Source organism: Gordonia sp. NPDC057258 (assembly GCF_042668985.1).
GTDB lineage: Bacteria > Actinomycetota > Actinomycetes > Mycobacteriales > Mycobacteriaceae > Gordonia > Gordonia hongkongensis.
Window position 1 is genome coordinate 21,539 of the sequence record NZ_JBHUXZ010000008.1, and the last position, 113,206, is coordinate 134,744.

Sequence of the window (113,206 nt, forward strand, 5' to 3'; positions counted from 1 at the left end):
GCCACACCAGGGTTACTTTGTCGCAGCGGGTGAAAAAGGCTTTGGTGGGGGGTGTCTACGCTGTGCACACCCTAAAGGAGTTATGGGGTCTGGCGGGGCCATGGGCCCAACTAAAGACGACATCTGTCTGCCTTGCTGAGAGTTCTACTTGTGGCCGGGCCGCTTCTTGCCGGCCGCGATGCCGAAGCCCTTGGCCTTCGACGCCCCGGTCTCGGCGACCGTGCGAGCGGCGGACGAACCGTTGCTCGACGCCGCAGGCGCCGCTTCTGTGTCGGCGTCGTCTGCGTCGCCCGCGGTCTCGACCTCGGCCGTCCCCGCGTCGTCGGTCTCTGTTACCGAAGCCTCGGTGGCCGGGGCCTCGTCGCCGGGCGCTTCGGTCGCTGCGGCCTCGGCTGGTGCCTCCTCGGCCTGCGGGGCATCGGGTTCTGGCGTCGGTTCCGGCTCAGGGGCCGCTTCCGGAGCCGGAGCAGCTGCCGGTGCGGCCTTGCTCGCGCCGCCCGGTCGCTTCTTGCCCGCGGCCATGCCGAAGCCCTTGGCCTTGGCCGGCTTCTCCTCGGTCAGCACGGCGGCCGAGCCGCCCTGCGGTGCCTCGGCGGCTGGAGTCTCAGCAGCCGTAGCCTCGGCAGCCGGTGCCTCGGCGGTCTCGGCCGGTTCGACTTCCGCCTCGGGAGCGGGGGCGTCCGCAGCCTCGGCAGGTGCCGCGGCCGGCTTGGCCGCGGCCTTGCCGATACCGCCGGGCCGCTTCTTGCCCGCGGACATCCCGAAGCCCTTGGCCTTGCCGGGCTTCTCTTCCGTTGCCGCAGCAACGGGTGATTCCGTCGCCGATCCCGCGGTAGCCGACTCCGCTGTCGTCGTTCCCGCTGTCGCCGAGGCCGATTCCGTGTCCACGGTCGGGGCGGCGTCCGGGGCCGACTCGCTCTCGTCGACCTTGCTCTCGGCGGGCGCGGTCACCCCGGCGGCGGGGGCCGCCGCGTTGGTGGTCTTCTGACCCGGGCGCTTGGCCTTGCCCATGCCGAAGCCCTTGGATGCGGGCTTCTTCTCGGCCTGCGGCGTCTCGGCGGTGGCCTCGGCGACCTCCTCCTTGACCGCCTCGGACGACTCGGTCTCGGCCGGCACCGGCTCGGCGGTACCACCGGCGGGCTTGCTCGCGGCACCGGGACGCTTGGCGCCGCCCTTCATGCCGAAGCCCTTGGCTGCGGGCTTCTTCTCGGCGGGTGCCTCGGCTGCGGTCTCGGCGGCTGCCGGCTCCGGGGCGGCCGACGCCGCTGCGGCACCGGGCTTCTTGCCGCCCTTCATGCCGAAGCCCTTCGATGCCGGCTTCTTCTCGGCGGGTGCCTTCTCGGCGGGTGCTTCCGGTGCCGCGGTCTTGGCCGCCGCGCCCGGCTTCTTGCCGCCCTTCATGCCCAGGCCGACCTTCGGCTTCGGCGCGGCCTCGGTGGCCGCGGCCGACGCAGTCGCCGCCGCGGGCACCTTCTCGGGCTCGGGTTCCGGCTCCGGTTCGGCGAGGGTGGGACGCGGTCCGAGGAACCGGCCGCCGAGTTTGACCTCGGTCCGGTCGCGCTTCACCGATTCGAGCAGCAACTGCGCGACGTCGACGACCTCGACCTTGCCCTCGGACTCGGTACCGCTCGTCCGGGCGGTGACACCGTCGGTGAGCATGACGCGGCAGAACGGACAGCCGGTCGCGACCTTCTTGACCTGATCGCCGGTCGTGTCGCCGAGCGTGTCGAGTGCCTCGTCGACCCGGTCGATGTTGATCCGCTTGCCGATCTGTTCTTCCATCCACATCCGGGCGCCGCCGGCACCACAGCACATGGACCGTTCGCCGTGACGCGGCATCTCGGTCAGCGTCGAACCGGCCGCACCCATCAACTCACGCGGGGCGTCGTAGACCTTGTTGTGGCGGCCCAGGTAGCACGGGTCGTGGTAGGTGACGCCCTCGCCCAGTGGTGCGACCGGAACGAGTCGCTTCTCGCGCACGAGACGATTCAGCAGCTGCGTGTGGTGGACGACCTCGTACTTCGCGCCCAGCTGCGGGTACTCGTTGCCCAGTGCGTTGAAGCAGTGCGCACAGGTGACGACGACCTTCTTGCGCTGCTCGGGCGCGGTCGCGAAGACCTCGCCGAGCATCTCGATGTTCTGCTGCGCGAGCATCTGGAACAGGAACTCGTTGCCGGCACGTCGTGCGGAGTCACCGGTACAGGTCTCGCCCTCGCCGAGGACCATGAAGTTCACCGCGGCCATGTCGAGGAGCTCGGCGACGGCTTTGGTGGTCTTCTTGGCGCGGTCCTCGTAGGCACCGGCACAGCCGACCCAGAACAGGTACTCGAAGCCCTCGAACGACTCGACGTCCTTGCCGAAGACCGGGATCTCGATGTCCATCTCGTCGATCCAGGCGGTGCGCGCGGAGGCGTTCTGGCCCCACGGGTTGCCCTTGTTCTCGAGGTTCTTGAACATGCCGGCCAGCTCGGTCGGGAAGTCCGACTCGATCAGGACCTGGTAGCGGCGCATGTCGAGGATGTGGTCGACGTGCTCGATGTCGACCGGGCACTGCTCGACGCAGGCACCGCAGGTGGTGCAGCTCCACAGGGTCTCGGTGTCGATGACGGCACCGAGCGCCTCGGGATCGAACTCACCCTCCACGGCTTCGACGACCTGACCGCCGCCGAGATCGCCCTTCGATTCACCGACGAGCTTGCGGGCCGCCTCGGCGCGCGCCGACTCGGGGATCGCGTTGAGTTTGTCCTCGAGGACGTTGCCGTCGGCATCGACGAGGCCGACCTCGTCGCCGCCCATGTCCTTGCGGCCACCGGCGAGCAGGTACGGGGCCTTGGCGTTGCCGTGGTCGCGCAGCGACATGATGAGCAGCTTCGGGCTCAGCGGCTTGCCGGTGTTCCACGCCGGACACTGCGACTGGCAGCGGCCACACTCGGTACACGTGGTGAAGTCGAGCCATCCCTTCCAGGAGAAGTCCTCGATCTTGCCGGCGCCGAACGCGTCGACATCGGGATCGGCGGTCTCCATGTCGAGGACCTTGCCCTGGCTCATCATCGGCTTCGCGGCACCGAGGGCGACGCCGCCGTCCTGCTCGCGCTTGAAGTAGATGTTGAAGAAGGCCGAGAAACGGTGCCAGGCAACGCCCCAGCTGATGTTCATGCCGACCATCGCCAGCCAGACCATGCCGCTCATCAGCTTGATCACGGCGAAGATCGACACCAGGGTCGGCGAGGCCGGGAGGATCTTCGCGACCTGCATGGTGAAGAAGTCGGAGTAGGCGTTCGCGTGGCCGTAGGTCGCGATCTTCGACGCCTTGACCAGGATCATGCCCAGGCCCTCGAGCAGCACGATGACCTCGACGAAGTAGGCCGGTCCGAAGCGCGAACCGCCGAAGCGCGACAACCGCTCGGGGACGCGCGGGTGGTTGAGCTGGCGGATCACGATCAGCACGATGATGCCGACGACGGTGGCGATGCCGAGGAGTTCGTCCCAGAGGTGCCACGCGAAGGTGTCACCGAAGACGGGCCACTGGAACTCCGGGTTGATGGACTGTCCGTAGGCCTCGAACCACAGCAGGAATCCGCCGAGGAAGCCGACCATCACGAGCCAGTGCGCCCAGCCGACGGTGCGGAACTTCACCATGCGCGTGTGGACGATGAATTCCTTCATCATCGTCAGGAAGCGCGGGAGGATGGGCCAGAAGCGGGAGCTGTCGACCTTGTGCCCGAGCTTGATGGTGCGGAAGATCCGCACCACGCCACCGAGGAACAGGTACCAGCAGAGGAGGCTGATCACCGCGGCTGTCGTGCCGATGGCAATCGTCGTGGTAGTCACGGGCGCGTACCGGCCTTTCGTCTAGGTCGTCCGCCCCCGGTCGCGGAACGCGAGGCTGGGTACCACGGGGCGGTGTACTACAGGTAACCGTAATTCGTTGCGCCACCGGCGCGCTGCCAAGGCTGGCCTAATTACGCTGGTCTACCTCATATCAGATGATACTCGCGAGTAACTTACTGTCGAGTCAGGGTGTCCGAAGCCGCGTCCGGGCCACGGCCGCTCGGAGACGTCACCGCGTTCGCGCGACCTTCTCGAGTTCTTCCAGCGCCGTGTCGAGGTGCGTGAGCAGGCGTTGCAGGCTCGGGAGCTGGGCCCGGGCGCCGATCAGCCCGAAGTTGATGTGCTCGGCAGTGCTGGTCACGGTGATGTTGAGCGCGAGGCCCTGCGTCGGGATGGAGACCGGGTACACGCCGTCGAGGCGGGCGCCGTTCCAGTACAGGTGCTTCGACGGCCCGGGGACGTTGCTGATGATGATGTTGAACTGCGGGGGGACGTACTGGACGAAGCCGGGCACGGTCGCGAAGGCGAGCGGCGCGAAATTCGCCGCGCCCAGCGCGAGGGCCTGCAGCGGACGAAGGCCCCGGACCACCGACTTGCTATGGCGCGCCGACTCGACGAGTTTGTCCAGGCGGCGTTCGGGATCCGGCTCATCGGTCGCGAGACTCACCAGGATGGCGGTCACCGCGTTGCCGTCGTCATCGCCGTCGGTGTGCATCGACACCGGCACCGCCGCGATGAGCGGGGCGTCGGGCAGGGCGTCCTGGTCGATGAGGTACGACCGCAGGGCTCCTGAACACATCGCGACGATCACGTCGTTGAGGGTGATGTTCCGGGCATCGGCCACTGCCCGAAGACGGTCGATCTCCCACTGCTGCGAGGCGAATCGGCGGGCGCTCCCGATCGCGACGTCGAGAATCGTGCGCGGGGCCCGTCCCAGTGGGGCGACGAACTCCGGGTCGCGGAGGCCGGCCACCGCGACCTTCGCGGCCGCGGGCCCGAGGCCTGCGACCTGGCCGGCCACGTTCGCCAGGCTGGACACCCGGCTGCGCAGACTCGGCGAGGGGCGCGGGGGTCGACGCTCGACCAGCGCCGGGTCCCAGGGTGCAGTACCCGACCGGTCGTCAGGGTCGTCGGACAAGGTCCGCTGGAGCAGGCGCAACGCGGAGACGCCGTCGACGACGGAGTGGTGGATCTTGCTGTAGAGCGCCACCCGGCCGTCGTCGAGACCCTCGATGACGTGGATCTCCCACATCGGTCGGAACCGGTCCATCAGGGCCCCATGGTTGAGGGAGACGTATCGCAGCAGCTCGCGGACGCGGCCGGGGCGGGGGAGCACAGTCCGGCGGACGTGGTAGTCGAAGTCGATCTCGTCGTCGAAGGACCACGCCACGTTGCCCAGCAGGGTCACCGGTACCGCCGGCCGCTTGCGGAAGGTCGGATGGACTTCGGTGCAGCCGCAGAACGCCTCGATGATCTCTTCGGCGAGTTCGCTCGACGACTGGCCCTCGCGCGGTACGAACAGTTGGAGTCCGCCCACGTGCATGGGCTGCTCCCGCGTCTCGGCGAGGAGGAACATCGACGAGGTGACCGGCATGTACGGCATCGCACCATCACTTTCACACCACGAAATGGATGCGCGCACAGGCTGAGCGCGACCGAGGTCCCCTCAGTATCACGGGGCGACTGCCGGGTCGGGGCTCGAATGGGCATGTTAAGAGTCGGTCCCCCTACGTTGTAGGGGTGAGGTCAGGTGCTCGTCTCGTCGTACCGGTGCTGCTGGTGCTGGTCGAACTGTGGATCACCCTGGCCGTCACCTGGATGTACTTCTCGTCGGTCGGCAGGATCGACGACGCGACGGCGCCGGCCCGCCGGTCCACGCTGCTGGTGCTGGGTTCCCTCGTCTACGACGACGGCTCGCCCGGCGACTACGTGCGAGGCCGGCTCGACACGGCGCTGGAGCTGGACCGGTCCAGGGGAGTGGACCGGATCATCAACTCGGGCAACGGTTCCGAGGAAGCCGGAAACGAACCCGCGGTGATGCGAAGCTATCTCGAGGAACGTGGTGTCCACCCGCGGGCGATCGTCGACGACCCGGCCGGCCTCGACACCGCGGCGAGCTGCCGACGCGCCCGCGAGGTGTTCGGCGTCGACGAGGTGGTCATCGTGACGCAGGGTTTCCACCTGCGCCGCGCCATCGCGTTGTGCCGCGACCAGGGCGTCGACGCGCGCGGTGTCGCGGCCCGATGTGACTGTCCCGCCTGGACTCTCGCCCGAAACCACGTCCGCGAGACGGTGTTCGCCGGGCCGCGGGCTCTGCTGACCGCGGTGGGCTGAGGGCAAGCCGGCCGCCCAGGCGGTCACCGGACTACGACCGTTTTGTCCGACCTTGCGCCAGTATCGGTTAGGCTTACCTGGCTTGGTCGGGGGTGAAGGTTCATTGGTGTCCCGAGAACAGAGGAGTATCGGCAAGTGCACACAAGACGATGGGTTCGACGAGTGGTCGCCACCGCTGGGGCGGCGATCATGGCCGCCGGGTTGCTCGCGGCCTGCACAGGAAGCGATTCGTCGAACGACGACGAGGCGCTCGTGCTCTACTCGGGACGTTCGGAGTCTCTGGTGGGTCCGCTGGTGGAACGAATCGACGCGACGGTTCCGGTGACGGCGGCGTACGACAAGAAGGCCGCGCAGATCCTGGAGGAGGGCGACGGTAGCCCGGCCGACCTCTTCTTCGCGCAAGATGCCGGCGAGCTCGGCGCTCTTGCCGAGGCCGGACTCCTCGAACCCCTCCCCGCAGACATCGCCGAGAACGTCCCCGAGGCCTACCGGTCTGAGACCGGCACCTGGGTGTCCACGTCGGCGCGCTCTCGTGTGTTGATCTTCGATCCGGCGCAGGTGGATCCGGCCACCCTCCCGGCGGGCATCGACGGACTTCTCGCGCCCGAGATGCGTGGCAAGGTCGGTTACGCCCCCACGAATGCCTCGTTCAAGTCCTTCGTGACTGCGCTCCGACTCACTCGCGGCGACGATGGCGCTCGCGCTTGGCTCACCGCCTTCCTTGCCAACGACCCCAAGTCGTTCGAGGGCAACGGGCCCATCGTGGAGGGCGTGAACACCGGACAACTCGCAGCGGGACTCACCAACCACTACTACTGGGTCCAGGAGGTGCAGGAGAAGGGAATCGAGAACGTTCCCGGGCGACTGCACTTCTTCTCCGACGGCGATCCGGGCGCGCTCGTGAACGTGGGTGCGATCGGTGTCCTCAAGACCGCGTCCGACAAGGAGCAGGCCTTCGAATTCGTCCGACAGTTGCTGACGCCGGAGACCCAGACCTACTTCGCCACCGAGGTGGGCGAGTACCCGGTGGTCGGGAACGAGCCGCTCCCGGTCGAGGGACTGCCGACGCTGGAGCAGCTGTCACCGCCGCAGATCGCCCTCGACGAACTGGCCGATGTCGTCGGCACAGATGAGTTGCTGCGCGAGGTCGGCGCTGTCTGACCTGTTGGTCAACACCAGGATTCGTCCCGGCCGTCATCTCCGGCCGGGGCGAATGCTGTTGTGCACGATCAGCGTCTGCATCGCCCTGTTGTTGATCACGCCCGCGGTCTATCTCGTCGTTCGGGTCGCCGACATCGGGATCGATCAGGCGACCGCGCTTCTGTTCCGCCCGCGCACCGGTCAACTTCTCTGGCGCACGGTTCAGCTCGCAGCGATCGTCACGTGCGCGTCGATCATCATCGGGGTCGTGCTGGCGTGGTGTGTGTCCCGCGGGGTGGGGCGCGGGCGCGCATTCGTCATCGCGTTACTCGCGGCGCCGCTCGCGATCCCCTCGTACGTATCGGGCTTTGTGTGGACCCGTCTGTTCCCGGGATTCGAGGGCCTGGGGGCGGCTGCACTCGTCTTGACCCTGGCCTGTTATCCCCTGGTCATGCTGCCGACGGTGGCGCTGCTTTCCGGTACCGGCCGCACTGATGAGGATGCCGCCCGCACTCTGGGCTGTGGTCCGCTCGAAGCCTTTGTGCGCGTGACTCTCCCGCGTGTTCGCACGGGGGTCGTTGCGGGTGGACTGCTGGTTGCGCTGTACGCGATCAGCGATTTCGGTGGACCCGCGATCGTCCGCTTCGAGCCGTTCACCGTGGGGATCTACAACGCCTACAACGGAACCCTGGACCGTTCGGTCGCCGCACTCTACGGTGTGGTTCTCGCACTCGTCGCGGTGGCGCTCGCCGTCGTCGAACGGCGAGCACGACGCCACGTCGATCCAAGTGCCACCCCGTCGCGGTCGAGGGTCTCGAAGAACCGGCCGGTGGCCTGGGGTCTCGTCACAGCCACCGTCGCGGTGGGCGTCTGCCTTCCGATCGTCGGGCTGTTACGCGAGATCAGCGAGTCCCGCCGGCTCGGATTCGACAGCGTCGGCGAACTGCTGGCCTGGGTGGGTCCGTACGCCCGGACCACGACGTTGCTCTCGGTACAGGCGGCCATCGTCATCGCCCTTCTCGCATTGCCGTTGGCATTCTTCATATCTCGTCCGCGTAGCAGGACCGGGGACACTGTCGAGGCCGTGTCCTACCTCGGTTATACGTTGCCGGGTGTGACCGTTGCGCTCTCGATGGTCTTCTTGGGCACCCGCGTCGTCCCGGACCTCTACCTCACCGCCACGATGCTCATCGCCACCTATGCGGTCCTGTTCCTGCCGGTCTGTCTGGGTCCGATCCGATCCGGTGTCGACTCCATCCCGTGTGCGGTGTCCGAGGTCTCGCGCACTCTCGGTGCGGGACCGCTGACGACCGCGGTGCGTGTGCAACTCCCGTTGGTGATGCCGGCGATCATGGCCGGCTCCGCTCTCGCGTTCTTGTCGGTTGCCAAGGAACTACCCGCCACCTTGATGCTTGCCCCGATCGGCACACGAACTCTCGCAACGGATATGTGGAGTCTGAACAACGACTTGAGTTACGGTCGCGCAGCCGTCCTCGGGTTGGTTCTGATCGTCGTCTCGTCGCTACCCACCGCGGCGCTATCCGCACTGTTCGGAAGGGCACGCCACGCATGAGGAACGCGGTTCGTGTAGACGACGTCTCGGTCGTGTACGGCAGCACGACCGTTCTCGACGGCGTGTCCTTTCACGTTCCCGCCGGGTCGATCACGGCGGTCATCGGTCCATCGGGCTGCGGTAAGACGACCCTGTTGCGCGCGATCGCGGGTCTCGAGCCGATCCGAGCGGGTCGCATCGAGATCGACGGTGTCGAGGTCGCCTCGGCCGGCTCTGCCCGAACCCGCCCGGTGGGGGTTCGACCCGAACGTCGGAGGTTCGGGTTGGTGCCACAAGAGGGGGCGCTGTTCGACAATCTGACCGTCGCGGGCAACGTCGGGTTCGGACTCGGTCCCTGGTGGAGACGTATGCCCGGCCGGGCGGCCCGGATTGCTGAGTTGCTCGACGTGGTCGGGCTGGAGGAGTTCGGCGATCGACGGCCCAATTCGCTGTCCGGCGGTCAGCGCCAACGGGTGGCACTGGCCCGCGCGCTCGCACCCCGACCAGCTGTCATCGGGCTGGACGAACCGTTTTCGGCACTTGATGCCCAGCTGAGGACGCAGCTGCGCGAGCATGTCCGGGCCACGATCCTGGCGGAGGGTTCGAGTGGGCTGTTGGTCACTCACGACCGTGAGGAGGCGATGGCGATGGCCGACCACGTCGTGGTGTTGATGGCGGGTTGCGTGCGCCAGGTCGGGACACCCGAGGAGATCTACCTCGAGCCCGTCGACGCGGAGGTCGCGCGCATGTTCGGGGAGATGACGGATCTGCCGGGCGAAGCCGACGACGGCGAGGTCTCGTGCGCGGCAGGACGGTTACGCATTCGCCGGCCGGGCCACGGGGCAGGAGTGGTGATGCTGCGGCCCGGGGACCTGGAGATCGTATCCGGCGTCGCGAATGTCGGTTGCGCAGAGGTGCTCGCGGTACGACCTCGCGGTGACCACGTGGACGTCCGAGTATCGGTGCCTCCGGTCGAATCCGGCTGCCCCGCGGTCGAGTTGACCGTTCGGGCCGAGCCGGGATGGCATCGTCCGGCCGGCACCGTCGTCGAGTACCGGCAACGACGGCCGGTGCACTTTCGCGAGCGGCACTGAGGTGGTGTGCCGTCCGCTCACCACCAACCCAGCGACCGCTGTAGATCGGCTTCGACGGCAGGGATGAGGCTGCGGACGAAGGTCGCCGAGAGGTGGTGGAAGTCGTGCCACACCAGGATGTTCCCGACGACCGCGGGGCAGTACTCGTCGTCGCACATGGCGTCGGTGTAGTCGAGGAAGCTCATGTTGGGGAACTCGCCGGCGAGCGCGGCGGCGGGGTCGGCCGGCGCCATCGCCTGTGCTCGGGGCACGCCGCACACCTCGGGTTTGCGTCCGCTGGCGAGACACTCCGGCGGCTTGAGTTGTCCGGTCGCCCAGGGGTTGTCGCGGACCGCGACGACCCGCTGCCCGCGGTCGCGGAACTCGGCGAAGATCTCTTCGTAGTCCTTGGGGACGTAGTCGCCGTCGCCCGACTCGACGGGCCGGGTGCTGTTGGTGAACACGACATCCGGCTTGTCGACGGCGAGCCGCTCCATGACGCGACGCGACCAGTCGTTGCACTGGTAGTACTTCTGGCCGAACCACGTGAACACGTGCTCGGTCGTGAGGGCGCACCCGACCTTGAGGTAGGTGGTCACGCGGAAGTCGTGGCGCTTGCCGATGGCGTCGAGCGCGGTGATCCACTGTTCCGCATGCGAACCGCCGACCAGCGCGATGGTTCGGGTGGCGTTCACGTTGCCGTAGTACCCGACCTTGATGGACGGGTCCTTCCAGCCGCTGATGATCGAGTCGTAGGAGGTGATCGGCCAGTCCATGTCGACGACTTGGGGACTCGGTTGTGCGGTCACGTTCGGTACCGGAGCGCCGTCGAGGAATGCCCGCGCACCCGGGTACAGCCGTGGGTCGAGGTTCTGGGTGTCGAGGGTGGCGTTGGCGGCGTCGCGCTGCCAGGTCACCGCGGCGGCGCCGGCTGCGACGCTGATGACGACCAGTACCGCGACGAGGGCGCGCCGGTAGCCTCTGGTCTTCTCGAACGGCGGCCGCGCGACCACGCCATCGGCATCGGGCGGCACCGGGGACTGCTTCCGCTTCGCCGACCCGGCACGCAGCGGCGCCTCGACGTACTTCGTGGTCAGCCAGGCGAGCAGCACGGACACGGCCAGAATGGCGGAGCCCTCGAACCACGAGACGTCGTCCTGATAGCGCCACGCCAGGTAGAAGATGAGCAGCGGCCAGTGCCACAGGTACAGCGCGTAGGCGATCGAGCCCAGCCACACCAGCCGGGGATGGGCGAGACCGCGGCTCACCCCGGATCGGATCGAGGTCTGGCCGGACGCCGTCTTCTGATCGACGGGGGCCTGATCGATGGGGGCGGTCTGGGACGAGCCGACCCAGATGAGGATCAGCGTCGCTCCCACGGGGACGAGCGCCCACGCCGCGGGGTATTCCTGGACGCCGGCGATCCACCAGCCACACGTCACGATGAGGCCCAGGGCCACGAGTCCCAGTAGGTCACGCACCCGCTGCGACAGCGCGATCCGCGGCATCCACACCGCGAGGAGTCCGCCCACGAGCGGTTCCCACAGACGGGCCACGGTGTCGTAGTAGGTGAAGGGCTGGTTGATCCCGTGGCGGTAGTTGGCCCACGCGAAGGAGCCCAGTGCGACGACGCCGAGCGCGATCCCGACGACTCCACGGACCACCTTGGGGTCGGCGAAGAATGCGGATCGCCGGCCGAGGGCACGCAGCACCGCGCCCAGTGCCAGCGCGCAGACGAGGGTGAGGACGAAGAACTGGCCCTGCATCGACATGGACCAGAGATGCTGCATCGGGCTGTTCGCGGAGTCGGCGGCCGCGTAGTCCTGCGACTCGAACGCGAGGTGCCAGTTCTGGTAGTACAGGGCACTGGCCTGCAGTTCGGCCCCGAGCGGTCCCCAACGCGTCGTCGGCATGATCAGCGCGATCAGTCCGGCGGTGACCGCGAGGACCAGCAGCAGAGCGGGCAGCAACCGGCGCAGGAGCCGGGAGAATCGCGGCCACGGATTGATCGCCGCGCCCCAGGAACTCGTCGTGGGCTGGGTCGCCAGGACGTGCTTGAGCAGAGACGCGACGAAGAAGTAACCGGACAGGGTCAGGAAGACGTCGACGCCGCCGGACACCCGGCCGAACCAGACATGGAAGATCGCGACCAGCGCGATCGCGATGCCGCGCAGCCCGTCGAGGTCCAGCCGGTACCCGGACGTGTTGCCGGTCGCGGCGTCCTCGTTCGGGGTTGCGACGGGTGTCGCATCGGTCAGGGGCGTACGCACAGAGGGCGATGGTACTTGCCCGCACCTGAGGGAAGCCTGGCACGAGCGGGGTGTCGTCGGACCTCACAGCAGACTCGTGGATTCACCTGCTGCGTCGGAGTCCGCGACTGTGTCGGCGAGGCGTCGTAACATCCCCGCATGCTGCTCTTGTCGATGGGCGTCTCGGTGGACGGCTTCATCTCCGACCGCGACGGCAACTTCAACTGGTCGGTCCCCTCTGACGATCTGTTCGCCTTCCACACCGAACGGGTCGGCGAACTCGGTGCCTTCGTGTGCGGGCGACGGCTCTACGAGACGATGCTGGTCTGGGAGACCGACCCGCGGATGCGTGAGAACGACGCGGATGCCGCGTTCGCCGACATCTGGTCGGCGCTGCCCAAGGTGGTCTTCAGCCGCACCCTCGCGTCGGTCGAGGGCAACGCGCGGTTGGCGCAGGGATCGCTGGCCGACGAGCTCACCGCGGTGCTGGACTCGACCGACGGTGACGTGGAGATCGGCGGCGCCGACTTGGCCCGGCAGGCAAGCGAACTCGGATTCGTCGACGAGTTCCGCATCTTCCGCTACCCGGTCATCGTCGGTGGCGGTACCCCGTTGCTGCCGCCGGTCGCCGACACGATCCGGCTGTCGCTCGCCGAGACCCGGACCTACGGCGGACAGGTGATCTACGAGCGGTACCGCCGGGTTCGCGACGACGCGTAGCGTCCCCACCCGAGCCGGCGCCGACGCGCCGATTCGTTCTCGGTGCGTCTAACCCTTCAGCCACACCGATCGCCCCGGCACGCTGTCGAGCAGTCATTCCACGCCGACAACCAGGGGAGATCCACTCATGACAGCACGACGATCGGTCGCGATCATCGGGGCCGGGCTGGCCGGGACCAGCGCGGCACTCGGATTCGTCGACGCCGGATTCGACGTCACGCTCTACAGCGACCGGGACCGCGAGTCGCTGCGCGACAAGGTGCCGCCGACCGGGGTCGGGGTGCTCTTCGGAAAGCCGCGCGAGTGGGACGCCGAGATCATCGACGACCTGTACGAGGTCGGCAACACGACGGGTATCAGCGCTCGTCTGTACTCGGGTGCAGGCGACGAGCGCGCCGCGGTCCTCGAGTTCAATCCGGACTACGGCTACGTCGCACAGGCTGTCGACCTGCGCCTGCGTGCCGACGACCGCCTGGCCCGGTTCCTGGACCGCGGTGGACGATTCGAGGTGGGGCAGATCGGGCTCGACCGCCTCGACGCGATCGCCGCCGACGCCGACATCACCCTCGTCGCGACCGGCAAGGGCGGTTTGTCGACGCTCTTCCCGGTCGACGAATCACGTAGTCACTACCGGGAACCGCAGCGTCGTCTGCTGCAGGTCACCCTGACCGGCGTCGACCACGGCCCCGAATCCTTCGCTTACCGCAGCAGCGCGGGCGGCGACCACTCGCTGTTCAACCTGGATGCGCAGAACGGTGAGATCTTCGTCGGACCGTTCCTGCACAAGGACGCCGGCCCGACGTGGTCGTTCATCGTCTTCGCCAAGCCCGACGGGGCGTGGGCCGCCCGGATCGATGACGTCCACGACGCGGTCTCGGCCCGGCAGACCATCTCCGGCATTTTCGCCGAATACTTCCCGGAGGATGCGCCGGTCATCGACCGGTTGCAGGTCATCGAGTCCGATCCGGTGTCGTGGCTCAAGGGTGCGGTCACCCCGACCGTGCGGCAGGCTGTCGCCACCACCGCGGGCGGGCATCCGGTAGCGGCGATCGGTGACACCGCGATCGCCGTCGACCCGGTTGCGGGGCAGGGTGCGCAGAACTCGCTGATCCAGGTCGCCGAACTGGTGAAGGCCGCTCGCGGCCACGAGGGCGAGTTCACCGCCGAATGGCTGTCGGCGGAATTCGAGAAGCATTGGGAGCGACGCGGACGGGCCGCCGTCGAGGTCACCCGCCTTTACCTGGGCGACCCCGACTACGCGACCCACCTGGAGTTGTCGTTTCCGGCTGCCGCCGTCAGTCCCGCCATCGCGTCGGCCCTGTTCGGTCTCCTCTCCGAACCGAATCCGCTGCTCGGTCTGCGGACCCGCGAGGACGTGGAGGGCTTCATCGCCGCGGTGGCCGGAGAGCCGCACGACGAGGTCCTCGCCCGCTTCGCGCCGGCCGGACAATTCAGCAGCGCCGCCCCGGAGGCCGTGAGCGCCTGACTCTCGCTCCCTCCGGCGCCATGTGATACGAACAACATCGTCGTTCGAGCCGGTGCCGGAGGGGGCAGATGTGAAGTCGGGGTGGACGTTGGCCGACGCGCCTCCGCAAACCGGACGGGTCGCGGTGGTGACCGGGGCGAACTCGGGGATCGGGCGCGAGATCGCGCTCGGGCTGGCGACTCTGGGCGCGCGCGTGGTGCTGGCGTGCCGTAACCCGCAGACGTCGGCCGAGGCTCGCGACGACATCGTGGGCAAGGTCCCCGGGGCAGAGTTGGAGCTCGTCGATCTCGACCTTGCGAGTCTCAATTCCGTCCATGACGCCGCCGCCGAGATCCGGCGGCGTCATCCTCGGCTCGATCTGCTGGTCAACAACGCCGGGGTCATGCGGGCGCGGCGCGAACTGACCCCCGATGGTTTCGAGATGGACTTCGGCACGAATTATCTCGGTCACTACGCACTCACCGGGCTCCTGACCGATCGCCTGCTCGCCGCGGACTCGGCACGCGTGGTCACCGTGGGCAGCCATGTCCACCGGGCGGGCTCGATCGACTTCGCCGATCTGCCGATGGACCGCAGTTTCAGTACCGCCGCAGCGTATGCGCGTGCGAAGCTCGCCCAGATGCTGTTCGCAATGGAACTCGACCGCCGGATGAGAAATGCTGAAGTGTCTGCGATCTCGCTGGCGGCCCACCCCGGAGGCACCCGGACCGGGGTGATGCGTGAGCAGAGCCGGTTCCTCCAGTGGGCCTACCACGCACCGTCGCTGCGCTGGCTCACCGACCGGTTCATCATGGACCCGCCCGACGGTGCCCTGCCGGTTCTTCGTGCCGCCACCGATCCGAAGGCTCAGGGCGGCGACTACTACGGTCCGGTCGGCAGTCTCGGGCTCGTTGGTCCGCCCGTACTGGTCGAGCCGTCGGTGAAGGCCAAGGACCGCGACGTCGCCGCACGGCTGTGGGACATCGGTGCCGAGCTCACCGGGGTGACCATCGACCTCGGTTGACTTCTTGTCAGAGCTTGAACCGACCCCCATTGCTCCCTGAGGTGCGAGGAGCGAAGCGACCATTATTCTTGCTCCCTGAGGTGCGAGGAGCGCTAGCGACGAGCCACGAAGGGTCGCAACACGTTCCGTCAGATCGCGAACCGCCCGGCGAATGATCGCAGCGGGAGGTCGGCACTCGTCACGATGCCCGGAGGTGCCGCCACGACGGACCGGATCGAGTTGAGGGCCGGGAGTCCGGTGACGGTCATCCCGATGGACGCGAAGTTCTCCGGGTTGGAGAGGTCGAAACCCTTGCGCGGGAAGATCATGTGCTTGGAGTAGATGTTCGGGTCGCCGGTGACCTGGGTGATGTAGCAGGCCTGGATGTTCCACGACGGATCGGTGTGCGGTGTCATCTGCCATTCGAGGTGGGATTCGACGCGCGCCACACCGTCGACCATGCCCTGGTATTTGATGTAGCTGCCGCCCAGCGAACCCTGCGGCAGCTGATACCAGCCGAGGTCGACGTCCTTGGTGCAGGCGCCCAGTTCGTAGGAGAAGGTCACCTCGTCGAGTCCGAGATCGAAGGCGTCGGCCATCAGGTAGACCGAGTCCGCGAACACCGCGGTGTACTTGTACAGCGAATCGGGGATGCTGGGGTCGTCGACGGGCAGGCCGTATCCGACCGCCTTCCAGGTGTCGACGGAATGGTGGCAGGAGACGTCGACGGATTCGATCACCGTGACGTTCTCGATGTCGGCGACGTCGGCGGTGTGCACGATCCCGAGGATCTGTGCCAGGCCGGGATTCATGCCGGTGCCGTAGAAGGTTGCGCCGCCGCGCTCGCAGGCCTCGGCGATCACCTCGCTGACCTTGCGTCCGGAGTGGTGCGGGTGATTGGTGTCGCGATGGAATCCGGTGATCCAGTCCGCCGTGGTCACGACGTTGATTCCGGCCTCGAGAACCTGGACGTAGAGGTCCTCGTCGGGGAAGACGCCGTGGAAGGTGAGGACATCCGGACGGGCGGCGATGATCTCCTCGACCGTGCCGGTTGCGGTCACACCGACCGGATCGAGGCCGACGATCTCGCCTGCGTCGCGACCGATCTTGTCGGGCGTATAGCAGTGCAGGCCAACCAGTTCGAGATCTGGATGCGACTGGATGCGCCCGATCATCTCGGTGCCGAGATTGCCGGTGGCGACTTGGAAGACCCGGACTTGTTCGGTGGTGGTCATGACAGATCCTCTCGGGCGGAACGTATGTCAGGATTGCGTGGCGGCGCGTAGCGCCTCGAGCTCGGAACGGCGGATGCGGACGAAGTCATCGCCTTGTGGCAGCACCGCTCCACTCGACGACGACGGATCGGCATCGTCGGGCCCGCCGTCGGGGTAGAACTGTCGCGCCCACTTGCGAAGTGCCGTGAAGCCCTCGAACTCCTTGCGGGACAGTGCGGGTGGATCGGAGTAGCGCTGGTGTGCCCAGATGTCGATGTCAGCGGCGAACTGCTCGATGACGAGATCGGCCATGACGGTGCCGTAGCGGGTGATCTCGCCGGTCTCCTCGCCCGGTTTGCGGCCGATCCACACGGTGAACCGGACGTCGGAGGTGTGCTCGTCGACCGGGGTGACCGCCGGCATCGTGCGATTGTCGACCATGCCCCAGCTCTTCGTGACCGAACAGCCCAATCCGGCATTGATGGATTCGACTCCGCTGGTGGCGTTCTCGAGCGTCGCGCCCTCGTCGAAGGCGATCGTGAAGTCGACGTGGGACACCGGGCCGTCGAAGTCGTGCCGGGTGAACTCCGGCATGAACGGGGTCTTGTGGACGAACTTGAAGTGGGCGAAGTCGACGCCGTTCTCCATGATGTACTGCGGATGGATCTCGAGTCCCGGCCGGAAGAGGGTGGCCGCGGGCACCGGCGGGTAGTAGTCGGCGGCGGTGCGATCGTCGTCGAAGTCGCCGAAGATGTCGGGAACGTCGAAATGCGGTGGGCGACCCTCGATGTCGTGCCAGATCCAGACGGCCTCGTTGCGCTCGACGACCGGATAGCTGCGGATGCGGCGTCCCCGGTTGGGGTGTTTCTCGTACGGGATGCACACGTTGCGCCCCTCGCGGTTCCACTCCCAGCCGTGGAACGGACACACCAGGCTCTCGCCGTCGACGTGGCCGCCGTGCCCGAGATGGGCGCCGAGGTGTTCGCAGTAGGCATCGAAGACGGAGACCGCACCGGAGCGGGATCGCCAGGCGACCATCTCGCGCCCGAAGTACTTCATCGTGTGGACCGCCCCGACCGGGATCTCCGAGCACCAGGCGACCTGGAACCAACCGGTGGGTTTCATCGACAGCGGCGTTCTCGCCATGCGGCAACCGTAGGTCCCGCGCGACGAGAATGCAAGAGGGCTCTATGAAAAAGGGCGTGCCTGGTCAGCTGGCGGTTTCGGCGAGCTCCGGACTCGGTGACGCGGAATGCATGACCCGATGGATCTCGGCCGTGAAGTCCTCGGCCGCCTCGATGTTCGACGCGTGACCGGTGTCGAGGACGACCAGGCGATCGAGGTAGCCGCGAACCGACAGAGCATGCGCGATGCGCTGGGTCATCGCGTGCGGGAGAAGGAGGTCGTGCCGACCGCCGATGACCGTGGTCGGCACGGTGATGGCGTCGGCGCCGGCGGGTCCCATCGCCAACTGGAGAAGGGCCACGGCGGACTTCGCGCGCGAGCTGGGCGAGCACGAGCGGGTCATCGCGAGAACGAAGGCGGCGTGATCGACGGTCGCCGATCGGCCGTTCAGGATGCGATGCCGGATGACGCTCCGTGTGAACCGATCTCCCGGGAAAGGAACCGGTATGGACAGCGCCATCTGGAGCAGCCACAGCGGCGCCTTGATCGGGCCGTTGACGAGTGGCAGCACCCGGCTCTCGGTGGCGACCCCGCCCCAGGTGGTGTTGGCGAGAACCATTGCGGTGGCTCGTGACTCGGCCTGATCACGATGCCGGTGGGCCCAGGCCTGCAGGGTGATGCCGCCCATGCTGTGCCCGACGAACACGGCTGTGGCTGCTTCGGGGAGTGTCTGGGAGACAACGGTGTACAGGTCATCGGCCAAGACGTCGGTGTCGAACGCGCGCCGGCCCCAGGTGCTCTCGCCGTGGCCGCGCTGGTCGTAGGCGATGACGTGGTAACGCTCGGCCAGCGCATTGATCTGCGGATTCCAGTACTCGACACAACACGACCAACCATGCACGAGAACAAGTACGGGAGCGTCCGCCGGCCCGTGGTGGACGACGCGCAACCGCGCGCCGTCATCGGTCACCGCCCATGAGGTCCGTTCGGGTTCGCGGCTGTTGAACAGCGTGTCCACGTAGACGCGGTTGCGGAGTCGGCGACGTGCCTCGGCCGGCAGCAGTCCGGACAGTGCGTGTCGGGCGGCTCCGATGCCGGTTGCTGCATTCATGTCGTCCCCCTCGGACCGCCGGTGACTTGTGTCACATCGGCTGCACAATGATACAAACTCCAATTGTCTGTATCTACCGCTTCGGGTAACGGTTTGTGCCAATTGTCGGGTTGTGTCCGAACGGGCCGGCTGCCTGGTCGGACGATGGTCGTCCGCACTTCGTCGCGGTCGGCCCGACGGACGGGTAGCCGAGCGAACGACCGCCAAACATCGCGCCGGTCAGCGCATTGCCGCTACGCCATGACCGCGGTCGGCAGCGGCTACGATCGGCAGCCATGGCTCCCGGCGAATCCCGAACCTCCGACGTCCGCGCGGTGGACGACGGATCCCCCGACGGCGGTACGGGCAGCGTCACCCGGCGGGTGAACAGGCGCGGCCAGGCGACGCGCGAGGCGATGCTCGACGCCGCGCTCGCCTCGTTGGCCACCGGCGATCCCGCCTCCGTGTCGGGCAATCGGATCGCCAAGGACATCGGCGCGACATGGGGCGCGGTCAAGTACCAGTTCGACGACATCGACGGCCTGTGGGCGGCGGTGCTGCATCGGACCGCGGAACATCGCGGCGACCTCCCGATGAGTGTGAAACCCGATGCGCCGCTGGCGGAGCGGGTCGCGGCCATCGTCGACCTCATGTACGACGGACTGACCGCGCCCGAATCCCGTGCGATCGAGACCCTGCGGGCGGCCCTGCCGCGCGATCCGGACGAGTTGCGTCGGATGTTTCCCAAGACCGCCGCCGAGTTCGCGTCGTGGGGGCCGTCGTGGATCGATTCGTGCCAGCGCGCTTTCGCCGACCTCGACGTCGATCCGGAGCGGGTACGTGAGGTCGCGGCGTTCCTGCCCGGGGCCATGCGAGGCCTGGTGTCGGAGAAGCAACTCGGCACCTTCCAGGATCAGCAACTGGCCCGACGTGGCCTGGCGAGGGCCATCGTCGCGCTGCTCGCGGGCTGAGGAACCGCCCCGACGGGTCAAACTCCGCGCTCGGGGGCATCGCCGACCAGTGGATTGCGCATGACCGGTGCCGGTTTCGCTCGCTGTCCCGCGGGCTATTCCACGAGGCGGCCTGGCGGACGCGGGCGGCCGTCGAGAGGCCGACGCTACCGACGACAACGTGCTCGCGCCACGTGTGCGCGGCGGCGACGTCGAGATGCCACGCGCCTTCGACCATTTCGATCTCACCGTCTCGCTCCGAGCCGCGCCCTGACATCCCGGGTCACGCAGGGTTGACGAGAGCCTGTCCTGGGTATGAACAGCGCACCGATCAGCGGTTGACGTCGGACGCCCGGACGCCGAGACAAGGACAGGGCGGTCCACGGACCGCGATGCCCAATGGTGGGTTTCGGTGCGGCACGATAGGAGACGACCGATGGGGTCTCACTGCAGGACTACGCGCGATCACGACGAGATCCGAGAGTGGGCGACCACCCACCGGGGTGTGCCCGCCCGCGTTCGCGACATCCGGAGCGTCGGCGGAACAGGAATGCTCCGCATCGACTTCGACGGTGCGGTCGACGGCGACCTCGAGCACATCACCTGGGACGAGTGGTTCCAGAACTTCGAGCGCGCCGAACTGGCTCTCGTCTACGAAGCGGAGAAGTCCGACGCCAGCAGGACCTTCGCGAAAGTCGTGCCTGCGCCGGACTTCTGAGCCGAGCTCAGACCCGCCGGGCCGCGTACCGGGCGCCCTCGAGCGTCATGCCGTTGACCGAGTAGAGCACGTGCAGGGCATTCGGGCCGCCGACCGGCGCGCCGTCGCAGATGGTGTCGCCGGGGATGCAGTAGCGAACGGTGCGGCTTCGGTACGGTGCGGCCACCTTGACCGGGGGAGCGCCGATGTCGTCGATGAAGCGATCCGACGGCGCGCCGTAGAGCACGATCGCGGCGACGTTGCGCGCCATCTTCGCCGGCAGCGGCGGCGGCACGAACCGGTCGTAGGCGGCGTACCGGGCGGGCAGGTCCAGCCCGGCGTGGACGGCGTAGCCGGCGACGACGGCGCCCTGGGAGTAGCCGCCGAGGACGACCTTGGTGTCCGGGCACTTCGCGGCCAGGTACTTGATGCGGTTCTGGGTGGTGCGGACGCCGTCGGCCACCGTGCGCGCGAACTTCAAACGGTTGTTGAACTGGTCGCTGGCAGGGTAGGGAACGCCGTAGCTGGTGACGGACTTGCCGGGCAGCTGCGAGCGGACGGCTTCGACGAAGGAGACGCCGGTGAGACCCAGCGGCGGAGCCGACTCGACGGTGCCGCGCGCGAACACCACCTCGACGTCAGAGCACAATGGTGCGGCCTGCGCGGTCGGTGTGCCGACGGCCACCGCCCCCGTGATCGCAGCGATGACACAGAGAACCGAGACACTCAAGCGTTTGATCACCAGGCCCATGGTAGAGATCACGATCGCCCTAATTAAGGGATTGATCGTCCCAAAGATCGAGGCATTCGGGGGCCATCCGGTCGGCGGTCTGCCACGAACAACCGGGTTGAGCACGTGCAAGATTCTGTACGATCACGAGGTTCGCGGGACAGATCCCGGGCAAGACGAGTCGAGGTTGAGTGCCAGTGGCAACTGATGTTCATTTCAAGATCGCGGAGCTGGCGCGGCAGATGCACGCCGTGCCGGAGAGTGCCGCCGACACGACCGGCCAGGTCATGGACTCCATCACTGCCGGGGCCGTGGAATATGTCCCGGGAGCCCAGTACGCCGGTGTCCTGCTCGTCGACCAGAAGAAGAACTTCGACACATTGGCGCCCACCGACCCGCTGATGACCCTCGCCGACCGGATCCAGATGGAGACCGGCGAGGGTCCGTGCCTGCAAGCGGCCTGGGATCACCACACCGTGCTCGTGAACGACATCGCCCGCGACGAGCGATTCCCCGCCTTCTCCGCTCGCATCCTCGACGAGAGTCCGCTGCGGTCCAGCCTGTCGTTCAAGCTGTTCACCGACAAGGGGACCATCGGCGCGCTCAACATGTTCGCCGATACGCCCGACGCCTTCGGCGACGAGTCCCTGGAAGTCGGCCTGCTGTTCGCGACCCACGCCGCCCTGGCGTTGCGTGCCGCGCGGCAGCAACAACACTTCCGCAGTGCGCTGGCCAGCCGGGACATCATCGGTCAGGCCAAGGGCATGATCATGTACCGCTTCCGCATCGATGCGGTCGCCGCCTTCGCTCTGCTCCGACGCCTGTCCCAGGACACCAACACGCCGCTGGCCAAGGTCGCCGAACAGCTCATCGAGAGGGAACTGGCCGAGCCCACCGGGGGGGACGCAGGGTCGCTCTCCTGACCGGGCAGATCGGCGTCGGGATCGGTAGGCGGCAGCATGCTGTCACGACTACGTTGGCCACATGCGCAGCCGGCACGTGAGTGTGGTCATCAACGCCGAACCCGCGAAGGTCTACGACTTCGCGGCCGAGCCCGACAATCTGCCGCGCTGGGCCGCGGGGCTGGCGAAGTCGGAGGTGGTCCGGCGGGGTGACGAGTTGCTCGTGGAGTCGCCGATGGGCACCGTGACCGTCCGGTTCGTCCCGCGGAACGGACTCGGCGTCGTCGACCACGAGGTGGTGCTTCCCACCGGGGACACCGTGCTCAATCCGCTTCGGGTGCTGGCACATCCAGAAGGTGCCGAAGTCGTCTTCACGATCCGGCAGCTGGCCATGTCCGACGACGAGTTCGACCGCGACACCCAGATGGTGGAAAAAGATCTCGCACAACTGAAATCGCTGCTGGAGACGGCCGGCCCGGCCTAGTGTCGAACCGGGTCGACCCGGCCGGCGTCACTTCCGGTGCACCGTGAAGTCGACGGAGTCCGCGTGCCGCAGAGCTTCCCACGCGGCCGAACTGACGCCGAGCGCGTCGAGTAGATAGGCCGCGACGGCGTCGGCCACCAGCGCGACCCGGGCCGGGTTCTCATCGGTGGTCTCCCGGACCGCCTCACCGGCGATACCGCCGAGAGTGTGTTCGCCGTCCGGAATCCACATCAGGTCCGTCGCGCCGGGGGAGAGGTGGAAGGCATCGGTCAGCCACTCCGGACCACGTGTCGACAGTGCCGAGTCGTCCTTGCCGCCGGCGACGACGAGCGCCGGGGTGGACATCGTCGAGAAGTCCGGCCGCATGAACGGCAGGTGTTCGCGCGCGTACTCGCTCAGGCTGTCGCCCGTCCCGGCCGTCGCTATCAGTGCGCCCGCTCGCACGGCGGGGTGTGCGAGATCCGGGCCGACGACCCCGTCCGGCCCGATCACACGCGCGCCGAGGAGAGTGCCGACGGTCTGACCGCCCCATGAGTGGCCGGCCGCGGCGAGCAGGCCGATGTCGACGCGCGGGCGCAGGTCCCCGCCGGCCGCGATCAGGATCTCGTCGAGATGGTCGATCACCGCGTGCGCGTCCTGCACTCGCGTGCGCCAGATGGACGTGAATCGCGGGTCGTCGAATCCGATCCCGTGGCGCCGGGAATCGAGATGCGTCGGCTGTACGACGACGAAACCTGATGCGGCCCAACGATCGACGAGTGGTGCGTAACCGTCCATCGACCAGGCGTTGCCGTGGGAGAACACGAGGACCGGGAGCCGATCCCCGGTGACCGGTGCGGTGACCCTCGCCGTCAACGGGAACGGGCGGTCCGAGGTGGGGACGACGATGGGCTTGACGGAGACGATCTGACGAACGAGCACTTCCGTGGACATGAGATTTCCCTTCGGGACGGGGCCGGTGCGCGATAACCTGGACGGAACGATGTTCCGCCAAACTAGCGGAACAGTGTTCCGCGAGCAAGGGGTGGACGGTGTCCGCAGGAAAAACAGCACGACAGATGCAGGCCGAACGGAGCCGTACGGCACTTCTCGAGGCGGCGGCCGCGGCCTTCGTCGATGCGGGCGTGCAGGCCCCGGTGCGGGACATCGCCACGCGTGCCGGTGTCGGCGTCGGCACCGTGTACCGGCATTTTTCGACCCGGGCGGAACTGGTCACCGCGGTGTACCGGCACCAGGTCGACGAATGTGCGGCACTGGCGGAACAGCTTCTCACCGAACAGGTCCCGCCGCGTGCCGCGCTGTGTCGGTGGACGTCGGCGTTCACCGACTTCCTCGTCACCAAACACGGCTTGAGTGACGCGCTCAGCTCCGACGACCCGAGCCTCGTCGATCTGCACGCGCTCATCTTCGACACCCTTGTGCCGGCGTTCGCCTCGCTACTCGAACCGGCGCAGGCCGCGGGAGAGGTCAGCCGGGACATCTGCGCGCTGACCTTCCTACGGGCGATCGGCAACCTGTGCATCATCGGACCCGGGTACACCGACGCCGACGCCAGGGCAATGGTCGGTCTGTTGCTGATCGGCTCCGGTGCATCGTCGGTAGGGAGTGAGTACGCATGACGCAGCGTCGGCTGTTCTTCATCCACGGCGCGGGCGGGTACGCCGACGACGGCCCGCTCGCCGAGGCGCTGGCCGCGGCACTCGACGCGACGCTGGACATGCCTCGGTTCTCCGACGATGACATGTCGATCGAGGCGTGGGCCCGGCCGATCCGCGAGCGTCTCGCTGGGCTGGACGCCGACGATCACGTCGTCGCGCACTCGTTCGGGGCGACGGTGCTGATGCATGTCTTCGCCGAGGCCCGCCTCGCTCCGAGAAACGCTGTACTGCTTGCGATGCCGAACTGGGGACCGGACGGTTGGGATATTCCGCAGTACGTGTTCCCCGGTACCGGCTCTCTGCTCCCTTCGTTCCACCACTGCGTCGACGACGACGTGGTGCCCGTTGAGCACCTGGACCTGAACGCGGCGTTCCTTCCGTCGGCGCCGCTGCATCGTCATCCGGTGGGCGGTCACCAGTTCGACGGGCTCGCCGACGTCGTCGCCGCCGAGCTCATCACCGCCGAGAACCGATGAGCGAGAACAGCGCGGCCGACGCCGACGCCCAAGGAGTGCCGGCCGCGTCGGCGGCGGGGCGGTGGCTGATCGTCGCCGCGGTGCTCGGTTCGGGTGTCGCCTTCATCGACGGCACCGTCGTCAACGTCGCACTGCCGGCCATCGCGCGCGACCTCGATACCGGTCTACGCGGTCAGCAGTGGGTACTCGACGGGTATCTGCTCACGCTGAGCGCGTTGTTGTTGATCGGTGGTGTCGCCGGCGACCGGTATGGGCGTCGGCTCGTCTTCGCCGGAGGTCTCGCCGTGTTCGCGGTGGCCACGGTCGCGTGCGGGCTGGCGCCGACCGTCGAACTTCTCGTCGCCGCACGGATCGTGCAGGGGATCGCCGCCGCCGCGGTGGTGCCGGGCAGTCTGGCGTTGATCAACGCCGAGATCCGTCCGTCGGACCGCGGTGCGGCGGTCGGTCTGTGGGCCGGGATGTCCGGCGCGACCACGGCTCTGGGCCCGTTCCTCGGTGGCTGGCTCGTCGACGCGGCGTCGTGGCGGTGGACATTCCTGCTCAGTGTGCCGCTCGCCCTGGGAGCGTTGTGGATCGCGATCCGGCATGTCCCCGAATCGCGAGGCGCGCCGTCGAACGCCCGGCTGGACGTGGCGGGCGCCCTGGCGATGACCGTCGGGCTCGCGGGCGTCATCTACGCCCTGATCGAGGGGCCGTCGAACGGGTGGAACGGGGTGACGGTTGCGGCGGGGGTGGTCGGAGTCGTCGCGCTGGTGGGCTTCGTGGTGATCGAGTCGCGGGTGCCGGCGCCGCTGCTGCCGCTCGGGCTGTTCCGGTCGTCGCAGTTCACCGGCGCCAATTCGACGACGCTGCTGGTCTATGCGGCGCTGGGCGGTGCGCTGTTCCTGCTGGCCCTGCAGTTGCAGCAGAGCCTCGGTTACTCGGCGTTCGAGGCCGGCGCGGCGATGTTCCCGAGCACGTTCATCATGCTGTTCGGGTCGCCCTTGGTCGGCAAGCTGGCGCAGCGGACCGGGCCACGGCTGCCGATGACGGTCGGCCCGCTCATCGCGGCCGGTGGTTTCGCGCTGATGTCCCGCGTCGAGCCGGGATCGGGCTACGTCGACTCCGTGCTGCCCGGGGTGCTGCTGTTCGGCCTCGGCATGACAGTGACGGTCGCGCCGCTCACCTCAGCGGCGCTCGCCGCCGTCGACGACGCGCTCGCCGGCACCGCGTCGGGCGTGAACAACGCGGTGGCGCGGCTCGCGGGGTTGCTCGCGGTGGCGGTGCTGCCCGCCGTGGCGGGGATCGATGCGGGCCCCGGCGATCCGCTCGGCGACGGCTTCCGGGCGGCCATGTACATCTGCGCGGGATGCTGCGCGGTCGGCGGGCTGGTGGCGGCGTGCACGATCCGCTCGAGCACGGAGGTGCGGCCGCAGGTCCGTGCGGGTGTGGACACCGCCTGCCAGGATGCGGCTACCCGGGCAGGTTAGGCCCGGCGTTCGCCCGTGCCGGCCGCGATGGCCCAGAGCACCAGGACGGGCTGGAAGAACAGTCGCGTGAGCCGCTTCTCGTCGGTGTCGAGGCCGAAGGCGTCGATGTGCTCGACGTACTGGTTGATGTTGCCGGGGAAGATGACCACGAAGAACGCGGCCACGATCCACGACACCACCTTGCGGTGGCGGGGCAGCGCGATCAACGCGGCGCCCAGGGCGATCTCGACGCCGCCGGAGGCCAGCACCACGAAGTCCTTGCTGAACGGCACCCAGTCGGGGACCTGTGCCTGGAACTCCTCGCGCTGGGCGGTGAGGTGGCCGACGCCGGCAATCACCAGCACCGCTCCCAGGGCGATCCGGGCGATAGCCCGGCCCAGCGGCTGACGAGTGGTGGTCGGCGTGACGATCGACATGTGGGCTCCTCGGGTGGGTGTCGGTTCGGTTCTACCGCGCTTCGTGGCGGGCGGGGTTTCGGACGGTCAGCGCCGGAGGGTTCGGGTCGGGATGAGTCTTGATGACTATTTGTGGCACAGAAGTACTTACTTGTGATTGAGTGTTGTGATTGCGACCACAACGGTGTGGTCGCTCGTTGTATGCAGAGGACCGCCCATGACCCCCGATGTCGCACCCGCACACCGACTCTCCGTGTCCTGGCTGCATACGGTGCCGAGTGCGCTGCGCGGGGCGGCCGGTGTCGTCGTGACCACCGCGGCGTTCTTCGTCGCGGTCGCGGTTCTGGTGATCGCCCAGATCGTCGTCCTCGCCACCCGCGCCGCGGTCGACCTCACCTGAGGTTCGCCCGGCTGACGCTCACGCCCACCGTCCCGACCGGACGGCTTCACCTGGGCCGCCGCACCCCGTTCGCTCTTGGCATAAATCGCCCGGGAACAAGATTCCTGCCACCTGGGTTGAGTCGGTCAGACTTAACTCTGGAGGTTTCATGTCGCAGACATATTCACTGCCGGTTCTCTTCGTTCCCGACGTCGTCGTGCTGCCCGGCATGGTCGTGCCCATCCCGCTCGACGATGCCGCGCAGGCCACGGTCGACGCGGCCCGGGCGAGCGAGACCGGAAAACTGCTGGTCGCCCCACGTCTGGACGATCGGTATCCCACCTACGGTGTCATCGCGTCGATCGTGCAGGTCGGCCGCATCCCGGGCGGCGGGATGGCAGCCGTCGTCAAGGGTGAGCAGCGCGCGCAGATCGGGACCGGGACACCCGGTCACGGTGCGGCGCTGTGGGTCGAGGTGACCGAGGTCGACGAGGTTGACGCCACCGACGAAGACCGTGAACTCGCCGGTGAGTACAAGAAGCTCGTGCTGGCGATGCTCCAGCGCCGCGAGGCATGGCAGCTCATCGACGCCGTCAACAAGATGTCCGATCCGGCGGATCTCGCCGACACCTCGGGCTACGCGTCGTGGCTGTCCGACGAACAGAAGCGTGAGCTGCTTGAGACGCCGGTGACCGCGGAGCGGTTGCGGCTGCTCATCGAGTGGACGGGCGATCATCTGGCCGAGTCCGAGGTGACCGAGAAGATCGCCGAGGACGTCCGCGCGGGCATGGACAAGCAGCAGAAGGAATTCCTGCTTCGCCAGCAGCTCGCCGCCATCCGCAAGGAGCTCGGCGAGGACGAACCCGAGGGCGCCGACGACTACCGCGGCCGCGTCGAGGAAGCCGACCTGCCCGAGAAGGTGCGCGAGGCCGCGCTCCGCGAGGTGGGCAAGCTCGAACGTGCCAGCGACCAGTCGCCGGAGACCGGATGGATCCGCACCTGGCTCGACACCGTCCTCGACCTGCCGTGGAACACCCGGACCGAGGACTCGACCGACGTCAAGGGCGCGCGCGAGATCCTCGACGCCGACCACCACGGCCTCGACGACGTGAAGGACCGCATCGTCGAATATCTCGCGGTGCGTGCTCGTCGCGCCGAACGCGGCCTGCAGGTCGTCGGCGGACGCGGGTCGGGCGCCGTGATGGTGCTCGCCGGTCCTCCCGGTGTCGGCAAGACATCGCTCGGTGAGAGCGTCGCCCGGGCGCTGGGCCGCAAGTTCGTGCGCGTCGCCCTCGGTGGTGTGCGCGACGAGTCGGAGATCCGCGGCCACCGGCGTACCTACGTCGGTGCGCTGCCCGGCCGGATCGTGCGGGCCATCGGTGAGGCGGGATCGATGAATCCCGTTGTGCTGCTGGACGAGATCGACAAGGTGGGCTCGGACTACCGGGGCGACCCGGCCGCCGCGCTGCTCGAGGTCCTCGACCCCGCGCAGAACCACACCTTCCGCGATCACTACCTCGATCTCGATCTCGACCTGTCCGATGTGCTGTTCCTCGCGACCGCCAACGTCATCGAGAACATCCCGTCGGCCCTGCTCGACCGTATGGAGCTCGTGACCCTCGACGGGTACACCGAGGATGACAAGGTCGCCATCGCCCGCGACTACCTGCTGCCCCGGCAGGCCGAGCGGGCGGCGCTGACACCCGACGAGGTGACCGTCACCGATGCGGCGCTGCGGGAGATCGCGGCCAACTACACCCGCGAACCCGGTGTGCGGCAGTTCGAACGGCTGCTGGCGAAGGCGCTGCGCAAGGCCGCGACCAACCTCGCGGTCGAATCGGGAGACGGGGGAACCGCGACGGCGCCCGTCATCATCGACGAGCCCGATCTGCGCGACTACCTGGGGCGTCCGCGTTTCACGCCGGAATCGGCGGAGCGGACGGCGGTCCCCGGTGTCGCAACCGGTCTCGCGGTCACGGGCATGGGCGGCGACGTCCTGTTCATCGAGGTGAACGCCACCGAGGGTGAGCCGGGTCTGAAGTTGACCGGCCAGCTCGGCGACGTGATGAAGGAGTCGGCGCAGATCGCACTGTCGTACGTGCGGGCGCACGCCGAGCAGCTCGGCGTCGACCCGAAGGCGCTCGACAGGACCATCCACGTGCACGTTCCGGCCGGAGCCGTGCCGAAGGACGGTCCGAGTGCCGGCGTCACCATGGTCACCGCGCTGGTGTCGATGGCGACGGGACGTCAGGTGCGCAGCGATGTCGGGATGACCGGCGAGGTCACGCTCAACGGGCGGGTCCTGCCGATCGGTGGGGTCAAGCAGAAACTGCTTGCCGCACAACGCAGCGGGCTGAAGACCATCTTCATCCCGCAGCGCAACGAGCCCGACCTCGACGACGTGCCGGCCGAGGTGCTCGACGCCCTCGACGTGCGGCCGATGACCGACGTCGCCGAGATCGTCTCGCAGGCGCTGGAAGTCGCCGTCGACGCGCAGGTGACCGCGGCCTGATCCCGCGCGCTGTAGCCCAGGCCCAGCCCAACGCCCCGGTGGTTCGTGGACGATCACGTTCCGCCGGGGTGTTGGCGTCTGTCAGAAGGGTGGCGGGTCGTCGGGCGTGTCGGGTTGATGGCTGGCTGCCTCGACTCGGGCTAGTCGATCCGCTTCGCGTTGTTTCTTGTTGCGGGCACGTTCTTCTCGCCGCTTCGCGTGTTTGGCGGCGGTGCGTTCGGTGATCGTGCGCGGTTGTCGGCCTTGCTGTTGTCTGCCTTGCCGTTCGGGCACGATGATCCGCGGACTGGGTGGAGCTTTCGCGGCTTGTTCGAATCGGATGCGACGCAGGTTGGGGAAGAGGTCTTCGAGGGTTTCGGCCTCGCCGGGGATCACAAAGCCCTCGGGCGTGACGTATTCGATGACCAGGCGGCCCTCGTCGTCGCGGTACTGCACATCGATCCAGTCACCGTGGGTCTTGTGCAGATGACCGGGACGGCATTTGGCGTTGAGGTTCTCACTCGAGGTCGCACCCCCGCGGGCGGGTCGGGCGTGGTCGTACTCGGCGACGTGATCGACATCGGCGGTGAATGCCGAACGCGTGCAACCCGGCTCGGTGCAGTAGCCGTCGCGCACCCGCACGAACTCCGCGCACGCACTCGTCGGCCGGTACGGGTCACCAGGCAGGGCAGCCGGGTAGACCACCACCATCTCCGACGACACCGGCTCCGTCGACGATGAGGTCGAAGTCGGGGGTGTCGACGCGTCACCCGCGCCGCCGGCATCGGCGTTCGTGTCGGTGTCGCTGCCCGCCGTATCCTGCTGTGGCGCGGCGATGTTCGCCGTCCGCGTGGTGTCGTCGTCATATCCGTCCTCGCCGGTCACGGCTGGGCCTCCGGCGACAACCTGCGACGGTGGTGTGCGGACCGGGGTGACCGGCCTGATCGTCGCGTCGGGCCGGGCGGCGAGGTCGCGCACATGGTCATCGGAGATCACCCCATGCCCGTCGACCCAGCCGGGTCCGGACCCGCCGGCCAGGGTGTCGGCGTCGGTGACGACATGGATCACGATCTCGGTACCCGCGGTGGCGCCGGCAGGATCGGGCAATGTTGCGGTGCAGTCGGACTGACCGCACGCGCAGGTGAACGCTGTTCGGGTGAGCAACGCGTACATGGCGTCGGACTTGCGTTCCCCGAGGGTGCGGCCATCCCGGTCGCAGACGGAGGCGGCGAGCTCCCGTACCGAGGCGTCGGAAGCTCGGATGTTCTCGGCGGCCATGACCGCGGTGATCTCACCGCTGCCGTCACCGTGGTTCTCGGTCCACACGCCTCGTTTGTCGAGCGCTTCGCGGCGCCGTTCGCGGACGGCGTCGGCGTCGTGGCCGAAGACCAGGCGGTCGATCATGTCGCGCAGACCTGACGTCGACCACGACCCGGACCGGGAGCGCAGCAGGTCGGCGATCGATTCATCGAGCACCTCGATGATCCGACGGCTGTCGGGGTCGTCGGGGTCGTCGGGGTCGAGAAGGTGATCATCGGACACCAGGTGGGTGCGTCCGATGATCTCGCGGATCTGGTGCGGCCCGATGACACCGTCGCGCAACGTCTCCAACACCCGCGGCAGTCGGTCACGAAGACACAGTGCCTCGTCGACCAGCATCCCCGCCCGGTAGCGGGTGATCCCGGCCTCGCGCGAGACCCGGGCGACGATGTCACCGAAACCGTCGGACACGTAACTGTTGCCGACCGTGGTCAACAGCCGATCACACAACACCAGGATCGTCTGGTAGCGACACCACGCCAGATACGACTCGCCCGCGCGGATCGACCCCAGACGCTGCATATGGGTAGCGGTGTCGGCATCGGCCGGACAAGCAGGATCGACCCCGGCGAGGAACCCGCCCGGCAGATCCGTCCATGCCCCCACCGTGACTCCCCCCGAAGTCGTTGCCGCCCGGCCTGGTTGACCGGTCCAACTAATACATCCAAGATAGACCCGACCACCGACAAGAATGCTCGGCCGAGCCGCTACGTGAGCCCGACGGTGCGAGCGATCCTCTCCGACAACAGATACAGCGCATAGGCGAAGTAGGCCACGATCGCGGCGGGCAGGACCCACAAGGCGGCCACGGCCGCAACGAGACTCGCCGCCCACTGGCGCCCCCACAGCGGCGCGGCGACGAAAATCATCAGCAGGGAGAGCAGGAGAGAGACCGCCGGCGATGATGTCGGCCACGACCAATCGAACAGCAACGCCCCGCCCGAACCGACCGCCGCGCAGATGCCGACGAGGCTCAGCACCAGCCACGCGACCACACTGAGACGTCGCCATCCGCCGGCGACCCATCGCGTGCGAAGTGCCACGGCCGACCACATGATCCACCGCTTGAGCCAGGGGACGCCGGACGCCCGCATCATCTCGCGGAAGAACCGGTCGGACAGGGTGTCACTCCCGAGCGCGCCGGAGTTGACGGTGCCCGTGATGAGCTCGTCGTGGATGAGCGCCGCGAGTGAGTGTCTGCCGTAGGGGTTCTCAAACCAGCGCAGGAACCGGGGGATCGAGGCGAGGTCGGTGGGGTTGTCGTCGCCGGGCACAAACGTGCGGGCCGCGTCGACGGCGCCCCGCGCATGGGCTTCCGTCTGTCCTCGCTCGACCAGTTGTGTTACGAGGTACTCCTCGACCGCGGGATCGGAGAACCGAAAGGCGTTGCGCACGAGAAACTGTCGCTCGTCGATCTGCGCGATCTCGACCTCGCCACGCCCGGTCGGGTCGTCGACCTCGAAGCCAGACGCCGGCGCGACGCGCCACAGCACCCATCGCGGATCGCTCGGTGTGGTCTTGGTCATCGCCACCTCCGCGTCGAGGGGATGTATCGACCGTAGCCCCCACGCGACCGGGACCGATGGGTAACGGAGGCGCAGCGTGTTGGGGTGGTGGCGTACTGACCACCGTGGAAGTTGCGGGGCCGGGGCCCCGGCGATGGCGAGGTCGAAGAAGCCACGCATCCGTATGACGTTGTGCCCGGAAACCGGGCGCAACGTCATACGCGTTTGAGGCCCCGGCCGACATTGAGCGAACTCCGCTCAACTTTTTTGGCCGACCGGGGAACAATCCGTCGACCACCCCCGTTACACACTTCGAGAAACCTGAGCGATGAAGACTCAAGTCGGTTTGACTCGGATCTACTTTTTCAGTAGGACATGAGTCGGACGCACTGAAGTCCGGTCCCGCAGAGTTTCGCCACTACATCCCCGCGGTCGCGAGACCCCGGGACAAGGACTCGGGTGCACACCCGCAAACTAGGAGGAAGCCAAACATGTCTCGTGCTGTTGGAATCGACCTCGGTACCACCAACTCGGTGGTGGCCGTGCTCGAAGGCGGCGAAGCCGCTGTCATCGCCAACGCCGAAGGCGCGCGGACCACACCGTCCGTGGTCGCGTTCGCGCGCAACGGCGAGGTGCTGGTCGGTCAGCCCGCCAAGAACCAGGCGGTCACCAACGTCGACCGCACCATCCGCTCCGTCAAGCGCCACATGGGCGAGGGCGACTGGACCGTCGAGATCGACGACAAGAAGTACACCCCGCAGGAGATCAGCGCGCGCACGCTCATGAAGCTCAAGCGCGACGCCGAGTCGTACCTGGGTGAGGACGTGACCGACGCGGTCATCACCGTCCCGGCGTACTTCAACGACGCGCAGCGTCAGGCCACCAAGGAAGCCGGCCAGATCGCCGGCCTCAACGTGCTCCGCATCGTCAACGAGCCGACCGCGGCCGCCCTGGCCTACGGGCTCGACAAGGGTGAGAAGGAACAGACCATCCTGGTCTTCGACCTCGGTGGCGGTACCTTCGACGTCTCGCTGCTCGAGATCGGCGACGGCGTGGTCGAGGTCCGTGCGACCTCCGGTGACAACCACCTCGGTGGTGACGACTGGGATCAGCGCGTCGTCGACTGGCTCGTCGAGAAGTTCAAGAGCCAGAACGGCATCGATCTGACCAAGGACAAGATGGCCCTGCAGCGTCTCCGTGAGGCCGCCGAGAAGGCGAAGATCGAACTCTCGAGCTCGCAGAGCACCTCGATCAACCTGCCCTACATCACCGTCGACGCCGACAAGAACCCGCTGTTCCTCGACGAGCAGCTCTCGCGCAGCGAGTTCCAGAAGATCACCTCTGATCTGCTGGAGCGCACCCGCGCACCGTTCCAGGCCGTCATCAAGGATGCGGGCATCTCCGTCGGCGACATCGACCACGTCGTGCTCGTCGGTGGTTCGACCCGTATGCCGGCCGTCACCGACCTGGTGAAGGAACTGACCGGTGGCCGCGAGCCCAACAAGGGCGTCAACCCGGACGAGGTCGTCGCCGTCGGCGCCGCACTGCAGGCCGGTGTGCTCCGCGGTGAGGTCAAGGACGTGCTGCTGCTCGACGTCACCCCGCTCTCCCTCGGTATCGAGACCAAGGGCGGCGTGATGCACAAGCTGATCGAGCGCAACACCACGATCCCGACCAAGCGGTCGGAGACCTACACGACCGCTGAGGACAACCAGCCGTCGGTGCAGATCCAGGTCTATCAGGGTGAGCGCGAGATCGCCTCGCACAACAAGCTGCTCGGCAGCTTCGAGCTCGGCGGCATCGCTCCGGCCCCGCAGGGTGTCCCGCAGATCGAGGTGACCTTCGACATCGACGCCAACGGCATCGTGCACGTCACCGCGAAGGACAAGGGCACCGGCAAGGAGAACTCGATCCGCATCCAGGACGGTTCGGGCCTGAGCAAGGACGAGATCGACCGCATGATCAAGGACGCGGAGGCGCACGCCGACGAGGACCGCAAGCGCCGCGAGGAGGCCGAGACCCGCAACCAGGCGGAGTCGCTGGTCCACCAGACCGAGAAGTTCCTCAAGGAGAACGAGGACAAGGTCCCGGCGGAGCTGAAGGAGAAGGTCGAGGCGGCCGTCGCCGGGGCGCAGGAAGCGCTCAAGGGCAACGACACCGCGGCGATCAAGTCCGCGATCGAGAAGCTGTCGGAGGAGTCGCAGGCCCTCGGCCAGGCGATCTACGCCAACGCCGCTGCCGAGTCCCCCAACGGTGAGTCCGCCGCGGCCGACACCGATCCCGACGTCGTCGACGCCGAGGTCGTCGACGATGCCGACTCGAAGGAGAACAAGTGACCGCAGGAGCCCATTCGTCGAATGGGTCCGGCGAGGAGCCGGTGACGGTGACCGACCGTCGTCGTATCGACCCGGAGACGGGTGAGGTGCGCGACGAGCCGGCCGCCGGACCCGGCCCGGCCGATGCCGGACCGGTCGTCGACGAGCAGACCGACATGTCACAGGCCACCGAGGAGCAGCCGGACGCCGCAGCCGACGAACCGGATGCCCGCGTCGCCGAGCTGACGGCCGACCTGCAGCGAGAACGCGCCCAGTTCGCCAACTTCCGGCGGCGTGCCGCCGAGGAGAAGCAGGGTTCGGTCGCCTACGGCAAGCAGATCCTGATCGACAAGCTGCTGCCGATCATCGACGATCTCGACCGTGCCCGTGAACACGGCGACCTCGACAGCGGTCCGCTGCGTTCGGTCGCCGACAAGCTGACCGGTGTGCTGGCCGCCGAAGGTCTCGTGGCCTTCGGTGCGGCGGGTGACGAGTTCGATCCCGAACTCCACGAAGCCGTGCAGCACGACGGCACCGGGGCACATCCGGTGATCGGATCGGTGTACCGATGCGGCTACCGCCTGGGCGAGAAGGTGATCCGCACCGCGATGGTGACGGTCACCGATCCCGCTCCCGCGGGCGACGCGCCCGGTGCACAATAGAACGACCGTCGCTCGATCCTGGGTGGGCGAACTCACCACTGATCCCTGAGGTGCGAGGAGCGCAAGCGACGAGCCACGAAGGGCGACGAACCCTTCGTGGCTCGCTTCGCTCGCACCTCAGGGAGCAGGTGGTCGGCTCGCACCTCAGGGAGCAGGTGGTCTGCTCGCACCTCAGGGAGCAGGTGACCCCAACTGAAACTTCAATCCAGACAACAGAACTCAAGGAGGTGACGTCTGGTGGCACCACAACGTGAGTGGTTAGAACACGACTTCTACAAGGACCTGGGCGTTGCTTCTGACGCTTCGGCTGAAGAGATCAAGAAGGCCTACCGCAAGCTCGCGCGCGAGCTGCATCCGGATGCGAATCCAGGTGACAGCGCGGCCGAAGAGCGCTTCAAGCGGGTGTCCGAAGCCCACAGCGTCCTCGGCGATGCCGAGAAGCGCAAGGAATACGACGAGACACGCGCCATGTTCGCCGGCGGACGATTCCGCGGCGGCGGCAACGGCTTCCCGGGTGGCTTCCCCGGCGGCGGAACCACCTACACCACCGGCGGCGGTGGCGACTTCGACCTCGGCGACCTGTTCGGCGGGGCGCAGACCGGCGGCGGCGGTGGCGGTTTCGGCGACATCTTCGACGGCCTGTTCAACCGCGGCGGCGGAACGCAACGTACTTCGACGGCGAGCCGGCCGCGTCGTGGCAAGGACCTCGAGACCGAGACGACGCTCTCGTTCTCCGACGCCGCGCTCGGCACGACCGTCCCCCTGCGGGTGACGAGTCCGTCACCCTGCACCACCTGCCACGGCTCGGGCGCCAAGCCCGGGACCAGTCCGCGGGTGTGCGCGAACTGCAACGGTTCCGGGTTCGTGAGCCGCAACCAGGGCGCGTTCGGATTCAGCGAGCCCTGCCAGGACTGCCAGGGCACCGGGTCGCGGATCGACGACCCGTGCACCGATTGCGACGGCAGCGGCGTGAAGGTCCGCGCGCGCACCATCAACGTCCGGATCCCCGCCGGCGTCGAGGACGGTCAGCGCATCCGGCTCGCCGGGCAGGGCGAGGCCGGTCGTCGTGGCGCCCCGTCGGGTGACCTCTACGTCGTCGTGCACGTGACCCCGCACAAGCAGTTCACCCGCAGCGGCAACGACCTTCGGGTGCAGCTGCCGGTGCGGATCTCCGAACTCGTTCTCGGAGCGACGGTCTCGGTTCCGACCCTGGAGGGTTCGGTCGGGGTGAAGATCCCGCCGAACACCACTGACGGCCGCACGCTGCGCGTGCGCGGTCGTGGAGTGCCCAAGCGCTCCGGCGGGGCGGGCGACCTGCTCGTCACCGTGAAGGTCGCGGTTCCGAACAAGCTCGACGAGGCCGCGGTCGAGGCGATGCGCGCCTACGACCAGGCCGAGCGGGCAAGCGGTTTCGACCCGCGGGCGGACTGGGGGCGATGAGTGATGGCCGGTGCGGGCAACTTCGACGGCGACGGCGCGACCTTCCTGATCTCGGTGGCCGCCGAACTCGCCGGCATGCACGCCCAGACCCTGCGGACGTATGACCGCCTGGGCCTGGTCACCCCGCAACGGACGAGTGGCGGTGGCCGCCGCTACTCGTCCCGCGACGTCGAACTCCTGCGCGAGATCCAGCGTCTCTCGCAGGAGGAAGGCGTCAACCTCGCGGGCATCAAACGCATCATCGACCTGAGCAATCAGGTCGAGGCGCTCCAGCACCGCGTGCGCGAGCTGACCGACGAGGTGCAGGCGTCGCGGACCCGCCGCGGCGGCGAACTCGTCCCCGTGCCGCGCACCAACGCCCTGGTCGTCTGGCAGCCGCGACGCAAACGCACCACCGACTGACGCGGTTTCGACGCGAGCCCACGGACGTGCGTAACGTTGAGCGTATGGCTCCTGAACCCGTCACCACCGTCGACTCCGGCCCGCACAAGGTCTCGCGCCGGGTCGTCGTGAACGCCCCGGTCGCCGATGTGTTCGCGCTCGTGTCGAATCCGCATCGGCATCCGGAGCTCGACGGTTCCGGCACGGTCCGCGACACCCCCGTGGACGGGCCCGAGACGCTGACCCGTGGGGCGCGTTTCAGCGTCGGGATGAAGCAGTACGGCGTGCCGTACAAGATCACCTCGACCGTCACCGACTTCGAACCCGGCCGGGTCGTCGAATGGCAGCACCCGATGGGGCACCGCTGGCGGTGGGAACTCGACTCGACGTCACCGACCACGACCGCGGTCACCGAGACCTTCGACTACTCGACGCTCCGGGTACCGAAGATCATGGAACTCATCGGCTACGACAAGAAGAACGGCAAGGGGATCGAGGGCACCCTGCGGGCCCTCGCGGCCCGGTTCGCCTGAGCCGGACCGTCACCCTTGATGGACTCCTCTTCCCCCGAGTCGTTCCCCGAGCCCGGCACCTCGGATGAACCCGTCGTCGTCCTCGGCATCGTCGCCGCGCCGGGCCAGGCGATCGACCTCGCCCGCAAGCTCATCGAAGCCGACCTCACCGACCACATCCAGACGACCTTCCCTGGCGCGCGCTGGCAGCTGGATCTCCTCGAGGCCGGCGTCGTACAGCCGCCGGCCGGCGACGCCGAGATCGTCGACGCCACAAGAGATCTTCTGCTCGAACACGAGTGGGATCTGGTGCTCTGCCTGACCGACCTGCCGCTACACGTCGGCAAACGTCCGGTCGTCGCGCACGCCAACGCAGTGCACGGCGTCGCGGTCCTCTCGGTGCCGGCGCTCGGCGCCACCGGAGTGCGGCAGCGGGCCCGCGGCATCATCACCGGACTCGTCGGTCAACTCCTCGGTGCCGACGCCGACGACCTCCGCGGTCACCAGAAGTCGCCGGCGCGGTCGGCGCTGCGCCATCGCGTGCGCCAACTCGGGACCGACGTCGACGAGGCGGGCACCGCGTTCACCGCGCGTGTCCTGACCGGGAACCTGCGTCTGCTCACCGGCATGGTGCGCGCCAACCGCCCGTGGCGGCTGGCACTCGGCCTGAGCCGCGCACTCACCGGCGCTATCGCGGCCGGGGTTTTCGCACTGGTGACCGCCGACATCTGGCTGCTCGCAGACACTTTCGGTGGGATTCGGCTCACCGGCGTGGCACTCGGTTCGATCATCGCGATCACCGCGACCCTGATCATCGGCGCCGACCTGTGGGAACGCGGCGGCTCCCGACAGACGCGAGAACAGGTGGTGCTGTTCAACATCGTCACCATGATCACAGTCGTTCTCGGTGTGGGCGCGTTCTACGCGGCGCTGTTCGTCTTGTCCGCGATCGGCGCGCTCTGCCTCGTGGTGCCGCAGGTCATCGGTGCGACGCTCGACCACCCTGTCGGCTTCACCGACTATCTGGAGGTTGCCTGGCTGACGTGCTCCCTCGCGACCGTCGGCGGCGCCCTGGGCGCCGGCCTGGAAACCGACGAGGCGGTGCGCGACGCCGCGTACACCCAGCACGCTGCCGAGTCGATCTGAGCCGGACGCCGGACACAGCCGGATGCCCCGGTCCTCGCGTCAGCCGCTAGGCTTGCGGGTCAGAACGCCACAGCAAGGTCGGCGACGGGAGGTGAACCATGTCCGAGGTACCGGCAAACGGCCCGATGCCGGGGTTCGTGGTCCTGGGTATCTCCGTCGTCGACGACCAGATCAGCTCGGTGGTCCGCGACGCCGACGGCCACGTCCTGGCGAGCAATCTCGTCGACCTCCCGGACGCGTCGGCGGCCGGTGCCGAGGCCGCGATCCTCGAACTCGTCGATTCCGTCCCTGTGGAGGTCGACCGCATCGGGATCTCGGCGTCCCGCGCAGACGTCCGCGACCACCTGGCTCGGGCCTTCGCGCCGGGCGTCGGCACCGGGCCGTCGTGGACGGAGAAGGTCGTCGTCACCGGCTATGCCGCCGCACTCGCCGAGATCGCATGCACGCATGCGACGCGCGGTGGGGTGGTGGCCGTCGTCGACCTGGATCGCGATGCCGCGCCGGCCGCCGGCACGACCCTCGCCACCGTCGACACGTCCTCCGGCGCCGTGCTCGGCACGACCGACTTCGCGCCGGGCGAGGTCGCCTCGGTCACCGACACCGACGCGGCGACCCGGCTCGCGACGGCGGTCACCCGCCTGCCGCGCGGGCGTGACATCACGTCGGTCATCGTGGTCGGCCCCGGCGCGCAACTCCCCGGCATCGCGCCGGCCTTCGAGTACGCGGCGCAACGCCCCGTCACCGTCGCGGACAACCCGGCGCTGGCCTCGGCCCTCGGTGCGGCCGACGCCGCGGTGGTAGCCGCGGCAGCACCCCCCGTCGCCCCGCGGACGTCGACGGGACGTCGCTGGTGGTTCGTCGGCGCCGCCATCGGCGCGGCCGTGTTCCTGGCCGCCGTCGGGATGACGCTGATCCTCACCGCCGAGTCGACGGTCGCCGAACCCGCGCCCGTCACCGTGACCGAGACACCGGCAGCGGTCACCTCGACCCAGGAGGCGACGGTCACCGAGACCGAGACGGAGACCTCCGTCCGCACGACGACGGTCACCAGCACCCCGCGTCCGGTCACTCGAACGGAGACGGTGACTGAGTCGGCTCCCGAGACGTACACCGTGACCGAGACCGAAACGGTCACGGCTCCGGCCGGCGGCGAGCCGAGCCTCGAAGTCCCCTGAGCCGCAACCGGTTCGGGGAATTCAACTCTTGTGCCGGCTCAGAACACCGGGTCGTGCTGGATGCGGCTGGCCCGGACGCCCGCGATGATCAGCGTGCGTCGGGTGTTTTCTATCATCTGCGGTGATCCCGCGATGAGCACCTGACGGTCCTGCCAGTCACCGGACCGGGCCACGACGTCGGCGAGGGTGCCGATCTCGTGGTCGATGCCGAGCTCGGCGGGTGTCGCCACCGCGTTGATCCACCACGGATCGCTCTCCTCCTGGGACACGGCGGTGACCCGCAGCCAGGGATTGGTCGACGCGATGCGGCGCAGGACGGTCAGGTCGTAGAGCTCGCCCGGGTAGCGCATGCCGTAGAAGATGTGCGTCTCCGGCGAATCCGCGCGCATGGACATCTCGATCAACAACGCCCGCAGCGGTGCGAGCCCGGTCCCGCCCGCCACCATGAGGACCTTGCTGTCGCGGTCGACGTGAAGCGTCCCGTGCCCCTGGGCGAGGGTCCACACATCGCCGATGCTGGTCTCGCTCACGATCGCGGTGCTGACCGTTCCACGGGGGATCGCACGCACGTGGAACTCCAGTTCACCGGCCGGGTTGGGCGGGATGGCGGGGGAGAGATTGCGCCACTGCTTGGGCCATTGCGGGGTGTGCACCTCGAGGTACTGGCCCGTGTTGAACGTGAGCGGCGAGTGGGCGAGGAGTCGGACGACCGCGAGGTCCCGGGTGATCCGGTACTTCTCGACGACCTCGGCGGTCCAGCGCGCGGGATGGGTCGCGCTCTCGGCCGCGCCCCGCATGACCCCGGTGACCAGCATCATCGCCTGCGAGACGGTCTGTTCGGTCTCGGCGTCCCAGTAACCGGCCATGAGGCTGCCGAACTCGCCCATCAGGGCGGCGTACATCACGTGGTAATGCTCGGGCTCGACCCCGAACTTGCGATGGTCGCGTCCGAGCTGCGCGAGGAACTCCACGAGTTCGGCGTGACCCGACTCGGCCGGGATCGCTTCCAGCACATGGTCGATGACCCGATGGAAGGCCACTCGCTGGGCCGCCATCGACACCCCGAACAGGTCACGCAGGTCGGGATCGATCGCGAACATCCGGGTGTAGACGTTGGTGACGAACCGGTCGGGTTGCCGATTGACAGCCGTCCGCAGCTGATGCAGCGCGTGGCGCGTATGTGTCGCCATCTCGAAAAGATCACACCTCCGTCGCGGCTCGTCTCCCCGCCCGGTTCAAGATAGTCCTCAACACGGCACAATTCATGATCCGGCATCCCATGTCGGACAGTGATGAGGTGTGGCAAGGTACGGGGATGACGTCCCTCGAAGGGGTCCTCACGGGCATCGTTGATGCCCATGTGCAGCACTGGAACCCGCGGCGCACCCCGTGGGCGGCCACGCGGGCGTCGCGGCTGTACGGGTTCGTCCCCACCTTGGGCGACCGGGTGTTTCCGCTCGTGGTCTCGCGCGCCGACCGCGAGTACATCCTGACCCCGCGCACCGTGGCCCGGGCCTACGAGCCGCGTCAGTACGCCACCGATGCGGCGCTGGTGCCGACCGTGGTGGGGGTACCGATCGACACGGTGGTGCACGTCGAGTCGCATTGGCGCCGCGAGGTCGCCGACGCCGCGGAGCCCCCGGTGGACAGCACCGCCGTCGAGGAGACCCGATATCTCGAGAGCCTGCCGTTCGGCCAGGCCGGCACCCCCCGCCTCGGCGCCGTCATCTCGCACGGCGATCCGCGGACCCGCACGTTCGCGACCATGCTCGACGAACAGTTCGCGGCCTCCCCGCGGTTCCGCGGCATCCGCATCGTCGCGTCCCGACATCCTGATCCGCGCGTCCGCGATGGCGGGGACACCGACAACCTGCTGTCCTCGACGGCGTTCCTCGAGGGGTTCGCCGAACTCGCGAGCCGCGATCTGGTCTTCGAGGCGTCGGTGTACTCCCATCAGCTGTACGACGTCATCCTGCTGGCCCGGGAGTACCCGGACACGACGATCGTCCTCGACCACTTCGGCATCCCGGCGGGGGTCTTCGGTCCCGTCGGTGTCCGCACCGGCGCGACAGCCGCTGCGCGCGCGGACATCTGGCGATTGTGGCGAGAACGGATGACGACCCTCGCGAACCACCGCAACGTCGTCGTCAAGCTGTCGGGTCTGGCGATGCCGATACTGGGTTACGGTCACGAACGGTGGGGCAACATCGGCGGTCAGGCCACGCTCGCCGAGATGATCGGTCCCTTCGTCGAGCACATCGTCACCCATTTCGGGTCGGACCGCATCATGTTCGGGTCCAACTATCCGATCGATCGGCCGAACGCCGCGGTCGACGTGCTGGTCGGCGCACTCGTCGACTGTGTGTCCCAGTGGGGTTCGGAGGCTTTGCGGAAGATATTCCGCGACACCGCTGTTCGTGTCTATGCGATCGACGACGCGGCGGGTTGACCGCTCACCGGCCGCGGGGCCACCAGGTCGAGCGTTGCGGCGACTCCGGAACGGGCACGTCCCGCATGAGCCGGGTCAGGATCTCGACGAGGGCGGTGCACGAGGGATACCGGTCGTCCGGTGACTTCGCCAGCGCCTTGGCGAAGATCGAGTTCATCGCCGACGGCAGCCAGGGGCGGCGTCGGGTGAGTTTCGGCGGGTCGTCGTTGAGGTGGGCATAGGTGATCGCGAAAGCGGTGTTCCGCGGATACGGCGGTGTGCCCGTGATGAGTTCGACGAGCGTGCACGCGAATGCGTAGAAATCGGTTGCCGGGGTGAGCTTCTGGGCCTGCAGTAGTTCGGGCGAGGCGTAGCCGATGGAACCCTGCACACGACCGTTGCGCGCGAGTGGACGGGTGTCGTCGAGGAACTGGGCGATCCCGAAGTCCGAGAGGTAGGCGTCGAGGGGTGTACCCACAGATCGCGGGGTGCGGGAGAGGAGGATGTTCGCGGGTTTCACGTCGCGATGCAGGATGTCCTGCGAATGCGCATGATCCAGCGCATCGGCGATCTGCATCGCCACCCGCAGGATGGTGTCCATGTCCGGCTCGTCGCCGCGCTCGGGGACGAGGGCGGTCGCCGCGGGGCCGCCGATGTACTGCATGGTCAGCCACATCGACGGCAGGTGCCGCGGCCCGAGCGACCCGCGCGGCGAGGCGATCTCGCCGTGCTCGATCATGCGCACGATGTGCGGATGGTCGAGCAGCGACGCGATCCCGAATTCCCGTTCGAAGCGCTCCCGGACCCGCGCGTGGTCGGACGCGTTCGGGTGCAGGACCTTCAGGGCCAGCGGCCCATCGCACGACGGGCCCCCGTCGTCGCCGGTGCGATGGACCCGGAACACATCTGCGCTCGCCCCGCCACCGAGGAAGTCGTCGATGGTGAAGCCGGCCACGCTCTCGCCAACCTCGAACACCCTGCCAGGGTAGTGGCGTTCGAGGGCCGGCCGCGGTAACCGCGGTGCCCGCGAGCCGGGGTCAGCGAGCCGGTGTCAGCTTGAAGATCGGGAACCGCCGGCCCTGCGCGGTCTCGGTGTACTTCAGGAACTGCTCGGATGCCGAGATGAACTTCTGCCACGCGGGTTCCCAGTCGTCACCCTCGACTTCGGTCACCGCGGTGTCGAGCCGTTCGACGCCGTTCTCCGCCGGTGCCTCCACAGCGACCGATTCGGGATGGGCCCGCAGGTTGTGCACCCACGCCGGGGCCTTCGGCGAACCGGCGTACGAGCCGATGACCAGCCAGCTGTCGGCGTCGGGCAGCGCGAACAGGGGACTGATCCGCGGCTCGCCGGACTTGGCGCCCAGCGTGTGCAGGAGCACGAGGTTCTTGCCGAAGCCGGCGGTGTCCACATGCCCGTTGTTGGAGCGGAACTCGTTGATGACGGTCGCGTTGAAATCGTTCACGTTGCTCATTGTCGCGGTGCCCGGCGTTTCCGGCCATGTATCAATCTGAAACCGTGGTCGTTCGGTCTGCGAATACTCTGAACAGATGAGTGTCGACCCGAGTTCGCTGGCCGCTTCCCTCCCCAACGGCATGGTGGTCACCGACGCCGACATCCTGGCCGGCTACCGGCAGGACCGTGCCGCCGATCCGACGGCCGGCACCCCGCTCGCGCTGGTTCGGCCGACCACCACCGCCGAAGTGCAGGACACCGTCCGCTGGTGTGCCGCCAACGGTGTCCCGGTCATCACGCGGGGTGCGGGTACCAGTCTGTCGGGCGGGTCGACGGCCGTCGACGGCGCGATCATGCTCTCCACCGAGAAGATGCGGGACATCGACGTCGACCCGGCGACGCGCACCGCGGTCGTGCAACCCGGACTGTTCAACTCGGAGGTGAAGGCCGCGGCCGCCGCGTCGGGTCTGTGGTATCCGCCGGACCCGTCGTCGTTCGAGATCTGCTCGATCGGGGGGAACGTCGCCACCAACGCCGGCGGGCTGTGCTGCGTCAAGTACGGCGTCACCACGGACTACGTCCTGGGCCTCGAGGTGGTGCTGGCCGACGGCCGGGCGGTACGCGTCGGCGGCAAGCAGCTCAAGGACTCCGCGGGCCTGCCGCTGACCAAGCTGTTCGTGGGCAGCGAGGGGCTTCTCGGGATCATCACTGAGGTCACCTTGCGGCTGTTGCCACCGCAGGGCCCGGCCAGCACCGTCGTCGGTGTGTTCGGTTCGGTGCACGACGCCAGCCGGGCGGTGTTGGCGGTCACCGGGGACATGCGTCCCGCGATGCTCGAGTTCATGGACTCGGTGGCCATCAACGCCGTCGAGGACCTGTTGCGGATGGGCCTCGACCGGGAGGCCGGGGCGCTCCTCGTCGCCCAGTCCGACGCCCCGGGTGCGGCCGGCGCGGCCGAGGTCGAGTTCATCCGGAAGGCGTTCGAGACGAACGGCGCCGGGGAGGTCTTCGCGACCGACGACCCCGTCGAGGGCGAGGCGTTCACCGCGGCCCGCCGCGCGGCGATCCCGGCGGTGGAGAAGCTGGGATCGCTGTTGCTCGAGGATGTCGGCGTACCGCTGCCCTCGCTGCCCGACCTCATCGACGGTGTCGCCGAGATCGCGGCCGACAACCGGGTGATGATCTCGGTGATCGCCCACGCCGGCGACGGCAACACGCACCCGCTGATCGTCTTCGACCCCGCCGATGTGGACGAGGCGGAGCGCGCGCAGGTCGCCTTCGGTCAGATCATGGACCTCGCGATCGAGTTGGGCGGCACCATCACCGGCGAGCACGGGGTGGGGCGACTGAAGAAGGGCTGGCTGCCCGACCAGGTGGGGCCCGACGTCATGGAACTGACGGCTCGGATCAAGCAGGCTCTCGACCCCGACGGTCTGCTGAACCCGGGCGTGCTGTTGTAGCCGGGCGTCCTTCGGTGGGCCGGGGGGCGGCGGTGCGCCCCGCCACCACATAGGTGTCGCGGCCTGCGGCCTTGGCGTCGAAGAGCGCGTCGTCGGCGACGTCGAACTCGTGCCGGATGAAGGCGTCGGCGTCGTCGGGGGACATGTGGCCGCCCGGTGTGACACCCACGGCGATCCCCAGGCTCATCGTCGCGGTCGCACCACCGGGGATCGTGATGCGCCGCGCGCGGATGCGTTCGGCGAGCGCGCGCACCGAGGTCTCGTCGGCGAGCGTCGCGATCGCGAACTCGTCACCGCCGAGCCGCGCGACGATGGCCTGCTCGTCGGTGGCCCCCTGCAGAATTGCCGCGACCCGCTCCAGGACGTCGTCACCCGTCGCGTGACCGTGTTCGTCGTTGATGGCCTTGAACCGGTCGACATCCGCGGTGACCAATGCGAACGGGTGAGCGGGGCTGCGACGGAGCATTGTCGTCGTCGCGTAGATGAAGCCGCGACGATTCAGCAATCCGGTGAGCGAATCGGTATTCGCCATGATGAGCTGATGTTTCAGTGATCGCTGGAAATCGGATGTGTAACTGCGATGAAGGGCCGTGGTGCCATTGGTGACGACCAACAAAGCGAGTGTGGTGAACAGGACGTTCAACACCGGAGTGCCATCTGCCCACGACATGAGGCCCATCGCGCAGACCGCGATGCTCGAGTAGATCATGTGGGCGTACGCGACCGGGGACCGGACGAAATGGGCCACATATGACCCGATGACGGCGAAGATCACGGCGCAGAACTGGGCCAGGATGATGTCGGAGATGGCGAGGATCGCGACGGTCAGCACTGCGTCGGCCCACAGGACGAACAGGGTGTTGAATCCTCTGATCGACGACTGCTTGGTCCACCAGATCACGCCGAGGTGGACCCGGCTGACCACGTAAGCCATCGGGATCGTGGTGGCGACTACGATGCCGAGGGCGATCGAGCGCGGGACGGATCCCTGTGTGCCACTCGGCGTGAAGAGGGCGATCGTGCCGAGCGCCCCGCACACCGCGACCAGTACGGCGATGGTGACGCGGACATGCCATTCGCGCATCCGGACCTGTTTGAGGACGTGATCGGCGTTGTCGTAGAAAAGGTGATGATGGCCGGATATCTCACCGGTGGCCGGTCCGTGGCGAAGAGCCCGGAAATGAGCGGCGGGCCGTTCATCCTGGTCTCCGCGTTGTCGGTGCTCGATGGCCGCATCCTCTTTCACTCGTGATGCGCGTGACGCGCATGCATGTCGCGACGACGAATCGTCGAACACACGTTACGGAGTTTAGAGGACGATTAAAGATCGTTTCTTCTCGAAATCCGCGATATGACCCAACGGAGCGAAAGATGTAAGAATCGGCAGAATTGCCGTCGATCTGATGCGCGCTGAGACGGTCGTGCCGATCGGGCCCGATCAGCCGCCTCCTGCTGGGGTCCTCCCGTCCCCTCCGCGGGAGGGACCCCAGCAGGTAGTCCGAATGCGATGTGGCCGGCGCGAACCTGGCCTCGCGGAATTCAGCATATTGGCTCGATGGTCAACCTACAATCACATCAATCGGGATAACTGACAGGAGATCGTTGATGAATGGTCCCGGGGAGCCCGGACTACGTGATATCGACCTCCGACGACTGCGAATGTTCGTCGTCGTGATGGAGGCGCCCAGCCTTCGTGTCGCCGCGGATGACCTGTTCATCAGCCAGCAAGCGCTCTCCTCGGCGATCCGCGAACTCGAGCGACACCTGGGGGTGGAGCTCTTCTCGCGGTCGCGCCGAAGCCTCACGCCGACGCCCGCGGGTGAGGCGCTCTACCGTGGTGCAGTGCCGTTGCTGGCCGGTGGCGAACAGCTCGCGACGCAGGTACGACGGGTGGACGCCGGCTCGCCTGCGCCGTTCGTGATCGGTCACGCCCCGGACCTCGCCTCCTCCGAGGTCTTCCGGATCATCGAACCGGTGGTGCTCGCCGACTCGTCGGTGCCGATCACGGTACGACCGGTCTTCGCCGAACTCATTCGCGACGAGTTGCTGTCGGGAGCCATCGACATGGCTCTCGGACGAGGCGTGGCGGCCCCGCCGGACATGGCCACCACGATCGCGACACAACACGAACTGCGTCTGGCGGTGCGTGCCGATCACCCGCTGGCCGCGCACGACCGGGTCGACATGGCCGACCTCGCCGGCTACGAGATCGTCGTCTGGGGTCCCGAGCACGAGTACGAGTACACCGACATCCTCGTCGGCATGTGCCGGCGCGCCGGATTCGAACCGAAGATCATCCTGTCGACCCTGCTTGGTACGCCCCCGCACACGGCGGTGATCGCACACCCCAAGGCGTGCGCCTTCGTCACCAATGAACCCGGCTGGATCTACGTCAACCGCATCCGGATCGTCGAGTTCACCGATCCGCCGTTCGCGCCCGTCCGCGCGATGTGGCTGCCCAACACCTCGTCGACCCTCCGGCGACAGATCCTCGCCGCGGCCGAGAACTCGCTCTGAGACAGGCTCCGGCCGCAGGCCTCAGGTGCCGGCGAGCCTGCTGACCTGCACCGCGGTCACGTCGAAGATCCGCGGGTACCCGACCGTCGAGTCGGGGACGGCGCGGATGGACGGATCTCGCGCATGGTCACCTCGAACCGACCTCCCCGATCGGTTGGCGGAGAACGGGGTTGCCACGCGCGAATACCGCATCTTCGACTCGGAATGGTGGTTGTACGTGCTCAACCGCATCGCCGAAGACCCGACGCGGGTGTTCCATGCCATCGTCGACCTGGGGCGGTGACCTCGCGGCGGCGACCCCGCGCTCAGTTCTTCTCGGTCGGGTCGTCGTCGAGGGGGTTCTCCGGTTCGTGCTCTGCGGAGACGGAGAACGAACCTGTCTCGGGGTTGACCGTCACGGCGTGGTGGGGCACCTCGCGGACCGCGAGCACGATGGGCGAGCCGTCGCGGTTGCGGGCCGCTCCCTCGCCCGGTAGGCCCGCGAAGGTCGCCGACACCGGTTGGCGGGCCCTGCGGTGCCGCTGGTGCTGTGCCGCAGCCGAACCCGCGTCGCCCGTCGCCGCTCCCTCGGCTTGTTCGGTGGTACTCAGCTGTACGTAGCGCGGACGGACCGCGACGTCGTAGTGGAACGCGCGGAGCAACGAGACACATGCCAGGACCATGACGATCGAGAAGGGGACCGCGGTGGCGATGGACATCGTCTGGAGGGCGGTCAGCGAACTGGTGCCGCCGATCAGGAGCAGGACCGCGGCCGCCACACCCTGCAGGGACGCCCAGTAGACCCGGGTGAGCTTGGGCGTGTCGATCTTGCCGCCGGTCGCCAGCATGTCGATCACCAGCGACCCCGAGTCCGAGGACGTGACGAAGAACAGCACGACGATGACGATCGCGATGACGCTGCTGATGGCCGACATCGGCAGGGTGTCGAGGAGTTGGAACAACGACGTGTTGGTGTCGACCTCGCCGTCGACGAGCATGTCGCCGAACTCCATCTGCCGCAGGATGCCCGAGTCGCCGAACACGGTGAACCATATGGTGCTGACCAGGGTCGGCGTGATGAGCACGCCACCGATGAACTGCCGAATCGTCCGACCCCGCGAGATCCGCGCGATGAACATGCCGACGAACGGCGCCCAGCTGATCCACCAGCCCCAGTAGAAGATCGTCCACGCGCCCTCCCAGCCGTCGTCGGTGAACGGCGCGGTGCGCAGCATCAGATCCGGGAAGGCCTGGATGTAGTTGCCGATGTTCTGCACCCACGACTGGATCAGGAAGAGCGTCGAACCGAGCACCAGGACGAAGACGGTCAGTGCCGCCGCCACGGCCATGTTGAGGTTGGACAACCATCGCAGGCCCTTGGTCACCCCGGTGACCACCGAGAAGATGGCCAGGCCGGTGATGCCGATGATCAGCGCGACGATGATCCAGTTGTTGACGTCGACCCATCCGAGGTAATCGAGACCGGCGCTGATCTGCTGGATGCCGAAGCCGAGCGAGGTCGCGACGCCGAACAGAGTGCCGACGATGGCGACGATGTCGACCGCGTGACCCAGCCAGCCCTCGACGCGTTCGCGGCCGAGGAGCGGCTCGAGCAGCCACCGGACGGACAACGGCCGTCCCTTGCGGAAGGTCATGTAGGCCAGGCCGAGTCCGACGACGACGTAGATCGCCCAGGCGTGCAGACCCCAGTGATAGAGCGTCAGTTCCATCGCCTGATTGGCCGCGGCGTCGGTGCCACCCGGGATGCCGCCGGCCTCGGGCGGGTTCACGTAGTGCGAGAGAGGTTCGGCCACGCCGTAGAACACGAGTCCGATGCCCATCCCGGCAGCGAAGAGCATGGCGAACCAGGAGAGCACCCCGAACTCGGGGTCCTCGTCGTCCGCGCCGAGCTTGATGGTGCCGATCCGGCTGATCGCGCAGTACACCGCGAACAGGACGAAGCCGGTGGCGATCAGGACGTACCACCAGCCCACGCCGTCGGTGATTCATGTGTTCAGTTTGTCGAAGGCGTCGGCCGCGGTCTGAGCGTAGATCACCGCGAAGATGATCAGACCGAAGATGACGGCCGACGCGGTGAGGAACACCGGTTTGTGCAGTTCGCGCCACGCGTTGCGGAACATGGGGGACTCCCTCGGCTCAAGAGCTGTACGTGCTACGGCGGCGACAGCGAATCGCCGTGTCCGATTTTCGACCTTACGGACACCGCGATCTCGCGGCCGACCGGGGTGAGGCCGCGATCCGCGACGGCTTGATCCTCACGACGTCACGTCGACGGCCACCGCTCGGTGATCAGCTCGACCATCTCCTCGACCCACGCGTCGTCGAGTGCGGCGTCGCTGCGGATGAGGATGCGGAAGATCGCGGTACCGGCGACGACCTCCGCGAGCATGGGCAACCGGTCGTCGCCCCGGCGTTCCTGACCGAACCGGGATTCGAAGGCGGTGAGGTCGCCGGCGAGCCGGGCGATCATCTGACTGTGCAGCTCGGGTGAGGCCACGGTGTCGGCGATGAGACCGGGTAGCGCCACGCGCACCTCCGGCCGGTTGAACATCGCCCGCACGATCTCGACGAGCGCCCGGATGTCCTGTCGGGCGTCGCCCGAACCTGTTGGCGGCGCCAGGGTTTCGGCGGCCAGAACTGCTTCGTGGACGAGCTGGGCCTTGCCGGACCAGCGCCGGTAGATGGCCGCGGTGGTGGTGCCCGCGCGGGCCGCGATCGCCGAGAGGGACAGCGCCGGGTAGCCCGTCTCGAGGATGAGTTCGCGGGTGGCCGCGATGATCGCGGTATCGATCCGCCCGTCGCGGGGCCGTCCGGGCGACGCAGGGTTCGACCTCTTGTGTTCCCTTCGGCCATCTGCTGTCATGAGTCCCAGCATAGTTGCAATACGGTGTGCATCGTATTTATGGGAGGGTCCGTGGAACTCAGTCCACTCGACGAATATCCGATCCATCAGGCCCCGGCGCCGATCACCTGGCCGGCGACCTCCGACCGGAACTTCTACGACCGTTCGTACTTCAACGTCCTCGACCGCGAGGGCCGGTTCATGGCGCTGACCGGCATCGGCTACTACCCGCGGCTCGGGGTCAAGGACGCCTACTTCGTCGTCCGCCGCGGTGACACCCAGACCGCGGTGCACCTCAGCGACGCCATCGACGACGACCGCCTGCGGCAGAACGTCAACGGCTACCGCCTGGATGTGCTGGAGCCGTTGCAGGAACTGCATCTGACGCTGGCCGAGACCGAGGGGATCTCCGCCGACCTGACCTGGCGCGGTCTCTTCCCCGCGGCGCTGGAGAAGCCGCACGACATGCTCACCGAACGGCGGGTCACCCTGCAGGCGTGCCGGTTTGCGCAAGTGGGCAGCTGGCAGGGATGGATCGATGTCGACGGGGAGCGGTTGACGGTCGAGCACGACACCAGCGTGGCGAGCCGGGACCGGTCGTGGGGCATCCGCCCCGTCGGTGAGCCCGAACCCGCGGGCCGGCCCGACACCGCCTTCCGCGGTATGTGGTGGCTGTACCTGCCGTTGGCCTTCGACGACTTCCAGTTGTTCCTGATCCTGCAAGAGGATCCCGACGGTCATCGCAGTCTCTACGACTGCACGCGGCGCTGGCGGGACGGTCGCGTCGAGCAACTCGACGGTGTGCGCGTCGCCATCGACTACACGCCGGGCACACGGATCCCCCGGGGCGCGCACGTCGAGTTCCTGACCCGTGCCGGTGACCGGGTGGTCCTCGATGTCGAGTCGAAACTGTTCGCTCCCATCGCGTTCGGATCGGGGTACGGCGGCGACTCGTCGTGGGGACACGGCACATGGAAAGACGGACCGTTCGCCGAACGCGTCAGCTTCGACCTCACCGACCCGGAGGTGATGGCGCGGGCGCCCTTCAGTCTGATCGACCACGTCGGGTCGGCCGTCTGTACCGAACCGGACGGCACCGTCCGGCATGGTGCCGGTCTGTTCGAGCACGGCGTCATCGGTCCTCATCACCCGTCGGGATTCTCCGACTGGACCGATGTGATCGGCTAGGACATCGACATGAAGATCATGACGGCATTGTTCGATCCGGTCGGAGCAGTCGATCGCGTACGGGCGCTACAGGAGGCCGGCGCGTCGGGCGTGTTCACCTTCGAGGGTCCGCACGACGTGTTCACCCCGCTCGCGCTCGCGACCGCGGTCGACGGGCTCGACATCATGTCCAACGTGGCGATCGCGCTCCCGCGCAACCCGATCCAGCTCGCACACCAGGCCAACGACCTGCACTTGCTCAGTGAGGGCAGGTTCATTCTCGGACTCGGTACCCAGGTGCGCGCGCAGATCGAGAAGCGGTACGGCGCCGAGTTCGACCGACCCGTGGAGCGGATGAAGGAGATGGTCGGCGCCCTGCGCGCGATCTTCGCGACGTGGAACGACGGTGAGCGTCTGGACTTCCGGGGTCAGTACCACCGGCACACCCTGATGACGCCGACCTTCGTGCCCGGCCCCAACCCGTACGGGCCGCCACCGATCTACCTGGGCGCGCTGGGGCCCCGCCTGACCCGTGCCACCGCGGAGGTCGCGGACGGCCTGCTGGTGATGCCGTTCGGATCGAAGCGGTTCCTGCACGGCACGACGCTGCCCGCGGTCCGCGACGGTCTCGCGGCAGCCGGTCGGAGCGAGGACGACTTCGAGGTGGTGCCCGAGATCATCGTCTCGGTCGGCACGGGCGACGACGACCATGCCTCGACGCGAATGCTGTTGGCGTTCTACGGTTCCACTCCCGCATACCGGCCCGTGCTCGATGCGCACGGATGGGGCGACCTGCAGCCGGAACTCAACACGATGTCCAAACAGGGACGCTGGCAGGAGATGGCCGGACTCATCGACGACGAGATCCTCCACACCATCGCCGCCTGCGGCACTCCGGCCGAGATCGCCGCACACATCCGCGACCGCGTCGACGGTGTGTCGGACCGCATCTGCCTCTATCAACCGGGACCCATCGGTGTGGAACCGCTGGCCGAGATCGTCGACTCCCTGAGTGGTGAGGCGAGATGAGTTCGCAAACGGTCGAATTCGAGGAGATCGCCGACGACCGGTACGGCGGCAAGGCGGCCGGACTCGCACGTCTGCGGCGCCTGGGTCTCCGGGTGCCGCCCGGGTACGTCATCGCCGGCGTGTCGGGGGTGTCCGACGCTGCGACAGCACGATTCGACGAGATGGCCGCCGCCGGATGGACACCGGTCGCGGTCCGGTCCTCGGCCGTGGGGGAGGACGGGGACGACCAGTCCTTCGCCGGTCAGTACGACACCGTGCTGGGGGTCGACACCGTCGACCGCTTCGTCGACGCGGTTCGCGCCTGTGCCGACTCGGTGCACTCGCTCCGCGCGTCGTCGTACAGCGGGAATGCCTCGGCCACCATGAATGTGGTGGTCCAGCGGATGGTCGATGCGCGCGCCGCGGGCGTGGTGTTCACCGCGGACCCGGTCTCAGGTCGGCGGGACCTGACGGTGATCGACGTCGTTTCCGGACTCGGCGAGGCGCTCGTTGACGGGACGGTTGCTCCCGATCACGTCGTGCTCGATGCCGACGGAACCGCGGTGGTCAACGAAACCGTTGCGGCGCCGGTTCTGTCGCCGGTCGAGATCGCGGCGATCCAGTCCGGCGCCCGCCGGGCCGAGCAGGAGTGGGGCCGGCCGATGGACCTCGAATGGGCCATCGACAAATCCGGTGAACTCTGGTGGTTGCAGGCCCGGCCGATCACCACGCTGCCCGGTGACCTGAACGAGATGGACTCGCCGGTGGCCGGCGCCGACCATGTGTACACACGATGCAACATCGGCGAGATGATGCCGGGCGCGTTCTGCCCGCTGACCGCATCGGTCTCCGGGTTCGCGATCGACTACGCGATGCAGATGGTGCAGGTGGTCGCCCGGGCACAGGAGCGATACGAGAAACCCTGGCTGCAGGTGGGTTACTTCTACGGGCACATGTTCCTGAACCTGACCGAGGGCACGGCACTGAGTTCCGGCATCCTCGGGAACTCGCTGGAACAGTTCTCGACCTCGATCTGCGGGCGGGTCATCGACGAACTCGAACCCAAGCCGCCACAACCGTTCCGGCGCAAGCTCGGGAACACCGTCCGGCTGACCTCGCATGCGCTGTCGGTCGGTCCCGCCATTCGTCGACTGCCCGGTGAGATCGCCGGGTTCGCGGTGCCGACGAGCCGCGACCCCCGGATCGTATGGCAGGAGCTGGAAGCCGGGGTCGCCCAGTACTGCGACGTCACCCTCATCCATGTGCGGTCGTCCTCACGCGCTGCCGTCGCGGCGAATGTGCTCGAGAGCGTGCTGGTCCGGCGCGCGGAGAAGTACGGCCGCACCGAGGACGACGGCAAGGCCGAGGCCGCCCGGCTCATGGCCGGTGCGTCGGAAGTCGAGAGCGCGCTGATGCTCGCCGAACTCGACGCCGTCGTACGGACGATCGCCGCCGATTCCGCGGTGGCCGAGGAGTTCCTCTCCGCCGCACCGGACGTGGCGGTCGCCGGGCTGCGGTCGGCCTCCGGTGACGCAGGTCGCGCGTTGCAGCGTTTCCTCGAGCGGCACGGTCACCGCGGGTACCGCGAACTGTGTATCCGCGACCCGTCCTGGGCCGACGACCCCGGTGGTCTGGGGGCGATGATGCAGGTGATGCTGCGGTCTGCGCTCGACCCCGCCGTTCGGAATTCGGCCCCGGCGGCTGTCGACGAAACGCCGCCCGCCGCGATCAGGCTTCTCGCCCGCCTGGCGCAGGGGGGTGCACGGGGGCGCGAGGAGACGAAGTCGCGGATGGCGCTGATGGCACATCGGCTCAAGCGCGGTTACCGGCACCTCGGCGAGGTGTTGGCCGAGACCGGGCGGCTTCCCGACGCCGATCTCGTCTTCTTTGTCGACCGTGCGGAGCTGCAACGGGTTGTCGGTACCGGCGACATCACCGACCTCGTCGAGAGCGCGCAGAAGCGTCGGGAGGCGTTGTCGTATCAGGATCGGCTCGAGTTCGACGATGTGTCGGTCGGCCGCCCGTCCCCGCGCGTCGTAGCTCCCGAGCGGAATGTCGGCGATGGCCGGATCGTGGGTCGTCCGGCGGGCCGGGGAACCGTCGAAGGTGCGGTGCGCGTCGCGAAGTCGATCGTGGAGGCGCGTGATGTCCAGCGCGGTGAGATCCTCGTGGCACCCGTCACCGACGTCGGCTGGACGCCGTACTTCACCGTCATCGGCGCACTGGTCACCGACATCGGCAGTTCGGTCTCGCACGGTGCGGTGGTCGCCCGCGAATACGGGCTGCCGTGCGTCGTGAACACCCTGGTGGGCACCCAGGTGTTGCGAACGGGAGAGCGCGTGCGGGTCGATGGAGATCGCGGGATCGTCGAACGGCTCGAGAGTCGTTGACTGCCAGGCGGTAGGCGGGGATGTCGTCCGGAACAACCAACCGGTGCCGACTCTCGGCGTGCTGGACACCTGCGACGACACACGTCGAACACCGACACCGGCTGGTCACCATTGTCCGCGGTATCGGTGTTCGACCGGTGTACGAGCCCTCGGATCTCAGGTGCCCTTGGTGACCACCGGCTCGACTTCGACCACTGTGATATCCCCGGTCATCTTCGGATTCGCTTCCACACCTGCTGTCCGGTCCCCACCGTCGAAGACCCGCAACCATATCGTCGCGGCGGCCGACAATGCAGCGGCACCGGCGATGTACACGCCGAACGCGACAACTGTGCCGGTCGATGCGAGGAGGGCTGCCGCCACCAGGGGGGTGAGCCCGCTGCCGAAGATCGAGCCGAGTTGATAGCCCATCGAGACGCCCGAGTAGCCGACACGGGAGTCGTAGATACCGGCGAAGAAGGCGGCCATCGTCCCATACGCTGCAGCGTATGGAATGAAGATCAAGGCGTAGCCGAGCATTGCGAGACCGAACTGACCGGTGTCGAGCAGGAGAACCCAGGGGACACCCATGAGTCCCATGCCGATGTTCCCGATCAAGAACACCTTCTTGATCCCGACCCGATCTGCGGTACGCGCGAACACGGGGATCAAGATCAGGGTGATGACCTGACACAGCAGGACCATCAGCAGCATCTGGCTGTAGCTGAAGTCCAGTCTGGTCGTTCCGTAACTCAGGCTGTACACAGCGGCACCGTAGATGACGACGCCGGTACCGAGATAGGCGATTGCCATCAGAACCACCTGCTTCGGGTAGTGCCGGAGCAGAGTGACCAGAGGACTCTTCTCCTTCTTGTCCAGCTGTTCGACGCGTTCGAACTCTGGGCTCTCCTCGACGGCCAGTCGGATGACAAGACCGACGACAACGAGCGCGAAGCTGGCCAGGAAGGGAATTCGCCAACCCCAGCCGAGCAACTGGTCCTCCGACATCAGAGCCGTCGTGATCAGAAAGACGCCGTTCGCCATGATCTGACCCGCCGGGGACCCGGCCTGCACCCAACTCCCGTACAACCCTCGCCTGGCCTTGGGCGCGTGCTCGACTGTCATCAGAACAGCGCCGGCATACTCGCCACCTACTGAGAGGCCCTGTAACACACGAAGAATCACCAACAACACGGGTGCGATGATGCCGATCGAATCGTAGGACGGCAGAAGCCCGACCAAGCCGGTCGCCACACCCATCATCACGAGTGTCACGACGAGCGTGGGCCGGCGGCCGATACGATCTCCGAAGTGGCCGAAGATGATCCCGCCCAGCGGCCTGGCGACGAAGGCGACTCCGAAGGTCGCGAACGAGAGCAGAGTACCTACGAGCGGGTCATGCGAAGGGAAGAACACATGTCGGAAAACGAGTGCGCTGGCAGTGCCGTAGATGAAGAAGTCGTACCATTCGATGGACGTTCCTACGAAACTGCCGAGTGCTGCCTTTTTGGCGGACGTTAACATTCGGGACCTTTCTACCCGCCTTGGTGCGGGGACATCTGCGATGACTGGAATGATGGATTAATCGATGTTTGTATCCAGACCATTTCTGGACAATCGGCACCACCATTGCTCCGAACCGTCACGACGCCGGGCCGTTCGGATGTGACATATTGCCCTCCATGCGGCGTGGATCAGGATGAGGATCTACCGCCGGGCGGGTTTCGAATTGCTATCGAAAGTGTAGTGGACAAGACATTACTGGGTCGGGTCCAGCCTGTTAATTGATCGTTTCACCGTGTCGGTTCACGCACGTCAGATCGCTGGGAAGGGCTATTGATCTTCCGTATCCGGGCAGGCTCGAATTCCTGCGATCCCGTGCTGCGCCTCCCTGCGGACGTGATCCATGGTATCGGGGTCTTCGACAATCGCACGCACAGCGAGTCGTGCAGCGGAATCTGCGAATCCGTCGATGTCGGACTCCTTACGACCATCCACGTGAAACCGATGTTGACTACCCTCGGTGAGGCTTAGGGCTGTGCGCACGAAGTCGCTTGCCGGCTCTGCACAGAAGACTCCCGTGGCGAGTCCGTCGTCGATGATCAGCTGAAGCAGTCTCACCAACTCGTGATAGTCCTCGTGAAAGTCACGAAATACTTCTGGCTGTTTCGTCGCGGCCTCTTCGAGATCGTAGAAATTCAGAGGTGCAGAGCACATTTGAATCACGTCTCGATATAACACGATGTACAAGCGGACGGCTGCGGACTCGGGGCGATCGGCAAGCGTCCGGGCCGCTATCAGAGATGCCCGATTCTGGTCCATGATTGCCCGGAGAATTGCATCTTTCGAATTGAACCAATAGTAGATCGATGACTGCTTCAAACCTGCGGCCTGGGCTATCTCCGCCATTCGGGTCGACGCGAATCCCTTTTCCGCGAAAAGCGATGCGGCCGCCGTGAGAATCCCTACCCGCGGCTCGCTCGTGACCATTCCGCTCTCCCGGGGGCGACCGCCCGCTGAGCCGCGTTTCGTCATGCGGCGATCCTAACAGCGCGAACCTGTCCGTATCGGCCACGCCTCAGCCCCCGATTGCCGTTCGAGCGTAGTCGTCGAACTCCAGATAACGTTCGATCTGGTGGTTCACTCCACCGGAGGCGTACTCTTCGCGAGTCCGCTGGTACTCGAAATGCAAGCGTGAGTACTCGACCATCTTGTTGGCCACCGGCAAGCGGTCTTCCTCGAACCTGCGCCCCGCCTCGACGACATCGTCGGTCTCGGTCAGGTAGCGCGCGAAGGTGGACCCGTCGATCAGGGCTTGGTTGGCGCCTTGCGCCATTCCGGGATACATCGGGTGCGCTGAATCGCCTATCAGGATTGCGCGGCGGTCTGTCCATCGCGGGAGGTGGCGACGGTAGTGGGCGATCTCGCGACCGATGATGCTGCCAGGTTCGCTGACGTCGACGATGCGCGGAATCGGTGTGTTGATCCAACTGCGTGCACACTCGGTGAAGTCGTCGTAGGAACTCAGTCCGTCCAGGCTGCCGTACCAGTACGCGTGAGTCTCGTCGATCGGTATCCACCCGATGTGACCGTTGGGTCCGAACACGTCGGCCTGGACGTCGGTGGGGACTCCGGCGGCAGCGCAGTCGAACACTCCGCGCCAGCGCACAACCCCCTCATCGGTGAATTCCGGGGGTGCCCCGAACATGAAGTTGCGAAGCTTGGAACCGATGCCATCGGTCCCCAGCAGGACGTCGCCGGTCGCCTGGGTGCCGTCTGCGAAATGCAGGGTGATGCTGTCTGCACTCTGCTCGTACCACTCCCCGCCACGGCTGTAGATGATCTCGTCAGGGCTGAGGCCCGATGCGAGGAGCGCGTTCAGCCGGACCCGGCGCGCACCGGTGATGGGTGCGCCGAGCTCGGTGGCCCAGCCGTCTACGTCGACGTCCGAGGTCCGGGTGCCGTCACAGTCGAGCGTCCACCATCGCTTCATGGCGGCCGCCTCTGCCAGGTAGCGTTCGCCGAGTCCCAGGCCGTCCAACACCCGGACGCCGTTCGGCCAGATGTTGAGACCGACTCCAGCAGTCCGTATTTCAGGGTCCTTCTCGAACAGTCTGATTGTCCAACCCTGTTGTTTGAGGTGAAGCGCAGACGACAGCCCCGCAATTCCCCCACCGCAGATCAGTGCTGTTGGCATGACGTGTGTCCTTTGAGTGTGTTGGGCGAGCACAGTCGCTCGATCACCGTGATCAGCGCCCCATGGTCGAGTCCGCCGTCTCCGGAGGCGCGTAGTGCTTGGACCAACTGGGTCACGACGGCGGCGACGGGTGTGGCGAGACCGGCTTGATCGGCCGCCGATTGCGCGATCAAGAGATCCTTGTAATGCAGATCGACGCGGAAACCCGGCGTGAAGTCACGGTCGATCATCTTGCGAGCCTTGTTCTCCAGCACCCTGCTGGCAGCCAGGCCGCCGTTGAGCACACTGATCGCGGCGTCCATGTCGACATCTGTTCTCTGCAGGAGACTCAGTGCCTCGGCCACCAGAGCGATGTTGCCGGCCACGATCATCTGGTTGGCCGCCTTCACCAACTGTCCGGAACCCACCGGTCCGACATGTGCGACAACACCGGAGAAGGCGGCAATCGCAGATGTCGCTGTGGCGATGTCGGAGGGCGAGCCGCCCATCATGACTGCGAGGTTGCCTGTGTGAGCGCCGTGTTCGCCACCGCTGACCGGCGCGTCGACGAAGCCGATGGCCGACTCGCTCAGGGTTGCGGCGATGGTCACGGCCCGCTCGGGGGCTATCGTGCTGCAGTCGACCACTACTCGGCCGGGTCTGGCTGTGGTGGTGACGCCGTCGGTTCCGAACAACACCTTCTCGACATCGGGCGCGTCCGGGAGCATCGTGATGATGGTGTCTGCCCGTTCGGCGACCTCCGCCGGACTCGCCGCCCCGACCGCACCTGCGGCGACCAGGTCGTCGACCGCCGTCTGCGACCGATTGTGGACGACGACCGTGAGTCCGGCGTTCACCAGATGGGCAGCCATCGGCCTTCCCATCACTCCCAACCCGATGAAGCCGATCGTGCCGGTGCCGCTCATCTCAGTACCCCCGATCCAGGTTGACGACATTCCGGAACGGCTGTGCAGCACCCAGTCGTCGGAGGTTGTCCACGAAGAGGTCGACCTGGCGGTCGCCGAGTAGCTGCGAAGCATGCGAATCGTGCGGCAGCACCAGGGCGCCGGGGGCGGTCCACAGCGGGTCGTCCGCCGGAAGTGGCTCCATCGCATGGCAATCGATCAGCGCGCCGCGCAGGTGGCCGTCCTCGAGAGCTGCTACCAGTGCGCCGGCGTCGTGGATGGGACCCCGCGCAACGTTGGCGATCCACCCACCGGGTTTCATCGCAGCGATCGCACGGGCGTCGATCAGTCCTCTGGTCTGCGGGGTCAACGGCGCAGCGATCACCAGGAAGTCGGACGTGGCGAGAGCGTCCAGAAGTGATCCGGTCGACACGACCTCGTCAAAGCCTCTGACCTCGTTGCCTTGTCGATTGATTCCGATGGTCCGGATTCCCAGCGCGGACGCAATCCGCGAGGTCTGCGACCCGATGTTGCCGGTGCCGAGGATCGTCATGACCGAGCCGTCGAGTTCTCGAGCGGGCAATTCGACCCACTTGCGCGCAGCCTGGTTCTGCCATCGGGTGTGCAGCATCTTGGCGTCGGCCAGAATGGCTCCGATGACGGTTTCCGCGATGGCTTTTGCGGCGACGCCGGACGCGTTGGCCAGCACAACCCCCTGCGGCACGATCGTCGTCAGATGTTCCGCACCGGCGCTCATCGACTGAATCAGCTGAAGATCAGGGTTGATGAGCTGGTCGTACCCCTTCTGGGTCAGGATGCCGACTTCGCTCTCGATGGATTCGACGGTTCCGCTGGTCTCCACCATTATCGCGTGTGGTGGCCGTTGTGGTGGTAGGCCGCCGTTCAGGTGGGACACCGGAATGTGCTCGAGCCACACATCGTCGGCGACCGCCAGAATTCTTGCTCGTTGTTGCTCGGTGAGCCAGATCCCCTCCACGGGGTCACTCGCTCCCTGTACTGCTTTGGGTAGCCCCGCTACCACGATGTTGAGCGACACTGACGTCGACTCCTCTCAGATTGTTGGTTGTGAGCTGGGGTTCTTCCGCTTCAACTCAGCGAGAAGCTCTCGGAGGCAGGCGTCTACGACGTTCTGCTCTCGTGCTCGTACACCGGGACGGCCGGCGACGTGGCCCAACGACGACTCCAGGACACGCAGTTCGCCGTGCCGCAGCGCTTGTACCTCCACAGAGTTCTCGGCCAACGTGAAGTACGCGTCCGTCGAGCACGGCATCAACACGGTTCTGGCTTTGATGCGACCAAGACCTGCACAGAGTCCACCCCGGTTCCGCCCGATGTCGGCGTCCCGCCACATCCTCAGACATGTCATCAGATCGCCGGCGTCGAACGCCTCATGGTCTTCACCCCAACGCACCAGAACATCAGCGGCGCTGCGATATCCGAGATCCTTGTAGATCCCGTCGGTGAAGAAGGCCGGTGAGTACGCCCAGCCTGCGTACACTCGCCCGAAGGCGTTCAGTCCGCGCGCCGGGCGAACGCCCAGACCGAAGTTCGGATCGGCTTCCAATGCGGCCGCCACCGAGTCGAGGAACACCTGATTCACCGTGGAACAGCGGGCAGCCGAACACAGAGCCATGACCGAGTCCACATCGTCCGGGAACATCGCGGCGAATTCCAATGCCTGAGTGCCGCCGAGAGACCACCCCGCCGCCAGCTGAACTCGTGCGACTCCCAGAGCATCCAGGACGAGGCGTGCGGCACGGGCGTTGTCTCCTACGGTGATCCTCGGAAAGGTTTGTCGCACAACGTCAGGTGTGGTCGACGGAGAGACCGACTTCCCGTTGCCGAGGTGGTTGACGATGACCACGCGGTGATGCGTCGGATCGATCGGGCGCCCTTCACCGATCCACGGTGCGTAATCGGCATCGGTGCCGGTGTAATAGGTGAACAACAGTACGACGTCGCCCGCGCCGAACAGATCGCCGTAGGTGCGAAAACGGATGTGCGCATCCGACAGTCGTTCGCCCGACTCGAGCGGGAAGTCGTCGACCACGATCGTTCTCGTGCCGTCCATCGGGGCTCTCAGAAGAAGGTGAGGTAGCGGTCACGTTCCCAGTCGGTGACTGCGGTGCAGTAGTCTTCCCACTCGCCGCGCTTGTAGTCGATGAACGATCGCCAACCCTTCTCTCCGAACACTTCTCTGGTGAACGGATCCGCTTCGAAAGCGTCAATGGCGTCCTCCAGTGTTCGCGGAAGCAGCGTGAGGCCACGCGCTGCGTATTCGGACAGCGGAACCTCGTACAGGTTCTCGGTGTGGAAGCTCTCGAGTTCGGCCTTCTCGCGGATTCCTTCCAGGCCCGCGGCCAAGAGCACGGCGGCCGCGAGGTGCGGATTGCAACTCGAGTCGACCGCTCGGCACTCCACCCGGCCTCCACCGAGCGGCACACGAAGCATGTTCGTGCGGTTGTTGTTTCCGCAACTGGCGAAGATCGGCGCCCACGTGGAACCGGACATGCTGCCCTTGCGGACCAGCCGCTTGTAGCTGTTGACCGTCGGTGCGATGACTGCGCAGATCGCGGCGGCGTGACGAACGATCCCGGCAGCGAAGTGGTAGCCCAGCTCGCTCAGCCCGACGCCGGCCGGATCCTCCTGCGCGTCGAACAGATTGGAGGTGTTCGCCAGGTCGGCGAGGGACATGTTGAAATGGGCACCCGACCCCGTTCGGTCGGCGAACGGCTTGGGCATGAAGGATGCCATCAGCCCGTCTTCGCGGGCGATCTCGCCGGCCATCATCCGGAAGATGACGACGCGATCGGCCATTGTCATCCCATCCGCGTAGGTGAAGTCGATCTCGAACTGCCCCTGCGCGTCCTCGTGATCGAATGAGTAGACATCCCAACCCAATTCGTTCATTGCATCGACCAGCCTGCTGAGCCAGGGGAGATTGTCGAGCAAGGTGGGTATCGCGTAACAGGATTTCTCCAGAGTGTCGCGGTCGCTGACGTTCTGGGGATTGCGGGGATCGCCGGAGAAGACGAAGAACTCTGTCTCGACACCCAGGTTGAAAGTGAACCCCATGTCGGCGGCCGCGTCGATCTGACGTCTCAGGATGTTACGGCTGGACGCCTCGAACGGCTGACCGCCCTCATACAGGTCGGAGAGAAACAGTGCGACGTCACGACGCCAGGGGAGGACCACCCCGCGCGACAGATCCGGACGCGCTGACAGCTCCTCGTCGCTGACATCCTGAGGGAGGCCGTCGAGCGCAGCGCCGGTGAACAGCTCGGAACCACCTGCCATGTGTGTGAAATGGTCGATCGGCACGACCTTGCCTTTGAGGTTTCCGTGCAGATCCGTGTAGCCCGCGATGGCGTAGCGGACTCTCTCTTCCTTCAGTTTGGCGCCGAGAGATGCTGCGTGCGAGTCGATTGCGGTCATGGAGACCCTTTCAGACGTAGTTTCGACGAGGTATTGAAACAGTAGCCCCAGGCAATTTCGATGACATATCGAAACTGTTTCCAGTGCGTTTCGCCGTTTCGGGGGAGGGCTCAGATAGGCTCGTGCGCTTGGTCGTTCAGTGACCGTGTAAGAGAGACAACGGATTTCGGCGGAAACTCGGCCGTGCGGAGAATCCGAAGCGAGGTAGTACTCTGCGCTGCGTGGCCTTCAGGCGCGAGAGGGATCGTGCGGTAGCTCGGCGTAGCCCCATTGGTGCTGCCGCGCCAGGTTGCAGGCGATGTCGAAGTCCCCGCTGGTCAGCGAGTCGAGAAGGGCCTGATGGTCGTCGGCGATCGTGGTCAGCTCGGGAGTGGACGCCAACATCGTCACCGACGTCCACGCCTCGATCTGGAGATTCTCCCAGGTGCGAGCTATGAGATCGTTGCCGGCAGCTTCTATGATGTGTCGGTGGAATGCGACGGTCTGCACTCCGACTGCTTCGACGTCTTTCTTTTCGGCCATTCGATACATCTCCGCGATGTCCCGCTCGAGGTGATCAATGGGCACCGAACCAGTCAACAAGACCAGTCGTGTGGCAGTTTCCTCCAACGCGGCCCGAAGGACGTAGCTCTCCCGCAGCGCCTCTCTGATGGAGGACCGGATGAAAGTACCGCGACGCGGCTTGATCTCGACCAGTCCGAAGGCCTCGAGCTCGCGCAGTGCCTCGCGGACCGGAGCCTGACTCGTTCCGAACTGAGCCGCGACCTTTGTCTCGACCAGACGCTCGCCGGGCCCCAGCTCCCCGAACACGATCTGGTGCACGAGCGTATCGCGGATCTGTTGACTGAGTGTTCGACGCAGGCCCGTCTGGTGACTCGCAGGCATGGTCTCAAGATACGGAATCATCCTGCTCCGGGTCGCACCGGTCGGAGAACCGCTGGTACGCGCGGGCATCGTTTGCTCCGACACACTCGACCCTCGCAGTGAGATCGGAACTTCGCGCGCGCCGACGGCGATGGAGACAGGACCGTGTGGCCGAGCCGCACTCCTCCTCATCAGATGTCGAGTACCAGGACCGACGACTTCGATCGCGACACACACGGCAAGATGACTTCGTTCGACGACCGCTCCTCGTCATCGAGGATGTCGTCGTTGTGCTCCGGGACACCGCCGACAACCCGGACCTCGCAGGTGCCACAGATGCCCGCGCGACAGGAGTTGTCGATTGCCAGTCCGGCCTCTTCGAGGATCTCGAGGAGGTCTCGATCTGCCGGCACCCGGAGTGTTCTTCCTGTCCTCGCCAGCCGTACTTCGAACTCACCGGCCGGCCGGGCGGGAGCTGAACTCGGCGCGAAGCGTTCGCGATGTAAGGCGGGCGATGGCCAAGCGGCACAGCACTGCTCGACCGCATCGATCAACGGTCCGGGCCCACAGCAATAGACGGCCGTGTCCTGCAACGGTTCGCTCAGGAACTCCTCGAAGTCGAGCAAGCCGTACTCATCCTGGGGCAACACGTGCAGGTCTCCCCCGAGGAGTCCTCGCAGTTCATCGACGAAGGCCATCGAGTTGCGGGTCCGCCCGCCGTACACGACCGTCCAGGACCTTCCACGCCTGGCCGCCTCGTGGATCATCGGCAGAAGTGGCGTGATCCCGATGCCGCCGGCGACGAAGATGTAGCGTGCTGCGTCCACGAGCTGGAAGTTGTTGCGCGGCCCCCGCGCCGACACGACATGACCCCGCTCCAGCTTCTCGTGGATGATCTTGGACCCGCCACGGCTGGCCTGTTCGCGTAGGACCGCAATTCTCCACGTACGTTTGTCCCCCGGCGCGCCGCACAGCGAGTACTGGCGGACGAGGTCGTCTGCCAGTTCGAGTTCGATATGCGCACCGGGTGTCCAGCTCGGCAGCTCCGACCCGTCATCAGCGCACAACTCGAGACTCACGATGTCGTCGGCTTCTCGCCGTTTCGAAGCAACTCTCAGTCGCGTCTGCATACTTCCCGCATCCCGGGCGTTGAGGTCGCATGACCGGCGTTTCACGGTGAGCCCAGCCCGGCCGCTGTCGCATTCGCGTTTCGAAACCGCACTCATGGCTGGGGAGTCATCAGACGGGTGGCGGTTTCGGGCCTGAACATGTGCAGAGCGATGTCGTGCATTCCGCGCATGGCTCGGAGAATCTCTTTCCGGTCCTCGTCCGTGCGGGCATACCGCGCGAGAATCTGCCTTCCGAGCCCCACGTGGAACTTCTCGTCGATCTCGATCTTTCGATGCACCCGCACGACCTCGTCGAAGCCGTGTTGTTCACCAGCGAGGAATGTCGGTTCGAGACTGCCGGTTGCCGAAGTCTCGGACGCATTCCACGCGGCGATCGCAGCCAGTGGATGGCGGTCGAGACAGTCCCAGAGAAACTCGCTCCACTGGAGACTGTCCGCAGGGACCGAGGTCGGGACCGTACCGCCCAGCGACTCCACCGCGTTGCCGACCAGCTCGTAGTGCTCAGCCTCCTGAAAGGCCTGTTTCGCGAGCAGTGTGACGTGCTTCCGCTCGAAACCCATTCCATAGCGCTGGATCTCAGCGTTCAGTAGGAATACGTAGTCGATCTCCCGCCACGCGCGCGTCGCGAGCCACTCGGCCAGGATGATGGGTTTCGGATCCCTGCTGAAGTTGTCGAAGAAATCCTTGCTGGTTCGCCGCGCGTTGCTGAAGATGGCGTCGAGGATCTCGTTCACCTCGTCGATGATCGGATCAAGCCCCGTTCCGCCTCTCACGTTCCGCACACTGACCATGACCCGCACCTTTCGTAGACGTTGCTATCGATTATCGATTATCGATCGCCCGTGTGCGGTCGTCAAACGGAACGGCAGCAGGTGTCCAGGCGCGCATTAAAACGTCCGGGTCGGCGGGCGGGCCTGCGCCCGCCCTGCCGACCCGGAGTCGTGGTGAGTTGCCGGACTCGTTCAGTCGGCGACGGCGGGATACGCGTCGAGCATCAGGCCGGCGACCGCACCGAGAGCATCGGACCAGGCGGTGGTCATCTCGTCGGTCCACTCCGCGCCGCCGCGCTCGGCCATCGTCGCGATGAGCGCATCAGCCACCCAGCCGTACATCTCGGGCGTCACGCCGAGATCGTTGTGCCGGCGTCCCAGTGCGCCGAGCGTGCGGCCGAGCCACTCGGCGTCGTCGAGGCGGTCGAGGACCGCCGCTATGGCCTGCTGCAGCATTGTGGCCTGTGGTTGGAGATCGGCGCCGAACATCGGCCGGACCTCCGGATGTTCGGTGAACAATCGGTCGTAGAAGTCGAGCATCAACTTCTGTTCGTCGTCGATGACCAGGGAAAGGCTGTCCTGCAATACTTCTGGGTTCAACATGGTGGGGCTGCACCTCGTCGGAGTCGTGCGGTGTGACAATGACACAGTGTTTGTATCTCTGTAACATCTAGCACGACGCAAGGCGTTTTATCAGCGGAACGGCCGGACCGGCAGGATCTGACTGACGCGCGACTCAGAAGCCGGCGACCTCACTGGCCGCATAGGAAGCGAGCAATTGCAGGCGTTCCGCGCTGGGGGAGCCGGGCTCGGCGGTGTAGATCATCAGGATCGTCCCGGGATCGGCGGTGACGGCGAGTTCCTCGTAGGCCAGGGTCAGTTCGCCGACCACCGGGTGGTGGAAGCGTTTCGTCCCGGTGCCGTGTGTCCGGACGTTGTGCGCGGCCCAGAGTGCGCGGAAAGTGTCACTGCGCGTGGACAATTCACCCACCAGATCCTGGAGCGCCTTGTCGTGCGGATCGCGTCCCGCCTCGGCCCGCATGATGGCGACGCACATCTCGGCGAACAATTCCCAGTCCGGATAGAAGTCGCGGCTCGCCGGATCGAGGAACTGGAAGCGGGCCAGGTTCGGCGTGCGGCCGCCGTCGCCGATGACCGGCGAATAGAAGGCGCGGCCGAGGGCATTGGTGGCCAGCAGGTCCTGATGCGAGTCGCGCACGAAGGCGACGGCGTCGGTGATGGCGGCGAGTGCCCAGGTCAGGCTGTGGCGAGAGGCCGTGGCCTTCGCCGAACGACGCCTCGGCCGTCCGGAGGCGGGTATCCCGTCGGCGGCCCGGGCGAGGTCGAGAAGGTGGGCGCGCTCCGTGTCGTCGAGTTGCAGGGCTCGCGCGAGTGATTCGAGAACCGACGACGACGCACCGGCGATGGTGCCCCGTTCCAGGCGGGAGTAGTACTCGACGCTCACCCCGGCGAGGGTCGCCACCTCGCTGCGTCGAAGACCGGGTACGCGGCGATTACCGCCGGCCGGGAGCCCTGCGGTCTCGGGCGAGATCTTCGCGCGTCGCGACATCAGGAATTCGCGGACCTCGGCTCGGTTGTCCATGTGCCCAGCGTAGGACGGTCGGAAGCGTGCAGGGGTGCCCTGTCAGTACACCTCCCGACAGGAACTGTCGCGGACGCGACGCATGCGGTTGCCTTGATGGGTGACCGCATCTGCCGTCGTGCTCGTCTCGTGAGGCGAGCAGGTGGCGGAACCGACTGACGAGGAGAACACATGCGCGGAGTGATCATGGATGCCCCCGGCACCATCCGGGTGGACGATCGCGAGAACCCGACCATCCAGGAACCGACCGACGCGATCATCAAGGTCGCCGCGACCTGCGTCTGCGGGTCGGATCTGTGGCCGTACCGCGGCATCGAAGACGTCGATCACGCGCCGATGGGCCACGAGTACGTCGGCACCGTCACCGAGGTCGGCGACCAGGTGTCGTCGATCAAGGTGGGCGACTTCGTGGTGGGTTCGTTCTTCGCCTCGGACAACACGTGCGAGATCTGCCGTGCCGGCTATCAGTCCCGGTGTGTGCACGCCGAGCCGATGGGCGCCCTCGGTACGCAGGCCGAATACGCCCGGATTCCGCACGCCGACGGCACGCTCGTGGCAACACCCGGTCAGCCGGATGCCGACCTCATCCCGTCGCTGCTCGCGGCGTCGGACGTGCTCGGCACCGGTTGGTTCGGTGCCGTGGCGGCTGAGGTGGGTCCGGGTAAGACCGTGGCCGTCGTCGGCGACGGCGCGGTCGGACTGCTCGGTGTGCTGGCCGCGAAACACCTGGGCGCCGAACGCATCATCGCGATGAGCAGGCACGCGGACCGGCAGGCGCTTGCGCGCGAGTTCGGGGCGACCGACATCGTGTCCGAACGGGGCGACGAGGGCGTGGCACGTATCAAGGAGCTCACCGACGGGCTCGGTGCGCATTCGGTCATCGAAGCCGTCGGCACGCAGGAGTCGATGATGCAGGCCATCCGGTCGACCCGGCCGGGCGGCCACGTCGGTTACGTCGGCGTCTCGCACGACGTCGAACTCCCCGGCCTGGAGCTGTTCTTCTCCGGCGTCCACCTGCACGGCGGACCCGCCCCGGTCCGACGCTTCCTGCCCGACCTGATCGACCTCATCTGGACGCGGGAGATCGATCCCGGCAAGGTCTTCGACCTCGCCCTCCCGCTCGACGACGCCGCCGAGGGATACCGCGCCATGGACGAGCGCCGCGCGACCAAGGTACTGCTCACCGTCTGACCTCGGTCGGTACCCTCACGGCAAACGAAAGGTGTTCAGCATGAAGATCACTCGCAGTTCCATCGACACCGTCAAAGGTCCCGGCGACTGGTTCACCGGCGACGTCTACATCGATGCGGCGGCCGCCTCGCCACCGCCGTCCCGGGTGTCGGCAAGCCTCGTCCATTTCATGCCGGGGGCGCGGACGCACTGGCACCGGCACCCGCTCAGCCAGACGGTCTTCGTCACCGAGGGGATCGGCCTGTGCCAGCGGCGCGGTGGCCCCATCGAGGTCATCCGCCCCGGCGATCGCGTCCTCTTCGAAGCCGACGAGGAGCACTGGCACGGAGCCGCCCCCACGCGCCTGATGGTCCATCTCGCGATCAACGAGGGCGACGACGACCACGATGTCGTGCAGTGGCTGCAACCGGTCACCGACGAGGAGTACGGGCAGGCGCCGGATCTCGGGATCTGATCAGTCGAACCCGACGGTGGCCGGGGTCTTCGGGGTTGCCTGACACGTCAGCAGCCTGGATCGTTCTGTCATGATCGAGCTCGGCCATGCCGCAATGCCGTCGTCACCGACTCGAACATCGTCGACTTGATGGCCCCGAGGGTCGCCCGGTCCTTGCCGACAATCGGAGACAGCGTCTCCAGGGCTGCCCCGACAATCTCCCCCTCGGCCGCAGTGCCGTCGATCAAGCCGGCGTCCAGAGCTTCGGCGGCGCCGTACCGGTGGCCGGTGCTCATCGCGGTGAGCGCAGATCGGGGGGAGAGCTTGGCCTGGATGAGCGCGGCCATCCCGGGGGTGAACGGGATGTTGATGTCCACTTCCGGGAAGCAGTAGTAACCGCGGTCGGCGCGCATGATCCGGAAGTCATGAGCGATGGCGAACATCGCTCCCGCCCCGAAGGCGTGACCGTTGACCGCTGCAACGGTCGGCAGCGAGAACGTGAGGATGCGCGCGAGCAGCGTTTGCACGGCCTCGACGTACCAGTCGGCTCGATCGCCGTTGGCGATGAGCCAGTCCAGGTCCAGACCATTGGAGTAGAACTTGCCGTCGCCCACGGTGATCAGGCCTTTGGCGTTCGCCTCGGCGTCGTTGAGGAGTGAACCGACGGCGTCGAGCCAATCGGGGGAGAACCGGTTCTCGTCGTCGCCGATGGTCAGGATGGCGATGTCGTCCCGATAGTCCAGTGAAGCTGTCATGACGGGTCCTTTCGCGAAGAAGTGGACTGATGCGATGGTTCGGTTGGGGTGAGGGACAATACGGCGCGGACCGCCGTTGCAATGCGTTCGCGGGTTGCGGCATCGGGGGTTCTCCTGCCGCGCAGAAGCAATGCAGTCGGAAGTTCGACCACGCAGTCTCTGATGACGGACACGGCGTCACGGTCTGCGCGCTGCCAGACCGCCTGGGACAACTCGACGAACAACGACGTCAACGACCGGTCGAGACCGCGGAGCTCCCTCGCGAGGTCGTCGGGAAGGTCATCGGACCCAAGCAGTTCTCCGCGATCGACCGTGAGTAGGAAGCCACCCCGCACAGGAGCTTCGAGCAAGAACCGTGCGGGCGCATCCGCGGCGACGACGACGGCTTCGACTGCGGAGTCACTGCGGCCGTCGCCGCCGGTGAGGACCGCGTCGACCGCTTCGCGCTGAGCGGCGAGGAATTGCTCGGCAGCGCGCAACCACACCCTTCCCACGAGACCCGCGCGCGACCCGAACGCGTGATAGATCGCGCCGTTGGACATCGAGGTGAGCTCCGACAGCGCACGAACCGTCACCGCCGCAGGGCCGGCCCGGACCGCCAAGCCCTCGGCCGCATCCATCAACTGCTCGAGGTCGTGCCTGCGAGGACGAGGCATGACGAAACTCTAACAGAGCACGCGCTCTGTAATGCCACCGCAGCCCGGGTCGACCCCGACTCGGGTTCGATGCCGTTCTTCCCGGCGACTGTCGCCGAGGTGCCCGTGCTTCGAGAAGCCTGACGGTTGCGCGAAAAGGCCGCCTGAAGTCCGGATCGCGTGGTTTCACCCACCTCGCGACGCGCCGTACTCGCGCGTAGCGATTTGACTCGTAAGAATCACAGCGTCGAACCACCCCGCGCGTCCCGGATCGCCACTGAGCTGGGCCGCTGCGCTGTACCGTACCTGCGGACCTTCAACCGCACGACGACGACGTGAATGGAGCCGGTGTTGTTTTCTCGTATCGCCATCGTGAACCGAGGTGAGGCCGCGATGCGGCTCATCCACGCCGTTCGGGGCCTCTCGGAAGAGACCGGGCAACCCATCGAGGTCATCGCGCTGCACACCGACGTGGATCGCAATGCCACGTTCGTACGTGAGGCGGACGTCGCATACGACCTCGGGCCTGCCGCGTCGCGTCCGTACCTGAACATGAAGGTGCTCGAGCACGCCCTGCTGGAGACCGGTGCCGACGCGGCATGGGTCGGTTGGGGCTTCGTGGCCGAGGATCCGCTGTTCGCCGAACTCTGCGACCGCATCGGCGTCACCTTCGTCGGGCCGTCGGCCGAGGCGATGCGCAAACTGGGCGACAAGATCGGCGCCAAGCTGATCGCCGAGGAAGTGGGCGTGCCGGTGGCGGCGTGGAGCCGCGGCGGTGTGGACACTCTCGACGAGGCCGTGGCCGCGGCAGCCCAGATCGGCTACCCGCTGATGCTGAAGGCCACCGCCGGCGGTGGCGGCCGCGGCATCCGCAAGGTCACCAGCGATGCCGATCTCCGGGACGCCTACACCCGCACCCGCGAGGAGGCCGAGCGCGCCTTCGGTAGTGGCGTGGTGTTCCTCGAACGACTCGTCACCGGCGCGCGCCACGTGGAGGTCCAGGTCATCGCCGACGGCCAGGGCACCGCGTGGGCGCTGGGCGTCCGCGACTGCTCGGTTCAGCGACGCAACCAGAAGATCATCGAGGAATCCGCGTCGCCGGTACTTCCCGCCGACCGGGTCGCCGAGCTCAAGGCGTCGGCCGAGCGGCTCGCCGTGGCCGTGGGATACCGCGGCGCGGCCACCGTCGAGTTCCTCTACCACCCGGGCGAGAACCTGCTCGCGTTCCTCGAGGTCAACACCCGCCTGCAGGTGGAACACCCCATCACCGAGGCGACGACCGGCTTCGACCTGGTCCGTGCCCAGCTGCACGTGGCGTCGGGCGGCCGCCTCGAGGGTGAGCCCCCGGTCGAGCGCGGGCATGCCATCGAAGCCCGCCTCAACGCCGAGGATCCCGACCGCGACTTCGCCCCCGCGCCCGGCCGTATCGACCTGCTCGAGCTGCCCGCCGGGCCGGGCATCCGCGTCGACACCGGGGTCAGCGAAGGCGACACCATCCCCGCCGACTTCGACTCGATGATCGCCAAGATCATCGCCTACGGACGGAACCGCGACGAGGCACTCGGCCGCCTCCGCCGGGCCATGCGCGAGACCCGCGTGATCATCGCCGGCGGCGCGACCAACAAGAGCTTCGTGCTGGAGCTGCTCGCGCAGCCGCAGGTCATCGACGGGAGCGCGGACACCGGCTGGATCGACCGCGTGCGTGCCGAGGGCGGCCTCGTCGCCAACCGGCACTCGGCGATCGCGCTGATCGCCGCCGCCATCGACGCGTACGAGGAAGAGGAACTCGTCGAGCGGCAGCGGCTGATGTCGACGGCCTCCGGCGGTCGTCCGCAGGTGCAGCACGACAGCGGCCGTCCGCTCGATCTGAAGCTGCGCGGCGTCGCGTATCGCGTCCGGGTCGGGGCCATCGGCGCGCATCGCTTCCGCGTGACCATCGAGGCGCCGGGCGAGATCCGGACCGCCGATGTCGACCTCGAACGCTTCGACGAGCACGCCGCGCAGCTCGTGGTCAACCGGGTGCGCTACCGCCTGCTCACCGACACCCACGGGCCGATCCACCTCGTCGACGTGGACGGCGTCACCCACCGCGTCAGCCGCGACGAGGGCGGTGTGGTGCGCTCGCCCGCGCCGGCGCTCGTCGTCGCGACGCCGCTGCAGGCCGGCGACGAGGTCGACGCGGGCGCCCCCATCCTCGTGCTGGAGAGCATGAAGATGGAGACCGTCCTGCGCGCGCCGGTGCGCTCACGTGTCAAGGAGTGCGCGGTGTCGGTCGGCACCCAGGTGGAGACGGGCGCGACCCTGATGCGCCTCGAACCGCTCGCCGACGACGAGGACGACGCCGTCGAGGAGGTGGCCGCCGACGCCGTCGACCTGGAGCTGCCTGCCGAGCTCGAGGTCGATCCCACCGAACGCACCACCCGCAGTCAGGAAGACCTCCGCAGCCAGCTGCTCGGCTTCGACGTCGACCCGAACCACCGGATGCGCCTGCTCGACGAGTACCTCGCCGTCCGGCGCGCCGCGTTCGACAGCGGCCGTCGTCCGCTGGCCGACGAGCTCGAACTGGTGACGGTGTTCGCCGACCTGGCCGAGCTGAGCCAGAACCGGCCGTCGAGTCATGACGTCGGTGTCGAGCACGTGCACAGCGCACGCGAGAACTTCCACACCTACCTGCAGAGTCTGGACGTCGAACGCGACGGGCTGCCCGCGGCGTTCCACGACCAGCTGAGCCGCGCGCTCAGCCACTACGGCGTGACCGACCTCGAGCGCACCCCGGAGCTCGAGGCCGCAGTGTTCCGGATCTTCCTCGCGCTGCAGAACCCGAACGACTCGGCCGCGGTGATCAGCTCGCTGCTGTTGGAATGGCTCGACGAGCCGACCCCGCGCGACGAACTGCGCGACGCGGTGGGCACCGCCCTCGACCGCCTCGTCGCCGCCACCCAGGTCCGCTTCCCGGCCGTCGCCGACCTCGCCCGCGGCGTCATCTACGCCTGGTACGGCCAGCCGCTGCTGCTGCGTGACCGCGCCCGCGTCTACAGCAATGTGCGCAAACAGCTCAAGTACCTCGACGAGAACCCCGACGCCGCCGACCGCACCAGCCGCATCGACGACATGGTGCGCAGCACCGAACCGCTCGTCCGGCTTCTCGGCCAGCGCATCGAACGGCACGCCGACAACACGGTGATGCTCGAGGTGCTGACCCGGCGCTACTACGGCAACCGCGGCCTCGCCGACATCCGGACCCGGCAGGCCGGCGGTGCGACATTCGTGGTCGCCCGGCGAGATGCCGGTGACATCGCTTCGGCCGCAGTCGGTTTCGACGCCCTGCCGGCGACGATCGGCGGACTCGCCGAACTCGCCCGCGACACCGCCGCGGTCGATGCCGACATCTACCTGGCGTGGGAGCAGCAACCCGACGACTTCGACGTGCTCGCCGGGACACTGCACGACATCGTCGCCACCAGTTCGCTTCCGCCGCAGGTGCACCGCGTCACCATCACGGTCGCCGGCAGTGCCGATGCGCGGATGCATCACCACGTGACCTTCCGGCCGTCGGCGACCGGTATGGCCGAGGAACGCCTGATCCGCGGACTGCACCCCTACATCGCGCAGCGCATGCAGATGGAACGGCTCCGCAAGTTCGACCTCACCCGACTGCCGTCGTCGGACGACGAAGAGGTCTACCTCTTCCGTTGTGTCGCACGGGAGAACGCGTCGGATCGCCGTCTCGTCGCCTTCGCTCAGGTCCGCGACCTGACCGCACTGCGCGACCAGGACGGCCGCCTGCTGACGCTGCCGACCGCCGAGGCGGCGCTCGCGTCGTGCGTCGACTCGATCCGGCGCGCGCAGCGCGGTTCCACCAACCTGTCCAGCGCCAACCGGATCATCATGTACGTGTGGCCGCCGATCGACGTCGACGCCGACGTCCTCGACGCGATCGCCGACCACATCCGCGGCACGACACAGGGAGTGGGGCTCGAAGAGGTCCAGCTCATCGCGCGTCGCCGCGACCGCGACACCGGCGAGCTGAGCAAGGTGTCGGTCCATTTCTCGGTCAACCCGACCGGCGGGTTCGACGTCCGGGTAGTCGACCCGACCGACGAGCCGATCGAACCGGTCGACGAGTACCGCCAGAAGGTGCTGCGGGCAGCGAAGCGCAACACCGTCTATCCGTACGAATTGGCCGCCATCCTGGGCGATTTCACCGAGTACGACCTCGACGCCGAGCAGCGTCTGGTGCCGGTCGACCGGGCCAAGGGTCGCAACTCCGCGGCGATCGTCGCCGGTGTGGTCACCACCCCGACCGAGAAGTACCCGCGCGGTGTCACCCGCGTGGTCCTGCTCGGCGACCCGACGAAATCGCTGGGCGCACTGGCGGAACCGGAGTGCAGCCGGCTGGTCGCGGCGCTCGACCTCGCCGAGCAGATGCAGGTCCCGCTCGAGTGGTACGCACTCTCCTCAGGCGCGCGGATCTCCATGGATTCCGGCACGGAGAACATGGACTGGATCGCCCGGGCGCTGAAGCGCATCGTCGAGTTCACGCAGGCCGGCGGTGAGATCAACATCGTCGTGGCGGGGATCAACGTGGGCGGGCAGCCGTACTGGAACGCCGAGGCGACGATGCTCATGCACACCAAGGGCATCCTCGTGATGACACCGGAGTCGGCCATGGTGCTCACCGGCAAGCAGTCGCTGGACTTCTCCGGCGGTGTGTCGGCGGAGGACAACTTCGGCATCGGCGGTTACGACCGCGTCATGGGCCCCAACGGTCAGGCGCAGTACTGGGCGCCGAATCTCGGTGCCGCACGGGATCTTCTGATGGCTCACTACGAGCACACCTACGTGGCGTCGGGCGAGCAGACCCCGCGTCGCGCGATCACGAGCGACCCGGTGGACCGCGACATCTCCGACTACCCGCACGTCCTGGCGGGCAGCGACTTCACCACGGTCGGACAGATCTTCTCGGCGGCCACCAACCCGGACCGCAAGAAGCCCTTCGACATCCGCACGGTGATCCGCGCCGTCGCCGACCAGGACCACCCGGTGCTGGAGCGCTGGGCGGGGATGGCCGACGCGGAGACCGCGGTCGTGTGCGATCTGCACATGGGCGGAATCCCGGTGTGCCTGTTGGGTATCGAGTCGAGGGAGGTGCCGCGCCGGGGATACACCCCCACGGACGGTCCCGACACCTACACGGCCGGCACGCTGTTCCCGCAGTCGTCGAAGAAGGCGGCGCGCGCGATCAACGTGGCCAGCGGAAACCGACCGCTCGTGGTGCTGGCCAACCTGTCCGGGTTCGACGGATCGCCGGAGTCGTTGCGCAAGCTCCAGCTGGAGTACGGCGCGGAGATCGGGCGGGCCATCGTGAACTTCGAGGGCCCCATCGTGTTCTGCGTGATCTCGCGCTACCACGGTGGTGCATTCGTGGTGTTCTCGAAGGCGTTGAACCCCAACATGACCGTGCTCGCGATCGACGGGTCGTTCGCGTCGGTGCTCGGCGGTGCCCCCGCGGCGGCGGTGGTCTTCGCCGGCGACGTGGCCAAGCGGGTCAGTGCCGACGCACGGGTGCGCGAACTCGAGGCGGAGACCGCACAGGCCACCGGCCCCGACCGCTCACGGCTCAACGCCGAGCTGGCCGATCTGCGTCAGTCGGTGCGCGCGGAGAAGATCAGCGAGATCGCCGCGGAGTTCGACGCGGTGCACAGCATCCGACGCGCCGTCGAGGTCGGTTCGGTCGACGCGGTCATCCAGGCCGACGAGCTCCGGCCCCAGATCATCGGCGCGATCGAGAAGTCGCCGGCGTGGGGTCGGCAGGACTCGCAGGTGGCCAGCTCGTAGAGCCTGCGCTCCTTGATCCGAAAGAGCCTGTTTGTGCTAGGAGCGAGCCCAACTACTGCTCCCTGAGGTGCGAGGAGCGCAAGCGACGAGCCTCGAAGGGCCTGGTGAGACGCCTTGCGGGACCCTTCGTGACGCTCGCAAGCTCGCTCCTCAGGGAGCGGGGCCAGGTCGTTCTTCCGGATCAGGGAGCAGAGACGCGTTCGACGATCTCCTTGATCGCCGCGAGGGTGACCGGGATCCCCGACAACGCGGCGTCGCGGCGCTGCTCGAGTTGGGCGTCGGCGTCGTCCCCGAACCGCTGCGCGAACAGCTCGAACCCGGCCGGCTGCACGGCCCACGATTCGGTCAGCGTCGTCCCGTCGTCGTCGGGTTCGATCGTGTACGACCACCGCACGGCGTCGCCGTTGACCATCCAGGCGAACTCGATGGGCTCCTGTGCGGCGACCACCCGCGACTGGGTCTCCCACACCCGCTCGGGTGTCTCGTTGCGGCCGAAGAACCACGCGCCCACCTCCGGTCCGGTCGCGGGCTCCTTCCACCAGCACGCCTTGCAGATCGGGCTCCACTCGCCGGTGCGAGCGATGTCGGTCACCAGATCCCAGACCTGCTGCGGCGTGGCGTCGATGTGGATGGACTCGGAACGGGTGAATCGAGCACTGCGGTCGATGTCGCTGGTCGTCATGGGCCCTTCCTGCGGTCGCGTACCGACCATCCTAGGGAGGGCGCCGCTCAGGGCGCGATGGTCCGGTACCGGGACGGGCTGACCCCGAAGGTCCGGCTGAACGCACGACTGAAGTGCGACGGGTCGCGGAACCCGACCTGTGCGCAGATGTCGGCGACGCCCAGATCGCTCTGGACGAGCAGGTTACGGGCCCGGTCGAGCCGCCGGGCGTAGAGCCACGCCCGAGGTGTGGTGCCGGTCGTGCTGAACAGCTTGTGGACGTAGCGCACCGACATCCCGAGCTCTGCGGCCACCAGTGCGATGGTGTGGTCGGGATCGTGGATGTGATCGGCCATCGCGTTCTGGACCGCGCGGAGGTCGGCGGCGTGTATCCGGTCGGTCGCGGTGCGGGGTGAGACCTGCTCGGTCATCGCGCCGGCGACCATGTCGAGGACCGCGCTCGCCACCGTGCTCGACGACGGCACGGAGATGCCCTGGACCTGGGCCGCGACATCGACCAGGAAGTTCGACACCAGCCGTCCGATGCCCGAGTCGACCGCGATGGCCCGGCCCGTCGCGTCGTCGACGACGTCGTGGGTTGCCCGCGCGATGAGCTGTTCCCGCGGGGCGCGCACGACGATCTGCTCGAACTCGGTTGCGCCACTGACGACGAAAGGTGCAGTGGCGTCGATGATCCCGAAGGCGCCGTGTTCCAGCAATCCGGTGCGCTCACCCTGTGAGATCGTCGCGGCCCCCTGGGTGATGAGGCACAGCAGATAGTCGTCGGCCGGATCGGATTCGATCATCGCCGGCGTGCGCACGACGGTGTGCGGATCGGCGCGGACCACGCTGACCGACAGGGCGCCGACGGGTCGGGCGACGATCTGTGCGGTGAACGGGCGTCGGTCCTGGGGCCAGTCGATGTCCATCTCGCAGAAGGTGGCGTCGAGGGCCTCGGCCCACCGCACCCGGCCCTCGGCACTCGCAAGCTCGCGGGTGCTCAGTTCCACGGATCCGGCGGTGCGCGCGGAGTCATCCATCGGTGCATTCGCAGTCATTCTCTCCCACCACCTCCACCCATAGTGTTCCAGATCACAAGACATCGCCGACGTGGCCGGCGGCATGACCGAACGAGCCGGCCCCAGACAACAGATATCCGGAACGACAACGGAGAGTCACATGACCGCAGTACAGCCCTCCCACGAGGTCACCCCGAAGTTCGTCGAAGAGATCACGATGGCCGAGCTGGAGGCCGATCCGTACCCCTTCTACGAGCGGCTCCGAAAGGAGGCGCCGGTGGCGTTCGTGCCGTCACTCGGGATGTACATCGTCTCGACCCGCGAACTCTGCATGCAGATCGCGAAGGACTCGGACACCTGGCCTGCGGTGATCTCCCCGGCCGGCGGACGCACGTTCGGCCACGGTGCGCTGCTCAACTCGAACGGCCCCGAGCATCGCGACCTGCGCGACATGGTCGAGCCGCATCTGCAACCGTCGGCTGTCGACGACTACATCGACGATCTGGTGCGTCCGTTCGCACGCGAACTGCTGGAGCGGATCGAGGACAACGGTTCGGCCGACATCGTCGCCGAGTACTGCGAACCGGTCAGTGTCCGTGCCCTCGGCGACCTGCTGGGCCTCGGAGATGTGAGCACGGACAAACTGCGGGAGTGGTTCCACAAGCTCAGCGGCTCGTTCACCAACTCCGCGATGACGCCCGACGGCGAGTTCGCCAATCCCGACGGCTTCGTCCCGGGGGACGAGGCGAAGGCCGAGATCATCGCGCACGTCGACCCCAAGATCGACGAGTGGATCGTCAACCCGGATCACAGCGCGATCTCGCACTGGCTCCACGACGGGATGCCGGAAGGCCAGACGCGCAGCCGCGACGTCATCTACCCCAACCTGTATGTGTTCCTTCTCGGGGCGATGCAGGAGCCGGGACATGCGATGGCGACCACACTCGCCGGTCTGTTCAGCCGGCCGGAACAGCTGGAGCGGGTCGTCGACGATCCCGGCCTCATCCCCAGGGCGGTCGGTGAGGGTATGCGGTGGGTCGCGCCGATCTGGTCGGCGGCCGCGAAGATCGCCACCGACGAGGTCGTCGTCGGCGGTGTGACGATCCCGCAGAACTCCGTGGTGATGCTGTCCTACGGGTCGGCGAATCAGGACGAGAACGCCTACGACGCCCCGACCGCCTACGACCTCGACCGGGCCGTGATCCCGAACATGACCTTCGGTGGCGGCGTCCATGCCTGTGCCGGAACCCATTTCGCGAACAACGTGATCCGGATCGCGCTCGAGGAACTGCTGGAGACGATCCCGAACATCGAGCGAGACACCGACCACGAGGTCAACTTCTGGGGCTGGGGCTTCCGCGGTCCCAAGGAGCTCCACGTGAAGTGGGAGGTCTGAGCCGTGACCAGCACACATCGGGTTCGTATCCAGGGCTCGGACACCCCGTTCGAGGTCGCCGACGACCAGTCGGTTCTCGACGCGGTCCTACGTGCGGGGGAGTGGCTCCCGCACTCCTGCACGCAGGGTACCTGCGGGACCTGCAAGGTGCGGGTACTCGACGGCCAGGTGGCGCACAATGATTCGCCCGAGTACACGCTGACGCCGGCCGAACGGTGTGCCGGCCTGGCGCTGGGCTGTCTGGCCACGCCGTGCTCCGATCTGGTCGTCGAACCACTGGGCACCGCGTCGGACGATGGCGCACCACGGCATCCGCTGCGCGATTTCGACGGCACCGTCGTCGCCCTGGACGACATCGCCACCGACACGCGGCGACTCGTCGTCGACCTGGATGAACCGATGTCGTTCAACGCCGGTCAGTACGCGGAACTGCAGATCCCCGGTACCGGTCTCGGACGTCAGTATTCGATGGCCAACCAGCCGTCGGAACCGAAGCGCCTGGAGTTCCACGTCAAGCGCACCGTCGGTGGAAGGGCAACGGACGGTTGGATCTTCAGCGCGCTGTCGGTGGGGGAGCGGGTGGGACTCCGTGGACCGCTGGGCCAGTTCCACCTCGTCCGCGAACAGAGCGAACCGGCCATCCTCATCGGTGGGGGCACCGGACTCGCCCCACTCAAGTCGATCGCCCGACATGCGCTCGATCACGGTCTGGTCCCCGAGCTGTACCTCTACCACGGTGGCCGACGCCGCGACGACCTTTACGACGTCGACTTCTTCCGCGACCTCGAGGCCGAGCACGGCAACTTCCACTACCGGCCCGTCCTGAGCGAGGAGCAATGGGATGGGTCGACCGGGATGGTCACCGACGCGGTCGTCGAGGACTTCCGGAGCTGTAAAGGGCTGAGCGCGTACCTGTGTGGCCCACCGGCCATGATCGAGGCCGGAGTCCGGGCGCTCAAACGTCGCCGGATGGCGCCCCGTCTCATCTTCCGCGAGGAATTCACCGTGGCGGCACCCGTGGCGACCACTGCAGCGTCGTGACATCCCGCTCGAACCCGAAAGGCAAGCCATGTACCGACTCACCGTGATCTACGGACACCCGCTCGACCCGGCGGCCTTCGACCGGCACTACGAGAACGAGCATGCCGAGCTGGTTCGCCGCATCCCCGGACTGCGGCGGTTCGCCGCAGGCAAATGCGAGTCCCTCGACGGCACCGAACCCGCCTCGTACAGTGTGGCCGAGCTGTACTTCGATTCAAAAGAGTCTCTTGGGCAGGCACTCGGCTCGCCCGAGGGGCAAGCCGCGGCCGGCGATGTCGCGAACTTCGCCACCGGCGGTGCCACCATGTTGTTCAGTGACGAGTCGACGGTGGGGCCCTGAGATGGCCGCGTTGCAGACCGTCCAGAAGATCGGCCCGGTGCTGGATCTGTTCACCGTCGAACGTCCGGAGTGGGGTGTGTCGGAGGTCGCGGGTGAGCTCGGCGTCCCCCGGTCGAGCGCACACGCGCTGCTGGCCTCACTGGTCGACATCGGCCTGCTCCAGTGCCGCGCCCGCGGCCGCTACCGCATCGGCTGGCGGGTCGTCGAGCTGAACCAGGCGTTGCAGGGCACGGTCGACGTCAAATCCTGTGCCGCACCGGCTTTGCAGGCGCTGTCGGAGAAGTTCGGCGAGACCACCCATCTCGCGGTCATGGAACGCTACCGGGTGATCTACGTCGACAAGGTGCTCGGCAATCACGTCATCAACGTGTCCGGCGCCCGGATCGGCGCCCAGCTCGACGCGCACTGCAGCGCGGTCGGCAAAGTGCTACTCGCGCACTGCGACCCGGCTCAGCTGGCCCGCAACGTGACCGACAAGCAGCTCCGGCGGTACACGTCGTCGACCGTCACGGACCCGGACGAACTGGCGGCCGAACTGAAGGGTGTGCTGCGTCGGGGGTGCGCCTTCGACCTGGCCGAAGCCGTTCCCGACGTGCATTGCGTCGCGGCTCCGATCCGCGACGAGATGGGGGTGGTCGTGGCGGCGATGTCGATCACCGCGCCCGCGACGAGATTCATCCCGGCCCAACACGAACTCCGGCGTGCGGTGATCGCGGCCGCCGCCGACGCGTCACGCGCGCTGAACACCTCGTCCGGCGACGTGTCCACGCCCATCCGGCTGCCCGAGCGCGAGGTCTCCGTCCTGCACGCGGTGGCGGGATGACCCCGCGGTCGCTGTCCCTCATCCCAGAAAGACCATGCCGCTCATGACTGACCATGCCGACGACGCCGACCTCGTCCGCACCGCCGCCGAGGCACTCCTCGACGCCTACCGCCACCACACCACGATCGAACCCCTGGCCTCGCGGTTCGCAGGCCACCCACTGTCGACCGCGTACGAGATCGCGCTCGCGCAGGTTCAGGACTGGGAGAAGAACGGCGATGCGGTGAAGGGCCACAAGGTCGGACTGGCCTCCCGCGCCATCCAACGGCAGATGGGCGTCGACCAGCCGGACTTCGGGCACCTCACCGCGAGCATGTTCCATCTCGAGCACGCCCCGATCCCGGCGGGCACCTTCATCCAGCCGCGCATCGAGCCAGAGGTCGCCTTCGTCCTCGCCAAACCGCTTCGCGGGCCGGGGGTCACGGTCGCAGAGGCCGCCGCGGCCGTCGACTTCGTGCTCCCCGCACTGGAGATCGTGGACTCGCGCATCCGCGACTGGCAGATCGGCATCTTCGACACCATCGCCGACAATGCGTCGTCGGGCGGGGTGATCCTGGGCGGACGGCCGGTGCCTCTCGTCGACGTCGACCTGCGGATGGCCGGTTGCAACCTGCATGTGAACGGTGAACTCGTCGACACCGGCGCCGGTGGTGCCGTGCTGGGATCCCCTATCAACTCGCTGGTGTGGCTGGCGAACACGGTCGGGCCGCTGGGTGTCACCCTCGAACCGGGCCACGTGGTCCTGCCCGGTTCGATGACCGCGGCCGTGCCGGTCGCACCGGGGGACACCGTGGTCGCCACCATCGCCGGACTTGGCAGCGTCACCGCGGTGCTGGCCGGCGCGTGAGTGCTCGTGTCCTCGAACCATCAGGAGAAGACGTGACAGACAACGCAATCGGCGATTGGAGTGCGGCCCGCGTCGCCGGCACGCTGCTCGCCGCCGAACGCTCGCGGACGGCGCGGACCTCGATCCACCACGAGTGGCCGGGCCTGACCCTCGACGTAGCCTATGCGGCTCAGGACATCGCGCTCGCCGATCGGCGCTCGCGCGGAGAGACCGTGACCGGGATCAAGCTGGGCCTGACATCGCGGGCCAAGCAGAAACAGATGGGCGTCGACGAACCGTCGGTCGCCTGGCTCACCGACGCGATGGTGCTGCCCGCCGGTCTGCCGGTTCCGCGTGAGCGACTCATCCATCCGCGCGCCGAGCCGGAGATCGCCTTTGTGCTCGGGCGGCCCCTCATCGGTCCCGGTGTCACCGCGGCCACAGCACTCGCCGCGGTCGACTATGCGATGGCCGCCATCGAGATCATCGACAGCCGGTACTCCGGATTCAAGTTCACCCTCGAGGATGCGGTCGCCGACAACAACTCTTCCGGCGTCTACGTGACCGGCCCGGTCATCCGCGACATCGCGGACGTCGACTTCGGGCTCGAGGCGTGCCTGTTGGAAGTCGACGGTGACATCGTCGCCACCGCGACGGGTTCAGCGGTGCTCGGTCATCCTGCCGAGGCATTGGCGTTCGCCGCCAACACCTTCGGCGCGCGGGGCGTCACCCTGGAAGCGGGCTGGGTCGTCCTCACCGGGGGGATGACCGACGCCGTCGCGGTGGAACCGGGCAGCCGGGTCGCAGCGCACTTCACCACGCTGGGCTCCATCACGATCGCCGGAGGTTGAGATGCCGTTCATCGATGTGACCATCGCCCAGGGGCGTTCACCCGACGAGGTGCGCGCGCTGATGCGCGAACTGACGGCGGCCGCCCACCGTGCGATCGGTGCGCCGATCGCGAACATCCGAGTGTGCGTCCGCGAGGTCCCGACCACCCACTGGTCGGCCGGCGACGTCACCGTCGCCGAACGCCAGGCGGCTATCACGGAATCGTGAGGCGCGGGAGACCATCTTGCGCCCACACCCCCGCTCCCTGATCCGAAAAGACCGCTACACCTGCGGTCCGGCCGGCGACCGGCAGACTCCAACTCGACCGATGGACTTCGATCGAAGTCTAGGAGTCGAGTTGAAGTCTGTTGGTGACGCGGCGCGTAGCCGCGAGGGCAGGGGCGCGTCCCGCTCCGCTCCCTGAGGAGCGGCCGGAGCTTGCGGAGGGCGCGTCAGCCCTGCTCCCTGAGGAGCGCCCGGAGCTTGCGGAGGGCGCGTCACGAAGGGTCTGGCGACCTGGATGCGTTGCAGCGACTGGCCAGGTTGGCGGAAGTGCTTCGTTCCAGCTCCACGACGTTCATTGGTGGTTGTAGACGCTGACCCGTGTGGCTGGTGGGGTTCTTGTTCACCACAGTCCACCACGGTTCACCGCTGGGGTGTGAGTGACATCCATTGCCCGACAAGTATCTTCATCGAAGATTGCTTGTGGATGAACCTCGTCGTCGAACGTGTCGGCGAGTACCTTGGTGTCATGCCCTCGATCACCGAGCTCCGCGACACTCTCATCGCCTTGCAGTCACCGCCCGACGACGGCAGTGGCCGCGCGGTGTTCGACCGACTCGACGAACTGCGTGTGCTGCGCAACGTCCTGGAACATCAGATCGCCGTCCATATCGCACTGTTCGACGCGTCGGGCGCGGCTGCGCGGGCGGGTTCGACGACGCGAGTCACGCTGGTCGAGATGGGGATGCCGCCTTCGGTCGCGTACGGGTGTGCGGGTCGCCGGCGGCCTGGCGTCGTTGCCGAATCTCGCCGACTGCGCGGCCGAGGGGTACCTGTCTGCCGAGTGTGTCGATGCGGTGGTGCGCGGAATCTGTGTGGCCGAGAAAGGTTCTGCCGCTGCGCTGTCGAATGAGGATCGGCAGGTGTTCGAGACCGAACTGCTCACCCAGGCATTTTCCGGGGCCACCCCGGCCGAGATCGACTCTCACGCCCGCGATCTCGCTGCCCGCCTCGCGGATGCCGACTCCGACACGGTTGCGGCGGCTGATGACGCGTCGTTGAACACCGTGCACACGCGGGTGACCGAGCAGGGCAGAGTCGCGTTCGCCGCGGATGTGACCGCGGTGATCGGGGAGAAGTTCCTGTCGATGATCGACGAACGGTCGTGCCCGCGGCCGGAATCCGACGGTGCCCAGGATCGGCGTGACGCCGGGCAACGCCGTGCTGATGGCCTGGAGTTGCTGCTGGATCAGGCGGCGGTCGGTGCGGCGATGACCACCGCTGGCGCGCCCCGCACCCAGGTGCTGGTGACCATCCCGGCCGACAACACCGATCCGGCGCGGTTGCCGTGGGTCGGTGCGGTCACGGCGTCGACGGCACGACGACTGTCCTGCGACGGTGGGGTGGCCGAGATCGTGCTCGACACCGAGGGCGTGCCGTTGCGGATGGGCACCACGAATCGGCTGTTCCCACACCACTCACGTCGAGCGATCATCGTTCGCGATATGTGCTGTGTGAAATGCGTTGCCCCCGCCGCGCATATGCAGGTCCACCATCTCGTCCATTGGGCTGATGGTGGTCCGACTGATCTGGACAACGGGTGCTTGCTGTGTCAGCGCTGCCATACCCAGGTCCATCACCATGGCTGGGAGGTGGTGATGGGTCCTGATCGGCATCCGTGGCTGATCCCGCCGGCCGACATCGACCCCCGACGGTTACCCCGGCCTGCCTACAACCGCCGCACCATGCGACTCGACGACGCCCTCGTGTAGTCGCCAACCCTAGAACCACCGCGCCCAGACTCTCCGGCGTCGACTCCGGCGCCACACGACCTCTGACAACTCCACAGTGTAGATGTGTCGGGCTCAGCGAGCCGCGCGGAGTGCGATCTCCGACGCCCGGACATCACTCGCCGGCACGCCGGCGATACCCCAATTCTCCGGCGCCACCTCGACAATCTGTCCACGGACGCCCGAGCGTTCAACGTCCAGGTGCTCGACGACGAGATCGGTGAACGCGGCCAGGAGGTCCGAACGCTGCTGCGCCGGACGGCCTGCGAGCACGATCGCGGTGAAGTACGGCGCGATCGTGCCGCCGTCGGCGACGAGCTGTCCGCCGACGGCGAGGTCGGTCGGGTCGTACTGCACGATGAAAGCGCGTACCCGCTCGATCGGTGAGTCGAGGATGCGGGAGTAGGTCCCGCTCGCGTCGGTCAGCAGAGCGGCGCGCTGCTCGGTGGACGCGGTGCCCGCGGGGATGTGAAAGTGTGCAACCGGCATGTCGGCTCCGATCGGAAGTGCCCGTGTCCGTGGGGGATCGGGCTACTGGATGCCGTGGCGAGTTCCGCCGTCGGCGTTGAGGACGCTGCCGTGCAGCACGGCGGCCTGGGGCTCGAGCAACATCTCGACGAGCCAGGCGATCTCGTCGAGGATGGGCAGGCGACCCAGCGAGGTCTTGGCTGTGTACCGGTCCCAGATGTCCTGCGGCGCAGCACCGGTCTCGCGCGATTCGGTGTCGACGAAGGCACGCAACCGAGGGGTGTCGATGGGTCCCGGCGCGATCGTGTGGACCGTGACCCCTCGGGGTCCGTACAACGCGCCGATCTGTCGCATCAGATTGAACAATGCGGCGTTGGCGGTGCCCGGGCCCGCGTCGAGGGGGCCCGGCTCGAGTCCGAGTGAACCCGCGACCGCGACGAACCGCGAGCCCTCGGCGAGATGGTCGCGGACGGCTCGCAGCAACCGGACAGTGCCGGCCACCTTGATGTTGGCGGCGGTGGCCAGCAGCGACGGCTCGATCGCGTCCGCGGAGCCTCGGACCGGCAGGCCGGCCGCGAACACCGCGAGCCGCACGGTTCCTTCGAGATGTCCGCGGATCGAGTCCACGGAGCCGTCCTCGGCGATGTCGGCGACGCACGAGACGATGAGATCGTCTGTCGCGGACAGCCGTTCGAGTTCATCGGCACGACGCCCCACCGCGAGAACCCGCATCCCCCGCGCCACCAGGCGTCGTGTGATCACGGTCCCCATCGCGCCGGTCGCGCCGACGACGACGCATGTCTCGGTTGCCGGCACGGTTCCTGTTCCCAACACGGGCCTACTTCCGGATGCGGAGCGTCACCGCGCGCGGCTCGGTGAAGAACTCCCGGGAGTACTGGCCACCCTCGCGACCCAGGCCGCTGATGCCCTCGCCGCCGAAGGGCAGTCGGAGATCGCGTTCGAAGAAGGTGTTGATCCACACCGTGCCGGCCTTCCAGCGAGCCGCCATCCGATGAGCCCGATCGAGGTTCTGCGTGAACAGGATTCCGGCGAGACCGTAGGGGGAGTCATTGGTGATGCGCAGCGCCTCCTCTTCGGTGTCGAAGCCCAGAACCGTCTCGACGGGACCGAAGATCTCCTCACGTGCCGTACGGGAGTCGTTGGTCAGGCCGGTGATGACGGTCGGCGGATAGTAGAAGCCGCCCGCCCGATCGGAGTCGGTGAGTCGTTCGCCGCCGGTGATGATCTTGCCGCCTTCATCCTGCGCGAGTTCGACGTAGCTGTGCACCTTGTCGAGGTGCCGCTGCTCGATGAGCGGCCCCATGAACGTCGTCGGGTCCTTCGGGTCCCCGACCACGAGCTTCCGCGCCTCCTCGACGAAGCGCTCGACGAACTGCTCGCGGATCGAGTTCTGCACCAGCAGTCGCGAACCCGACAGGCAGACCTGCCCGTTGCCGCCGAAGATGGCCCGAAGGGACATCGGCACGGCCACATCGAGATCGGCGTCGGCGAACACGATGTTGGCCGACTTGCCACCCATCTCGGCCGAGACCGGCGTGTGGTTCGCCGCGGCCGCCTGCAGGATCTTCACGCCGGTGGCGCTCGACCCGGTGAAGGTGATGCGGTCGACGCGTGGATCGGACGTCAGCGGCCCCGCGACGGCCTCGCCCCCGAAGCCGTGGACGACGTTGAGCACCCCCGGGGGCAGGCCGGCTTCGAGTGCGATCTGTGCGAACCGATTGGCGGTCAACGGGGTCTGGGGCGCGGGTTTGAGGACGACGGTGTTGCCGAAAGCCAACGCGGGCGCGATCTTCCACGTCGCCAACATGAGCGGCGCGTTCCACGGGCTGATCGCGGACACGACTCCGGCAGGTGGATAGAGGACGTAGGACAGCAGGTCGCCGTCCGGGTAGGCCTCGTTTGCGGCCATCGAGACGTAATCGGCAAAGAACCGCAGATTGTGGGCCACCCGCGGGACCTCGGCATGCAGCGACTGCGTGATCGTCTTGCCGCCGTCGCGGGTCTCGAGCTGCGCCAGCTCTTCTCGGTGGTCGTCGACTGCGTCGGCGACCGCATGCAGGATCGCCGCGCGTTCCTTGGCCGACATCTGCGGCCACGGCCCGTCGTCGAAAGCTGCTCGGGCAGAGTCGATCGCAGCGAGACCGTCGTCGGCGGTGCCGCGCGCCACCCGCGCGAGCAACGTGCCGTCATGCGGGTCGCGCGACTCGAACGTCGCACCGTCCGAAGCTGTGCGCCACTCATCCCCGATGAGGTGGCGGACCTCGGCGGTACCGTTCTGATCGGTGCTTGTCAGATGGCTGGAAAGAGTCATTGCGTCACACCTCTGCCGCGACGGGCGTCTCGTACGTGCGGCCCGCGAGTTCCGAGGCCACATCGATGATCATGTCTTCCTGGCCGCCGATCACCCCGCGCCGGCCGAGTTCGAGCAGGATGTCCCGGGCCGGGACCCCGAACTTCTTCGCAGCGCGCTTGGTGGGGTGGAAGAACGTCGAGTACACCCCGGCGTATCCCAGTACGAGAGCGGTCTCGTCGACGATCTGCGGCTCGGTCATCAGTGGGGCCACGACGTTCTCGGCGGTGTCGATGAGCGGGAACAGCTCGACGCCGGTGTCCCAGCCGGCGCGTTCGAATGCGGCGGCGAGGACTTCGGTCTGGGCGTTGCCCGCGCTCGCGCCGAGCCCTCGGAGCGAGCCGTCGATGTAGGTGGCGCCGTTCTCGGCGGCGGTGAGCGCGTTGGCGATCCCGACACCGAGGTTGTTGTGGGCATGGAAACCGATGTCCGCGGAGATCGCCTCGCGCAGTGCCGCGACCCGCTCGCCGGCCTGCCGCGGGACGAGCGCACCTGCGGAGTCGACGACGTACACGACGTCGGCGCCGTAGGAGTCGAGCTTGGCCGCCTGCTCGGCGAGTGCGTCGGGTTCGAGTTTGTGGCTCATCATGAGAAAGGTCATCACGGTGAGACCGTTCTCCTTCGCCCATTGGACAGGCTGCTGCCCGCAATCGGCTTCGGTGCAGTGGACGGCGACGCGGACGGTCGAGATGCCGGCGTCCACCGCCGCCTGCAGTTCGTTCAGCGTCGCGATGCCCGGTACGTAGAGGGCCGCGATGTCGGCGTTGTCGACCGCGTCGACGGCGGCGCGCACGTACTCGGGGTCGGTGGCCGCGGCGAAGCCGTACTGGACCGACGACGCACCGAGACCGATGCCGTGTGCCACTTCGATTGTCGGGACGCCGGCCCGGTCGAGGCCGGCCGCGATGGCGGCGACGTCGCGGGTGGTGAACCGGTGCGAGACACTCGACATCCCGTCACGCAGCGTCGTGTCGACGAGGGTGACCGATCGTGGCCCGCGGGCCGGGGACTGGCTGGTCATCGCAGTGCTCCTGTCTGAAGTGTCGCTGTGGCGGCCCTCTCCTGCGCCATCACCTCGGCGACCTGCACGGCGGCCGCGGTGATGATGTCGAGATTGCCTGCGTACGTGGGTAAGAAGTCGCCGGCGCCGACGACCTCGAGCATCACGGTCACCAGATCGCCATCGGTGTCGACGAGCTTGAGGGTGTAACCGGGGACGTAGCGCTGGACCTCGGCGACCATGTCGACCACGGCGCGTTCGATGGCCACGGGATCAGGGTTGCGCACTTTCGCATACACCGTGTCGCGCATGTTCATCGGCGGTTCGGCCGGGTTGATCACCGAGATCGCCTTGGCCCGGTCCGCTCCCGCGACCTGCGCCAGGGCGCGCCCCGTCTTCTCGCTGAACTCGCTCAGATTCTGCCGCGTTCCCGGACCCGCACTCGCCGACGCGATGGCCGCGACGATCTCTCCGTAGGCGGCGTCGGCGGCCTGGTTGATCGCGTGGAGGATCGGGATGGTGGCTTGCCCGGCGCAGCTCACCATGTTCACGTTGGGCGCGTTCACGTGTTCGCGGAGGTTGACCGCGGGGACGACGTAAGGGCCGACCGAGGCGGGCGTCAGATCGATCGCGGTGATCCCCGCGTCGGCGTAGCGGGGCGCGACGGCGGCGTGGACCTTGGCGGAGGTGGCCTCGAAGACGAGGTCGGGGGGCGAGGACTGCCGTAGCAACCAGTCCACGCCCTCGGCCGACGCCTCGAGTCCTTCCTCGCGCGCCCGGCGCAAACCCTCACTGGCGGAATCGATCCCGACCATGTGGACCGGTTCTACGTACTCGGACCGCAGCAGTTTGTACATCAGGTCCGTCCCGATGTTGCCCGATCCCACAATGGCGGCGGTCAACCGGCTCATCGCATGTCTCCTCTGCTCGTGCGCACGTTCGGTCTCGGTTGCCGTCGGCGTGCTCGACACCGAACCTAAGGAGCGGTTGCCGTCTCCGGGGCCAAGGCACGGGCAGTCCGAACGCGGAGCGCATCGGCGACACCGTTGTTCGGATATCCCGAATGGCGGTGACGGCAGTCACATCTCGTCGCCATGCTGAGGCTCATCAGCCAGCAGCCACCGAGATCCGGTGGCGCCCGATCCACAGGAGAAACGATGACCGAGAACGCCGCACGCTTCGATGTCGCGCACCTCGCCCGTGCCGAACTGTTGACCCCGAAGCCGCAGGAGACCCTCGACTTCTTCACCCGATTCCTGGGCATGTACGTCACCCGGCGCGAAGGCCAGTCCGTCTACCTGCGGGCCTACGAGGACCCCTACCCCTGGAGTCTGAAGATCACCGAGGCCGCCGAGCCCGGGATGGGTCATGCCGGCCTGCGGACCAGCTCTCCGGAGGCGCTCGAACGCCGTGCCGCCTCGCTGCAGGGTGCGAACATCGACACCTCCTGGCACGAAGACGAATTCGGCTACGGCAAGACGCTGGCATACAAGACCGCCGACGGTCACGACTTCGCGCTGGTGTGGGAAGCCGAGACCTACGTCGCGCCACCGGAACTGCAGAGCAAGATCCTCACCCGGCCGTCGAAGAAGCCGTTGCAGGGGATTCCGGTCAAGCGCATCGACCACCTCAACCTGATGGCCTCGGACGTCACCGCGGTCAAGACCGAGTTCGAACGCCACCTCGGGTTCCGCACCACCGAGCGCGTCGTCGACGGTGATGTCGAGATCGGCGCCTGGATGAGTTCGAACATCCTCGGCCACGAGGTCGCCTGCATGCGCGACATGACCGGCGGGCGCGGCAAACTGCATCACCTCGCCTTCTACTACGGCACGGGTCAGCACAACATCGACGCCGCGGAGATGTTCCGCGAGTACGACATCCGCATCGAGGCCGGCCCGGACCGACACGGGATCACCCAGGGTCAGTTCCTCTACGTGTTCGAACCCGGTGGCAACCGCATCGAGTTGTTCGGCGAGTCCGGATACCTGCATCTCGATCCGTCCGCCGAGACGAAGACCTGGCAGATGTCCGACATCGACACCGGTCTGGCCGTCGGCGGTGCGAAGCTGCCGTGGGAGACCTACTTCACCTACGGCACGCCCAATCCGCTCCCGCTCGACGAGCACATCACCGCCTTCGCCGACTTCGGACCGGGCGGGCCCGCGCCGGAGGCCGAGGCGGTCGTCGAACTGATGCCCGACGAGATCGAGCACTCCCGTGCCGTGGCCGATGCGCCGGTCTGAGCCGGGTCGATCGGTTCGATCAGAACAGGAGACTCCTTGACTGTCATCGACATCACCAGGGTGTCGTCGTCCGACGACATGCCCGACCATCCGCCGCGGATCGCCGACACCCTGTACCACGACCTCGTGTCGCCCGAGGAGGTAGTCGAGGTCCGTCGCAGGGTTCGGCAGGTCGCGCTTCGCGACGTCGCGCCGGTGGCCGACCGGATCGCGCGGGGCGACGAGCGACTCGACGGCTTCCCACGTGACGTGTTCGATCGGCTGGCCACGGCGGGGATCTACCGCATCCCCTTCGCGGCCGATGTCGGCGGCGACGGACTGGCTCACCCGGCCACCGCGACGGCCACCGCCGTCGAAGAAGTGGCGTACTTCTCCAACAGCGTCGCCGCGATCTTCGACGTCCACTGCATCCTCGCGGGCAATGCCGTCAACCAGGGCACGCCGGAGCAGCGCCGCAGGTGGCTGGCCCCGGTCGTCGCCGGCGAGATCGTCGGCTCCTTCGCCACCAGCGAGCCGGCCGCGTCGAGCGATCTCTCACCCGAGGCGGTCCGGACCGTGGCGCACCGCCGCGGCGACGGATGGGTGCTGAACGGGCGCAAGCGGTGGATCACCAATTCCGTCGTCGCCGCGTTCGTCGTGGTCCTCGCTCGCACCGGTGACCGGCTCTCGACGTTCATCGTCCCGACCGACACCCCGGGGGTCCGGGTGGGTACGCCGGATCGCAAGCTCGGGAACAAGGGCCAGATCACCGCCGACGTGCACCTCGACGAGGTGGAGCTGGGGCGTGAGTCCCTGCTCGGGACCGAGGGCGGCGGGCTGAAGGTCGCCCTGCAGACGCTGACCTACGGACGTATCGGGATCGCGGCGGCGGGTGTGGGCATGGCGCAAGCCGCCTTCGACCGCACCGCTGCCCACCTGCGCACCCGGGTGGCCTTCGGCGAACCGCTCGCAGCCCGGCAGCACTGGCAGTTCCTGATGGCCGACCGCGCGACCGAGATCGCGATCTCGCGCGACCTGTACATCAAGGCCGCGATGCGGCTCGACGCCGGAACGCGCTTTCCCGAACCGGAGGCGGCGATGGCCAAGCTGCGCGGCACCGAGGTCGCGGTCCAGATGGCCCGCGACGCGGTCCAGGCGTTCGGCGGCTTCGGATTCACGCAAGAGCTCGGCGACGACGACTCGTCGGGTCCGGTCGAGGCCCTGTACCGGGACAGCAAGATCGGGGAGATCTACGAGGGCGCCAGCGAGGTACAGCGGTGGGTGCTCGCGCGGCAGATCTTCGGTCGCGACGTCGTGGGCTGATCGACGCGCTGACGACCCTCCGGGCCGTCGTCCACCCCGGTGGGCGGCGGCCCTTGGCGTCGCGGGACCAAATCGGGGCATGGTGGTGTTGTGCACGGTGACGCCCTCCGAGCGCCGTCGCTCGACGGAGCCGAGGGAGCGTCAGCAGGAGGAAACGTGAGCAACACCTACCGCAAGACCCCCGAGGCGTTGAGCCGCCTCACCGACATCCAATACCGCGTCACCCAGCGTGACGGCACCGAGCGTGCCTTCGACAACGAGTACTGGGACAACCACGAACCCGGCCTCTACGTCGACGTCGTGTCCGGACAGCCGCTGTTCTCGTCCACCGACAAATACGACAGCGGCACCGGCTGGCCGAGCTTCACCAAGCCGATCGAGCCCGACGCGGTCGCCACCAAGACCGACCGCACGCTGTGGATGCGACGCACCGAGGTGCGCTCGTCCGGCGCCGACAGTCACCTCGGGCACGTCTTCGACGACGGGCCGCGCGAGGCCGGCGGACAGCGCTACTGCATGAACTCCGCCTCGTTGCGGTTCATCCCGGTTGGCGAGCTCGAGGCGGAGGGGTACGGCGAGTACGCCGGCCTGTTCGGCGGCACGCACACCACGAATTCCCACACCACCGATACCCAGGAGGAGAACGCATGACGACCGACCCCGGCCAGATCACCGTCCGTCCCGGCACCGAGACCGCGGTCCTCGCGGGCGGATGCTTCTGGGGGATGGAAGACCTGATCCGCAAGCAGCCCGGCGTCCTGGACACCCGGGTCGGCTACACCGGCGGACAGAACGACCACGCCACCTATCGCAACCACCCCGGTCACGCGGAGGCCGTCGAGATCGTGTTCGACCCGACCCAGACGTCGTATCGCGACATCCTGGCGTTCTTCTTCCAGATCCACGACCCGACCACGCGCAACCGGCAGGGGAACGATGTCGGCACGAGCTACCGCTCGGCGATCTTCCCGGTGACGCCGGAGCAGGAGCAGATCGCCCGGGACACCATCGCCGACGTCGACGCGTCAGGGCTGTGGCCCGGCAAGGCGGTCACGACGATCGAGGAGCTGGGTCCGTTCTGGCAGGCCGAGCCCGAACATCAGGACTACCTGCTCAATTTCCCGAACGGGTACACCTGCCACTTCCCGCGCCCGGGATGGGTGCTGCCGAAGCGGGACGCGGCGTCCACGCGGTGACGCGCGAGGCCGGCTGACAGTGCCGACGCCCGTCGACGGTCATGCGACAACGACCGTCGACGGGTTCGTCGGCGTATGCTGGGGCGATGTAGCACTCTGCTACACACGCGCGGGAGGTGTGCGATGAGCACCGGTACGGACAAGGTGACCCGGCTGTCTGCTGCATTGGTGACCGATGCGGCCCGGGAGGGCGCGCGAGAGCAGCGGTCGGCGCGGCAGCAACTCGAACACTGGGCGCGTCTGGGGCGCAGCGTCTCGCAGCGCACCACCGCGTCGCGTCAGCGGGTCGAGGCCGCGCTGGCGGGCGATCTGCCGGGAGAAGTGCTGACCGCAGAGGAAGCCGTCGTCTACGACGCCGAGATCGACGCTCATCTCGAAGCGCGGCTCACGACCGACGACCACGTGGTTCGTCGTGCCTCGGCCGGGTTGTCCTCGGTGGTCGTCGATGACGCCGGACGGCTCGTCGAACACCGCCCCGACGGGACGAGCGTCATCCTCGAGCAGTGACTCCGCGGCTCGATCTGGTCGTCGGATGCAACGGCGCGGGCAAGTCGACGCTGGTCGAGCGTCATCTGCAACCCCTGCTGCATGTGCCCTTCGTCAACGCCGATCTGATCGCCCGGCAGCGGTGGCCCGACTCCGCGGAAGCCCATTCCTACGACGCCGCCCGGTTGGCGGCGGCGACCCGCGACACTCTCATCGAGCGCGGCACCTCGTTCATCGCCGAGACGGTCTTCTCGCACCCCTCGAAACTGGAGCTCATTGAACGTGCGCATACCGCCGGATACCGAGTCGCGCTGCACGTCGTGATGATCCCCGAGGCTCTCGCGGTCCATCGCGTCCGATTGCGCGTGGACAGTGGCGGGCACGCGGTCCCGGAGGTCAAGATCCGCGAGCGGTTCCGACGCCTGTGGCCGCTCGTCCGGACGGCCATCGCGCGGAGTGACCTGGCAACCGTGTACGCCAATGAGCGACCGACCACGCGCATCGTCGCGCGGTACGTCGACGGTCTGGTCGCCGGCGTACCCGACTGGCCGGACTGGACGCCGGGTGCGCTGACGGATACGAAGGCACGATGACTTCCCTCGATCGAGCCGGCCGGCTTCTCGTCGTCGGCGCTGTCAACGACGATCTCGTGGTGGCGACCGACCGTCTGCCGGGGCCCGGTGAGACGGTCGTCGGTCCGAGCGTGACACGTCACGGCGGCGGCAAGGGTGCGAACGCCGCCGTCGCCGCGGCGCGTGCGGGTGCCGAGGTGCGCTATTGCGGCGCAGTGGGTTCCGACGACATGGGCGCGAGCGCACTCGCCGAACTGCGGGACTCCGGTGTCGACGTGACGGACGTGGACGTGCTCGACGGCGTCGCCACCGGGATGGCGCTGATCGTCGTCGATCCGCACGGGGAGAACCAGATCGCGGTCGGGGCAGGCGCGAATGCCGTCCTCGGTGCCGACGAGGTCCGTGCCGCGGTCGACCGTGCGGCGGGCTGGGCCGGCTGTGTCCTCGTCAGCACCGAGATCCCGGCCGACGCCGTCGCCGCGGCGGTCACGACGGCCGCCGCCCGGGGTATCCGCTGCGTCGTCAACCCCGCCCCGGTGTTGCCGTCGACCGTCGACCTGTTGGCGTCGGCGCCGGTACTGACGCCCAACTCCTCTGAACTGCGGGACCTGTACGGACTCGTCTCCGAGGGTGTGGCCGCGCCGGAGATATCGGCGGCCGAACAGGCGACGGCGGTCGCATCCCGAACGGGCGCACCGGTTCTCGTGACCCTCGGTGCCGATGGCGTCCTGATCGCCGACCCCGCGTCCGAGGTGATCTCGCTCCCCGCCGGACGGGTCGCGCGGGTCGTCGACACGACCGGTGCGGGTGACACCTTCAACGGCGTGTTCGTGGCCGCGCTCGCCGCCGGCTCGACGGTCGTCGAGGCGGCGAGACGTGGTGTCGCGGCGGCGTCGCTGTCCGTCGCGGCGGTCGGTGCCCGGGCCGGGATGCCGAGCGACGACGAAATCCGCCGCGCGATGTGAGCGGAACCGGCCGGGAGGGAACCGCTAGCGGGTGGCCGGTTTCGGCCGTTTCATGAACCGGTGATGGTCGTCGCTGGGCAGGAAGTAGTCGCCCTGCCCGCCCGCGCGCAGCAGCGGTCGAGCGCCGGCCGTGTCGTACGTCTGGTCGTCGCGCAACAGATGGGTGGCGATGTGGATCTTGACCACCTCGCCCAGCACCATCCAGGTGTCGACGAGGTCGCCTGCGGCCGTGCGTAATTGGAACGACTGGGTGGTTCGGCACTCGAAACTCACCGGACTCTCGCCGACCCGTGGCGGGGCCACGAGATCAGAGGCGAGGCGCGTCAGGCCGGCGACGTCGAACTCGTCCTCGCCGGCGGGCACCGCAGCCGAGGTGGCGTTCATCTGCTCGCCGAGGCCGTCGGTCGCGAGATTCCAGACGAACTCGCCGGACCCGATCGAGTTGGCGACGGTGTCCTTGTAACCGACGCTGGCGAAACCGACGATTGGCGGCGTGTAGTTGAAGAGGTTGAAGAAGCTGTAGGGCGCGAGGTTGCCGACGCCGTCGTCGGACACCGTCGAGATCCAGCCGATCGGCCGCGGCGCGACGATGGCATTCACCGGGTCGTGGGAGAGTCGGTGGCCCTGCGACGGCTCGTAGGAGTGGTAGGTCGTCACCATCGCCACGGTACGTCAGCCCGCCAACCGTTCCATCGCCTGCGTAAGGTGAGGTGCGACCGACCACCGCGCACATCGACGATCGGGACCGCCGTGACCCTCTCCTCCGCCTCTGACCTGCGGACCTTCGCCAACATCCGGGACCTGGGCGGTATGCGGCTCGCCGGCGGCGGCGTCACCGCCGCCAACGTGCTGATCCGCAGCGATGCCCCGTATCCCGACGACGAGGACCCCGTCGGCCTGCCCTGGCCGCCGGCGACCGTCGTCGATCTGCGCGACCCCACCGAGCTGGGCCGGATGGCCGTCACCTGGCCGCCGAACGTTCGCGTCGTGCACCGTCCGGTGTCCTCGGGTGCCCGCGTCGACCGCCTCGCCGACACCGCGCTCGTCGAGATCTACACCGCGATGATGCGCACGGGCGGGCATCGACTCACCGCCGCGCTGAACGAGTTCGACTCCGAGGGCGCGACGCTCGTGCACTGCGCTGCCGGCAAGGACCGGACCGGGGTGATCATCGCGATCGCCCTGCTGTTGGCGGGCGTCGACGAGGAAGCGGTCGTCACCGACTATCACCGGACCGAGGACGGCATCGCCGGGGTGTTCGCGCGTCTGCGGTCCCGCAAGCGGATCCCGGCGGGCACCACGCTGGACGCCCCGATCCTGCGCACCCCGCGCGAGGCCATCGAACTCGTCGTCGGGGACGTGACCGGTGCGCGCGGCGGTGCGTGGGGATGGTTCGAGGAGCACGGCGGCGACGTCGACCACTTCCGGGGCTGGGTCTCGAGGTTCGTGCGTCCCGAGGCCGAGGAGGCTGGGCGTGACTGACGAGAACACTGCGGATTCAGCGCAATTCAGCCCGGATGTCGTGGCAGCCGTGCTTGCACACATGAACGACGATCATGCCGACGACTCGCTGCTGATCTGCCGTGTGCTGGGCGGGCGGCCCGACGCGGTCGCGGCGCGGATGACCGGATTCGACCACGAGGCAGCGACGTTCGATGTCACGGTTCCCGAGGGGGTCGTCGGGGTGCGGCTCGTCTGGGATCGCCCGGTCCGCGATCGTGGCGACGTCCGCACCGCGGTCGTCGCGATGTTCCGTGCGGCGCAGGAACGTTCGGGTACTTCTGCGCCCTGAGCGTCACGTGCTTCCGCGAACCATCAGTTCGACCGGGAGGCGGCGGGGTTCGACGTCCCGCCCGGCGGCGAGGTCGAGGAGGCCGCGTACCGCGGTCTCGCCGATCTCCCGAGCAGGGGAGCGGACCGTCGTGAGCGGCACGGGGAGTTGGGCGGCCACCGGGATGTCGTTGTAGCCGATCAGGGCGAGGTCGTCGGGGATGCGGAGTCCGAGGTCGCGGGCGACACCGAGGACTCCGATGGCGATGGTGTCCGACACCGCGAAGATCGCCCGGGGACGGTCCGGACGATCGAGCAATGCACGCCCGGCCGCCGTCCCGCCGTGAACCTCGAAGTCGGAAGCGACGATGCGGTCGTCGGACAGCGTGATCCCGGCATGAGCTAGCTCGGCGCGGAACCCGCGGAGCCGGTCGGTGGCCGTCGTGGCGTGGCCGGGCCCGCCGATGACGGCGAGGTCGGTATGACCGCGCTCCAGGAGATGCCGGGCGGCGATGCGTCCGCCGCGCACGTCGTCGCCGCCGACGAAGGGGAGTCCGGCCTCGGCGTGCCGGGTGAGGGTGAGCATCGGGAGGTCGCCGACCCGCAGGGACTCCACGAAGTCCCGGCCCGGCAGGTGTAGTCCGCTCAGCAGCAGACCGTCGACCTGCCGGCCGACGAGGAGTTCGATGGCCCGTCGCTGAGCGGCTTCCTCGTCGGGCGGGGACGACAGCAGGACCGAGTACCCGGCCCGGGTGGCGGCCTGTTCGATGCCCTGGTAGGTCGTGGCCACGACGCCGTCGGTGAGGCGGGTCATCGCGACCCCGATTGTGGTGGTTCGGCGGGTCCGCAGGCTGGCCGCCCACACATTGCGCTGGTAGCCGAGTTGGTCGGCGACCTCCCGCACCCGCAGAGCCGACGCCGACCATCCGTCGGCGGGCTCGGACTGTCGCAGCACCCGGGAGGCGGTGGACACGTGTACGCCGGCACGCCGGGCGATCTCCTTCAGCGTGGGGGCGCGCTGACCACTGACCACGCTGATCCTCTCTCTTGCTGATTGACCCGACGGCCGTCGAACACCTACCTTAGGCGATGCAAACGTTCGTGCAAACGTTCTCGTCGACGGCCCCCGCCCGCCGCGAGTCCCATTCTCGACGGAGGTCCGCCATGTCCCGCACCAGCACGTTGCCCCAGCTCTTCGCCCTGGACTCGTTGCTCGACGCCGACGAGATCGCCATCCGTGACAGCGTGCGGGACTTCGCGGCCTCGAAGTTGCGTCCGCACATCGCCGACTGGGTCGAGGATGCCCGGCTGCCGGCCCGCGACATCGCCCGCGAGCTGGGCGGACTCGGAGCGCTCGGCATGCACCTCGAGGGCTACGGCTGCCCCGGGATGAGCGCGATGTCCTACGGATTGACGTGCCTGGAACTCGAGGCCGTCGACTCCGGCATCCGCAGCCTGGTCTCGGTGCAGGGCTCGCTGGCGATGTTCTCCATCCACCACTGGGGTTCGGAGGAGCAGAAGAACGAGTGGCTGCCGCGGATGGCGGCGGGCGAGGCGATCGGCTGTTTCGGCCTGACCGAGCCCGACTTCGGGTCCAACCCGTCGGGGATGCGCACCCACGCCAAGCGGGACGGCGACGACTGGGTGCTCAACGGGACGAAGATGTGGATCACCAACGGTTCGATCGCCGACGTCGCGGTGGTGTGGGCGCAGACCGACCTCGCCGACAGTCCCGGCGGCATCCGCGGGTTCGTCGTCCCGACCGACACACCGGGGTTCTCGGCGCCGGAGATCACCAAGAAGATGTCGCTGCGCGCCTCGGTCACCTCCGAGCTCGTGTTCGACGACGTGCGCCTTCCCGCCTCGGCGATGCTGCCGAAGGCGGAGGGGCTGCGCGGACCGCTGACCGCTCTCGGCGAGGCGCGCTTCGGGATCATCTTCGGGGCGATGGGTGCCGCCCGCGACTGCCTCGAGGCGGCCATCGAGTACGCGCAGTCCCGCCAGGTGTTCGACAAGCCGCTGGCCGGCTACCAGATCACCCAGACCAAGATCGCCGACATGGCGCTCGAGGTGGGCAAGGGTCACCTGCTGGCCTACCACCTCGGCCGTCTGAAGGACCGCGGCGAACTCACGCCCGAGCAGGTCAGCACCGGCAAGTTGAACAGCACCCGCGAGGCGATCGCGATCGCCCGCGAATGCCGAACCATCCTGGGCGCGAATGGCATCACTCTGGAGTATCCGGTGATCCGGCACGCCAACAACCTGGAGTCGGTGCTCACCTACGAGGGGACCTCGGAGGTCCACCAGCTCACGATCGGGCGCGCACTCACCGGGTCGGCGGCGTTTCGCTGAGGCAGTCAGGCGCCTGGCGGTAACCACCGGCGCCCACGGAACGTGGCGCAGTGGGTTACGTTGGACGAGCACGCCGAACAATGCGCGTCCGTGGTCGTTCGCTCACGTCGGGCGTCGAAAGGGGTTCGACCATGACCGATCCGGCTGACGATGACGTTCACCGCAAGATCGCGGATCTGGCGCGTGAATTACACGGCGACGACTCCGACGAGCAGGTTGCGAAGACGATCGTCGAGAACGCGCTGGTCGACATCCCCGGAGTCGCGTACGCCGGCCTCACCGTCGCAATCGACCGAAAATCGATCGCGTCGTTCGGGTCCACGCACGACGTTGCCGACGTACACGACCGTATTCAAGCGGAACTCGGTGAGGGACCGTGCATCTCGGCAGCGCTCGCCGATCGCATCGTCCGAGTCGACGACCTCGAGAACGAGCAGCGCTGGCCCGAATACCGCCGCCGCGCGCTCGTCGAGACGCCGATTCGTTCCGTCCTGTCGTTCCAGCTCTTCGCCGACACCACGTCGATCGGGGCGTTGAACCTCTACGCCGACGAGCCGTTCGCCTTCGACCTTCACGCCGAGGACATCGGGGTGGTCTTCGCGACGCATGCCGCCCTCGCGTGGAACAAGGTGAAGAAGGACAAGCAGTTCCACAGCGCCCTGGCCAACCGGGACGTCATCGGTCAGGCCAAGGGCATGCTGATGGAACGGTTCGACATCGACGCGGTGGCCGCCTTCGACCTGCTGAAGCGCCTGTCGCAGGACTCGAACACCAAGCTGGTCGACATCGCGCGTCAGATCACGACAGCACGGTGATCAGAGCTCACTCGGTGACAGTGAACTCCATCGTGCTCGGCCCGACCTGATCCTGGGTCAGAGCGCGTCCCGCGTCCTCGATGGACTCGAAAGTCTTGACATACGGCGCCATTCCGCAGAGTTCGAGGGGGCGGGTCACCGCGCGGCCACCCACGACCACCACTGGGACGAATCGGCGACCGGCGTCGTCGATGAACGAGCGCAGTAGCACCAACCCGACGGTCCCGAAGAAGTTCAGGCCCGAGAAGTCGAGGACGATGCCGTCGACGGGGCCGCTGATCACGCGGTCGAGAGCGGCGGCGAAATCGGCTGCCGAGTCGCGGTCGACGCTACCGGAAAAACCCTGCACGCAATACGATTTCGGGGAGACCAACTGGTGGGAATGGGCCTTCGGCGCGGACTCCGCAGTGGGATCGAACGCCGAACGGAAGATGGTCGAAGAGGTGAGAGCCATGATGTTCTCAATTCAGTCAAGTGCGTCTGGCCACGACCGTCACTTCTGGATCGGAAGCCTTGGTGCTGCGCCGAATCGGCGTCAGTACCCCAAGTTCACGATCACCCGGTCAGAGGGATTGAGCGTGATGGTGGAAAGCGAGAAGGCCCTGGGCGCCCAACGCTCTAGAACGCAGCTTCTACCTGAACCGCATCTCTTACCCTACGTTGCAGAAGAGTGACCTACAAGGTTGTGCCCAGTTCGGCAGCTTCTTTGCGGTCTGTTCCTGCCACGCAACGCCCTGACCAGCCGACGACCGGTGTGGCTGGACGTCGTCGGGCGACCGTGGTTGGCTGGAGGCGGATATGCGTCGAACCCGTGCGCACATCAGTCCTGTTCTGGATGCGGCACGAGGTCTGCGCATCGATCTCGAGCTGTCTTCGAAGTCTGGTGGTGAGAATGGCGTCGGGTGACCGGGGCGATCACGACGATTACAGTGATGTCCTTCCGGCTCTGCGGACCATGCACGAGGAGAAGGACGACGCTCGTCGTGCCCGGCTGCGGGAGGACGTCATCGCGAGGTGCCTGCCCCTGGCAGACCATGTCGCCAGGCGCTTCTCGGAGCGCGGGGAACCCATTGACGACCTGCGTCAAGTGGCGCGGATCGGTCTCATGCATGCCGTCGACCGTTTCGACGTCGAACGAGGCAATAATTTCCTGGCCTTCGCGGTCCCGACCGTCATGGGCGAGGTCAAGCGCTACTTCCGCGACAGCACCTGGTCCATCCGCGTGCCACGCCGGGCCCAGGAGGCGTCGCTCAACATCGCCAAGGCCAGTGAGGAGTTGCTGCAGTCTCTCGGACGGTCGCCGCGCCCGAGTGAGATCGCCCAGCACCTCGGGCTGCCCGTCAGCGAGGTGATCGAGGGCATGGTCGCCCGGTCGGCTTACACGGCGAGCTCGATCGATGCCGAAGCCGGTTCGTCGACCGACGGCTGGACGCTGGCCGACACCCTCGGCGACGAGGACGCGCGACTGGAACTCGTCGAAGAATTCGTCACGCTGCAGCCGGCCCTCGAGCGGCTGACCGAACGCGAGCGCACCATCCTCACGTTGCGGTTCTTCAAGTCCATGTCGCAGAGCGAGATCGCGCGTCAGGTGGGGATCTCCCAGATGCATGTGTCGCGCCTGCTGACGCGGATTCTCGAGACCTTGCGATCGGAAGTCGTCGATGACGATGACGAGAACTCCAGGCCGGGATCGCAGGCCGACAGCGAGCGTGCCGCGACGAAGGGCCGCGGCACGCCACGCGGGTTCACGGCTTGAGAATCACCTTGACCATTCCGTCGTCCTTCTTCTGGAATGTCTCGTAGGCCTTCGGTGCCTCGCTGAGCGGTAGTTCGTGGGTGGCGAAGGTGTCGACGCCCAACGGGTCGTCGTCGGTCAGCAGCGGCATGATGTCGTCGACCCAGCGCTTCACGTTCGCCTGACCCATGTGCAGCCGAATCTGCTTGTCGAACATGGTCAGCATCGGCAGCGGGTCGGCCGCGCCGCCGTACACCCCGGAGAGCGAGATCGTGCCGCCGCGTTTGACGATGTCGATCGCTGAGTAGAGCGCGCCCAGCCGATCGGTACCCACCTCCGACATCGCCTTGCGGGCGACGGCGTCCGGTAGCAGGCCGACGACGCTCTGCAGCGCCTTGTTGATAGGCGACCCGTGGGCCTCCATGCCGACAGCGTCGATGACCGAATCGGTACCCAGTCCTCCGGTCAGGTCGCGGATGGCGTCGCCGACGTTGTCGACGGCGTCGAAGTTCACGGTCTCGATGCCGCGGGCCTCCGCCCGGGCGAGTCGCTCGGGCACGCGGTCGACGCCGATGACCCGCGCTCCCTGGTGCGTGGCGATGCGGGCAGCCATGTCGCCGATGGGGCCGAGGCCCAGCACCGTGACGGTTCCGCCCTGGGGGATCTCGGCGTAGGCGACGGCCTGCCAAGCCGTCGGCAACACATCGGAGAGATAGACGTACCGCGAGTCGGGCTTCTCCAGCGGCACCTTGATGTGGGTGAACTGGGCCTGCGGCACGCGCAGGTACTCGGCCTGCCCGCCGGGCACGGAGCCGTAGAGCTGGGAGTAGCCGAACAGTGCGGCGCCCGTCCCCTGTTCGGTGACGCGGGTCGTCTCACACTGCGTCATGAGTCCGTCGTGACAGAAGAGACATGTGCCGCAGGCGATCTGGAAGGGGATGACCACCCGGTCGCCGACCCGCAGGTCGCCGGTGTCGCTGCCGACCTCCTCGACGATCCCCATCGGCTCGTGCCCGAGGATGTCGCCGGCCTGCATGAACGGGCCGAGAACTTCGTAGAGGTGGAGGTCCGACCCGCAGATGTTGGTCGAGGTGACCTTGATGATGGCGTCGGTGGGCTCGATGATCTTGGGGTCGGGCACGGTCTCGACCGACACGTTCCGCTTGCCCTGCCAGGTGACTGCACGCATTCTCTAGGCCTTTCCGTTGTCGGCTCGACGCTCTTCGCGAATCTCCTCGAGGCGGTCGTCTCGTCCTCGTTCACTCTTTTCGGCGTGTTCCACCGGGAAGTCGTGGAACCGCTCCTCATAGCGTTCGGCTTCCTCGGCGGTGGTCTCGGGCTGGATCGGGTCCTGATGGGCCCGATCGCCGTCGCGGGCTGCGCGACGTCGCAGCAGGACACGGCTGCCGATCAGCAGTCCGATCGCGATCAGACCCATGACGACGGCGCCGACCGCCAGCCACACCGTCGCATCGCGGTCGGTCGCACCGGCGGCGATGGCGATGCCGGCGAGCACCAGCATGAGTCCGAGGCAGACGAAGCCGAGTAGGCCGACGGCCTTCAGTCCTCGCGACTTTCGTGCCGGGCGCCGCGCGATGGCCTCACGCGACGCGACTTCTCGTTCGGGTGTCAGATCTGGCATGGTGCACTCCCTGCGCTGTCTGGTCGGGGCTCGGTGGCCGGCGTGCTCGACACCGGCCTCGGTGCGGAGGGTTTACCGCGAGCGGCGGGCGATGAAACGTCGCCTCACCGCGACCGCGTCGGTCATGGGACGGATGGAGACGTGAATCTCATCGAGTCATGATCTGGGTAAACGCTCTGCTAACGTGTCGACACGTGTTCGGGGGGGCACGTTCAGCGCGGCAAGGTCCTCCGGCCGCGGTTTGGAACACGGAATCACGGGGCACTCATGACCAGACCAGCCGAGATCGGCACCACCAATCAACGGGCGAAGAAGACTCATTTGATGACCGATTCCGACGCGACGTCCCAGCTATCGATCGACGGCGGTACGCCGACGGTCCTGCGGGTTCCGGCCGCCACCGATCGTCTCGCGCTGGTGCGCGCTCTGGTCGAGACCGCGCTGTACATCGACGACTGGGCGCTTGACGACGTCATCGACGCCAAGGTGGCCGTGGACGAGATCTGCTCGCAGATCATCTCCGCCGCCGCTGAGGAGTCGTCCATCGAACTGACCCTGCACATGTCGTCGCAGGGCGTGATCGGCGAGATCCGGGGGGAGCTCGTCCCGGACGTGACCCTGAAGCAGTCGACTTTCGGATGGCGGATCGTGCAGACCGTCACCGACACTCACACGATCTCCTACGACGAACCGCTCCCGGGTGCCGCCTCCCGCGGCGTCGTCATCGGGTTCTCGAAGTTCCGTCGCTGACCCGGAGCCACTCGTCGCCTGCGGTGTCGTAGGCGACCAGGCCGCGGTCGGCGAACGCGCGCAGCCACCCCTCCATGGGCCAGGTGCCCCATCGCCGGTAAAACACCCGTGCGTTGCGGAGGATGTCCGCAAGGTGTTCGACCGGCGGGTTCGAGACCGGATGGTGCTGGTGGTAGGCGTGTGCGCCACCAACCCAGGCGATCCGAAACCCGTTGTCGCGCGCGGACATCGCGAAGTCCGTGTCCTCGCCGCCGTAACCGCGGTAGCCGGGGTGGAAGCCGCCCAGGGCGAGCCAATCGGTCGCCCGGACCGCGAACGACAGCGACCAGAAGAGCATCAGCTCCGATGAGAGTTGTGTCTGCCCGGTTCCCGGTGACGGACGCGCCGGGTGCGGATCGGTGAACCGGGCGAGCTCGCGCGCATCGAAGGTCGGCTGGTCGCAGGGGAGGTAGGTGACCGGGCCGCAGTAGAGGACTTTCAGGTCCGGTGTCGCCGTGCACGAGCGGAGGTAGCGCTCGAGCATGTCCGGGCCGGGGATGCAGTCGACGTCGAGGAACACCAAGAGCGAGGCCCCCGCGGTCATGGCGGCCGTGGCGCCGGCGTTCCGGGCATCGGCGAGTTGCAGGGTGTCCGGGTCGTCGTTGGCGAACCGGATGACCTCCACCGGATGACCGTCGGTGACAGATGTGATGTCGGGGTCGTCCATGGCCACCACGTAGTGCAGGTCGGGCCGCCGGGTCGAATGGGCGAACGCCTTGAGTTGTCGTCGAAGGTGGCGGTGCCGCCCCGACACGATCGTGATGACGGCGGCCACCTCGGGGACGCCGGTCATCGGTGCGCGACCGCCTCGATCGCCCGCGCCGCACGTTCGGCGGCGCCGGCGGTGTGCCACCGCGACCACTCCGGCGACGAACTCCCGGCGGTGTCGAGAATCGAGCGCCAGCGTTCGGCGGACGGCCATGACGACGTGACGAGGGCGAGTTCGGAGCGTGCGAGGGTGTTGCCGGTTGCCCGTTGTTCGGCGAAGGGTCGGTCCTCGGGGATGACCACCGCCGGGCGCCCGGCCGCGGCGGCGTCGGCCACGCTTCCCTGACCCGCGCCGATGACGGTCACCCGCGCGCTGCACAGGAAGGGCCACGGGTCGTCGACCCACGTTCCGAAGGCGGGTCCGAGCCCGACGACGGTGTGCTCCGGGAGCTCCTCGCCGAGTGTGGTCGCCGGATGCGGGGCACCCGGTACCCCGCCCGCGCCGGTGACGACGAGGATGTCGGCGGCGAAGGTGGGGTGGGACACGGGGAGTCGTCCGTCGAACCGCGAGATACCTCCGGTGAAGACCGTTTTCGGCAGATGCTCCCGGAGCCAGTCCGGTTGATACAGCTCGGCGGGCCAGGGCGCGATGATCGCATCGGCCGCCCGGTAGGCGAGCTGATGCGGCAGATCGTCGCGAACGCCGGGCTGCGCCGTCACGATCACCGGCACGCCCATCAGCCGGAGAAAGAGGGTGACTTCCACCGATACGTCGACGACGACGGCGGCCGGTCGGCGCGTCTCGACGAACTCGGCCAGCTGCGCCATGCGTGTGCGTAGTCCGCCGTCGTGCCGTGGGGCCCAGTGCAGCAGGCCGCCGGCGTCGACGTCCCGCGGCTGCGGGTCGGCGTCGTCGCGCTCGAGCGTGATCACCTCGCTGAACACCGGGGCGGTCAGCGACGCGCTGGTCAGCGCGACGACGTCGGTGCCGAGGTGGCCGGCGACGGCAGTGGCCCGGGAACAGTGTCCGCGGCCCTGATGGTGAACGTAGTAACCGATCACACCCCGACCTCCCGGGGGAGCGAGGAGTCGGCCAACGGGCGCCCGGCGACCAGATCGGCGTAGATGTCGAGGTACCGATCGATCATCGCGATGTCCGTGCAGTGGTCCTCCGCGCGCCGACGCACGAGGCCCCGGTCGAGGGTGAGCGCATCGTCCACCGCGAGGGCCAGCGCGTCGATGTCGCCCGGCGGCACGAGGACGCCGGCGTGCTCGCCGACGATCTCGGGGATACCGCCACGGGCGAAGCACGCCACCGGGGTGCCGCAGGCAAGGGATTCGGCCACCACGAGGCCGTAGGGCTCGTCCCACACCGGGGTCACCAGGGTCGCGCCGCAGGAGCCGACCAATCGCGCCAGGTCGTGCTGGTGGAGGTGTCCCTCATAGTGGACGAGCCCGCCCAGCGACGGGGCGATCTGTTGCTCGAAATACGTTGTGTCGCTGGTGGGTCCGGCCAACCGGAGTCGACGGCCCGCGCGCTGGGCGGCCTCGATCGCGAGGTGGGCGCCCTTCTCCGGTACGAACCGGCCGAACCACACCAGGTCGTCTCCGCCGGGGCCGGCGGGCCAGCGGTCCAACTGAACCCCGTTGTGCACCACCGGGATCTCGCCGAGCACATGCGACCAGGACTGTGCCGTGTGCCGACTGACGGCGACACAACGCGTACCGGGCGCAAGGGTCAGCGCGGACTCGAGCCACGGCGTCGGCGGGGTGTGCAGCGTGGTGACCATCGGGGTCTCGACGGCCGGACCCATGGCGACCGGGAGGTAGTGCAGGCTGTGATTGTGGATCACGTCGTAGTCGCCGGGGTTGTTGGTGAACGACAGCATGAGCGACAGGTACGCGTGATGATCCTGCAGTGCTTCGAGTTGGGGCATCGACACATCCGAGCGTGCGGCCGCGGAGGGCTCGAACAACTCGCCGCGCAGGCGATCCGAGTCGACCGGCAGATCGCTGCCCGCGCCCGCGAACAGCGTGACCTCGTGACCGGCGAGGGTGAGGGCGCGAGTGAGATGCCAGACGTGGGCCTCGAGTCCGCCCGCGAACGGCTGCGCGATCGGGTAGCGGCTCGACGCGACGATGGCGATCCTCAACGTGTCACGCATCCAGAGCCCTGGTGTAGAGGGCGGCGTGCTGCTCGGCGAGCGACTCGCGCTGCGCGCGCCGGTCGGGCCACGAGGCCGCCGCGGGACGAGCCGAATATGCCTGTGCCAGAGCAGAAACGAGTGAGTCCGGATCGAAGGTGTCCTCGGTGAACTCGAAGGACAGGCAGTCCTGCTGCTCGCGGTAGAAGCCGCAGCTCGGCGCGATCACGGTGGTTCCGAGATCGTGGCAGGCCTCGAGCCACCCGGAGTGGGTACCGAATCGGTACGGCAGTACCGACACGTCCACGCTCCGCAAGTAATCCCACAGCTGATCGTCGGAGAAGTACTCGTGCACGAGTACGCGCGCATACGGATGCCGGGAGAGTGCCAGCGCCGTGGTGCCGAAGTCCGGGTTGTACGCGTGCTTCCCGGGGACGAACACCTCGTCGTGGAGGTTGATCTGAACCGTCATGTCCGGGTAGTCCGCGGCCGCCTCGAGCAGGGTCATGATCACCGGCAGCGGATCCATGTTGGCGCGAATGCTCTTGGCGTGCAACCCCACCACGAAGTCGTCGGCGTGCGGCGCGCGCGGACCGAATCGGCCGGGCGGCACGACATGCGGGTGAGGCAGCACGGTCGCCTTGCGCTGCCAGCGGCGCGCGATCTCCCGGGAGACGCCGGGGGTCAGGGTGATGACCTCATCCGCCGCCGGTACGAGGATGTCCAAGACCTCCTCGTGGCGTCCCGGTTCGGGGTGATGCGGATTGCGCAGATCGTGCAGCGTGTACACGAGTGGTTTGCCGTGGGTGCACAGCTCATCGATCACCTTCGACATCACGGCCGGCTCGACGGCGTCGAACCCGAAGTGGAGATGGAAGACGTCGAACTCGTTGTGGTTGCGGGCGATCCACGCGGGGTCGAGCATGAGCGGGGGCCACCAGCCGCCCGGCACCTTGGCGCCGTCGGCCGGCACCGGGTCGGGCAGGCGTACGACCGAGACCGGGCCGGTGTCGAGCCCGCTGACCGTACCGTTCAGCGGCGACAGGTGGCGGACGTACACGTGGGAGTGCGGCACCGACGCGACGCGCACGCGGGTCGCACCGCCCCTCCGCGAACCGAGGCCCGCCGACATCGTCGACAGACCTCGTGTCGTGTTCGACCCCGTTGTCTCGAGGGTTGCTGTTCCGCCTGGCTGCGCACTGCTCACTGCCACATCCGTTCACTAGGGTCGCAACGGCTGTGTTCTCAACCGGGCCTGCACGATCGCGGCTTCGGCGAGCCGCAGATGACTGCCGGTTTCCGGCACCTATCTCGTGCCGGTGCGGATACCCCGGAATGTCGGCGGTGAAACCGCCCGTGGAGGCGATGAACGGTGGTGCGTCGGTGCTACTTCGAGGACGAGGCGTTCTCGTTGTCGGAGCGGTGTGCGTTGAGCAGCAGATGGTCGAACGACTGCCGGACCGGGTCCGGTAGCACCACGTACCGGTGGACGCCGGTGACGATCGACCGCGCGAGCTCGTTCACCTTGACGTTGGCCGTCTGCGAACGCCAGCGCATGACCTCGAACGCGCGATCGGCGCTCACGCCGTAGGCCAGCGAGATCATGCCCTTGGCCTGCTCGATGACGCCCTGGTGCTCGCGGAATCGCGCGACGTGCTCGTCGACGCGGTCCTTGACGGCCTTCTCCTCGATTGCCGTCAGATCGAGATAGAACCCCTCGGCGCCGATCACGGCGCCGGATTCGTCGGTGAGTTGCTGCGACACCACCGCGACGTGGCGGACCTCACCTTTGGTGTCGACGATGCGATGGCGGCTCGAGAACGGGATCCGGCGGTCGAGCATCGTCGCGAGCAGCTCTTCGAACGACTGCCGGTCGTCCGGGTGCTTGTGCCCCGCGATCAGCTCGGTCGTCGGAGTGACCTCACCGGGCCGGTAACCATGCATCTCGGCGACCTCGTCGGACCACTCCCATTCCTGGGTGTCGAAGAGGAACCGGAAGCTGCCGACGTGACTGATACGGGACTCGCCGGCGGTGTGATCGTTGGCGTCTGTCACCCTCACCCCTACAAACCACAAATCAACAGGAATGCCAGCGGTCTCGGGCGAAAGATGAGCTTACCTGGCTGGCGCACCCGGCGGGAATCGACCCGGTGCGTGTCCCCGGAGTCGGACTCGCGGAGATCGTTTCGGTGGCGTGTCGGCCGGGTATGTGCGGTACCCCGGGCCGGCGGTGAGACCCCGACCCCGACCGACACCGATCTCGGCTACGGCCAGGAGGACGAGAATGAGTACCGACAACGTGGGCGACAGTGCGACAGCGGCATCTGAGGGCATCAACCCCGATCTGACGTCGACAGCCGGTTTGGAGGATCTCGACGAGGACCGGCTCGGTCAGGACCCGCTCGAGGAGGGGATGGACCCGCCCGAGGACTGGTCGGCCAGTGATCGGACCGGCACGACCGCCCGGGAACAGCGGGAAGGCGAGTCCCTCGACGAGAAACTCGACCAGGAGATCCCCGACCAGAACCCCTGACGACGTCCGCGCCCCGGTCCGCGCCGATGTTTCCGCACGCTTCTCAGCGGGCACCATCTCGATCATGAGCGACCAGAACCCCGAGCACGAACCGAAGACGATCTCCTACCCCGGTGAGACCGACGAGATGGGCGAACGTCCCCGGGACGAGATGCGTGACTATCGCGGCCGCGATCTGCTGGCCGGCAAGACCGCCCTCATCACGGGCGGCGACTCGGGTATCGGCCGTGCGGTCGCGGTCGCCTTCGCCAAGGAGGGCGCCGATGTCGCCATCGCCTACCTGGAGGAAGACAACGACGCCCGCCACACGGTCGAGCTCATCGAGGCCGAAGGACGGCAGGCCCGCGCGTACCGCGGCGACCTCGCCGACCCGGCGCACTGCGCCGACATCGTGAAGCGGACCGTCGACGAACTCGGCGCATTGGACATTCTGGTGAACAACGTCGCCTACCAGGAGATCGTGGACGACTTCCTGGAGCTGACGCCGGAGCAGTGGCGGCGCACCTTCGACGTCAACATCGACAGCTTCTTCCACACCACGCGAGCGGCGGTGCCGCACCTGACCGGCGGCGGCGTCATCATCAACACGTCGTCGATCAACGGTCTGCGTGGCAACGACAGCCTCATCGACTATTCGGCCACCAAGGGCGCGGTGCTGGCCCTGACCTACTCGCTGGCGCAGGCGCTGATGGAACGGAAGATCCGCGTGAACTGCGTCGCGCCGGGCCCGGTCTGGACGCCGCTGATCCCGGCGACGATGCCGGCCGAGGCGGTCAAGGACTTCGGCACCCAGGCGCCGATGGGACGGGCGGCCCAGCCCGACGAGATCGCACCGTCGTACGTGTTCTTCGCGGCCGAGCAGCTCTCGTCCTACTACACCGGCGAGGTGCTGGCCCCGATCGGCGGCGAGACGCTGCCGGGGTAGGCCGCCTGGTCAGGGCACCGGCAGCGGCGCCAGGCTGTTCCCGCGCGGCAGCGAACCGCAGTTGCTCTGTGTCGGGGCACCCGCGAACCGCTCGGTGAGGTACTGCAGTGCCAGCGGTTCGAACGGGAGGAACGCCTCCTGATGGGTCAGGCCGTTGAGCTGCCGGTAGGTGATGTCCACGCCGCGTGAGCAGTACTCGTTCGCGAGGCCGATCACGTCACCGGTGATCATCAGGGTGTCCCCGATCGCGTTGTAGTGACCCACCGCGAGAAGCATCCTCGTCGACGGGGTGCCCGACCGTCCCATGATGTTGTCGTTGATCGCCCGCACCACCTGCGGCACGTCGAGCAGACCGGTGTACGGCGGCTTGACCATGTCCGCGCTGGTGAGTCCCGGATACTTCGACGCGAACTCCGAGATGCACTCGTCGCTGACGTCCTGGGCGACCTGTCGGCCGCGGGTCGAGAGGAACGTCGAGGTGTCGAGCCGGTAGGTCCGCTGGTAGGCGACCACGAGCGCCGGGATGACACCCGCCCACTTCGCACTGCCGTTGATGTAGGGCAGGTTGTGCGCGAGGTCCACCGGCAATCCGCCCGCGGCGGCGCCGACGATGTTCAGTTCGGGCGCGTAGCGCGGCGCGACCTCGGCGCCGAACTGCGTGGGGATGGACCCGCCGGAATATCCGACGAGGCCGACCGGGGTCGACCGCGGCAGCCGCAGGAACGACTGTGCGGCGCGGACGCCGTCGAGTGCGGCATAGCCCGACTGCCGGCCGATGGTCCACTGCAGCTTCTCGCCCTCGTAGTCCGGCACCACGACGGTGTACCCGGCGGCGAGATAGCCTGCGATGACGCCCTGTTCGGCGGTTGCGGTGCCGTTGGTGTAACCCCCGCTGAGCGTGTACGACGGATCGCACTGAGACCCGAGCGCGTCGTAGGCCATGTGGTACGAGACCAGGCGCGTCGGGCCCGGGATCAGCGGTCGCAGCACGGTCGCGACCGTCACCACGCTCTCGCCGAACTGGTCGGTGGTGCGATAGAGCACCTGCGAGCCGGTGATCGGGGTGGACATCGTGGGTGTCTGGAACCGCATGGGACGGCTGCGGAGCACCGCTCCGGGAGCCACGCCCGACAGTGAGGCGTTGTAACGGTAGAACGGGTCGGCCGACGGCAGTGGCGAGCCCGGCCCGGGTGCGGCCTGGGCGGGGGGCGTGCCCGCGAACACGCCGAGCAGCACGCCGACGACCACACCGATGACACCCACGCGCAGCCAACTCGTGCGCACCCCGAACGACATGGCTCATCTAAGCACCGAATGGGTGTCTGCGTCAGCGATCGAGCAGGCGGATGTCCGTTTTCGGCTCTGTCACCCCTACGGTGTACGGGTGGGCAGGGCAGGAGTGAGCAGACCGACCAAGATCGCATGGACGGCCCTCGCGGCCGTCGTCGTCGTCCTCGGTGTCGCGGTACTCATCGACCGCGAACCCGCGCCTGCCCCGGCGGACACCGCCGTCGCGGCCGATCTCGTGGTGCGCCCGGACAGCCACCGCCTGACGTCGCCGGAACGTGAGCGGGCGCGTTTTGTCGAGTTCCTCGACTTCGAGTGTGAGGCCTGTGGCGCGGTCTACCCGATCATCGAAGATCTCCGGCGCACCTACGGCGACCCTGGAACACGCCGGCATGCTCGAGCCCCGGCGGGGCGACGGCACGTATGTGCGCGGCCGGAGCCCACTCGCCGGTGCGATCGCGCGGACCTCCGCGCCGTCGGAGCTCCGGGATCTGCTCGAAGTGCGACGTGCTCTCGAGAGCGAGGCCTCGGCCGGTGCGGCCGCCCGGGGCGACGCCGCCGACGTCGA

The 113,206-nt window shown here is 67.5% G+C and carries 104 protein-coding genes and 3 pseudogenes (1 of these 107 only partly in view); 58 read left to right on the top strand and 49 right to left on the bottom strand.

Annotated elements, in window-relative coordinates; genetic code table 11:
- Positions 1-144 precede the first annotated feature (144 nt).
- Both ACFUEJ_RS08080 and ACFUEJ_RS08085 read right to left on the bottom strand, forming a co-directional pair.
- Positions 145-3,831, bottom strand: coding sequence for a (Fe-S)-binding protein (locus tag ACFUEJ_RS08080; RefSeq protein WP_388028546.1), 3,687 nt, complete (start codon positions 3,829-3,831; stop codon positions 145-147).
- 229 nt (positions 3,832-4,060) lie between these two features.
- Positions 4,061-5,434 (bottom strand): wax ester/triacylglycerol synthase family O-acyltransferase, encoded by a 1,374-nt coding sequence (locus tag ACFUEJ_RS08085; RefSeq protein ID WP_159371547.1) that lies wholly within the window; start codon positions 5,432-5,434, stop codon positions 4,061-4,063.
- 215 nt (positions 5,435-5,649) lie between these two features.
- Here ACFUEJ_RS08085 and ACFUEJ_RS08090 point away from each other — a divergent pair, with 215 nt between their 5' ends.
- The 4 genes from ACFUEJ_RS08090 (at position 5,650) to ACFUEJ_RS08105 (ending at position 9,951) form a co-directional block, all read left to right on the top strand.
- A complete protein-coding gene (locus ACFUEJ_RS08090; protein ID WP_388028707.1) occupies positions 5,650-6,165 on the top strand; it encodes a vancomycin high temperature exclusion protein in 516 nt (171 codons plus the stop codon).
- A gap of 189 nt (positions 6,166-6,354) precedes the next feature.
- Positions 6,355-7,326, top strand: coding sequence for an extracellular solute-binding protein (locus ACFUEJ_RS08095; RefSeq protein ID WP_226514300.1), 972 nt, complete (start codon positions 6,355-6,357; stop codon positions 7,324-7,326).
- Positions 7,280-8,878 (top strand): iron ABC transporter permease, encoded by a 1,599-nt coding sequence (locus tag ACFUEJ_RS08100; RefSeq protein ID WP_226514175.1) that lies wholly within the window; start codon positions 7,280-7,282, stop codon positions 8,876-8,878. Before ACFUEJ_RS08095 ends, ACFUEJ_RS08100 begins: the two co-directional genes overlap by 47 nt.
- Positions 8,875-9,951: an ABC transporter ATP-binding protein gene (locus tag ACFUEJ_RS08105; protein WP_226514174.1), complete on the top strand. Its 1,077-nt coding sequence runs from the start codon at positions 8,875-8,877 to the stop codon at positions 9,949-9,951. Before ACFUEJ_RS08100 ends, ACFUEJ_RS08105 begins: the two co-directional genes overlap by 4 nt.
- 17 nt (positions 9,952-9,968) lie before the next feature.
- On the opposite strand, the gene ACFUEJ_RS08110 is transcribed toward ACFUEJ_RS08105, so the two are convergent.
- Positions 9,969-12,200: an acyltransferase family protein gene (locus tag ACFUEJ_RS08110; protein WP_078114006.1), complete on the bottom strand. Its 2,232-nt coding sequence runs from the start codon at positions 12,198-12,200 to the stop codon at positions 9,969-9,971.
- 138 nt (positions 12,201-12,338) lie between these two features.
- Here ACFUEJ_RS08110 and ACFUEJ_RS08115 point away from each other — a divergent pair, with 138 nt between their 5' ends.
- The 3 genes from ACFUEJ_RS08115 (at position 12,339) to ACFUEJ_RS08125 (ending at position 15,388) form a co-directional block, all read left to right on the top strand.
- Positions 12,339-12,899 carry a dihydrofolate reductase family protein gene (locus ACFUEJ_RS08115; RefSeq protein ID WP_388028550.1) on the top strand — a complete coding sequence of 187 codons (561 nt, stop codon included), beginning with the start codon at positions 12,339-12,341 and terminating at the stop codon, positions 12,897-12,899.
- Between the two features lie 127 nt (positions 12,900-13,026).
- A complete protein-coding gene (locus ACFUEJ_RS08120) occupies positions 13,027-14,385 on the top strand; it encodes a styrene monooxygenase/indole monooxygenase family protein (RefSeq protein ID WP_388028552.1) in 1,359 nt (452 codons plus the stop codon).
- A gap of 70 nt (positions 14,386-14,455) precedes the next feature.
- The gene (locus ACFUEJ_RS08125; RefSeq protein WP_388028554.1) at positions 14,456-15,388 is read left to right on the top strand and encodes an oxidoreductase; all 933 of its coding nucleotides are present in this window, start codon (positions 14,456-14,458) and stop codon (positions 15,386-15,388) included.
- A gap of 128 nt (positions 15,389-15,516) precedes the next feature.
- Here the strand turns inward: ACFUEJ_RS08125 and ACFUEJ_RS08130 are convergent, their stop codons facing one another.
- From ACFUEJ_RS08130 to ACFUEJ_RS08140, 3 genes are all read right to left on the bottom strand, one after another.
- Positions 15,517-16,602 (bottom strand): dihydrodipicolinate reductase, encoded by a 1,086-nt coding sequence (locus ACFUEJ_RS08130; RefSeq protein WP_388028557.1) that lies wholly within the window; start codon positions 16,600-16,602, stop codon positions 15,517-15,519.
- A 27-nt stretch (positions 16,603-16,629) separates the two neighbouring features.
- Positions 16,630-17,727: a Rieske 2Fe-2S domain-containing protein gene (locus tag ACFUEJ_RS08135; RefSeq protein ID WP_388028559.1), complete on the bottom strand. Its 1,098-nt coding sequence runs from the start codon at positions 17,725-17,727 to the stop codon at positions 16,630-16,632.
- A gap of 64 nt (positions 17,728-17,791) precedes the next feature.
- Positions 17,792-18,817: an alpha/beta fold hydrolase gene (locus ACFUEJ_RS08140; RefSeq protein WP_388028561.1), complete on the bottom strand. Its 1,026-nt coding sequence runs from the start codon at positions 18,815-18,817 to the stop codon at positions 17,792-17,794.
- Between the two features lie 275 nt (positions 18,818-19,092).
- On the opposite strand from ACFUEJ_RS08140, the gene ACFUEJ_RS08145 reads away from it, so the two are divergent.
- Both ACFUEJ_RS08145 and ACFUEJ_RS08150 read left to right on the top strand, forming a co-directional pair.
- Positions 19,093-19,767 carry a TetR/AcrR family transcriptional regulator gene (locus ACFUEJ_RS08145; protein WP_388028564.1) on the top strand — a complete coding sequence of 225 codons (675 nt, stop codon included), beginning with the start codon at positions 19,093-19,095 and terminating at the stop codon, positions 19,765-19,767.
- 415 nt (positions 19,768-20,182) lie between these two features.
- Positions 20,183-20,464 (top strand): hypothetical protein, encoded by a 282-nt coding sequence (locus ACFUEJ_RS08150; protein WP_065632445.1) that lies wholly within the window; start codon positions 20,183-20,185, stop codon positions 20,462-20,464.
- Positions 20,465-20,471: 7 nt separating this feature from the next.
- Here the strand turns inward: ACFUEJ_RS08150 and ACFUEJ_RS08155 are convergent, their stop codons facing one another.
- The gene (locus ACFUEJ_RS08155; protein WP_280361822.1) at positions 20,472-21,194 is read right to left on the bottom strand and encodes a cutinase family protein; all 723 of its coding nucleotides are present in this window, start codon (positions 21,192-21,194) and stop codon (positions 20,472-20,474) included.
- A gap of 176 nt (positions 21,195-21,370) precedes the next feature.
- Here ACFUEJ_RS08155 and ACFUEJ_RS08160 point away from each other — a divergent pair, with 176 nt between their 5' ends.
- Both ACFUEJ_RS08160 and ACFUEJ_RS08165 read left to right on the top strand, forming a co-directional pair.
- Positions 21,371-22,096, top strand: coding sequence for a GAF and ANTAR domain-containing protein (locus ACFUEJ_RS08160; RefSeq protein ID WP_280360219.1), 726 nt, complete (start codon positions 21,371-21,373; stop codon positions 22,094-22,096).
- Positions 22,097-22,157: 61 nt separating this feature from the next.
- On the top strand, positions 22,158-22,559 hold the full coding sequence (locus ACFUEJ_RS08165; protein ID WP_280360218.1) for an SRPBCC family protein: 402 nt from the start codon (positions 22,158-22,160) through the stop codon (positions 22,557-22,559).
- Positions 22,560-22,586: 27 nt separating this feature from the next.
- Here ACFUEJ_RS08165 and ACFUEJ_RS08170 read toward each other — a convergent pair whose 3' ends face one another.
- Positions 22,587-23,492 (bottom strand): alpha/beta hydrolase family protein, encoded by a 906-nt coding sequence (locus ACFUEJ_RS08170; protein WP_388028566.1) that lies wholly within the window; start codon positions 23,490-23,492, stop codon positions 22,587-22,589.
- 98 nt (positions 23,493-23,590) lie between these two features.
- On the opposite strand from ACFUEJ_RS08170, the gene ACFUEJ_RS08175 reads away from it, so the two are divergent.
- Genes ACFUEJ_RS08175 through ACFUEJ_RS08185 form a run of 3 tightly spaced genes read left to right on the top strand, consistent with a single transcriptional unit; the run spans position 23,591 to position 26,162 of the window.
- Complete coding sequence (locus ACFUEJ_RS08175) at positions 23,591-24,178, top strand: TetR/AcrR family transcriptional regulator (protein WP_280360216.1); 588 nt, start codon at positions 23,591-23,593, stop codon at positions 24,176-24,178.
- Entirely contained in the window at positions 24,175-24,693 is a 519-nt protein-coding gene (locus ACFUEJ_RS08180) for an alpha/beta fold hydrolase (protein ID WP_280360215.1), read from the top strand. Before ACFUEJ_RS08175 ends, ACFUEJ_RS08180 begins: the two co-directional genes overlap by 4 nt.
- On the top strand, positions 24,690-26,162 hold the full coding sequence (locus ACFUEJ_RS08185) for an MFS transporter (protein ID WP_280360214.1): 1,473 nt from the start codon (positions 24,690-24,692) through the stop codon (positions 26,160-26,162). The genes ACFUEJ_RS08180 and ACFUEJ_RS08185 overlap by 4 nt, the downstream gene beginning before the upstream one ends.
- Here ACFUEJ_RS08185 and ACFUEJ_RS08190 read toward each other — a convergent pair.
- Positions 26,159-26,578, bottom strand: coding sequence for a MauE/DoxX family redox-associated membrane protein (locus ACFUEJ_RS08190; protein WP_058249658.1), 420 nt, complete (start codon positions 26,576-26,578; stop codon positions 26,159-26,161). The two genes, ACFUEJ_RS08185 and ACFUEJ_RS08190, sit on opposite strands and share 4 nt — an antisense overlap.
- A gap of 196 nt (positions 26,579-26,774) precedes the next feature.
- On the opposite strand from ACFUEJ_RS08190, the gene ACFUEJ_RS08195 reads away from it, so the two are divergent.
- Together ACFUEJ_RS08195 and lon are read left to right on the top strand one after the other, a co-directional pair.
- Positions 26,775-26,957: a hypothetical protein gene (locus ACFUEJ_RS08195; RefSeq protein ID WP_388028570.1), complete on the top strand. Its 183-nt coding sequence runs from the start codon at positions 26,775-26,777 to the stop codon at positions 26,955-26,957.
- 148 nt (positions 26,958-27,105) lie between these two features.
- Entirely contained in the window at positions 27,106-29,448 is a 2,343-nt protein-coding gene (gene lon, locus ACFUEJ_RS08200; protein WP_388028573.1) for an endopeptidase La, read from the top strand.
- 81 nt (positions 29,449-29,529) lie between these two features.
- Here the strand turns inward: lon and ACFUEJ_RS08205 are convergent, their stop codons facing one another.
- Entirely contained in the window at positions 29,530-31,353 is a 1,824-nt protein-coding gene (locus tag ACFUEJ_RS08205; RefSeq protein WP_338855965.1) for a DUF222 domain-containing protein, read from the bottom strand.
- Positions 31,354-31,454: 101 nt separating this feature from the next.
- Positions 31,455-32,273 (bottom strand): DUF1353 domain-containing protein, encoded by an 819-nt coding sequence (locus ACFUEJ_RS08210; protein ID WP_211539802.1) that lies wholly within the window; start codon positions 32,271-32,273, stop codon positions 31,455-31,457.
- Positions 32,274-32,743: 470 nt separating this feature from the next.
- Between ACFUEJ_RS08210 and dnaK the strand changes: the two genes are divergently transcribed.
- From dnaK to ACFUEJ_RS08245, 7 genes are all read left to right on the top strand, one after another.
- Positions 32,744-34,588, top strand: coding sequence for a molecular chaperone DnaK (gene dnaK, locus ACFUEJ_RS08215; RefSeq protein WP_065632453.1), 1,845 nt, complete (start codon positions 32,744-32,746; stop codon positions 34,586-34,588).
- On the top strand, positions 34,585-35,229 hold the full coding sequence (gene grpE, locus ACFUEJ_RS08220; RefSeq protein ID WP_058249665.1) for a nucleotide exchange factor GrpE: 645 nt from the start codon (positions 34,585-34,587) through the stop codon (positions 35,227-35,229). Before dnaK ends, grpE begins: the two co-directional genes overlap by 4 nt.
- A 237-nt stretch (positions 35,230-35,466) precedes the next feature.
- Positions 35,467-36,669, top strand: a complete 1,203-nt coding sequence (dnaJ, locus tag ACFUEJ_RS08225; RefSeq protein ID WP_058249666.1) for a molecular chaperone DnaJ — start codon at positions 35,467-35,469, stop codon at positions 36,667-36,669.
- Between the two features lie 3 nt (positions 36,670-36,672).
- Entirely contained in the window at positions 36,673-37,071 is a 399-nt protein-coding gene (locus ACFUEJ_RS08230) for a heat shock protein transcriptional repressor HspR (protein ID WP_137809513.1), read from the top strand.
- Between the two features lie 44 nt (positions 37,072-37,115).
- The gene (locus ACFUEJ_RS08235; protein WP_338855963.1) at positions 37,116-37,583 is read left to right on the top strand and encodes an SRPBCC family protein; all 468 of its coding nucleotides are present in this window, start codon (positions 37,116-37,118) and stop codon (positions 37,581-37,583) included.
- Positions 37,584-37,601: 18 nt separating this feature from the next.
- Positions 37,602-38,708: a hypothetical protein gene (locus ACFUEJ_RS08240; protein ID WP_259936746.1), complete on the top strand. Its 1,107-nt coding sequence runs from the start codon at positions 37,602-37,604 to the stop codon at positions 38,706-38,708.
- 98 nt (positions 38,709-38,806) lie between these two features.
- The gene (locus ACFUEJ_RS08245; RefSeq protein ID WP_338855962.1) at positions 38,807-39,883 is read left to right on the top strand and encodes a hypothetical protein; all 1,077 of its coding nucleotides are present in this window, start codon (positions 38,807-38,809) and stop codon (positions 39,881-39,883) included.
- Positions 39,884-39,921: 38 nt separating this feature from the next.
- Here ACFUEJ_RS08245 and ACFUEJ_RS08250 read toward each other — a convergent pair.
- A pseudogene (locus tag ACFUEJ_RS08250) lies at positions 39,922-41,085 on the bottom strand (FAD-binding oxidoreductase); the annotation flags it as partial.
- 113 nt (positions 41,086-41,198) lie between these two features.
- Between ACFUEJ_RS08250 and ACFUEJ_RS08255 the strand changes: the two are divergent.
- Positions 41,199-42,332, top strand: a complete 1,134-nt coding sequence (locus ACFUEJ_RS08255) for an amidohydrolase (protein ID WP_068970792.1) — start codon at positions 41,199-41,201, stop codon at positions 42,330-42,332.
- A gap of 4 nt (positions 42,333-42,336) precedes the next feature.
- Here ACFUEJ_RS08255 and ACFUEJ_RS08260 read toward each other — a convergent pair whose 3' ends face one another.
- Positions 42,337-43,287, bottom strand: coding sequence for a serine/threonine-protein kinase (locus ACFUEJ_RS08260; RefSeq protein ID WP_388028582.1), 951 nt, complete (start codon positions 43,285-43,287; stop codon positions 42,337-42,339).
- Between the two features lie 61 nt (positions 43,288-43,348).
- Positions 43,349-43,774, bottom strand: coding sequence for a nitroreductase/quinone reductase family protein (locus tag ACFUEJ_RS08265; RefSeq protein WP_388028585.1), 426 nt, complete (start codon positions 43,772-43,774; stop codon positions 43,349-43,351).
- An 85-nt stretch (positions 43,775-43,859) separates the two neighbouring features.
- On the opposite strand from ACFUEJ_RS08265, the gene ACFUEJ_RS08270 reads away from it, so the two are divergent.
- Positions 43,860-45,224 carry an FAD-binding oxidoreductase gene (locus ACFUEJ_RS08270; RefSeq protein ID WP_388028588.1) on the top strand — a complete coding sequence of 455 codons (1,365 nt, stop codon included), beginning with the start codon at positions 43,860-43,862 and terminating at the stop codon, positions 45,222-45,224.
- On the opposite strand, the gene ACFUEJ_RS08275 is transcribed toward ACFUEJ_RS08270, so the two are convergent.
- Complete coding sequence (locus tag ACFUEJ_RS08275) at positions 45,172-46,308, bottom strand: diguanylate cyclase (RefSeq protein ID WP_388028591.1); 1,137 nt, start codon at positions 46,306-46,308, stop codon at positions 45,172-45,174. The two genes, ACFUEJ_RS08270 and ACFUEJ_RS08275, sit on opposite strands and share 53 nt — an antisense overlap.
- On the opposite strand from ACFUEJ_RS08275, the gene ACFUEJ_RS08280 reads away from it, so the two are divergent.
- From ACFUEJ_RS08280 to ACFUEJ_RS08290, 3 genes are all read left to right on the top strand, one after another.
- Positions 46,294-46,476: a hypothetical protein gene (locus tag ACFUEJ_RS08280; RefSeq protein WP_388028594.1), complete on the top strand. Its 183-nt coding sequence runs from the start codon at positions 46,294-46,296 to the stop codon at positions 46,474-46,476. The genes ACFUEJ_RS08275 and ACFUEJ_RS08280 overlap by 15 nt on opposite strands.
- 353 nt (positions 46,477-46,829) lie before the next feature.
- Positions 46,830-47,741 (top strand): LysR family transcriptional regulator, encoded by a 912-nt coding sequence (locus ACFUEJ_RS08285; protein ID WP_058249674.1) that lies wholly within the window; start codon positions 46,830-46,832, stop codon positions 47,739-47,741.
- Positions 47,742-47,766: 25 nt separating this feature from the next.
- Positions 47,767-48,024 carry a hypothetical protein gene (locus ACFUEJ_RS08290; protein ID WP_388028597.1) on the top strand — a complete coding sequence of 86 codons (258 nt, stop codon included), beginning with the start codon at positions 47,767-47,769 and terminating at the stop codon, positions 48,022-48,024.
- A 22-nt stretch (positions 48,025-48,046) separates the two neighbouring features.
- Here the strand turns inward: ACFUEJ_RS08290 and ACFUEJ_RS08295 are convergent.
- Positions 48,047-49,861, bottom strand: a pseudogene (locus ACFUEJ_RS08295) (BCCT family transporter).
- Between the two features lie 143 nt (positions 49,862-50,004).
- Positions 50,005-50,604, bottom strand: coding sequence for a TetR-like C-terminal domain-containing protein (locus ACFUEJ_RS08300; RefSeq protein WP_388028599.1), 600 nt, complete (start codon positions 50,602-50,604; stop codon positions 50,005-50,007).
- A gap of 51 nt (positions 50,605-50,655) precedes the next feature.
- Between ACFUEJ_RS08300 and ACFUEJ_RS08305 the strand changes: the two genes are divergently transcribed.
- The 3 genes from ACFUEJ_RS08305 to ACFUEJ_RS08315 are packed head-to-tail and all read left to right on the top strand — an operon-like array spanning position 50,656 to position 55,148.
- On the top strand, positions 50,656-51,771 hold the full coding sequence (locus tag ACFUEJ_RS08305) for a hypothetical protein (RefSeq protein WP_388028602.1): 1,116 nt from the start codon (positions 50,656-50,658) through the stop codon (positions 51,769-51,771).
- 9 nt (positions 51,772-51,780) lie between these two features.
- The gene (locus ACFUEJ_RS08310) at positions 51,781-52,779 is read left to right on the top strand and encodes a TIGR03617 family F420-dependent LLM class oxidoreductase (protein WP_388028605.1); all 999 of its coding nucleotides are present in this window, start codon (positions 51,781-51,783) and stop codon (positions 52,777-52,779) included.
- On the top strand, positions 52,776-55,148 hold the full coding sequence (locus ACFUEJ_RS08315; protein ID WP_388028608.1) for a PEP/pyruvate-binding domain-containing protein: 2,373 nt from the start codon (positions 52,776-52,778) through the stop codon (positions 55,146-55,148). The genes ACFUEJ_RS08310 and ACFUEJ_RS08315 overlap by 4 nt, the downstream gene beginning before the upstream one ends.
- Positions 55,149-55,304: 156 nt before the next feature.
- Here ACFUEJ_RS08315 and ACFUEJ_RS08320 read toward each other — a convergent pair whose 3' ends face one another.
- The 12 genes from ACFUEJ_RS08320 to ACFUEJ_RS08375 form a co-directional block, all read right to left on the bottom strand.
- Entirely contained in the window at positions 55,305-56,651 is a 1,347-nt protein-coding gene (locus ACFUEJ_RS08320; RefSeq protein WP_388028611.1) for an MFS transporter, read from the bottom strand.
- A 309-nt stretch (positions 56,652-56,960) separates the two neighbouring features.
- Entirely contained in the window at positions 56,961-57,662 is a 702-nt protein-coding gene (locus tag ACFUEJ_RS08325) for a TetR/AcrR family transcriptional regulator (RefSeq protein WP_259936756.1), read from the bottom strand.
- Between the two features lie 43 nt (positions 57,663-57,705).
- Positions 57,706-58,824 carry an FAD-dependent oxidoreductase gene (locus ACFUEJ_RS08330; RefSeq protein ID WP_388028614.1) on the bottom strand — a complete coding sequence of 373 codons (1,119 nt, stop codon included), beginning with the start codon at positions 58,822-58,824 and terminating at the stop codon, positions 57,706-57,708.
- Positions 58,809-59,759 carry an NAD(P)-dependent oxidoreductase gene (locus tag ACFUEJ_RS08335; protein ID WP_388028617.1) on the bottom strand — a complete coding sequence of 317 codons (951 nt, stop codon included), beginning with the start codon at positions 59,757-59,759 and terminating at the stop codon, positions 58,809-58,811. Before ACFUEJ_RS08335 ends, ACFUEJ_RS08330 begins: the two co-directional genes overlap by 16 nt.
- Positions 59,731-60,765, bottom strand: coding sequence for a D-2-hydroxyacid dehydrogenase (locus tag ACFUEJ_RS08340; protein WP_259936758.1), 1,035 nt, complete (start codon positions 60,763-60,765; stop codon positions 59,731-59,733). Before ACFUEJ_RS08340 ends, ACFUEJ_RS08335 begins: the two co-directional genes overlap by 29 nt.
- 15 nt (positions 60,766-60,780) lie before the next feature.
- Entirely contained in the window at positions 60,781-61,800 is a 1,020-nt protein-coding gene (locus ACFUEJ_RS08345; protein ID WP_388028621.1) for an alpha/beta fold hydrolase, read from the bottom strand.
- 8 nt (positions 61,801-61,808) lie between these two features.
- Positions 61,809-63,164 (bottom strand): type III glutamate--ammonia ligase, encoded by a 1,356-nt coding sequence (gene glnT / locus ACFUEJ_RS08350; protein ID WP_259937673.1) that lies wholly within the window; start codon positions 63,162-63,164, stop codon positions 61,809-61,811.
- Positions 63,165-63,392: 228 nt separating this feature from the next.
- Positions 63,393-64,049: a GntR family transcriptional regulator gene (locus ACFUEJ_RS08355; protein ID WP_259937672.1), complete on the bottom strand. Its 657-nt coding sequence runs from the start codon at positions 64,047-64,049 to the stop codon at positions 63,393-63,395.
- Between the two features lie 170 nt (positions 64,050-64,219).
- Positions 64,220-65,107: a PDR/VanB family oxidoreductase gene (locus tag ACFUEJ_RS08360; protein ID WP_311199338.1), complete on the bottom strand. Its 888-nt coding sequence runs from the start codon at positions 65,105-65,107 to the stop codon at positions 64,220-64,222.
- A gap of 143 nt (positions 65,108-65,250) precedes the next feature.
- Positions 65,251-65,949, bottom strand: a complete 699-nt coding sequence (locus ACFUEJ_RS08365) for a hypothetical protein (protein WP_259937670.1) — start codon at positions 65,947-65,949, stop codon at positions 65,251-65,253.
- Between the two features lie 171 nt (positions 65,950-66,120).
- The gene (locus ACFUEJ_RS08370; RefSeq protein ID WP_388028626.1) at positions 66,121-66,531 is read right to left on the bottom strand and encodes a globin domain-containing protein; all 411 of its coding nucleotides are present in this window, start codon (positions 66,529-66,531) and stop codon (positions 66,121-66,123) included.
- Positions 66,532-66,664: 133 nt separating this feature from the next.
- Positions 66,665-67,531 (bottom strand): helix-turn-helix transcriptional regulator, encoded by an 867-nt coding sequence (locus ACFUEJ_RS08375; RefSeq protein ID WP_388028629.1) that lies wholly within the window; start codon positions 67,529-67,531, stop codon positions 66,665-66,667.
- A 171-nt stretch (positions 67,532-67,702) separates the two neighbouring features.
- On the opposite strand from ACFUEJ_RS08375, the gene ACFUEJ_RS08380 reads away from it, so the two are divergent.
- Complete coding sequence (locus ACFUEJ_RS08380) at positions 67,703-68,722, top strand: zinc-dependent alcohol dehydrogenase family protein (protein ID WP_065632472.1); 1,020 nt, start codon at positions 67,703-67,705, stop codon at positions 68,720-68,722.
- A 40-nt stretch (positions 68,723-68,762) separates the two neighbouring features.
- On the top strand, positions 68,763-69,176 hold the full coding sequence (locus ACFUEJ_RS08385; RefSeq protein WP_065632591.1) for a cupin domain-containing protein: 414 nt from the start codon (positions 68,763-68,765) through the stop codon (positions 69,174-69,176).
- 68 nt (positions 69,177-69,244) lie between these two features.
- On the opposite strand, the gene ACFUEJ_RS08390 is transcribed toward ACFUEJ_RS08385, so the two are convergent.
- Entirely contained in the window at positions 69,245-69,910 is a 666-nt protein-coding gene (locus tag ACFUEJ_RS08390) for an enoyl-CoA hydratase-related protein (protein ID WP_065632473.1), read from the bottom strand.
- On the bottom strand, positions 69,907-70,566 hold the full coding sequence (locus ACFUEJ_RS08395) for a helix-turn-helix domain-containing protein (protein WP_068970804.1): 660 nt from the start codon (positions 70,564-70,566) through the stop codon (positions 69,907-69,909). Before ACFUEJ_RS08395 ends, ACFUEJ_RS08390 begins: the two co-directional genes overlap by 4 nt.
- Positions 70,567-70,884: 318 nt before the next feature.
- Between ACFUEJ_RS08395 and ACFUEJ_RS08400 the strand changes: the two genes are divergently transcribed.
- Entirely contained in the window at positions 70,885-76,383 is a 5,499-nt protein-coding gene (locus ACFUEJ_RS08400) for a carboxyl transferase domain-containing protein (protein WP_068970805.1), read from the top strand.
- Between the two features lie 181 nt (positions 76,384-76,564).
- Here the strand turns inward: ACFUEJ_RS08400 and ACFUEJ_RS08405 are convergent, their stop codons facing one another.
- Positions 76,565-77,065, bottom strand: a complete 501-nt coding sequence (locus tag ACFUEJ_RS08405; protein WP_068970806.1) for an SRPBCC family protein — start codon at positions 77,063-77,065, stop codon at positions 76,565-76,567.
- Between the two features lie 47 nt (positions 77,066-77,112).
- Positions 77,113-78,102: an AraC family transcriptional regulator gene (locus tag ACFUEJ_RS08410; RefSeq protein ID WP_065632477.1), complete on the bottom strand. Its 990-nt coding sequence runs from the start codon at positions 78,100-78,102 to the stop codon at positions 77,113-77,115.
- 121 nt (positions 78,103-78,223) lie between these two features.
- Here ACFUEJ_RS08410 and ACFUEJ_RS08415 point away from each other — a divergent pair, with 121 nt between their 5' ends.
- From ACFUEJ_RS08415 to ACFUEJ_RS08450, 8 genes and pseudogenes are all read left to right on the top strand, one after another.
- Entirely contained in the window at positions 78,224-79,459 is a 1,236-nt protein-coding gene (locus ACFUEJ_RS08415; RefSeq protein ID WP_388028637.1) for a cytochrome P450, read from the top strand.
- Positions 79,460-79,462: 3 nt separating this feature from the next.
- Entirely contained in the window at positions 79,463-80,500 is a 1,038-nt protein-coding gene (locus tag ACFUEJ_RS08420) for an NADH:ubiquinone reductase (Na(+)-transporting) subunit F (protein ID WP_388028639.1), read from the top strand.
- A gap of 28 nt (positions 80,501-80,528) precedes the next feature.
- On the top strand, positions 80,529-80,840 hold the full coding sequence (locus ACFUEJ_RS08425) for an EthD family reductase (protein ID WP_065632480.1): 312 nt from the start codon (positions 80,529-80,531) through the stop codon (positions 80,838-80,840).
- A 1-nt stretch (position 80,841) separates the two neighbouring features.
- Positions 80,842-81,663 carry an IclR family transcriptional regulator gene (locus tag ACFUEJ_RS08430; protein ID WP_065632481.1) on the top strand — a complete coding sequence of 274 codons (822 nt, stop codon included), beginning with the start codon at positions 80,842-80,844 and terminating at the stop codon, positions 81,661-81,663.
- Between the two features lie 43 nt (positions 81,664-81,706).
- Complete coding sequence (locus ACFUEJ_RS08435; protein ID WP_226514132.1) at positions 81,707-82,510, top strand: 2-keto-4-pentenoate hydratase; 804 nt, start codon at positions 81,707-81,709, stop codon at positions 82,508-82,510.
- A gap of 32 nt (positions 82,511-82,542) precedes the next feature.
- The gene (locus ACFUEJ_RS08440; RefSeq protein ID WP_388028643.1) at positions 82,543-83,340 is read left to right on the top strand and encodes a 2-keto-4-pentenoate hydratase; all 798 of its coding nucleotides are present in this window, start codon (positions 82,543-82,545) and stop codon (positions 83,338-83,340) included.
- Between the two features lies 1 nt (position 83,341).
- Positions 83,342-83,548, top strand: a complete 207-nt coding sequence (locus tag ACFUEJ_RS08445; protein ID WP_058249708.1) for a tautomerase family protein — start codon at positions 83,342-83,344, stop codon at positions 83,546-83,548.
- Positions 83,549-84,071: 523 nt separating this feature from the next.
- Positions 84,072-85,314, top strand: a pseudogene (locus ACFUEJ_RS08450) (DUF222 domain-containing protein).
- Between the two features lie 93 nt (positions 85,315-85,407).
- On the opposite strand, the gene ACFUEJ_RS08455 reads toward ACFUEJ_RS08450, so the two are convergent.
- From ACFUEJ_RS08455 to ACFUEJ_RS08475, 5 genes are read right to left on the bottom strand one after another with little or no spacing between them, the layout of a single operon-like run.
- Positions 85,408-85,821, bottom strand: coding sequence for a 4-oxalocrotonate tautomerase family protein (locus ACFUEJ_RS08455; RefSeq protein ID WP_388028646.1), 414 nt, complete (start codon positions 85,819-85,821; stop codon positions 85,408-85,410).
- 42 nt (positions 85,822-85,863) lie between these two features.
- A complete protein-coding gene (locus ACFUEJ_RS08460) occupies positions 85,864-86,616 on the bottom strand; it encodes an SDR family NAD(P)-dependent oxidoreductase (RefSeq protein ID WP_388028649.1) in 753 nt (250 codons plus the stop codon).
- Between the two features lie 22 nt (positions 86,617-86,638).
- Positions 86,639-88,132, bottom strand: a complete 1,494-nt coding sequence (locus ACFUEJ_RS08465) for an aldehyde dehydrogenase (protein ID WP_338855921.1) — start codon at positions 88,130-88,132, stop codon at positions 86,639-86,641.
- 4 nt (positions 88,133-88,136) lie between these two features.
- A complete protein-coding gene (gene dmpG / locus ACFUEJ_RS08470; RefSeq protein WP_388028652.1) occupies positions 88,137-89,192 on the bottom strand; it encodes a 4-hydroxy-2-oxovalerate aldolase in 1,056 nt (351 codons plus the stop codon).
- Positions 89,189-90,082, bottom strand: a complete 894-nt coding sequence (locus ACFUEJ_RS08475; protein WP_078113761.1) for an acetaldehyde dehydrogenase (acetylating) — start codon at positions 90,080-90,082, stop codon at positions 89,189-89,191. The genes dmpG and ACFUEJ_RS08475 overlap by 4 nt, the downstream gene beginning before the upstream one ends.
- Before the next feature lie 246 nt (positions 90,083-90,328).
- On the opposite strand from ACFUEJ_RS08475, the gene ACFUEJ_RS08480 reads away from it, so the two are divergent.
- From ACFUEJ_RS08480 to ACFUEJ_RS08510, 7 genes are all read left to right on the top strand, one after another.
- Positions 90,329-91,417, top strand: a complete 1,089-nt coding sequence (locus ACFUEJ_RS08480; protein WP_247450287.1) for a VOC family protein — start codon at positions 90,329-90,331, stop codon at positions 91,415-91,417.
- A 78-nt stretch (positions 91,418-91,495) separates the two neighbouring features.
- A complete protein-coding gene (locus ACFUEJ_RS08485; RefSeq protein ID WP_247452150.1) occupies positions 91,496-92,719 on the top strand; it encodes an acyl-CoA dehydrogenase family protein in 1,224 nt (407 codons plus the stop codon).
- A gap of 156 nt (positions 92,720-92,875) precedes the next feature.
- A complete protein-coding gene (gene msrB, locus ACFUEJ_RS08490; protein WP_058249715.1) occupies positions 92,876-93,370 on the top strand; it encodes a peptide-methionine (R)-S-oxide reductase MsrB in 495 nt (164 codons plus the stop codon).
- Positions 93,367-93,915 carry a peptide-methionine (S)-S-oxide reductase MsrA gene (gene msrA / locus ACFUEJ_RS08495; protein ID WP_068970820.1) on the top strand — a complete coding sequence of 183 codons (549 nt, stop codon included), beginning with the start codon at positions 93,367-93,369 and terminating at the stop codon, positions 93,913-93,915. Before msrB ends, msrA begins: the two co-directional genes overlap by 4 nt.
- 123 nt (positions 93,916-94,038) lie before the next feature.
- Entirely contained in the window at positions 94,039-94,422 is a 384-nt protein-coding gene (locus ACFUEJ_RS08500; protein WP_058249717.1) for a hypothetical protein, read from the top strand.
- Positions 94,419-94,994: a zeta toxin family protein gene (locus ACFUEJ_RS08505; RefSeq protein WP_247450284.1), complete on the top strand. Its 576-nt coding sequence runs from the start codon at positions 94,419-94,421 to the stop codon at positions 94,992-94,994. Before ACFUEJ_RS08500 ends, ACFUEJ_RS08505 begins: the two co-directional genes overlap by 4 nt.
- Entirely contained in the window at positions 94,991-95,938 is a 948-nt protein-coding gene (locus tag ACFUEJ_RS08510; RefSeq protein WP_388028657.1) for a PfkB family carbohydrate kinase, read from the top strand. The genes ACFUEJ_RS08505 and ACFUEJ_RS08510 overlap by 4 nt, the downstream gene beginning before the upstream one ends.
- Positions 95,939-95,962: 24 nt before the next feature.
- Here the strand turns inward: ACFUEJ_RS08510 and ACFUEJ_RS08515 are convergent, their stop codons facing one another.
- On the bottom strand, positions 95,963-96,595 hold the full coding sequence (locus ACFUEJ_RS08515) for a flavin reductase family protein (RefSeq protein WP_137809472.1): 633 nt from the start codon (positions 96,593-96,595) through the stop codon (positions 95,963-95,965).
- 93 nt (positions 96,596-96,688) lie between these two features.
- Between ACFUEJ_RS08515 and ACFUEJ_RS08520 the strand changes: the two genes are divergently transcribed.
- Both ACFUEJ_RS08520 and ACFUEJ_RS08525 read left to right on the top strand, forming a co-directional pair.
- Positions 96,689-97,420 carry a tyrosine-protein phosphatase gene (locus ACFUEJ_RS08520; RefSeq protein ID WP_388028661.1) on the top strand — a complete coding sequence of 244 codons (732 nt, stop codon included), beginning with the start codon at positions 96,689-96,691 and terminating at the stop codon, positions 97,418-97,420.
- Positions 97,413-97,730 (top strand): DUF2470 domain-containing protein, encoded by a 318-nt coding sequence (locus tag ACFUEJ_RS08525; RefSeq protein ID WP_388028663.1) that lies wholly within the window; start codon positions 97,413-97,415, stop codon positions 97,728-97,730. The genes ACFUEJ_RS08520 and ACFUEJ_RS08525 overlap by 8 nt, the downstream gene beginning before the upstream one ends.
- Positions 97,731-97,733: 3 nt before the next feature.
- Here the strand turns inward: ACFUEJ_RS08525 and ACFUEJ_RS08530 are convergent, their stop codons facing one another.
- Positions 97,734-98,741 carry a LacI family DNA-binding transcriptional regulator gene (locus tag ACFUEJ_RS08530; RefSeq protein WP_388028665.1) on the bottom strand — a complete coding sequence of 336 codons (1,008 nt, stop codon included), beginning with the start codon at positions 98,739-98,741 and terminating at the stop codon, positions 97,734-97,736.
- Positions 98,742-98,872: 131 nt separating this feature from the next.
- On the opposite strand from ACFUEJ_RS08530, the gene ACFUEJ_RS08535 reads away from it, so the two are divergent.
- Complete coding sequence (locus ACFUEJ_RS08535; protein WP_280360205.1) at positions 98,873-100,060, top strand: acyl-CoA dehydrogenase family protein; 1,188 nt, start codon at positions 98,873-98,875, stop codon at positions 100,058-100,060.
- 131 nt (positions 100,061-100,191) lie between these two features.
- On the top strand, positions 100,192-100,875 hold the full coding sequence (locus ACFUEJ_RS08540; RefSeq protein ID WP_065632495.1) for a GAF and ANTAR domain-containing protein: 684 nt from the start codon (positions 100,192-100,194) through the stop codon (positions 100,873-100,875).
- A 7-nt stretch (positions 100,876-100,882) separates the two neighbouring features.
- On the opposite strand, the gene ACFUEJ_RS08545 is transcribed toward ACFUEJ_RS08540, so the two are convergent.
- On the bottom strand, positions 100,883-101,329 hold the full coding sequence (locus ACFUEJ_RS08545) for an STAS domain-containing protein (RefSeq protein WP_065632496.1): 447 nt from the start codon (positions 101,327-101,329) through the stop codon (positions 100,883-100,885).
- A 438-nt stretch (positions 101,330-101,767) separates the two neighbouring features.
- Between ACFUEJ_RS08545 and ACFUEJ_RS08550 the strand changes: the two genes are divergently transcribed.
- A complete protein-coding gene (locus ACFUEJ_RS08550) occupies positions 101,768-102,631 on the top strand; it encodes an RNA polymerase sigma factor SigF (RefSeq protein WP_068970828.1) in 864 nt (287 codons plus the stop codon).
- Here ACFUEJ_RS08550 and ACFUEJ_RS08555 read toward each other — a convergent pair.
- On the bottom strand, positions 102,621-103,799 hold the full coding sequence (locus tag ACFUEJ_RS08555) for a zinc-dependent alcohol dehydrogenase (protein ID WP_165629544.1): 1,179 nt from the start codon (positions 103,797-103,799) through the stop codon (positions 102,621-102,623). The genes ACFUEJ_RS08550 and ACFUEJ_RS08555 overlap by 11 nt on opposite strands.
- Before the next feature lie 3 nt (positions 103,800-103,802).
- Positions 103,803-104,252, bottom strand: coding sequence for a hypothetical protein (locus tag ACFUEJ_RS08560; RefSeq protein ID WP_165629545.1), 450 nt, complete (start codon positions 104,250-104,252; stop codon positions 103,803-103,805).
- Positions 104,253-104,576: 324 nt separating this feature from the next.
- Between ACFUEJ_RS08560 and ACFUEJ_RS08565 the strand changes: the two genes are divergently transcribed.
- Positions 104,577-105,002 carry a hypothetical protein gene (locus ACFUEJ_RS08565; protein ID WP_058249946.1) on the top strand — a complete coding sequence of 142 codons (426 nt, stop codon included), beginning with the start codon at positions 104,577-104,579 and terminating at the stop codon, positions 105,000-105,002.
- Here ACFUEJ_RS08565 and ACFUEJ_RS08570 read toward each other — a convergent pair.
- The 5 genes from ACFUEJ_RS08570 to ACFUEJ_RS08590 all read right to left on the bottom strand — a co-directional run bounded on the left by ACFUEJ_RS08570 (position 104,974) and on the right by ACFUEJ_RS08590 (position 109,948).
- Entirely contained in the window at positions 104,974-105,834 is an 861-nt protein-coding gene (locus ACFUEJ_RS08570) for a glycosyltransferase family 2 protein (RefSeq protein WP_247450269.1), read from the bottom strand. The genes ACFUEJ_RS08565 and ACFUEJ_RS08570 overlap by 29 nt on opposite strands.
- A complete protein-coding gene (locus ACFUEJ_RS08575; RefSeq protein WP_068970831.1) occupies positions 105,831-106,811 on the bottom strand; it encodes a hypothetical protein in 981 nt (326 codons plus the stop codon). The genes ACFUEJ_RS08570 and ACFUEJ_RS08575 overlap by 4 nt, the downstream gene beginning before the upstream one ends.
- Entirely contained in the window at positions 106,808-107,914 is a 1,107-nt protein-coding gene (locus tag ACFUEJ_RS08580; protein ID WP_165629548.1) for a glycosyltransferase family 4 protein, read from the bottom strand. Before ACFUEJ_RS08580 ends, ACFUEJ_RS08575 begins: the two co-directional genes overlap by 4 nt.
- On the bottom strand, positions 107,907-109,025 hold the full coding sequence (locus ACFUEJ_RS08585) for a glycosyltransferase (RefSeq protein WP_165629549.1): 1,119 nt from the start codon (positions 109,023-109,025) through the stop codon (positions 107,907-107,909). Before ACFUEJ_RS08585 ends, ACFUEJ_RS08580 begins: the two co-directional genes overlap by 8 nt.
- A 254-nt stretch (positions 109,026-109,279) precedes the next feature.
- On the bottom strand, positions 109,280-109,948 hold the full coding sequence (locus ACFUEJ_RS08590; RefSeq protein WP_058249731.1) for a PAS and ANTAR domain-containing protein: 669 nt from the start codon (positions 109,946-109,948) through the stop codon (positions 109,280-109,282).
- 229 nt (positions 109,949-110,177) lie between these two features.
- Here ACFUEJ_RS08590 and ACFUEJ_RS08595 point away from each other — a divergent pair, with 229 nt between their 5' ends.
- Positions 110,178-110,426, top strand: a complete 249-nt coding sequence (locus ACFUEJ_RS08595) for a hypothetical protein (protein WP_137809461.1) — start codon at positions 110,178-110,180, stop codon at positions 110,424-110,426.
- A 64-nt stretch (positions 110,427-110,490) separates the two neighbouring features.
- The gene (locus ACFUEJ_RS08600; RefSeq protein WP_137809460.1) at positions 110,491-111,351 is read left to right on the top strand and encodes an SDR family oxidoreductase; all 861 of its coding nucleotides are present in this window, start codon (positions 110,491-110,493) and stop codon (positions 111,349-111,351) included.
- Positions 111,352-111,360: 9 nt separating this feature from the next.
- On the opposite strand, the gene ACFUEJ_RS08605 is transcribed toward ACFUEJ_RS08600, so the two are convergent.
- Complete coding sequence (locus ACFUEJ_RS08605; RefSeq protein ID WP_137809459.1) at positions 111,361-112,647, bottom strand: lipase family protein; 1,287 nt, start codon at positions 112,645-112,647, stop codon at positions 111,361-111,363.
- Between the two features lie 317 nt (positions 112,648-112,964).
- Here ACFUEJ_RS08605 and ACFUEJ_RS08610 point away from each other — a divergent pair, with 317 nt between their 5' ends.
- Positions 112,965-113,206, top strand: partial view of a FadR/GntR family transcriptional regulator gene (locus tag ACFUEJ_RS08610; RefSeq protein WP_388028672.1) — the beginning only. 313 nt of this gene lie beyond the right edge of the window; the window shows 242 of its 555 coding nt (coding positions 1-242); it begins with the start codon at positions 112,965-112,967; its stop codon lies off the right edge, out of view.

What these genes read in the sequence shown, in the direction of transcription:
- ACFUEJ_RS08085 (WP_159371547.1), bottom strand. Translation starts at nt 5,434, where the DNA reads ATGCCGTACATGCCGGTCACCTCGTCGATGTTCCTCCTCGCCGAGACG.
- ACFUEJ_RS08090 (WP_388028707.1), top strand. Translation starts at nt 5,650, where the DNA reads ATGTACTTCTCGTCGGTCGGCAGGATCGACGACGCGACGGCGCCGGCC.
- ACFUEJ_RS08095 (WP_226514300.1), top strand. Translation starts at nt 6,355, where the DNA reads ATGGCCGCCGGGTTGCTCGCGGCCTGCACAGGAAGCGATTCGTCGAAC.
- ACFUEJ_RS08100 (WP_226514175.1), top strand. Translation starts at nt 7,280, where the DNA reads ATGTCGTCGGCACAGATGAGTTGCTGCGCGAGGTCGGCGCTGTCTGAC.
- ACFUEJ_RS08105 (WP_226514174.1), top strand. Translation starts at nt 8,875, where the DNA reads ATGAGGAACGCGGTTCGTGTAGACGACGTCTCGGTCGTGTACGGCAGC.
- ACFUEJ_RS08115 (WP_388028550.1), top strand. Translation starts at nt 12,339, where the DNA reads ATGCTGCTCTTGTCGATGGGCGTCTCGGTGGACGGCTTCATCTCCGAC.
- ACFUEJ_RS08120 (WP_388028552.1), top strand. Translation starts at nt 13,027, where the DNA reads ATGACAGCACGACGATCGGTCGCGATCATCGGGGCCGGGCTGGCCGGG.
- ACFUEJ_RS08130 (WP_388028557.1), bottom strand. Translation starts at nt 16,602, where the DNA reads ATGACCACCACCGAACAAGTCCGGGTCTTCCAAGTCGCCACCGGCAAT.
- ACFUEJ_RS08135 (WP_388028559.1), bottom strand. Translation starts at nt 17,727, where the DNA reads ATGGCGAGAACGCCGCTGTCGATGAAACCCACCGGTTGGTTCCAGGTC.
- ACFUEJ_RS08140 (WP_388028561.1), bottom strand. Translation starts at nt 18,817, where the DNA reads ATGAATGCAGCAACCGGCATCGGAGCCGCCCGACACGCACTGTCCGGA.
- ACFUEJ_RS08145 (WP_388028564.1), top strand. Translation starts at nt 19,093, where the DNA reads ATGGCTCCCGGCGAATCCCGAACCTCCGACGTCCGCGCGGTGGACGAC.
- ACFUEJ_RS08150 (WP_065632445.1), top strand. Translation starts at nt 20,183, where the DNA reads ATGGGGTCTCACTGCAGGACTACGCGCGATCACGACGAGATCCGAGAG.
- ACFUEJ_RS08155 (WP_280361822.1), bottom strand. Translation starts at nt 21,194, where the DNA reads ATGGGCCTGGTGATCAAACGCTTGAGTGTCTCGGTTCTCTGTGTCATC.
- ACFUEJ_RS08165 (WP_280360218.1), top strand. Translation starts at nt 22,158, where the DNA reads ATGCGCAGCCGGCACGTGAGTGTGGTCATCAACGCCGAACCCGCGAAG.
- ACFUEJ_RS08170 (WP_388028566.1), bottom strand. Translation starts at nt 23,492, where the DNA reads ATGTCCACGGAAGTGCTCGTTCGTCAGATCGTCTCCGTCAAGCCCATC.
- ACFUEJ_RS08180 (WP_280360215.1), top strand. Translation starts at nt 24,175, where the DNA reads ATGACGCAGCGTCGGCTGTTCTTCATCCACGGCGCGGGCGGGTACGCC.
- ACFUEJ_RS08185 (WP_280360214.1), top strand. Translation starts at nt 24,690, where the DNA reads ATGAGCGAGAACAGCGCGGCCGACGCCGACGCCCAAGGAGTGCCGGCC.
- ACFUEJ_RS08190 (WP_058249658.1), bottom strand. Translation starts at nt 26,578, where the DNA reads ATGTCGATCGTCACGCCGACCACCACTCGTCAGCCGCTGGGCCGGGCT.
- ACFUEJ_RS08195 (WP_388028570.1), top strand. Translation starts at nt 26,775, where the DNA reads ATGACCCCCGATGTCGCACCCGCACACCGACTCTCCGTGTCCTGGCTG.
- lon (WP_388028573.1), top strand. Translation starts at nt 27,106, where the DNA reads ATGTCGCAGACATATTCACTGCCGGTTCTCTTCGTTCCCGACGTCGTC.
- ACFUEJ_RS08210 (WP_211539802.1), bottom strand. Translation starts at nt 32,273, where the DNA reads ATGACCAAGACCACACCGAGCGATCCGCGATGGGTGCTGTGGCGCGTC.
- dnaK (WP_065632453.1), top strand. Translation starts at nt 32,744, where the DNA reads ATGTCTCGTGCTGTTGGAATCGACCTCGGTACCACCAACTCGGTGGTG.
- ACFUEJ_RS08230 (WP_137809513.1), top strand. Translation starts at nt 36,673, where the DNA reads ATGGCCGGTGCGGGCAACTTCGACGGCGACGGCGCGACCTTCCTGATC.
- ACFUEJ_RS08235 (WP_338855963.1), top strand. Translation starts at nt 37,116, where the DNA reads ATGGCTCCTGAACCCGTCACCACCGTCGACTCCGGCCCGCACAAGGTC.
- ACFUEJ_RS08240 (WP_259936746.1), top strand. Translation starts at nt 37,602, where the DNA reads ATGGACTCCTCTTCCCCCGAGTCGTTCCCCGAGCCCGGCACCTCGGAT.
- ACFUEJ_RS08245 (WP_338855962.1), top strand. Translation starts at nt 38,807, where the DNA reads ATGTCCGAGGTACCGGCAAACGGCCCGATGCCGGGGTTCGTGGTCCTG.
- ACFUEJ_RS08255 (WP_068970792.1), top strand. Translation starts at nt 41,199, where the DNA reads ATGACGTCCCTCGAAGGGGTCCTCACGGGCATCGTTGATGCCCATGTG.
- ACFUEJ_RS08270 (WP_388028588.1), top strand. Translation starts at nt 43,860, where the DNA reads ATGAGTGTCGACCCGAGTTCGCTGGCCGCTTCCCTCCCCAACGGCATG.
- ACFUEJ_RS08280 (WP_388028594.1), top strand. Translation starts at nt 46,294, where the DNA reads ATGCCATTCGCGCATCCGGACCTGTTTGAGGACGTGATCGGCGTTGTC.
- ACFUEJ_RS08275 (WP_388028591.1), bottom strand. Translation starts at nt 46,308, where the DNA reads ATGCGCGAATGGCATGTCCGCGTCACCATCGCCGTACTGGTCGCGGTG.
- ACFUEJ_RS08285 (WP_058249674.1), top strand. Translation starts at nt 46,830, where the DNA reads ATGAATGGTCCCGGGGAGCCCGGACTACGTGATATCGACCTCCGACGA.
- ACFUEJ_RS08300 (WP_388028599.1), bottom strand. Translation starts at nt 50,604, where the DNA reads ATGACAGCAGATGGCCGAAGGGAACACAAGAGGTCGAACCCTGCGTCG.
- ACFUEJ_RS08310 (WP_388028605.1), top strand. Translation starts at nt 51,781, where the DNA reads ATGAAGATCATGACGGCATTGTTCGATCCGGTCGGAGCAGTCGATCGC.
- ACFUEJ_RS08315 (WP_388028608.1), top strand. Translation starts at nt 52,776, where the DNA reads ATGAGTTCGCAAACGGTCGAATTCGAGGAGATCGCCGACGACCGGTAC.
- ACFUEJ_RS08320 (WP_388028611.1), bottom strand. Translation starts at nt 56,651, where the DNA reads ATGTTAACGTCCGCCAAAAAGGCAGCACTCGGCAGTTTCGTAGGAACG.
- ACFUEJ_RS08325 (WP_259936756.1), bottom strand. Translation starts at nt 57,662, where the DNA reads ATGACGAAACGCGGCTCAGCGGGCGGTCGCCCCCGGGAGAGCGGAATG.
- ACFUEJ_RS08330 (WP_388028614.1), bottom strand. Translation starts at nt 58,824, where the DNA reads ATGCCAACAGCACTGATCTGCGGTGGGGGAATTGCGGGGCTGTCGTCT.
- ACFUEJ_RS08335 (WP_388028617.1), bottom strand. Translation starts at nt 59,759, where the DNA reads ATGTCGTCAACCTGGATCGGGGGTACTGAGATGAGCGGCACCGGCACG.
- ACFUEJ_RS08345 (WP_388028621.1), bottom strand. Translation starts at nt 61,800, where the DNA reads ATGGACGGCACGAGAACGATCGTGGTCGACGACTTCCCGCTCGAGTCG.
- glnT (WP_259937673.1), bottom strand. Translation starts at nt 63,164, where the DNA reads ATGACCGCAATCGACTCGCACGCAGCATCTCTCGGCGCCAAACTGAAG.
- ACFUEJ_RS08355 (WP_259937672.1), bottom strand. Translation starts at nt 64,049, where the DNA reads ATGCCTGCGAGTCACCAGACGGGCCTGCGTCGAACACTCAGTCAACAG.
- ACFUEJ_RS08365 (WP_259937670.1), bottom strand. Translation starts at nt 65,949, where the DNA reads ATGGTCAGTGTGCGGAACGTGAGAGGCGGAACGGGGCTTGATCCGATC.
- ACFUEJ_RS08370 (WP_388028626.1), bottom strand. Translation starts at nt 66,531, where the DNA reads ATGTTGAACCCAGAAGTATTGCAGGACAGCCTTTCCCTGGTCATCGAC.
- ACFUEJ_RS08375 (WP_388028629.1), bottom strand. Translation starts at nt 67,531, where the DNA reads ATGGACAACCGAGCCGAGGTCCGCGAATTCCTGATGTCGCGACGCGCG.
- ACFUEJ_RS08380 (WP_065632472.1), top strand. Translation starts at nt 67,703, where the DNA reads ATGCGCGGAGTGATCATGGATGCCCCCGGCACCATCCGGGTGGACGAT.
- ACFUEJ_RS08385 (WP_065632591.1), top strand. Translation starts at nt 68,763, where the DNA reads ATGAAGATCACTCGCAGTTCCATCGACACCGTCAAAGGTCCCGGCGAC.
- ACFUEJ_RS08390 (WP_065632473.1), bottom strand. Translation starts at nt 69,910, where the DNA reads ATGACAGCTTCACTGGACTATCGGGACGACATCGCCATCCTGACCATC.
- ACFUEJ_RS08395 (WP_068970804.1), bottom strand. Translation starts at nt 70,566, where the DNA reads ATGCCTCGTCCTCGCAGGCACGACCTCGAGCAGTTGATGGATGCGGCC.
- ACFUEJ_RS08400 (WP_068970805.1), top strand. Translation starts at nt 70,885, where the DNA reads ATGGAGCCGGTGTTGTTTTCTCGTATCGCCATCGTGAACCGAGGTGAG.
- ACFUEJ_RS08405 (WP_068970806.1), bottom strand. Translation starts at nt 77,065, where the DNA reads ATGACGACCAGCGACATCGACCGCAGTGCTCGATTCACCCGTTCCGAG.
- ACFUEJ_RS08410 (WP_065632477.1), bottom strand. Translation starts at nt 78,102, where the DNA reads ATGACTGCGAATGCACCGATGGATGACTCCGCGCGCACCGCCGGATCC.
- ACFUEJ_RS08415 (WP_388028637.1), top strand. Translation starts at nt 78,224, where the DNA reads ATGACCGCAGTACAGCCCTCCCACGAGGTCACCCCGAAGTTCGTCGAA.
- ACFUEJ_RS08425 (WP_065632480.1), top strand. Translation starts at nt 80,529, where the DNA reads ATGTACCGACTCACCGTGATCTACGGACACCCGCTCGACCCGGCGGCC.
- ACFUEJ_RS08430 (WP_065632481.1), top strand. Translation starts at nt 80,842, where the DNA reads ATGGCCGCGTTGCAGACCGTCCAGAAGATCGGCCCGGTGCTGGATCTG.
- ACFUEJ_RS08435 (WP_226514132.1), top strand. Translation starts at nt 81,707, where the DNA reads ATGACTGACCATGCCGACGACGCCGACCTCGTCCGCACCGCCGCCGAG.
- ACFUEJ_RS08445 (WP_058249708.1), top strand. Translation starts at nt 83,342, where the DNA reads ATGCCGTTCATCGATGTGACCATCGCCCAGGGGCGTTCACCCGACGAG.
- ACFUEJ_RS08455 (WP_388028646.1), bottom strand. Translation starts at nt 85,821, where the DNA reads ATGCCGGTTGCACACTTTCACATCCCCGCGGGCACCGCGTCCACCGAG.
- ACFUEJ_RS08465 (WP_338855921.1), bottom strand. Translation starts at nt 88,132, where the DNA reads ATGACTCTTTCCAGCCATCTGACAAGCACCGATCAGAACGGTACCGCC.
- dmpG (WP_388028652.1), bottom strand. Translation starts at nt 89,192, where the DNA reads ATGACCAGCCAGTCCCCGGCCCGCGGGCCACGATCGGTCACCCTCGTC.
- ACFUEJ_RS08475 (WP_078113761.1), bottom strand. Translation starts at nt 90,082, where the DNA reads ATGAGCCGGTTGACCGCCGCCATTGTGGGATCGGGCAACATCGGGACG.
- ACFUEJ_RS08480 (WP_247450287.1), top strand. Translation starts at nt 90,329, where the DNA reads ATGACCGAGAACGCCGCACGCTTCGATGTCGCGCACCTCGCCCGTGCC.
- ACFUEJ_RS08485 (WP_247452150.1), top strand. Translation starts at nt 91,496, where the DNA reads ATGCCCGACCATCCGCCGCGGATCGCCGACACCCTGTACCACGACCTC.
- msrA (WP_068970820.1), top strand. Translation starts at nt 93,367, where the DNA reads ATGACGACCGACCCCGGCCAGATCACCGTCCGTCCCGGCACCGAGACC.
- ACFUEJ_RS08500 (WP_058249717.1), top strand. Translation starts at nt 94,039, where the DNA reads ATGAGCACCGGTACGGACAAGGTGACCCGGCTGTCTGCTGCATTGGTG.
- ACFUEJ_RS08510 (WP_388028657.1), top strand. Translation starts at nt 94,991, where the DNA reads ATGACTTCCCTCGATCGAGCCGGCCGGCTTCTCGTCGTCGGCGCTGTC.
- ACFUEJ_RS08535 (WP_280360205.1), top strand. Translation starts at nt 98,873, where the DNA reads ATGTCCCGCACCAGCACGTTGCCCCAGCTCTTCGCCCTGGACTCGTTG.
- ACFUEJ_RS08540 (WP_065632495.1), top strand. Translation starts at nt 100,192, where the DNA reads ATGACCGATCCGGCTGACGATGACGTTCACCGCAAGATCGCGGATCTG.
- ACFUEJ_RS08545 (WP_065632496.1), bottom strand. Translation starts at nt 101,329, where the DNA reads ATGGCTCTCACCTCTTCGACCATCTTCCGTTCGGCGTTCGATCCCACT.
- ACFUEJ_RS08550 (WP_068970828.1), top strand. Translation starts at nt 101,768, where the DNA reads ATGGCGTCGGGTGACCGGGGCGATCACGACGATTACAGTGATGTCCTT.
- ACFUEJ_RS08555 (WP_165629544.1), bottom strand. Translation starts at nt 103,799, where the DNA reads ATGCGTGCAGTCACCTGGCAGGGCAAGCGGAACGTGTCGGTCGAGACC.
- ACFUEJ_RS08560 (WP_165629545.1), bottom strand. Translation starts at nt 104,252, where the DNA reads ATGCCAGATCTGACACCCGAACGAGAAGTCGCGTCGCGTGAGGCCATC.
- ACFUEJ_RS08565 (WP_058249946.1), top strand. Translation starts at nt 104,577, where the DNA reads ATGACCGATTCCGACGCGACGTCCCAGCTATCGATCGACGGCGGTACG.
- ACFUEJ_RS08570 (WP_247450269.1), bottom strand. Translation starts at nt 105,834, where the DNA reads ATGACCGGCGTCCCCGAGGTGGCCGCCGTCATCACGATCGTGTCGGGG.
- ACFUEJ_RS08580 (WP_165629548.1), bottom strand. Translation starts at nt 107,914, where the DNA reads ATGCGTGACACGTTGAGGATCGCCATCGTCGCGTCGAGCCGCTACCCG.
- ACFUEJ_RS08585 (WP_165629549.1), bottom strand. Translation starts at nt 109,025, where the DNA reads ATGTCGGCGGGCCTCGGTTCGCGGAGGGGCGGTGCGACCCGCGTGCGC.
- ACFUEJ_RS08595 (WP_137809461.1), top strand. Translation starts at nt 110,178, where the DNA reads ATGAGTACCGACAACGTGGGCGACAGTGCGACAGCGGCATCTGAGGGC.
- ACFUEJ_RS08600 (WP_137809460.1), top strand. Translation starts at nt 110,491, where the DNA reads ATGAGCGACCAGAACCCCGAGCACGAACCGAAGACGATCTCCTACCCC.
- ACFUEJ_RS08605 (WP_137809459.1), bottom strand. Translation starts at nt 112,647, where the DNA reads ATGTCGTTCGGGGTGCGCACGAGTTGGCTGCGCGTGGGTGTCATCGGT.